The 112,214-nt window shown below is 62.5% G+C and carries 106 protein-coding genes and 2 tRNA genes (2 of these 108 cut by a window edge); 68 read left to right on the forward strand and 40 right to left on the reverse strand.

Features of this window, described 5'->3' with window-relative positions:
• From R6G97_RS04290 to R6G97_RS04305, 4 genes are all read left to right on the forward strand, one after another.
• A protein-coding gene (locus R6G97_RS04290; protein WP_043213765.1) for a hypothetical protein crosses the window boundary here: on the forward strand, positions 1-54 show its 3' end. 495 nt of this gene lie to the left of the window's left edge; the window shows 54 of its 549 coding nt (coding positions 496-549); the start codon falls outside the window, past its left edge; its stop codon occupies positions 52-54.
• Positions 55-166: 112 nt separating this feature from the next.
• Positions 167-1,444 carry a flavohemoglobin expression-modulating QEGLA motif protein gene (locus R6G97_RS04295; RefSeq protein WP_043213767.1) on the forward strand — a complete coding sequence of 426 codons (1,278 nt, stop codon included), beginning with the start codon at positions 167-169 and terminating at the stop codon, positions 1,442-1,444.
• Positions 1,416-2,339 (forward strand): alpha/beta hydrolase, encoded by a 924-nt coding sequence (locus tag R6G97_RS04300; RefSeq protein ID WP_317847842.1) that lies wholly within the window; start codon positions 1,416-1,418, stop codon positions 2,337-2,339. Before R6G97_RS04295 ends, R6G97_RS04300 begins: the two co-directional genes overlap by 29 nt.
• The gene (locus R6G97_RS04305; RefSeq protein ID WP_043213771.1) at positions 2,336-2,662 is read left to right on the forward strand and encodes a hypothetical protein; all 327 of its coding nucleotides are present in this window, start codon (positions 2,336-2,338) and stop codon (positions 2,660-2,662) included. The genes R6G97_RS04300 and R6G97_RS04305 overlap by 4 nt, the downstream gene beginning before the upstream one ends.
• 103 nt (positions 2,663-2,765) lie before the next feature.
• On the opposite strand, the gene R6G97_RS04310 is transcribed toward R6G97_RS04305, so the two are convergent.
• The 3 genes from R6G97_RS04310 to R6G97_RS04320 form a co-directional block, all read right to left on the reverse strand.
• Entirely contained in the window at positions 2,766-3,557 is a 792-nt protein-coding gene (locus tag R6G97_RS04310) for an OmpA family protein (RefSeq protein WP_043213773.1), read from the reverse strand.
• Between the two features lie 51 nt (positions 3,558-3,608).
• The gene (locus R6G97_RS04315; protein WP_043213775.1) at positions 3,609-4,022 is read right to left on the reverse strand and encodes a DUF4398 domain-containing protein; all 414 of its coding nucleotides are present in this window, start codon (positions 4,020-4,022) and stop codon (positions 3,609-3,611) included.
• Between the two features lie 287 nt (positions 4,023-4,309).
• Positions 4,310-4,630: a hypothetical protein gene (locus R6G97_RS04320; protein WP_090346043.1), complete on the reverse strand. Its 321-nt coding sequence runs from the start codon at positions 4,628-4,630 to the stop codon at positions 4,310-4,312.
• Positions 4,631-4,794: 164 nt separating this feature from the next.
• Here R6G97_RS04320 and ppc point away from each other — a divergent pair, with 164 nt between their 5' ends.
• From ppc to R6G97_RS04355, 7 genes are all read left to right on the forward strand, one after another.
• On the forward strand, positions 4,795-7,422 hold the full coding sequence (ppc, locus tag R6G97_RS04325; RefSeq protein ID WP_043213780.1) for a phosphoenolpyruvate carboxylase: 2,628 nt from the start codon (positions 4,795-4,797) through the stop codon (positions 7,420-7,422).
• A gap of 257 nt (positions 7,423-7,679) precedes the next feature.
• Entirely contained in the window at positions 7,680-8,330 is a 651-nt protein-coding gene (gene adk, locus R6G97_RS04330; RefSeq protein WP_043213782.1) for an adenylate kinase, read from the forward strand.
• Positions 8,331-8,418: 88 nt separating this feature from the next.
• Positions 8,419-9,093, forward strand: a complete 675-nt coding sequence (gene tsaB, locus R6G97_RS04335; protein ID WP_182941650.1) for a tRNA (adenosine(37)-N6)-threonylcarbamoyltransferase complex dimerization subunit type 1 TsaB — start codon at positions 8,419-8,421, stop codon at positions 9,091-9,093.
• 128 nt (positions 9,094-9,221) lie between these two features.
• Positions 9,222-9,509 carry a hypothetical protein gene (locus R6G97_RS04340; RefSeq protein WP_070575208.1) on the forward strand — a complete coding sequence of 96 codons (288 nt, stop codon included), beginning with the start codon at positions 9,222-9,224 and terminating at the stop codon, positions 9,507-9,509.
• 3 nt (positions 9,510-9,512) lie between these two features.
• Positions 9,513-10,382 (forward strand): DUF72 domain-containing protein, encoded by an 870-nt coding sequence (locus tag R6G97_RS04345; protein WP_102082211.1) that lies wholly within the window; start codon positions 9,513-9,515, stop codon positions 10,380-10,382.
• Between the two features lie 31 nt (positions 10,383-10,413).
• Positions 10,414-11,244, forward strand: coding sequence for an isocitrate lyase/PEP mutase family protein (locus tag R6G97_RS04350; protein WP_090346052.1), 831 nt, complete (start codon positions 10,414-10,416; stop codon positions 11,242-11,244).
• Positions 11,245-11,284: 40 nt separating this feature from the next.
• Positions 11,285-11,941 carry an extensin-like domain-containing protein gene (locus tag R6G97_RS04355; RefSeq protein ID WP_317848187.1) on the forward strand — a complete coding sequence of 219 codons (657 nt, stop codon included), beginning with the start codon at positions 11,285-11,287 and terminating at the stop codon, positions 11,939-11,941.
• 2 nt (positions 11,942-11,943) lie between these two features.
• Here R6G97_RS04355 and R6G97_RS04360 read toward each other — a convergent pair whose 3' ends face one another.
• Positions 11,944-12,567, reverse strand: coding sequence for an energy transducer TonB (locus R6G97_RS04360; RefSeq protein ID WP_070575202.1), 624 nt, complete (start codon positions 12,565-12,567; stop codon positions 11,944-11,946).
• Between the two features lie 115 nt (positions 12,568-12,682).
• Here R6G97_RS04360 and R6G97_RS04365 point away from each other — a divergent pair, with 115 nt between their 5' ends.
• Positions 12,683-13,444 (forward strand): class I SAM-dependent methyltransferase, encoded by a 762-nt coding sequence (locus tag R6G97_RS04365; protein ID WP_372240779.1) that lies wholly within the window; start codon positions 12,683-12,685, stop codon positions 13,442-13,444.
• A gap of 795 nt (positions 13,445-14,239) precedes the next feature.
• Here R6G97_RS04365 and R6G97_RS04370 read toward each other — a convergent pair.
• Positions 14,240-14,881: a TetR/AcrR family transcriptional regulator gene (locus R6G97_RS04370; RefSeq protein ID WP_043215915.1), complete on the reverse strand. Its 642-nt coding sequence runs from the start codon at positions 14,879-14,881 to the stop codon at positions 14,240-14,242.
• A gap of 169 nt (positions 14,882-15,050) precedes the next feature.
• Here R6G97_RS04370 and R6G97_RS04375 point away from each other — a divergent pair, with 169 nt between their 5' ends.
• Both R6G97_RS04375 and R6G97_RS04380 read left to right on the forward strand, forming a co-directional pair.
• Positions 15,051-16,151 (forward strand): efflux RND transporter periplasmic adaptor subunit, encoded by a 1,101-nt coding sequence (locus R6G97_RS04375; RefSeq protein WP_090346055.1) that lies wholly within the window; start codon positions 15,051-15,053, stop codon positions 16,149-16,151.
• 6 nt (positions 16,152-16,157) lie between these two features.
• Positions 16,158-19,214, forward strand: a complete 3,057-nt coding sequence (locus R6G97_RS04380; RefSeq protein ID WP_070572398.1) for an efflux RND transporter permease subunit — start codon at positions 16,158-16,160, stop codon at positions 19,212-19,214.
• Between the two features lie 102 nt (positions 19,215-19,316).
• Here R6G97_RS04380 and R6G97_RS04385 read toward each other — a convergent pair whose 3' ends face one another.
• The 3 genes from R6G97_RS04385 to plsB form a co-directional block, all read right to left on the reverse strand.
• On the reverse strand, positions 19,317-20,006 hold the full coding sequence (locus R6G97_RS04385; RefSeq protein ID WP_043215781.1) for a DUF4197 domain-containing protein: 690 nt from the start codon (positions 20,004-20,006) through the stop codon (positions 19,317-19,319).
• Between the two features lie 35 nt (positions 20,007-20,041).
• Complete coding sequence (locus tag R6G97_RS04390) at positions 20,042-20,440, reverse strand: YbaY family lipoprotein (RefSeq protein ID WP_043215782.1); 399 nt, start codon at positions 20,438-20,440, stop codon at positions 20,042-20,044.
• A gap of 102 nt (positions 20,441-20,542) precedes the next feature.
• Positions 20,543-23,029 carry a glycerol-3-phosphate 1-O-acyltransferase PlsB gene (gene plsB, locus R6G97_RS04395; RefSeq protein WP_090346057.1) on the reverse strand — a complete coding sequence of 829 codons (2,487 nt, stop codon included), beginning with the start codon at positions 23,027-23,029 and terminating at the stop codon, positions 20,543-20,545.
• A gap of 231 nt (positions 23,030-23,260) precedes the next feature.
• Between plsB and R6G97_RS04400 the strand changes: the two genes are divergently transcribed.
• The gene (locus R6G97_RS04400; protein ID WP_011535295.1) at positions 23,261-23,470 is read left to right on the forward strand and encodes a cold-shock protein; all 210 of its coding nucleotides are present in this window, start codon (positions 23,261-23,263) and stop codon (positions 23,468-23,470) included.
• 97 nt (positions 23,471-23,567) lie between these two features.
• Here R6G97_RS04400 and R6G97_RS04405 read toward each other — a convergent pair whose 3' ends face one another.
• The 4 genes from R6G97_RS04405 to R6G97_RS04420 form a co-directional block, all read right to left on the reverse strand.
• A complete protein-coding gene (locus tag R6G97_RS04405) occupies positions 23,568-23,945 on the reverse strand; it encodes a hypothetical protein (RefSeq protein WP_043215785.1) in 378 nt (125 codons plus the stop codon).
• Positions 23,946-23,964: 19 nt separating this feature from the next.
• Positions 23,965-24,777: a putative RNA methyltransferase gene (locus R6G97_RS04410; RefSeq protein WP_317847843.1), complete on the reverse strand. Its 813-nt coding sequence runs from the start codon at positions 24,775-24,777 to the stop codon at positions 23,965-23,967.
• Positions 24,777-25,928, reverse strand: coding sequence for a succinyl-diaminopimelate desuccinylase (dapE, locus tag R6G97_RS04415; RefSeq protein ID WP_070572389.1), 1,152 nt, complete (start codon positions 25,926-25,928; stop codon positions 24,777-24,779). The genes R6G97_RS04410 and dapE overlap by 1 nt, the downstream gene beginning before the upstream one ends.
• A 179-nt stretch (positions 25,929-26,107) precedes the next feature.
• Complete coding sequence (locus tag R6G97_RS04420; RefSeq protein WP_102082214.1) at positions 26,108-28,699, reverse strand: glycosyltransferase; 2,592 nt, start codon at positions 28,697-28,699, stop codon at positions 26,108-26,110.
• A gap of 249 nt (positions 28,700-28,948) precedes the next feature.
• On the opposite strand from R6G97_RS04420, the gene tcdA reads away from it, so the two are divergent.
• Complete coding sequence (gene tcdA, locus R6G97_RS04425; RefSeq protein ID WP_317847844.1) at positions 28,949-29,758, forward strand: tRNA cyclic N6-threonylcarbamoyladenosine(37) synthase TcdA; 810 nt, start codon at positions 28,949-28,951, stop codon at positions 29,756-29,758.
• A gap of 99 nt (positions 29,759-29,857) precedes the next feature.
• Here tcdA and R6G97_RS04430 read toward each other — a convergent pair whose 3' ends face one another.
• From R6G97_RS04430 to R6G97_RS04445, 4 genes are all read right to left on the reverse strand, one after another.
• Positions 29,858-30,268, reverse strand: a complete 411-nt coding sequence (locus R6G97_RS04430) for a SufE family protein (protein WP_043208900.1) — start codon at positions 30,266-30,268, stop codon at positions 29,858-29,860.
• Positions 30,265-31,470, reverse strand: a complete 1,206-nt coding sequence (locus R6G97_RS04435; protein ID WP_317847845.1) for a cysteine desulfurase — start codon at positions 31,468-31,470, stop codon at positions 30,265-30,267. Before R6G97_RS04435 ends, R6G97_RS04430 begins: the two co-directional genes overlap by 4 nt.
• A 79-nt stretch (positions 31,471-31,549) precedes the next feature.
• A complete protein-coding gene (gene dapD, locus R6G97_RS04440) occupies positions 31,550-32,584 on the reverse strand; it encodes a 2,3,4,5-tetrahydropyridine-2,6-dicarboxylate N-succinyltransferase (RefSeq protein WP_043208895.1) in 1,035 nt (344 codons plus the stop codon).
• A 41-nt stretch (positions 32,585-32,625) separates the two neighbouring features.
• Positions 32,626-32,973: an ArsC family reductase gene (locus R6G97_RS04445; protein ID WP_090346071.1), complete on the reverse strand. Its 348-nt coding sequence runs from the start codon at positions 32,971-32,973 to the stop codon at positions 32,626-32,628.
• 269 nt (positions 32,974-33,242) lie between these two features.
• On the opposite strand from R6G97_RS04445, the gene R6G97_RS04450 reads away from it, so the two are divergent.
• Positions 33,243-34,889, forward strand: coding sequence for a Na+/H+ antiporter (locus tag R6G97_RS04450; RefSeq protein WP_043208891.1), 1,647 nt, complete (start codon positions 33,243-33,245; stop codon positions 34,887-34,889).
• A gap of 5 nt (positions 34,890-34,894) precedes the next feature.
• Here the strand turns inward: R6G97_RS04450 and R6G97_RS04455 are convergent, their stop codons facing one another.
• The 4 genes from R6G97_RS04455 to map all read right to left on the reverse strand — a co-directional run bounded on the left by R6G97_RS04455 (position 34,895) and on the right by map (position 40,475).
• Complete coding sequence (locus tag R6G97_RS04455; RefSeq protein WP_139205759.1) at positions 34,895-35,635, reverse strand: peptidase M12; 741 nt, start codon at positions 35,633-35,635, stop codon at positions 34,895-34,897.
• Positions 35,636-35,739: 104 nt separating this feature from the next.
• A complete protein-coding gene (dapC, locus tag R6G97_RS04460; RefSeq protein ID WP_070572373.1) occupies positions 35,740-36,933 on the reverse strand; it encodes a succinyldiaminopimelate transaminase in 1,194 nt (397 codons plus the stop codon).
• A gap of 27 nt (positions 36,934-36,960) precedes the next feature.
• Positions 36,961-39,663: a [protein-PII] uridylyltransferase gene (locus tag R6G97_RS04465; RefSeq protein WP_043208884.1), complete on the reverse strand. Its 2,703-nt coding sequence runs from the start codon at positions 39,661-39,663 to the stop codon at positions 36,961-36,963.
• A 29-nt stretch (positions 39,664-39,692) separates the two neighbouring features.
• Positions 39,693-40,475, reverse strand: a complete 783-nt coding sequence (gene map / locus R6G97_RS04470) for a type I methionyl aminopeptidase (RefSeq protein WP_043208882.1) — start codon at positions 40,473-40,475, stop codon at positions 39,693-39,695.
• A gap of 331 nt (positions 40,476-40,806) precedes the next feature.
• Here map and rpsB point away from each other — a divergent pair, with 331 nt between their 5' ends.
• From rpsB to ispD, 23 genes are all read left to right on the forward strand, one after another.
• Complete coding sequence (gene rpsB, locus R6G97_RS04475) at positions 40,807-41,544, forward strand: 30S ribosomal protein S2 (protein WP_043208878.1); 738 nt, start codon at positions 40,807-40,809, stop codon at positions 41,542-41,544.
• 184 nt (positions 41,545-41,728) lie between these two features.
• Positions 41,729-42,592, forward strand: coding sequence for a translation elongation factor Ts (gene tsf / locus R6G97_RS04480; protein WP_043208875.1), 864 nt, complete (start codon positions 41,729-41,731; stop codon positions 42,590-42,592).
• A gap of 180 nt (positions 42,593-42,772) precedes the next feature.
• Positions 42,773-43,516, forward strand: coding sequence for a UMP kinase (gene pyrH, locus R6G97_RS04485; protein ID WP_043208871.1), 744 nt, complete (start codon positions 42,773-42,775; stop codon positions 43,514-43,516).
• On the forward strand, positions 43,513-44,070 hold the full coding sequence (frr, locus tag R6G97_RS04490) for a ribosome recycling factor (RefSeq protein WP_043208868.1): 558 nt from the start codon (positions 43,513-43,515) through the stop codon (positions 44,068-44,070). Before pyrH ends, frr begins: the two co-directional genes overlap by 4 nt.
• A gap of 17 nt (positions 44,071-44,087) precedes the next feature.
• A complete protein-coding gene (gene uppS / locus R6G97_RS04495; protein WP_043208866.1) occupies positions 44,088-44,843 on the forward strand; it encodes a polyprenyl diphosphate synthase in 756 nt (251 codons plus the stop codon).
• Entirely contained in the window at positions 44,843-45,658 is an 816-nt protein-coding gene (locus tag R6G97_RS04500) for a phosphatidate cytidylyltransferase (protein ID WP_317847846.1), read from the forward strand. The genes uppS and R6G97_RS04500 overlap by 1 nt, the downstream gene beginning before the upstream one ends.
• Positions 45,655-46,845 carry a 1-deoxy-D-xylulose-5-phosphate reductoisomerase gene (ispC, locus tag R6G97_RS04505; RefSeq protein ID WP_317847847.1) on the forward strand — a complete coding sequence of 397 codons (1,191 nt, stop codon included), beginning with the start codon at positions 45,655-45,657 and terminating at the stop codon, positions 46,843-46,845. The genes R6G97_RS04500 and ispC overlap by 4 nt, the downstream gene beginning before the upstream one ends.
• Before the next feature lie 75 nt (positions 46,846-46,920).
• A complete protein-coding gene (rseP, locus tag R6G97_RS04510) occupies positions 46,921-48,273 on the forward strand; it encodes an RIP metalloprotease RseP (protein WP_090346076.1) in 1,353 nt (450 codons plus the stop codon).
• A 79-nt stretch (positions 48,274-48,352) separates the two neighbouring features.
• Positions 48,353-50,704: an outer membrane protein assembly factor BamA gene (bamA, locus tag R6G97_RS04515; protein WP_043208857.1), complete on the forward strand. Its 2,352-nt coding sequence runs from the start codon at positions 48,353-48,355 to the stop codon at positions 50,702-50,704.
• Between the two features lie 44 nt (positions 50,705-50,748).
• Positions 50,749-51,252 carry an OmpH family outer membrane protein gene (locus R6G97_RS04520; RefSeq protein ID WP_043208855.1) on the forward strand — a complete coding sequence of 168 codons (504 nt, stop codon included), beginning with the start codon at positions 50,749-50,751 and terminating at the stop codon, positions 51,250-51,252.
• Position 51,253: 1 nt separating this feature from the next.
• Positions 51,254-52,309: a UDP-3-O-(3-hydroxymyristoyl)glucosamine N-acyltransferase gene (gene lpxD / locus R6G97_RS04525; RefSeq protein WP_102082219.1), complete on the forward strand. Its 1,056-nt coding sequence runs from the start codon at positions 51,254-51,256 to the stop codon at positions 52,307-52,309.
• Between the two features lie 113 nt (positions 52,310-52,422).
• Positions 52,423-52,863, forward strand: a complete 441-nt coding sequence (gene fabZ, locus R6G97_RS04530) for a 3-hydroxyacyl-ACP dehydratase FabZ (RefSeq protein ID WP_003252314.1) — start codon at positions 52,423-52,425, stop codon at positions 52,861-52,863.
• Positions 52,860-53,636: an acyl-ACP--UDP-N-acetylglucosamine O-acyltransferase gene (gene lpxA, locus R6G97_RS04535; protein WP_043208850.1), complete on the forward strand. Its 777-nt coding sequence runs from the start codon at positions 52,860-52,862 to the stop codon at positions 53,634-53,636. The genes fabZ and lpxA overlap by 4 nt, the downstream gene beginning before the upstream one ends.
• A 1-nt stretch (position 53,637) precedes the next feature.
• Positions 53,638-54,765: a lipid-A-disaccharide synthase gene (gene lpxB, locus R6G97_RS04540; RefSeq protein WP_043208848.1), complete on the forward strand. Its 1,128-nt coding sequence runs from the start codon at positions 53,638-53,640 to the stop codon at positions 54,763-54,765.
• Between the two features lies 1 nt (position 54,766).
• Positions 54,767-55,390, forward strand: a complete 624-nt coding sequence (gene rnhB, locus R6G97_RS04545; protein WP_043208846.1) for a ribonuclease HII — start codon at positions 54,767-54,769, stop codon at positions 55,388-55,390.
• A gap of 89 nt (positions 55,391-55,479) precedes the next feature.
• The gene (gene dnaE / locus R6G97_RS04550; RefSeq protein WP_317847848.1) at positions 55,480-59,004 is read left to right on the forward strand and encodes a DNA polymerase III subunit alpha; all 3,525 of its coding nucleotides are present in this window, start codon (positions 55,480-55,482) and stop codon (positions 59,002-59,004) included.
• Positions 59,005-59,109: 105 nt separating this feature from the next.
• On the forward strand, positions 59,110-60,057 hold the full coding sequence (locus R6G97_RS04555) for an acetyl-CoA carboxylase carboxyltransferase subunit alpha (RefSeq protein WP_043208841.1): 948 nt from the start codon (positions 59,110-59,112) through the stop codon (positions 60,055-60,057).
• Between the two features lie 148 nt (positions 60,058-60,205).
• Entirely contained in the window at positions 60,206-61,501 is a 1,296-nt protein-coding gene (gene tilS / locus R6G97_RS04560; protein WP_090346085.1) for a tRNA lysidine(34) synthetase TilS, read from the forward strand.
• Between the two features lie 269 nt (positions 61,502-61,770).
• A complete protein-coding gene (locus R6G97_RS04565; protein ID WP_043208837.1) occupies positions 61,771-63,399 on the forward strand; it encodes a CTP synthase in 1,629 nt (542 codons plus the stop codon).
• Positions 63,400-63,402: 3 nt separating this feature from the next.
• Positions 63,403-64,248, forward strand: coding sequence for a 3-deoxy-8-phosphooctulonate synthase (kdsA, locus tag R6G97_RS04570; RefSeq protein ID WP_043208834.1), 846 nt, complete (start codon positions 63,403-63,405; stop codon positions 64,246-64,248).
• 149 nt (positions 64,249-64,397) lie between these two features.
• The gene (eno, locus tag R6G97_RS04575; protein WP_043208831.1) at positions 64,398-65,687 is read left to right on the forward strand and encodes a phosphopyruvate hydratase; all 1,290 of its coding nucleotides are present in this window, start codon (positions 64,398-64,400) and stop codon (positions 65,685-65,687) included.
• 157 nt (positions 65,688-65,844) lie between these two features.
• Positions 65,845-66,126: a cell division protein FtsB gene (gene ftsB, locus R6G97_RS04580; RefSeq protein WP_043208829.1), complete on the forward strand. Its 282-nt coding sequence runs from the start codon at positions 65,845-65,847 to the stop codon at positions 66,124-66,126.
• The gene (gene ispD, locus R6G97_RS04585) at positions 66,123-66,830 is read left to right on the forward strand and encodes a 2-C-methyl-D-erythritol 4-phosphate cytidylyltransferase (protein WP_317847849.1); all 708 of its coding nucleotides are present in this window, start codon (positions 66,123-66,125) and stop codon (positions 66,828-66,830) included. Before ftsB ends, ispD begins: the two co-directional genes overlap by 4 nt.
• A gap of 59 nt (positions 66,831-66,889) precedes the next feature.
• Here the strand turns inward: ispD and R6G97_RS04590 are convergent, their stop codons facing one another.
• A complete protein-coding gene (locus R6G97_RS04590) occupies positions 66,890-67,786 on the reverse strand; it encodes a LysR substrate-binding domain-containing protein (protein WP_102082224.1) in 897 nt (298 codons plus the stop codon).
• 108 nt (positions 67,787-67,894) lie between these two features.
• On the opposite strand from R6G97_RS04590, the gene R6G97_RS04595 reads away from it, so the two are divergent.
• The 8 genes from R6G97_RS04595 (at position 67,895) to rpoS (ending at position 75,102) form a co-directional block, all read left to right on the forward strand.
• Positions 67,895-69,007: an S-(hydroxymethyl)glutathione dehydrogenase/class III alcohol dehydrogenase gene (locus R6G97_RS04595; RefSeq protein ID WP_043208823.1), complete on the forward strand. Its 1,113-nt coding sequence runs from the start codon at positions 67,895-67,897 to the stop codon at positions 69,005-69,007.
• Between the two features lie 9 nt (positions 69,008-69,016).
• A complete protein-coding gene (fghA, locus tag R6G97_RS04600; RefSeq protein ID WP_070572357.1) occupies positions 69,017-69,871 on the forward strand; it encodes an S-formylglutathione hydrolase in 855 nt (284 codons plus the stop codon).
• Between the two features lie 124 nt (positions 69,872-69,995).
• A complete protein-coding gene (gene ispF / locus R6G97_RS04605) occupies positions 69,996-70,469 on the forward strand; it encodes a 2-C-methyl-D-erythritol 2,4-cyclodiphosphate synthase (protein ID WP_043208819.1) in 474 nt (157 codons plus the stop codon).
• Positions 70,466-71,524, forward strand: a complete 1,059-nt coding sequence (gene truD, locus R6G97_RS04610; protein WP_043208817.1) for a tRNA pseudouridine(13) synthase TruD — start codon at positions 70,466-70,468, stop codon at positions 71,522-71,524. Before ispF ends, truD begins: the two co-directional genes overlap by 4 nt.
• Entirely contained in the window at positions 71,512-72,261 is a 750-nt protein-coding gene (gene surE, locus R6G97_RS04615) for a 5'/3'-nucleotidase SurE (RefSeq protein ID WP_043208815.1), read from the forward strand. The genes truD and surE overlap by 13 nt, the downstream gene beginning before the upstream one ends.
• A gap of 38 nt (positions 72,262-72,299) precedes the next feature.
• On the forward strand, positions 72,300-72,938 hold the full coding sequence (locus R6G97_RS04620; RefSeq protein ID WP_167358117.1) for a protein-L-isoaspartate(D-aspartate) O-methyltransferase: 639 nt from the start codon (positions 72,300-72,302) through the stop codon (positions 72,936-72,938).
• Positions 72,939-73,124: 186 nt separating this feature from the next.
• Positions 73,125-73,985, forward strand: coding sequence for a peptidoglycan DD-metalloendopeptidase family protein (locus R6G97_RS04625; RefSeq protein ID WP_043208810.1), 861 nt, complete (start codon positions 73,125-73,127; stop codon positions 73,983-73,985).
• A 109-nt stretch (positions 73,986-74,094) separates the two neighbouring features.
• Complete coding sequence (rpoS, locus tag R6G97_RS04630) at positions 74,095-75,102, forward strand: RNA polymerase sigma factor RpoS (protein ID WP_043208809.1); 1,008 nt, start codon at positions 74,095-74,097, stop codon at positions 75,100-75,102.
• Between the two features lie 596 nt (positions 75,103-75,698).
• On the opposite strand, the gene fdxA is transcribed toward rpoS, so the two are convergent.
• The 3 genes from fdxA to R6G97_RS04645 all read right to left on the reverse strand — a co-directional run bounded on the left by fdxA (position 75,699) and on the right by R6G97_RS04645 (position 79,688).
• The gene (gene fdxA / locus R6G97_RS04635; protein ID WP_043208808.1) at positions 75,699-76,022 is read right to left on the reverse strand and encodes a ferredoxin FdxA; all 324 of its coding nucleotides are present in this window, start codon (positions 76,020-76,022) and stop codon (positions 75,699-75,701) included.
• Positions 76,023-76,162: 140 nt separating this feature from the next.
• Entirely contained in the window at positions 76,163-78,733 is a 2,571-nt protein-coding gene (gene mutS / locus R6G97_RS04640) for a DNA mismatch repair protein MutS (RefSeq protein ID WP_043208806.1), read from the reverse strand.
• 154 nt (positions 78,734-78,887) lie between these two features.
• The gene (locus tag R6G97_RS04645; protein WP_043208804.1) at positions 78,888-79,688 is read right to left on the reverse strand and encodes a phytanoyl-CoA dioxygenase family protein; all 801 of its coding nucleotides are present in this window, start codon (positions 79,686-79,688) and stop codon (positions 78,888-78,890) included.
• A gap of 235 nt (positions 79,689-79,923) precedes the next feature.
• Between R6G97_RS04645 and R6G97_RS04650 the strand changes: the two genes are divergently transcribed.
• On the forward strand, positions 79,924-81,309 hold the full coding sequence (locus tag R6G97_RS04650; protein WP_317847850.1) for an amino acid permease: 1,386 nt from the start codon (positions 79,924-79,926) through the stop codon (positions 81,307-81,309).
• A gap of 1 nt (position 81,310) precedes the next feature.
• Here the strand turns inward: R6G97_RS04650 and R6G97_RS04655 are convergent, their stop codons facing one another.
• Positions 81,311-82,207 carry a LysR substrate-binding domain-containing protein gene (locus R6G97_RS04655; protein ID WP_043208800.1) on the reverse strand — a complete coding sequence of 299 codons (897 nt, stop codon included), beginning with the start codon at positions 82,205-82,207 and terminating at the stop codon, positions 81,311-81,313.
• A 139-nt stretch (positions 82,208-82,346) separates the two neighbouring features.
• Here R6G97_RS04655 and R6G97_RS04660 point away from each other — a divergent pair, with 139 nt between their 5' ends.
• The 10 genes from R6G97_RS04660 to recX all read left to right on the forward strand — a co-directional run bounded on the left by R6G97_RS04660 (position 82,347) and on the right by recX (position 88,652).
• A complete protein-coding gene (locus R6G97_RS04660) occupies positions 82,347-83,093 on the forward strand; it encodes a LexA family transcriptional regulator (protein WP_043208797.1) in 747 nt (248 codons plus the stop codon).
• A 463-nt stretch (positions 83,094-83,556) separates the two neighbouring features.
• Complete coding sequence (locus R6G97_RS04665; RefSeq protein WP_043208794.1) at positions 83,557-83,895, forward strand: phage holin family protein; 339 nt, start codon at positions 83,557-83,559, stop codon at positions 83,893-83,895.
• 11 nt (positions 83,896-83,906) lie between these two features.
• Positions 83,907-84,404: a hypothetical protein gene (locus R6G97_RS04670; protein ID WP_317847851.1), complete on the forward strand. Its 498-nt coding sequence runs from the start codon at positions 83,907-83,909 to the stop codon at positions 84,402-84,404.
• The gene (locus tag R6G97_RS04675; RefSeq protein ID WP_090346100.1) at positions 84,401-84,958 is read left to right on the forward strand and encodes a phage baseplate assembly protein V; all 558 of its coding nucleotides are present in this window, start codon (positions 84,401-84,403) and stop codon (positions 84,956-84,958) included. The genes R6G97_RS04670 and R6G97_RS04675 overlap by 4 nt, the downstream gene beginning before the upstream one ends.
• Positions 84,959-85,123: 165 nt before the next feature.
• The gene (locus R6G97_RS04680) at positions 85,124-85,450 is read left to right on the forward strand and encodes a GPW/gp25 family protein (protein WP_043208788.1); all 327 of its coding nucleotides are present in this window, start codon (positions 85,124-85,126) and stop codon (positions 85,448-85,450) included.
• Positions 85,422-85,967 (forward strand): glycoside hydrolase family 19 protein, encoded by a 546-nt coding sequence (locus R6G97_RS04685; RefSeq protein ID WP_317847852.1) that lies wholly within the window; start codon positions 85,422-85,424, stop codon positions 85,965-85,967. Before R6G97_RS04680 ends, R6G97_RS04685 begins: the two co-directional genes overlap by 29 nt.
• Entirely contained in the window at positions 85,964-86,461 is a 498-nt protein-coding gene (locus R6G97_RS04690) for a lysis system i-spanin subunit Rz (protein WP_253131219.1), read from the forward strand. The genes R6G97_RS04685 and R6G97_RS04690 overlap by 4 nt, the downstream gene beginning before the upstream one ends.
• 59 nt (positions 86,462-86,520) lie before the next feature.
• Positions 86,521-87,003 carry a CinA family protein gene (locus R6G97_RS04695; RefSeq protein WP_043208761.1) on the forward strand — a complete coding sequence of 161 codons (483 nt, stop codon included), beginning with the start codon at positions 86,521-86,523 and terminating at the stop codon, positions 87,001-87,003.
• 106 nt (positions 87,004-87,109) lie between these two features.
• Positions 87,110-88,177, forward strand: a complete 1,068-nt coding sequence (gene recA / locus R6G97_RS04700; RefSeq protein WP_043208760.1) for a recombinase RecA — start codon at positions 87,110-87,112, stop codon at positions 88,175-88,177.
• 7 nt (positions 88,178-88,184) lie between these two features.
• Positions 88,185-88,652, forward strand: coding sequence for a recombination regulator RecX (recX, locus tag R6G97_RS04705; protein ID WP_317847853.1), 468 nt, complete (start codon positions 88,185-88,187; stop codon positions 88,650-88,652).
• A 27-nt stretch (positions 88,653-88,679) separates the two neighbouring features.
• Here the strand turns inward: recX and R6G97_RS04710 are convergent, their stop codons facing one another.
• Positions 88,680-89,798 carry an LOG family protein gene (locus R6G97_RS04710; protein WP_043208756.1) on the reverse strand — a complete coding sequence of 373 codons (1,119 nt, stop codon included), beginning with the start codon at positions 89,796-89,798 and terminating at the stop codon, positions 88,680-88,682.
• Between the two features lie 378 nt (positions 89,799-90,176).
• On the opposite strand from R6G97_RS04710, the gene R6G97_RS04715 reads away from it, so the two are divergent.
• Positions 90,177-90,383: a hypothetical protein gene (locus tag R6G97_RS04715; RefSeq protein WP_090346107.1), complete on the forward strand. Its 207-nt coding sequence runs from the start codon at positions 90,177-90,179 to the stop codon at positions 90,381-90,383.
• A gap of 1 nt (position 90,384) precedes the next feature.
• Here R6G97_RS04715 and R6G97_RS04720 read toward each other — a convergent pair whose 3' ends face one another.
• Entirely contained in the window at positions 90,385-90,807 is a 423-nt protein-coding gene (locus tag R6G97_RS04720; RefSeq protein ID WP_043208752.1) for a quorum-sensing-regulated virulence factor family protein, read from the reverse strand.
• Between the two features lie 222 nt (positions 90,808-91,029).
• On the opposite strand from R6G97_RS04720, the gene R6G97_RS04725 reads away from it, so the two are divergent.
• From R6G97_RS04725 to R6G97_RS04735, 3 genes are all read left to right on the forward strand, one after another.
• Positions 91,030-91,740: a tRNA-uridine aminocarboxypropyltransferase gene (locus R6G97_RS04725; RefSeq protein ID WP_070572311.1), complete on the forward strand. Its 711-nt coding sequence runs from the start codon at positions 91,030-91,032 to the stop codon at positions 91,738-91,740.
• A gap of 255 nt (positions 91,741-91,995) precedes the next feature.
• On the forward strand, positions 91,996-92,646 hold the full coding sequence (gene erdR, locus R6G97_RS04730; RefSeq protein WP_043208748.1) for a response regulator transcription factor ErdR: 651 nt from the start codon (positions 91,996-91,998) through the stop codon (positions 92,644-92,646).
• 75 nt (positions 92,647-92,721) lie between these two features.
• Positions 92,722-93,084, forward strand: a complete 363-nt coding sequence (locus R6G97_RS04735; protein ID WP_043208747.1) for a diacylglycerol kinase — start codon at positions 92,722-92,724, stop codon at positions 93,082-93,084.
• On the opposite strand, the gene finR is transcribed toward R6G97_RS04735, so the two are convergent.
• Positions 93,085-94,011 carry a LysR family transcriptional regulator FinR gene (finR, locus tag R6G97_RS04740; RefSeq protein WP_043208745.1) on the reverse strand — a complete coding sequence of 309 codons (927 nt, stop codon included), beginning with the start codon at positions 94,009-94,011 and terminating at the stop codon, positions 93,085-93,087.
• Positions 94,012-94,131: 120 nt separating this feature from the next.
• Between finR and fpr the strand changes: the two genes are divergently transcribed.
• Positions 94,132-94,911, forward strand: a complete 780-nt coding sequence (gene fpr, locus R6G97_RS04745; RefSeq protein ID WP_043208743.1) for a ferredoxin-NADP reductase — start codon at positions 94,132-94,134, stop codon at positions 94,909-94,911.
• Between the two features lie 103 nt (positions 94,912-95,014).
• On the opposite strand, the gene tsaA is transcribed toward fpr, so the two are convergent.
• The 5 genes from tsaA to rimO all read right to left on the reverse strand — a co-directional run bounded on the left by tsaA (position 95,015) and on the right by rimO (position 98,987).
• Positions 95,015-95,710 (reverse strand): tRNA (N6-threonylcarbamoyladenosine(37)-N6)-methyltransferase TrmO, encoded by a 696-nt coding sequence (gene tsaA, locus R6G97_RS04750; protein WP_043208741.1) that lies wholly within the window; start codon positions 95,708-95,710, stop codon positions 95,015-95,017.
• A 5-nt stretch (positions 95,711-95,715) separates the two neighbouring features.
• Entirely contained in the window at positions 95,716-96,177 is a 462-nt protein-coding gene (locus tag R6G97_RS04755; RefSeq protein ID WP_043208739.1) for a DUF1456 family protein, read from the reverse strand.
• Positions 96,178-96,270: 93 nt separating this feature from the next.
• Positions 96,271-96,981, reverse strand: coding sequence for an rRNA pseudouridine synthase (locus R6G97_RS04760; protein WP_317847854.1), 711 nt, complete (start codon positions 96,979-96,981; stop codon positions 96,271-96,273).
• Between the two features lie 124 nt (positions 96,982-97,105).
• Positions 97,106-97,564 carry a GNAT family N-acetyltransferase gene (locus R6G97_RS04765; protein ID WP_043208735.1) on the reverse strand — a complete coding sequence of 153 codons (459 nt, stop codon included), beginning with the start codon at positions 97,562-97,564 and terminating at the stop codon, positions 97,106-97,108.
• A gap of 91 nt (positions 97,565-97,655) precedes the next feature.
• On the reverse strand, positions 97,656-98,987 hold the full coding sequence (gene rimO / locus R6G97_RS04770; RefSeq protein ID WP_043208732.1) for a 30S ribosomal protein S12 methylthiotransferase RimO: 1,332 nt from the start codon (positions 98,985-98,987) through the stop codon (positions 97,656-97,658).
• A 235-nt stretch (positions 98,988-99,222) separates the two neighbouring features.
• Here rimO and R6G97_RS04775 point away from each other — a divergent pair, with 235 nt between their 5' ends.
• Positions 99,223-101,121 carry a potassium transporter Kup gene (locus tag R6G97_RS04775; protein ID WP_317847855.1) on the forward strand — a complete coding sequence of 633 codons (1,899 nt, stop codon included), beginning with the start codon at positions 99,223-99,225 and terminating at the stop codon, positions 101,119-101,121.
• Between the two features lie 75 nt (positions 101,122-101,196).
• Here the strand turns inward: R6G97_RS04775 and R6G97_RS04780 are convergent, their stop codons facing one another.
• From R6G97_RS04780 to R6G97_RS04795, 4 genes are all read right to left on the reverse strand, one after another.
• Positions 101,197-102,489: a virulence factor family protein gene (locus R6G97_RS04780; RefSeq protein WP_043208729.1), complete on the reverse strand. Its 1,293-nt coding sequence runs from the start codon at positions 102,487-102,489 to the stop codon at positions 101,197-101,199.
• Positions 102,489-105,131 carry a bifunctional lysylphosphatidylglycerol flippase/synthetase MprF gene (gene mprF / locus R6G97_RS04785; protein ID WP_317847856.1) on the reverse strand — a complete coding sequence of 881 codons (2,643 nt, stop codon included), beginning with the start codon at positions 105,129-105,131 and terminating at the stop codon, positions 102,489-102,491. The genes R6G97_RS04780 and mprF overlap by 1 nt, the downstream gene beginning before the upstream one ends.
• A 231-nt stretch (positions 105,132-105,362) precedes the next feature.
• Positions 105,363-105,439, reverse strand: a tRNA-Met gene (locus tag R6G97_RS04790).
• 122 nt (positions 105,440-105,561) lie between these two features.
• A tRNA-Met gene (locus tag R6G97_RS04795) sits at positions 105,562-105,638 on the reverse strand.
• Positions 105,639-105,859: 221 nt separating this feature from the next.
• On the opposite strand from R6G97_RS04795, the gene dinB reads away from it, so the two are divergent.
• On the forward strand, positions 105,860-106,918 hold the full coding sequence (dinB, locus tag R6G97_RS04800) for a DNA polymerase IV (RefSeq protein WP_167358118.1): 1,059 nt from the start codon (positions 105,860-105,862) through the stop codon (positions 106,916-106,918).
• Between the two features lie 36 nt (positions 106,919-106,954).
• Here the strand turns inward: dinB and R6G97_RS04805 are convergent, their stop codons facing one another.
• The 3 genes from R6G97_RS04805 to R6G97_RS04815 form a co-directional block, all read right to left on the reverse strand.
• Complete coding sequence (locus tag R6G97_RS04805) at positions 106,955-107,908, reverse strand: hypothetical protein (protein ID WP_090346163.1); 954 nt, start codon at positions 107,906-107,908, stop codon at positions 106,955-106,957.
• A gap of 18 nt (positions 107,909-107,926) precedes the next feature.
• Positions 107,927-109,642: a proline--tRNA ligase gene (locus R6G97_RS04810; protein WP_197853452.1), complete on the reverse strand. Its 1,716-nt coding sequence runs from the start codon at positions 109,640-109,642 to the stop codon at positions 107,927-107,929.
• Between the two features lie 161 nt (positions 109,643-109,803).
• Entirely contained in the window at positions 109,804-111,072 is a 1,269-nt protein-coding gene (locus tag R6G97_RS04815) for an OprD family porin (protein WP_317847857.1), read from the reverse strand.
• Positions 111,073-111,786: 714 nt separating this feature from the next.
• On the opposite strand from R6G97_RS04815, the gene R6G97_RS04820 reads away from it, so the two are divergent.
• A complete protein-coding gene (locus tag R6G97_RS04820; RefSeq protein ID WP_043209529.1) occupies positions 111,787-112,206 on the forward strand; it encodes an HIT family protein in 420 nt (139 codons plus the stop codon).
• A gap of 4 nt (positions 112,207-112,210) precedes the next feature.
• Positions 112,211-112,214, forward strand: partial view of a SlyX family protein gene (locus R6G97_RS04825; RefSeq protein ID WP_317847858.1) — the 5' end (the start) only. 203 nt of this gene lie beyond the right edge of the window; only the first 4 of its 207 coding nucleotides appear in the window; the start codon lies at positions 112,211-112,213; its stop codon lies off the right edge, out of view.

Below are 112,214 nucleotides of genomic sequence, written 5' to 3' on the forward strand. Positions count from 1 at the left end.
GCCAACTCCGACCTGTTCGTCGAGGTGGCACGCTTCCAGCGAAGTGGCAAATAGCGCACTATCGCTGGCTTGGCTGGCCTCTTCGCGGGCGTTCACGCTGTACCTGTGGGAGCGGGTCTGCCCGCGAAGGGGCCGACCACGAGCTTGATTCAACAAGGAGTCCGGGGTGGACGAGTACCAGCAGACCATACGCGCGCTCTCCGACCGCATCGTCGCGGCGCAGACGCCCATCCGCGTGCTCGATGCGGTGAAGTGGGACGACAATATCCGCAACGGCTTTCTCAAGGCCAAGGGCAAGGAGCCCCCGGCCGTGGACCGTGCCTATTACCAGGGGCGACCGCTGTCGTTCGATTCCAACTCGGTGAAGGCCGAGTTCCAGAGCATCGAGCGCGACATCACTCGCCAGCTCGGTCAGTTCAACCCGGTCGGGCAGATCATGCGGCGCATGTGCAAGGAGTACCGCATGGTGGTGCGCATGCTCGAAGCCCGTGGCACCGAGGATTTCGGCCTGATTTCCCAGGAGCTGTATGGCGCGGCTTCCGACGCCTTCCATGCCGGCGACCCGACCCTGGCCGACCTGGGCCTGATGCTGTCCGATTATCTGAACAACATCGACGGCCGGGGCGACCTGAAGGACGAGCCGAAGAACCTTACCGCCAAGGAAGCCGTAGCGATCCTTCAGCGGCGCTTGAACAAGGTCTTCGGCGAGGCCGAGGAGACCATCCGCGTGTTCGAGTCCGACGGTATCGTGGCCGACGCTGCGGCCGGTGCCGATTACATCAAGGTGCGTGCCGACGCGATGTTCAACAGCCGAGACGTGCGCGCACTGGAGGTCCACGAAGGCCTGGTGCACGTGGGCACCACGCTCAATGGCCTCAACCAGCCGATCTGCACGTTCCTGGCGAAGGGGCCTCCCTCGTCGACCGTGACCCAGGAAGGATTGGCCATTCTCATGGAGGTGATCGCTTTCGCCTCCTACCCCAGCCGCCTGCGCAAGCTCACCAACCGCACCCGGGCCATCCACATGGTGGAGGAGGGGGCGGACTTCTTGCAGGTCTACGAGTTCTTCCGCGGCCAGGGCTTCGAGATGGCCCAGAGCTACAGCAATGCCAGCCGGGTATTTCGCGGGTCGGTGCCCAACGGACTGCCATTTACCAAGGACTTGTCCTATCTCAAGGGTTTCATCATGGTTTACAACTACATTCAGTTGGCCGTGAAGAAAGGCAAGCTCGAGCAGATCCCGCTGTTGTTCTGCGGCAAGACCACCCTGGAAGACATGCGCACCTTGCGTCAGTTGGTCGAGGAGGGCCTGGTGGAGCCGCCCAAGTACCTGCCGGAACAGTTCCGCGACCTCAACGCCCTGTCTGCGTGGATGTGCTTCTCCAACTTCCTCAACCACCTGAGCCTGGATCGTATTGAAGCCGACTACGCGAACATTCTCTGAAGCCTGTCGCCGCCTCATCCTGGGCTTGCTCGTGCTGGGATTGTCGGGGTGTAGCAGCTTGTTGTTCTTCCCGGAGCCGGGCCTGCCGTTCACCCCGCAGAAGGCGAAGCTCGAATTTCGTGACGTGACCCTCATCGCCGCCGACGGTACGCGTCTTCACGGCTGGTGGATGCCGGTCAAGCCAGGGGTCCAGGTCAAGGGCACGGTATTGCACCTGCATGGCAATGGCGGCAACCTGGCCTGGCATCTGGGCGGCAGCTATTGGCTGCCGGAGCAGGGCTACCAGGTGCTGATGATCGACTATCGCGGCTATGGCCTCTCCCAGGGCAAGCCGAGCCTGCCGGCGGTTTACCAAGACATCGAGGCGGCCATGGATTGGCTGGACAACGCCCCGCAGGTCCAAGGCAAGCCCTTGGTGCTGCTGGGCCAGAGCCTCGGCGGCGCCATGGCCATTCACTACCTGGCGGCCCATCCTGAGCAACGTCAGCGCTTCAGTGCGCTGGTATTCGACGGTGTACCCGCCAGCTATCGGGAAGTGGGGCGCTTTGCCCTGAGTACGTCATGGCTGACCTGGCCGTTGCAGGTGCCATTGTCCTGGCTGGTGCCGGACGGCGACAGCGCGATCCGCTCGATCGAGCGCCTGGACACCCCGCCCAAGCTGTTTTTCCACAGCATCGACGACGACCTGGTGCCCATGGACAGCGGCATCCGTCTGTACCAGCACGCCCCGCCACCTCGGGTGCTGCAACTGACCCGAGGCGGGCATGTGCAGACCTTCGCCGACCCGACGTGGCGCCAGGTGATGCTGCGCTTCCTCGACGACCCCAGCCATTTCGATGGCCTTCGGCGACTAGCCGAAGGGCCCAATTACCCTGATGAGAAGAACGCGCAATGAGTGAAGAACGCAACGCCATCCCGATGATCCTGACCGCCGTGGGTACCATCATCGTGACGGTAGGGACCCTTTGGTATTACGGTTACTTGCATTTCGCCAAGCCCGAGGACGCCCTGTTGCTGCAGGACTACACCATGCTCAAGACCCTCCCCGGCGAGGACTACAAAGTCTCCCTCGACCCGGCGCCCCAGGTGGCGCAGTGCGTCGATGGCGTGCTGGTGCTGTTCGACACCCAGCAGAAGGGCCTGACTGGCGTGCTGGTGGACAACCGCAAGCGTGCCATTCGCTGTATGGGGCAGGAGACCCCGCAACAGCTGCAATGACCTGCATTCTGGATGCCTTCGCGGCGAAAGCCGCGAAGAGCCAGGACAGACAAAGAAAAGCCCCGCGACGATCGCGGGGCTTTTTTGTTTCATTGCGCCAGCCTTACTGTTGGATCTGGCTTACCGAACGCGGCTGCACGGGCTGGTTGTCATTGGAGATGGTCACCTCCACCCGACGGTTCTGGGCGCGGCCAGTGTTGCTGCCATTGTCGGCGACCGGGTACTCCTTGCCGTAACCCTGGGCGACGATGCGTGCCGGGTCGACACCTGCGCGTACCAGGGCCATGCGCACGCTGTTGGCGCGTCGTTCCGACAGGCCTTGGTTGTAGCTCGCCGAGCCGACGCTGTCGGTGTATCCCTCGACGATGACCTTGCGCTCAGGGTTTTCCTGGAGGAACTGGGCCAGCTTGGTGATGTTGGGGTAGGCGCTGCTCTTGAGCTCGGCCTTGTTGAAGTCGAACAGTACATCCCCGAAGGTCACCAGGGTGCCTCGATCAGTCTGCTTGGCGTTGAGGCTTTCCTGCAGCTTGCGGATCTGTGCGTCACGGGCGTCCAGGCGGGCCTGAGCGCGTTGTGCGGAGGCGTTCTTCAACTCGTTTTCAGCCGAGCGCAGGGCGATGGTCTGTTTGGCCACTTCCACGCGCTGGTTGGTCAGGTAGGCCAACTGGTCGACTGTCTTGTCGTCCTCGCGCTCCATGAATGCCTTGTCGGCTTTGTTCAGCCAGTCCTGGGCGTCCTTGGTCTCGAGGGCCGCCAGCTTGCTGGCCTGCGGATCGCTTTGCAGGCTGGAGAAGTTGGTGCGGGCGGACTCGAGATTGGGGTTCGGATCATGGGCGCAGGCAGCAAGGCCTACGCACAGGGCCAGCAGGGTGGGGATCATGAGGTAATTGCGCATAGTGTTCATCCTTTGATCAATGACGAAGGCTCAAACAGGGCAGGGCAGCGCTCATTCGGCGCTGCGCAGGCCTTCCTCGCGAAGGTCCTGGACACCTTCACGGCTGTCCTGCAGGGCCTTCTGCGCCTTGGCGGCCTGAGCCTTGCGCTCGGCCACGCGTGCATCCCACTCGGCTTGTTCAGCCAAGCGCTTGGCTTCGTCGTACTGCTTGTCATGCATGGCGATCTCGGCCTGCTTGAACTTGTCCTGGGCAGCCTTCATTTCCACGGCGGCAAACTCGGTGCCACCGGCGCTGACCGCGGAATTGACCGCGGACTGGGTGACGGCGTATTGCTCGGAGGGCGGTTTTCCGGCACAACCGGCCAGCAGCAGGCTGCCGCCCAGCGCCAGCGCGGCGAGCTTGAGCCCGCGCAGCGGCGTGGAGGAGGGGTGAGGTGTGCGGGTCTTCATGATGGTCAGCTCCATGGGATCACTCCTGTTTACGACGGTATCCTTAGCAGTCCATCGCTTTTTCCCTGTCATCTGCGCGCATTTCGGCCGAACTGTGCACAACGGCGCGTGTGCAGGGTTTTAGCGTGATGGCTACAGGCTGTGACTTGGGCTTTTTTCCGATAGTTCAGAAAAAAATGCCGAGCCTGTGCAGACGTGCAGGGACCGTGGAAGGGGATCGGTGGCAAATCAAGACTGTGCGACAAAGCGAACGGGGCGAGGCGGGGCAGCAGTCCCGTGCCCCGCCAACGCGGGGGCAAGTGTCAACTCGAAAGACTTTTCGACAGTGCCTGTTCGGCCTGCACGTAGGCGGGTGTCTTGCCGATGTCGGCGTAGATCTCCTCGCCCTCCTCGACACGGATCACCTGCGAGCCTTTGACGTAGGGGATGGCCTTTTCCGCCTCCTTGATGGCGGATTGCAACAGGCTCTCCGTGACGAAGGCCTCGTCCAGCCCGTAGGCCTGCGCGAATGCCTTGATCTTGACCAAGTCCTGCTTGTGCAGGGTAAGGGTGTATTCGACGCGTTCGCAGCTCTCGCGGGCCTTGGATTCCCAGCTGTCCAGCATGTGCCTGAAGGTGTCCATGGAAAACTCCTCGCTCGAAACCTGAAGTGGGCATGACTTCGGATGCCTTGCATTCACTTTAGTTGCTCGGTGCCGAACCGGCTTGCCAGTACGGCCTTGCCATGGGCACTCTTGGGCAATGTTCCTGAGCGGATGCGCGGTGAGCCGCGCCGGAGAGAAGGCCGATGACCGATATCGATGTACGCTTGCGTGAGGATGTCCATCTGTTGGGTGAACTGCTGGGCGAGACCATTCGCCAGCAGCATGGCGAGGCGTTCCTGCAGAAGATCGAAGACATCCGCCACAGTGCCAAGGCCGACCGCCGTGGCGCTGCAGAGCAACTGAGTTCGACCTTGGGCGATCTGGCCGACGACGACCTGCTACCGGTGGCTCGGGCTTTCAACCAGTTTCTCAACCTGGCGAACATCGCCGAACAGTACCAGTTGATCCGCCGTCGCGATGTTGGCCAACCCGAGCCTTTCGAAGCGCGCGTGCTGCCGGAATTACTGACCCGGCTGAAGCAGGCCGGTCATTCGGACGATGCCCTCGCCAGGCAGTTGGCCAAGCTGGACATCCAGCTGGTGCTCACCGCCCACCCCACCGAAGTGGCCCGCCGTACACTGATCCAGAAATACGATGCCATCGCCGGCCAGTTGGCTGCGCAGGATCACCGTGACCTGACACCTGCTGAGCGCCAACAGGTGCGTGAGCGCTTACGGCGTCTGATCGCCGAGGCCTGGCACACCGAGGAAATCCGGCGCACCCGGCCGACGCCGGTGGACGAGGCCAAGTGGGGCTTCGCGGTGATCGAGCATTCCTTGTGGCAGGCGATCCCTAACCACCTGCGCAAGGTAGATCACGCGTTATTCGAAGCGACTGGTCTGCGCTTGCCGCTGGAATCCGCGCCGATCCGTTTCGCCTCCTGGATGGGCGGCGATCGCGATGGCAACCCCAATGTCACCGCGGTGGTGACCCGCGAAGTGCTGCTGCTGGCCCGCTGGATGGCGGCTGACCTATTCCTGCGTGACATCGACTACCTGGCTGCCGAGCTGTCGATGCAGCAGGCCAACAATGCCCTGCGCGAGCGCGTGGGTGACAGTGCCGAGCCTTATCGTGCGTTGCTCAAGCAAGTGCGCGAACGCCTGCGCGCCACCCGTGCCTGGGCCCACGCGGCGCTGAGCAGCGCCCAGGCACCTGGGGCCGATGTGCTGACCAGCAACCGCGAGCTGATCGAGCCGCTTGAGCTGTGCTATCAGTCCCTGCATGAATGCGGCATGGGTGTCATCGCTGACGGCCCGCTGCTCGACACCTTGCGCCGGGCCGTGACCTTCGGCTTGTTCCTGGTGCGCCTGGACGTGCGTCAGGATGCCGCCCGGCACCGCGACGCGCTGACCGAAATCACCGACTACCTGGGCCTGGGGCGCTATGCCGACTGGGACGAGGAACAGCGCATCGCGTTCCTTCAGGCGGAACTGAAAAACCGCCGGCCGTTGTTGCCTGCGCACTTCAAGCCCGACGCCGAGACTGCCGAAGTGCTTGCCACCTGCCGCGAGATTGCCGCCGCGCCGGCGGCTTCGCTGGGATCCTATGTCATCTCCATGGCCGGTGCCGCATCCGATGTGCTGGCTGTGCAATTGCTGCTCAAGGAGGCCGGCCTGACCCGGCCCATGCGCGTGGTGCCGCTGTTCGAGACCCTCGCCGACCTGGACAACGCCGGGCCGGTGATGGCGCGCCTGCTGGGCCTGCCGGGCTATCGTGCCAGCTTGCATGGACCGCAGGAGGTGATGATCGGGTATTCCGACTCGGCCAAGGACGCAGGTACCACAGCGGCGGCCTGGGCCCAGTACCGGGCTCAGGAAAACCTCGTGCGCATCTGTCGAGAGCATCAGGTCGAGCTGCTGTTGTTCCATGGCCGTGGTGGCACTGTCGGCCGAGGCGGCGGGCCAGCCCACGCGGCGATCCTGTCGCAGCCACCCGGCTCGGTGGGCGGGCGGTTCCGCACCACCGAGCAGGGCGAAATGATCCGCTTCAAGTTCGGCCTGCCCGGCATCGCCGAGCAGAACCTCAACCTGTATCTGGCCGCCGTGCTCGAGGCGACCCTGTTGCCGCCGCCACCCCCGCAGCCCGCCTGGCGCGAGCTGATGGACCAGCTTGCTGCCGACGGCGTCAAGGCGTATCGCGCCGTGGTGCGGGAAAACCCCGACTTCGTCGAGTACTTCCGCCAGTCCACGCCGGAGCAGGAGCTCGGACGCCTGCCGCTGGGCAGCCGTCCGGCCAAGCGCCGTGCCGGCGGCATCGAGAGCCTGCGTGCTATTCCGTGGATCTTCGGCTGGACCCAGACGCGCCTGATGCTGCCGGCCTGGCTGGGCTGGGAGACGGCCCTGAGCAATGCCCTGGCGCGTGGGCAGGGCGAGCTGTTGGGACAGATGCGTGAACAGTGGCCGTTCTTCCGCACCCGAATCGACATGCTGGAGATGGTGCTGGCGAAAGCCGATGCCGAGATTGCCAAGGCCTACGACGAACGTCTGGTGCAACCGCACTTGCTTTCCCTGGGGGCACATCTGCGCGACCTATTGTCGCAGTCGTGCCAGGTGGTGCTGGGGTTGACCGGGCAATCGGTGCTACTGGCTCACAGCCCCGAGACCCTGGAGTTCATCAGCCTGCGCAATACCTATCTGGACCCGCTGCATCGCCTGCAGGCCGAATTGCTGGCGCGCTCTCGGAGCCGGGAAGCCGCTCTGGACAGCCCATTGGAGCAGGCCCTGCTGGTCACGGTGGCGGGTATCGCCGCAGGTCTTCGCAATACCGGTTGAGGCGTTCGGCGGCTGACCTTGGCTGGGGGCCGCAGGCCCCTCGGCCGAGGTTGTGCTGGCAGGTTGCGCCGGGCGCAACCGCGCCGTGAAACGGGCCCAAGTGGCGATTTCCTGCAACTTTGGGACGCTTGTCTGGTTGCTGGGCGCTGTGTATCTTGAGCAGCCTTTTGACCGATTTTCGGTCTCACCCGATTTTTCGGACTTGGCCTTCTGCGCCGAATCCGTTGATTTACATAGAAAAATATGAGGAGCACAAGATGCGCGTAATTCTGCTGGGAGCTCCCGGGGCCGGTAAAGGTACTCAGGCAAAGTTCATCACCGAGAAGTTCGGTATTCCACAGATCTCCACCGGTGACATGCTGCGTGCCGCCGTCAAGGCCGGCACCCCGCTGGGCCTTGAACTCAAGAAAGTCATGGATGCCGGCCAGCTGGTTTCCGACGAGCTGATCATCAGCCTGGTCAAGGAGCGCATCGCCCAGCCGGATTGCGCCAAGGGCTGCCTGTTCGACGGCTTCCCGCGCACCATTCCCCAGGCCGAGGCCATGGTCGCCGCAGGTGTCGACATCGACGCCGTGATCGAAATCGCCGTTGACGACGAAGAGATTGTCGGCCGCATGGCCGGCCGCCGTGTGCACCTGGCTTCGGGCCGTACCTACCACATTCAGCACAACCCGCCGAAAGTGGAAGGCAAGGACGATGTCACCGGCGAAGACCTGATCCAGCGCGACGACGACAAGGAAGAGACCGTGCGTCACCGCCTGTCGGTATACCACAGCCAGACCAAGCCGCTGGTTGACTTCTACCAGAAACTCTCGGCCGCCAACAACGGCAAGCCGAAGTACAGCCACATCGAAGGTGTCGGCTCGGTCGAGGCGATCACTGCCAAGGTGCTGGCAGCCCTGAGCTGATCCATCTCCGTGCGTCACGACGGCCCGCTTGCGGGCCGTTGTCGTTTATACTGCCGCTCTTTTCCCCGTTGCCTGGATACCTCGTTCGATGACCACCCTGCTGGCCCTGGATACCGCTACCGAAGCCTGTTCCGTCGCTCTGCTGCATGACGGCAAGGTGACCAGCCATTACGAGGTGATCCCGCGCATGCACGCGCAAAAGCTGCTGCCGATGATCAAGCAGTTGCTGGCCGAGTCAGGCGTGGCGCTCAGCGACGTGGATGCCATTGCTTTCGGTCGTGGCCCCGGGGCGTTCACCGGGGTGCGGATCGCCATCGGTGTGGTCCAGGGCCTGGCCTTCGCTCTCGAGCGCCCGGTGCTGCCGGTCTCCAACCTGGCGGCGCTGGCCCAGGGTGCGCTGCGTGAGCGCGGGGTGCAGCAGGTCGCCGCCGCCATTGATGCCCGTATGGACGAGGTGTACTGGGGCTGCTATCAAGCCCATGACGGCGAGATGCGCCTGGTAGGGCGCGAGGCGGTGTTGCCGCCAGAACGTGTGCAGCTACCGGAGGCCTGCACCGGCGAGTGGTTCGGCGCCGGCACCGGATGGGGTTATGGCGAACGGCTGGCCGTGCCGGTGAGCGCAAGCGATGCCAGCTCGCTGCCCAACGCCCTGGACATCCTCGAGCTGGCCCGCTTCGCTTGGGCACGCGGCGAGGCCATCCCGGCCGAGCAGGCGCAACCTGTGTACCTGCGCGACAACGTAGCGACACCCAAGGCGCGCTGAGCCTCTCGTCAGTCGGCGCAGCGACGTCGCAACCTTTTGTGCGAACTGTGGTCCAGTTATCAATTGGGCATTAGCGAGGGATCTCTGATGCTGCTAAATTGCCATCATTGATCCTGAGTGCCTTGTCCATGCGTATCGATGGTTTCTCCTCCCAGTCCTATCCGATCAAGCGCACCCCGCGTAAGGCACCGGTGCGCGACGAGAACATCGACGATGCCGAACTGGTCGAGGACGTCGAAGCCCCTCAGGAGCCCCGCACCAACCGCCGTTCCGGTGGTCTGCCAGCCCGCCAGCAAGACATGATCTTTCCTCGTGCCCGTGATCGACGCACCGCTACCGCTCTGGCCAGCTACTTGGCCACCGCCGGTTTCACCGACTGGGAGATGGAAGTGCTGGGGTTGGACCTGTACATTTGATGGATGAATCCATCGCCCCTGCCTTACTTTCTCGGTTGTCCGTCCTGGAGCGAAAACGCCTGGCGCGACTACCTCTATCCCGCCGACGCCCGTCCTGCTGAATTTCTCGGCCTGTACAGCCGGGTGTTCAATGCCGTCGAAGGCAACACGACCTTCTATGCTCGTCCCGCGCCTGCCACGGTGGAGCGTTGGGCGCAGGTCATGCCCACGCATTTTCGCTTCACCGCCAAGTTTCCGGGTGATGTGACCCATGACGGGGACCTGCGTGAGCATCTGGAGTCCGCGCTTGCATTCACCCGGCTGATGGCGCCGTTGGGCGAGCGGGTTTCGCCGTACTGGTTGCAGCTATCGGCCCAGTTCGGCCCTTCGCGGCTTGGCGAGCTGTGTCATTTTCTCGACCTAATCGGCGTGCCGGTGGCGGTCGAGGTGCGCAACGAGGCGTTTTTCGCCCGGGGCGAAGAGGAGCGCCAGCTCAACCGGCTGTTGCACGAGCGGGGTGTCGAGCGCATCTGCCTGGACCCACGGGCGCTGTTCAGTTGCACCTCGCGCGAGCCGGGTGTATTGCATGCACAGTCCAAGAAACCACGGGTCCCGCCACGTCCGGCTGCATTCAGCCAGCACCCTCAGGTGCGATTCATCGGGCATCCGGTGCTGGAGGCCAACGAGAGCTTTCTCACGCCCTGGGTGGAAAAGGTTGGCGCCTGGATCGAAGAAGGGCGCAGTCCCTATGTCTTTTTGCATACCGCCGACAACCTGCAGGCCGCAGCCCTGGCCCTGCGTTTTCATGAGCGTCTGATGGCGCGTTTGCCGGGTCTTGACCCTTTGCCGGAATTGCCGCGTGCGCCCGAGGTCGAACAACTGGGACTACTCTGACGACTCCTGACTATCTGCCGAGGTTGAGACCATGGATGTGCAAACCCTGCGAGCCGAAGCCTTCAAGGCCATGCATGAGCGTGAGGGCGCTTTCGTCATTCCCAACCCCTGGGACGCAGGTTCTGCCCGCCTGCTGGCAAGCCTCGGCTTCGAGGCCCTGGCCACCACCAGTGCAGGTTTGGCGTTCAGCCTGGGGCGGCCGGATGCCGAAGGCGCCTTGAGTCTGGAGGAAACCCTGAGTAACGCCCGGTCGATCGTCGATGCGACTCCGTTACCTGTGGCCGCCGATCTGGAAAACGGCTTCGGTGACCTGCCACAGGATTGTGCCGAGACGATCCGGCGCGCGGCCGAGGTAGGGCTGGTGGGCGGCTCAATCGAAGACGCCAGCGGTCGCTGCGACGACCCTATCTACGACTTCGGTTTGTCGGTGGAGCGGGTGCGCGCCGCCGTGCAGGCTGCTCGTGCGCTGCCGTTTCCCTTCACCCTCTGCGCCCGCGCGGAGAACCTGCTGCACGGGCGCCTGGACCTGGATGACACCATCCGGCGCCTGCAAGCCTATGCCGAGGCGGGTGCCGATGTGCTTTATGCCCCAGGCCTGCGCGACGTCGAAGAAATCCGCGCCGTGGTGCAGGCGGTCGCGCCCAAGCCTGTCAACGTGCTGATGGGGCTGGCTGGTGTGCCGCTTAGCGTGAACCAGTTGCAGGACCTGGGGGTGAAGCGCATCAGCGTAGGCTCCTCGCTCGCACGCGCCGCGCTGGGAGCGTTGCAGCGGGCGGCGCTGGAGATCCGTGATCAGGGCTCGTTCGGCTACAGCGCGCAGGCCCTGCCGTTTGCCGAGCTCAACGACCTGTTCCGTCGCTGAGGCGCCCGTGCGTGTTGCCACGCTGCTGGTTGTCGGCCTGATGGCAATGGCGGCCCTGGCGTGGTATCTGGGCTGGCGACCACCTGCCGCCTGGAACCCCTGGGCGGTGCTGGACGTGCGCCAGCCGCCCAACTTCCTGACGCCCTACAAGCTCGCGCGCCTGCGCGAGAACCCACGTTTGTGCCTGCAGGCCTTGCAGACATCGGCCTTGCGCTACCGGCCACAGGCCGACAGCGCGCCCACGGCCAATTGCCCGCTACGCAACGTGTGGCGAATCGAAACTGGCGAAGCGCGCCTTAGCAGCAGCTTCCTGGCGTCTTGCCCATTGGCGGTGGCCTACGCGTTGTTCGAAAAGCATGGACTGCAGCCCGCGGCGCAACGAATTTTTGGCCAGCCCGTGGCCCAGGTCGAGCACTTGGGCAGCTTTGCCTGCCGAAATGTGTACCACCGTAAACAAGGTCGGCTCAGCCAGCATGCCAGCGCCAATGCATTGGATATCACGGGTTTTCGCCTCAAGGATGGACAACGCATCGTGCTGGCGAGGGATTGGCAGAAGGGCGGGGAGAAGGCGGCGTTTTTACGGGAGGTCCATGACGCGGCCTGCAACAGTTTCAATACGGTGCTGGGGCCGGACTACAACGCGGCGCACCACAACCACTTTCACCTGGACATGGGGCTCTGGCAGGTCTGCCGCTGAGCTCAGGCGTGCGTGCGCACGTTGTTCAGCACTACCGGGCGCGCCCAGTGAAGGTCGAACTCCAGATCGTTCTGCTGTTTGGCCAAGGTGGGTTCGTCGTAGGGCTCGGGGGCGTTTTCCAACAGATCCGTTTCGAACTCGGCGATGGGCAGGAACAACGCCCGCGGCGACGGCGCCGGGCCAGGCTCGGGAAGCGGATGGCCCTGACTCATGACCACTGGGCGCAACCAACTGTTGCTCAAGTCGAGCTGGCGCTGTTGTTCGATCAGTTCGGCGGTGCTGAACGGCTCGGGTGCGTTCTCCAGCAATTCGGTCTCGAATTCGGCCTTTGGCAGGAACAGCGGCTCGGGCGGTTTGACCTCGGTGTCGTGGACATCGCAGCTACGCTGGACATGGATCTGCGCCAGGGTGCGCACACCGCCCAGCGGTTCACCGCTTTCCTTGTCGACCTGCTTGGCGATGGCTTGGCTGACCGGGTCCGCTTCCGTCCCTTGCTGCTCGGCCAACGCGCGGGCGAAGAAATCCTGCCACAGGTGGCTTACGCCCCCGAGTGCCTGGGTGTTCTGTCGACCGTAGTTGCCAACAGGCGACAGGTAGGTCAAGCCGATGGGAAGGGTTTCTGACATGGCAGTCGCGCGCGTTGTGCTCTGGCAGAATAGCGGATACTGCGTGTATCGGCGGTGGCCGGGATTTCATTAATTTTTTCGAGTGCGCGAACCGATGGTGGAGCTAGAGCAGGGCATGGGTATCAGGGTCGAGGCGTTGTCGGCTGAGTTCCAGGCCCAGGCACAAGTGTGGGCCGAGCGCCTGGGTGTGCCGCTGGTGGATGACGAGGCGGGGTTTGCCGTGCAGGTCGGGCCTGATGGGTTGCAGATCCAGCAGCTAGGGCCGCAGGCGCCGGGACCGGTGCGGGTGGACTTCGTCGAAGGACAGGCGGCGCATCGACGGCTCTATGGCGGGGGTAACGGACAGATGATCGCCAAGGCCGTCGGCATCGCCCAAGGCGTCCGCCCCCAGGTGCTCGATGCCACTGCAGGCTTGGGCAAGGATGCGTTCGTGCTGGCCAGCCTGGGCTGCCAGATGACCCTGATCGAGCGCCAGCCGCTGATTGCCGCTTTGCTCGAGGATGGGCTGGCGCGGGCGCGTGGGGATGACGAGGTGGGGGCGATCGTCGAGCGCATGCACCTGCTGACCGGCAACGCCATCGAGCGCATGCGCGCCTGGGAGGGCGAGCCACCCCAGGTGATCTATCTCGATCCGATGTTCCCGCATCGGGACAAGAGCGCGCTGGTGAAGAAGGAAATGCGGGTGTTCCGGCCCTTGGTCGGTGATGACCTGGATGCGCCGGCGTTGTTGGAGGCGGCGTTGGCGTTGGCTTCCCACCGGGTTGTGGTCAAGCGGCCACGCAAGGCGCCCATTATCGATGGGCCCAAGCCGAGCCACAGTCTGGAGGGGAAATCGAGTCGGTATGACATTTATCCCAAGAAGGCGCTCAAGGCTTGATTAGGTTTGGGGCTGCGGCTGCGGCTGCGGCTGCGGCTGGGGCTGGGGCTGGGTTGTGGTTTTGAGGTTTGTGGGCTTATCCGTTTGATTTGTCGACGCTGATTCACCTTTCCGCCCTTACGGCGGGTCACTTTTGGTCTTGGCCAAAAGTAATCAAAAGCCGCGCGCCCCTGCATCCGGCCCGGCGCTTCGCACCGGGTCCCCTCGCTGCGGTGTCTTACGGGGCCTCGCGGCCTCCGGCTGGCTGCGCCAGCCTCCATCTCGCGACTTCGGCTACCGCCGAAGGGCGCTACGCGCCTGCCCCTACAGACACCTCCGCTCGGCCTGCTGATAGGGCGCAAGTTACGGGCGGCGTCTGGGTTGGCGTTGTTTCATTCAGGGGTTTTTGTGGGGTATGTTCCGCCCATCGCGGGTAAACCCGCGAAACACCGGCACAAACAACAAATTAATCAGCTTGTTTGCCGTTGCTGTTGCTTTTGATGCGCGATAGTCCAGGCACCACCCATCGCGACCTCAGGAGGCCGAGTGGAGGTGTCTGTAGGGGCAGGCGCGCAGCGCCCTTCGGCGCAGCCGAAGTTGCGAGATGGAGGCTTGCGCAGCAAACCGGAGGCCGCGAAGCCCCGAAAGGCAGCGGAGCGCAGGGAACCCCGGAGCGCAGCGCAGGGGCCGGATGTGGGAGGCAGCGGTTTTTGCCTACTTTTGCCCAAGAGCAAAAGTAGGTCGCCGTAAAGGCGAAAAGCGCCGGTGGCGCCCCCACCAACACCGGATATTCACACAGCCTCAAAGCCCAAGCCCTTAAACCCGGTACCCCCGCATGAACAACCCAACCACCTCCCGCACATGCACCTCCGCCTCCTCCACCGTCAACGCCGGCGCACACCCCAGCAGCAGCCGATAATCCGGCGCCCCCTTCACCAAGCAGAAGAAATGCTCAGCCGCCCGCAAGGGATTGTCGATCGCCAGCAACCCCCGCTGCGCGACACTGGCCAGCAGCGCTTCCATCCCGGCCAGCACCCGCTTGGGCCCCGCCTCCCAGAAGTACTCGCCAAAGCCAGGGTCCTGGTTCCCCAAGGCAATGATCAACCGGCTCAACTTGACCGACTCGTCACTGCTGATCAACGCCTGAAACCCCCGGGCAATATTCAGCAGCACCTGTTCCAGCGGAACGCCTTCGGGCAGCTCGAAGATCAGGTCAGGCAGTTGGGTCTGACACGTCGCCATGACGGCCGAACCAAACAGCGTCTGCTTGTCGTTGAAATGGCTGTAGACCGTGAGTTTTGAAACACCTGCCGCCGCAGCGACCGCATCCATGCTGGTGTTCGCATAGCCAAGACTCAGGAACAAGGTCTTGGCGGCTTCGAGGATGGCCTCGCGCTTGGCCAGGTCCTTGGGCCGGCCAGGGCCAGTGGGTGCGTCGTTGGACATGGGAATCCGCATCATGATGAAAAGTCCCCCATCTTAACGGGTCGCAGCGCATCCGGCTGCTAAAGGCGTGGATGGTTAATACGTTTTTCTCTGTGTTACCCGCTTCCCGACCCTGATGTCCTGACTTAATATACTCGCCAGTATAAATATTCGAGGCGCTCCTCGCGAAAGGACATCCATCATGTTGCGTCATGCCGTGCCCATCGTTTTACCCGCCACCTTGGCATTGCTGCTGGTCGCTTGCGGTCAGGAGGCCGCGGCCCCTGCTGTGCCGCGCCCGGCGTTGGTGGTCCAGCCCCAGCCAACGGGTGCTTCGGCCGACAGTTATCCCGGCGAGGTGCGGGCTCGCTTCGAGCCTGAGCTGGCCTTTCGCATTGGCGGCAAGGTGAGCAAGCGCCTGGTGGAGGAGGGGCAGCGGGTCAAGGCCGACCAGCCGCTGGCCGAGCTCGACCCACAGGATGTCCGTCTGCAACTGGAGGCCAACCGCGCCCAGCTCGCTGCCGCCGAAGCCAACCTGGCCCTGGTGCGGGCTGAGCGCGATCGCTACCAGAAGCTGCTGGAGCGGCAGATGGTCAGCCGTTCCCAGTACGACAACGCCGAGAACCTCTATCGCGCAGGCCAGGCGCGTCTCAAGCAGGCCAAGGCGGAATTCGACGTGGCCGGCAACCAGGCGGAGTACGCCGTGCTCCGGGCACCTCAAGCAGGCGTGATCGCCAAGCGTCAGGTCGAGGTGGGTCAGGTTGTGGCGCCAGGGCAGACCGTGTTCACCCTGGCCGCCGATGGTGAGAGAGAAGTGCTCATCGGCCTGCCGGAGCAGCAATTCGCCCGCTTTGGCGTGGGGCAAACGGTGAGTGTGGAGCTGTGGTCGCACCCGAACGCGCGTTATCCGGGGCGCATCCGTGAGCTGTCTCCGGCGGCCGATCCTCGCTCGCGTACCTTCGCTGCGCGGATTGCCTTCACCACCTCCAGCACGCCGGCCGAGCTGGGGCAAAGCGCGCGAGTGTTCATTGCCCACGCTGAACGCGCGCCGCTGTCGGTGCCGCTTTCGGCGGTTACGGCCGAACAGGGGCAGGCCTACGTCTGGCGCATCGGCAAGGACAACCGCCTCGAACGCGCGGTAGTGCGCCTGGGCCCTTATGGCGATGACAGCGTGCCGGTGCTCGAAGGGCTGAAGGCGGATGACTGGGTAGTGGCCGCAGGTGGCCATGTGTTGCGCGAGGGCCAGCAGGTCCGGCCCGTGGACCGTTCCAACCGTGATGTGAACCTGGCGACCAAGGAGTAATTCCCGATGGGTTTCAACCTTTCCGCCTGGGCCTTGCGCAACCGGCAGATCGTGCTGTTCTTGATGATCCTCCTGGGCGCGATTGGCGCGATGTCCTACACAAAGCTGGGACAAAGCGAGGATCCACCGTTCACCTTCAAGGCCATGGTCATTCGCACGATATGGCCGGGTGCTACCGCCGAGGAGGTCTCCCGGCAGGTCACCGAGCGCATCGAAAAGAAACTGATGGAAACCGGCGAGTACGAGCGGATCGTGTCGTTCTCGCGTCCAGGCGAGTCCCAGGTGACGTTCATGGCCCGGGACTCCATGCACTCCGATGCCATCCCCGAGCTGTGGTACCAGATCCGCAAGAAGGTCGCGGACATTCGCCATACCTTGCCGCCCGAGATTCAGGGGCCGTTCTTCAACGATGAGTTCGGCACGACTTTTGGCAACATCTATGCACTGACAGGTCCCGGGTTCGATTACGCCGTGCTCAAGGACTACGCCGACCGTATCCAGATCCAACTGCAGCGGGTCAAGGACGTGGGCAAGGTCGAGCTGATCGGCCTGCAGGACGAAAAAATCTGGATCGAGCTCTCGAACCTCAAGCTGGCCACCCTCGGCGTGCCGTTGCAGGCGGTGCAGCAGGCGCTGAGCGAGCAGAACGCGGTGAGCACCGCAGGTTTCTTCGAGACCCCCAGCGAGCGTTTGCAGTTGCGTGTCAGCGGACGTTTCGACAGCGTCGAGCAGATTCGCCAGTTCCCGATCCGCGTAGGTGATCGCACCTTCCGTATCGGGGATGTGGCCGAGGTCCATCGCGGCTTCAACGACCCACCTGCGCCACGCATGCGCTTCATGGGCGAGGACGCAATCGGCCTGGCGGTCTCGATGAAGGACGGTGGCGACATCCTGGTGCTGGGCAAGGCCCTGGAAGGCGAGTTCGCCCGCCTGGCGCGCAACCTGCCGGCGGGCATGGAGTTGCGCAAGGTTTCGGACCAGCCCGCTGCGGTGAAGGCAGGGGTAGGGGAGTTCGTCCAGGTCCTGGTCGAAGCCCTGGCCATCGTGCTGCTGGTGAGTTTTTTCTCCCTGGGCCTTCGCACCGGCCTGGTGGTGGCCCTGGCCATTCCACTGGTGTTGGCCATGACCTTCGCCACGATGCATTACTTCGGCATCGGCCTGCACAAGATCTCCCTTGGCGCACTGGTGCTGGCGCTTGGGCTGCTGGTGGACGACGCCATCATTGCCGTGGAGATGATGGCGATCAAGATGGAGCAGGGGTTCGACCGGCTCAAGGCGGCGAGCTATGCCTGGTCCAGCACGGCATTCCCAATGCTCACTGGCACCTTGATCACGGCGGCGGGCTTCCTGCCGATCGCCACGGCGGCCTCCAGTACTGGCGAATACACACGTTCTATCTTCCAGGTGGTGACCATTGCCTTGCTGACGTCCTGGGTGGCCGCGGTGGTCTTCGTGCCTTACCTGGGCGACCGCCTGCTGCCAGACCTGGCCAAGCGTCACGCCGAGGGTGCGCACGGTCCGGATCCGTATGGCACGCCGTTCTACCAGCGTGTGCGCCGCGTCGTGGAGTGGTGCGTACGCCGGCGCAAGACAGTGATCGTGCTGACGGTCGCGGCTTTCGTTGGCAGCATCCTGCTGTTCCGCTTCGTGCCCCAGCAGTTCTTCCCGGCCTCGGGCCGGCCCGAACTGATGGTCGACCTCAAACTCACCGAAGGCGCATCGCTGGCCAATACAACCGAGCAGGTCAAGCGCCTGGAGGCACTGCTCAAGCAGCAGGATGGCATCGCCAACTATGTGGCCTATGTCGGCACGGGGTCGCCGCGTTTCTACCTGCCGTTGGACCAGCAATTGCCGGCGGCGAGCTTTGCCCAGTTCGTGGTACTGGCCAAGAGCCTGGAGGATCGTGAAGCCCTGCGCAGCTGGTTGATCGCCACGCTGGATGCGCAATTCCCCGAGCTGCGTGGACGGGTCACCCGTTTGGAGAACGGTCCGCCGGTGGGCTATCCGGTGCAGTTCCGGGTGACGGGCGAGCATATCGAGAAGGTTCGTGCCCTGGCGCGGGAGGTAGCGGTCAAGGTGCGCGAGAACCCCCATGTGGTGAACGTGCACCTCGATTGGGAGGAGCCGAGCAAGGCGGTGTTCCTGGAGATCGACCAGGACCGCGCCCGGGCCTTGGGCGTAAGCACCGCGCATCTGTCGAGCTTCCTGCAAAGCTCGCTGACCGGCACCACGGTCAGCCAGTACCGCGAAGACAACGAACTGATCGAGATCCTGCTACGCGGCACCGGCCAGGAACGCCGTGAGCTGGGCAACCTCGGCAGCCTCGCGCTGCCCACCGACAACGGCCAGAGCGTGGCGTTGTCCCAGGTGGCGACCTTGGAGTACGGCTTCGAAGAAGGCGTGATCTGGCACCGCAACCGCCTGCCCACGGTGACCGTGCGGGCCGACATCTATGACAAGGAGCAGCCGGCTACGCTCGTCAAGCAGATCCTGCCAACCTTGCAAACGGTGCGCGATACCTTGCCCGAAGGTTACCTGCTGGAAGTCGGTGGCGCCGTGGAAGATGCCGAGCGCGGCCAGCGTTCGGTGAACGCCGGCATGCCACTGTTCATCGTGGTGGTGCTGACGTTGCTGATGGTGCAGTTGCGCAGTTTTTCGCGCACGGTGATGGTGTTTCTCACCGCGCCCTTGGGGCTGATCGGTGTGACGCTGTTCCTGTTGGTGTTCCGGCAGCCTTTTGGGTTTGTCGCCATGCTCGGCACCATCGCACTGGCGGGGATGATCATGCGTAACTCGGTGATCCTGGTCGACCAGATCGAACAGGACATCGCGGCGGGGCTGGATCGCTGGCAGGCGATCATCGAAGCTACGGTGCGGCGCTTCCGACCGATCGTGCTCACCGCCCTGGCGGCGGTATTGGCAATGATCCCGCTGTCGCGCAGCGTGTTCTACGGGCCGATGGCGGTGGCCATCATGGGCGGGTTGATCGTAGCGACCGTGCTGACGCTGTTGTTCCTGCCAGCGTTGTATGCGGCGTGGTTCAGAGTGAGGAAAAGCGGCTAGCTGGGAGCGGCAAGCGGCAAGCCACAAGGGGGACGAGCCACGCAGGCCTCGCGTCTTGCTTGTGGCTTACCGCTTGAAACTTACAGCTTGCAGCCGCGCGCTTCAAAGCGCGCCGAACACCTTCTTGGCCAGGCTGGTCGCGGCCTGGGCTGGGTTCTGGCGAATGTTCTGCTCCTGCTTGCCGATCATCTCGAACAGGCCATCGAGCGCTTTCTCGGTCACGTAGTTCTCGATGCTCGCGCTCTTGGCGTCTACCACGCCTAGGGCCACGGCTTGGCCGGCGAAGTTGTTGTACTGCTGCGCCAGGCCAACCTTGTCCGTGGCTTGCTTGACGATCGGCAGGAACTTGGCGCGGATTTCTTCACGGCTGCTCTTGTTCAGGTACTGGGTTGCCGAATCCTGGCCGCCGTTGAGGATGTCCTTGGCGTCGGTCACGGTCATCTTCTTGACCGCATCGACCAGAATCGCCTGGGCCTGCGGAACCGCTGCTTCGGCCGCCTTGTTCATGCTGTTTTCCAGGGCTTCGACCTGCTCACCCTTGCCGAACATCTTCATGGCCTTGGCGGCCTTGCCCAGGTTGCCTGGCAATTCGATGCGCACATCCGGGTTGTTGCTGAAGCCGCCAGGCGTGCTCAGTTGCTTGACGGCGATCTGAGCGCCCTGAGTCAGGGCGTCCTTCAGGCCGCCGGTGGCATCTTTCTGGCTCAGGTCGCCGAGCGACAGGGCCAGGGCGCTGGCCGACAGCAGCAGGCCGGCGCACAGGGTGGTGAAGCGCAGGGAGGTGCGAATCATGCTGGGTATTTCCTTATAGCTGGGAGAGGGCGGGCTCAGCGCACCGGGTCGACCTTGATGCGCACAGGCTGCGGATCGCTGCCGTCGAGGTTCACGCCGTGGTGTTCGGTGTTGATGAACAGCAACTTGCCGTCCAGCTCGATGCGTGCGCTGACTGCGTAGCGGTGGCCGGCTTTGATCTGGGTCGGGTCGTAGGTGAGGTGAAACGGCAGCGGCACATTGCCCTTCACCGGGCCGGCCTGGTTGGCCAAGGTCACCGCCGGGGCGTCCATCAGCGAGACGTCTTGCAAACTCACGCTCAGGGTGGCAGCCGGTGGCAGAGCCATGCGTTGCAGATAGTAGACTTCGCCATCCAGGCTGGCCTGGTGGGAGGGTGTGTTGCTGGTGCAGGCTGCGAGCAGGGATACGCCGCACAGCATGAAGAGTTTTTTCATGGAATCTCCGGTGTCCTTGGGGTTGGCTTTTGGCCAACCTCAGGGACTTTAGCGGATTTTTCCGGAGTCTTCAGCGTTGGGGCTACTGCGTCCGGGCTTATCTCAGGCGGGTGCTACCTCCACCGGCTCATCGCGGTGCAGCGCTACCTGGCGGATCGACAAGCGCAGCTCCGCCGACAACACGCGCTTGGCCACGCCCTCGGCGAGTTCGCCGAGCTTGTCGTGATAGCCCAGCTTGCCTTGACCGTCGGGGCGCAGTACATCCTGGTCGATCAAGGTCTGGATGAAATGGCGGAACAGCGTCTTGTCGAAGAACTCCGGGGCATTCAGGCCATGCAGGATCGACAGGCGCTGGGCCATCATCACGCACAGGTCTTCCAGCTCCTCGGCGCTCAGGGTGTTCTGGCCGCTGTTGAGCAGCAGGGACGTGGCCATGTAGAAGCGTTGCAACGTCTGGGTGATGCTCCGGGCCAGCAAGGTCAACAGGACGAACTGCCGCGAACTTGGGGCCGGGCGCAGATAGACGCCGTTCTCGAAGCGCAGCAGACCCTGTGCTACCAATGCGTCGAGCCATTGGTCGATGACCTCGTCCAATTGCTCGGGTGTCCAGCGCAGGAACAGTTCAGCCTGCAGGTACGGATACAACGCCTTGACGTACTGGCCGACCAGTTCGCGGCTCATGCGTGAGCTGCTCAGGAAGAAGCTCGCCAGCAACGCCGGCAGGGCGAAGATGTGCAGGATGTTGTTGCGGTAGTAGGTCATCAACACTGCGTTGGCTTCATCCAGGTAGAGGATGCGGCCCAGGGCGTCCTTTTGCTCCGAGAGCAGGTCCATGCCCCTGACATGTTCGATCAAGGCCGGACCGTCACCCTCCGGCAGGGTGGTGTGAGGGGAGTAGGGGACCTGCCGCAGCAAGGCCAGGTACAGGTTCAGCACGCGGGTCAGGGCGCGTTCGTCCAGTGCCAGGCGGCTGGTGGACAGCAGTGCCAGGGCCACCAGGTTGACCGGATTGATCGCCGCCGCTTCGTTCAGGTGACGTGCCACGGTCTCGCCCAGGCGGGTGGTGGTTTCGTTCAGCCAGGCCGGGCGGAATTGCGGGCCCAGGGCTTGCTCGCGCCAACCGGGTTGCTGCTGGTCGAGGAAGGCATTGAGGCGGATCGGTTCGCCGAAATTGACATAGACCTGGCCAAAACGCTGCTTGAGTGCGCCGATGACCTTGAAGATGTCGAAGATCGACTCTTTCTTCTTGCTCGCCCCGCGCAGCTCGCCCAGGTAGGTACGGCCTTCGAGCACGCGCTCATAGCCGATGTACACCGGCACGAAGACGATCGGTGTGCGCGAGGAGCGCAGGAAGCTACGCAAGGTGATGGCCAGCATCCCGGTGCGCGGTTGCAGCATGCGCCCGGTGCGCGAGCGCCCACCTTCGACGAAGTACTCCACCGGGAAGCCCTTGGTGAACAAGGTGTGCAGGTATTCGTTGAATACCGCGGTGTACAGCGGGTTGCCCTTGAAGGTCCGGCGCATGAAGAAGGCGCCGCCACGGCGCAGCAGGCCGCCGATCACCGGCATGTTGAGGTTGATGCCGGCGGCGATGTGCGGGGGCGTGAGGCCGTTGCGGAACAACAGGTACGAGAGCAGCAGGTAGTCGATATGGCTGCGGTGGCATGGCACGTAGATCACCTCGTGCCCTGGCGCGATGCCTTGCACCTGCTCGATGTGGTTGACCTTGATGCCGTCGTAGATCTTGTTCCAGAACCAGCTGAGCACCACTTCGAGGAAGCGGATCGCCGTATAGGTGTAGTCCGAGGCGATCTCGTTGCCGTAACGCAGGGCCTGGGCTTCTGCCTTGGCGTAAGGGATCTTCTCGCGTTCGGCCTCGTCGCTGATTGCCTGGCGCACCAGTGGGTCATGGACCAGGCCCTTGACCAGGTTGCGTCGGTGGGAGATGTCCGGGCCGATGACGGCGGTTTTGAGGTTGCGAAAGTGCACGCGCATGATGCGCTGGGCCATGCGCACGGTGCGCTCGTGGCCTTTGTTGTGCTGGATCAGCTCGCGTAGGTGAATAGGCGCTGAGAACTGCACACGGGTTTTGCGGCCCAGGATCAGTATGGTCAGCAGACGGCGCAGGCGGCCGGTAACCGCCCAGCTGTCGGCGAACAGCAGTTTCCAGGGGCTGGACTCACTGGCGGGCGACTGGCCCCAGAACACGCTGACCGGAATGATCTGCGCGTCCTCTTCCGGATGCTGGCTCACTGCGCCGACCAGACGCTCCAGGGTAGGGGGCGCGCCGCGTTTGTCATGACGGCCGAGCCAGTCCGGATCGGGCGTCAGGTAGAAGAAAGCCGCAGGCTCCTGCAGCGAACCGACACTGACCGGCAGCACAGGACGCGGTAGCCCCGCCTTGGTGCATTCGCGATCGACGACGGCCAGGTCCGTCAGCGAAGGCGAAGGCAGGGCGTAGAACACGGGACGGCTGCGATCGAGCTTCAGAGACAGAGATGACTGGTTGATGGTTTCGGAGCGCACCCACAGGTACAACAGGCGACGCAAGGCGCCGAAAATCAGTCGGCGCAGGGGGGAACGGGTCATGGGTGTGTGCCCTGGGAGAGATTTTTAAGTGATATTCCAGGCAGTTAGTCTGCCGTATCTGCGCAAGTTCGGCAAAATTCGCCAAATCGACGCCCAGTCATGAAATTTTTTTGTTCGCTGTCATATACTCGGTCCGCAGCTTGCAAGATATTTCTGCGAGCTGCGTCGGCACGGGGTGGTGACCTCGTGCTTGCAAGGCGATCTTCAAAATAAAAATCCGGAGTAGTTCAGATGTCGTCTCGTGAGACTGGGAATGTGAAGTGGTTCAACGATGCCAAGGGTTATGGCTTCATTCAGCGTGAAGGTGGGGCGGATGTCTTCGTCCACTATCGTGCTATCCGCGGTGAGGGGCATCGTACCCTGGTCGAGGGACAACAGGTGGAGTACGCCCTTGTGCAAGGCCAGAAAGGCCTGCAGGCTGAGGACGTCGTCGGTCTCTGACCGCCGTCTGGAGCAGTAAGCTTCAAGCTGCAAGCTGTCCGTGGAGCTTGCAGCCTGATGCGATCCAACGTGAAGCTGCGGCGTGTCGGCAGTAGCCTCAGTGGGTGCGCCAGGTGATTTCCTGTTCACCGTCGGCGCTGATGCGGATCCAGCGATCGGCATCCTCTTCACCATCTTCTTCGGCCCAGCTGCCGGGTGCGCAGCGCACTTCGACGCCCAGCGCGGCATAGGCAGCGCGAGCACAGGCGATGTCGTCGTCCCATGGCGTCTGGTCGCTTTCGAGGAACAGGCTGTTCCATTTCCCTACAGCCTTGGGTACCCAGGTGACCGGAATGTTACCGGCCATGCATTTCCAGGTTTGGCCACGCTGCTGCCATTCGCTACAAGTGCCCAATGCCTGGCTGAGCCATTCGGCCACTTGCTTGTGGTCGACGTCGGTGTCCTTGAGGTAGATCTCGATATCGGGTTGGCGCATAAAAAGGCTCCGGGTGTGCTCAGTCTTGGCGCACGAAATAGTCATAACGCATGGAAACCGTCACGTCGAACGGCTCGGGCTGGTCGATCACTCGTGCGCGTCTTTCGGCGCTGGCGCGCCAGCCGTGCGGTGTCATGGCCAGCAGGTCGGCGCGAGCCTTGGGCTCGGCCAGACTCAGGCGGAACTCGAGCACTTCGCCATGGGCGTGATGCATGCCCTCGGGAATCAGGGCCAGGTGCTTGTCATCGGCGTAAGGCCGTACTTCATCGTAGAGCACCTGGCGCAGTTCCATCAGATGGCCGCTGGTCGGCCCCACCCGCATCAGCCCGCCGCCGGGGCTGAGCAGGCGCTTGGCCTCCTGCCAGTCCAGCGGGCTGAACACGCTGGCGATGAATTGGCAGCTGGCATCGAGCAGCGGCACGCGAGCCATGCTCGCGACCATCCAGGTCACCTGCGGGGCCCGGCGGCACGCGCGCTTGACCGCCTCGCGGGAGATATCCAGCGCATAGCCTTGGGCGTGCGGCAACGCTTGGGCGATCTGCGCGGTGTAATAGCCTTCGCCGCAACCGATGTCGAGCCAGGCGCCGGGCTGGCGTTCGGCGGCCAGTTCAGCCAAGCGCCGGGCGACAGGCGCGTAGTGGCCAGCATCAAGGAAGTCGCGGCGGGCTTCGACCATCGCTTGGTTGTCGCCTGGATCGCGGCTGTTCTTGTGCTGCACCGGCAGCAGGTTCAGGTAGCCCTGGCGGGCACGGTCGAAGCGATGCCCGGCGGGGCACACCACGCCGTTGTCGAGCCGCGTCAGGGCGGCCTGGCAGAGCGGGCAGGCGAGCATCAGGCGAGCAACCGTACCAGGGTCTGGTAGTAAATCTCGGTCAGCAGATCGAGGTCGCTGGCCAGGATGCGTTCGTCGACCTGGTGAATGGTCGCGTTGACCGGGCCGAGCTCGACCACCTGGGTGCCGAGGGTCGCGATGAAGCGCCCGTCGGAGGTACCGCCGCTGGTGGAGGGCTGGGTATCACGACCGGTCACGCCCTTGATGCTGGCCGAAACCGCATCGAGCAGCTCGCCCGGCTCGGTGAGGAATGGCAGGCCAGACAGCGCCCAGTCGATGCTCCACTCCAGCTGATGCTTGTCGAGGATTGCTGCCACGCGAGCCTGCAGGCCCTCGACCGTGGATTCGGTGGAGAAGCGGAAGTTGAACAGCGCGGTCAGCTCGCCCGGCACCACGTTGGTGGCGCCGGTACCGGAATTGAGGTTGGAGATCTGGAAACTGGTCGGCGGGAAGAACGCATTGCCTTCGTCCCAGTGTTCGGCGGCCAGTTCCGCCAGGGCCGGCGCGGCCAGGTGGATCGGGTTGCGCGCCAGGTGCGGATAGGCCACGTGGCCTTGCTTGCCGCGTACGGTCAGCTTGGCGCCGAGCGAGCCGCGACGGCCGTTCTTCACGACATCGCCCAGCAGGCTGGTGCTGGAAGGTTCACCGACGATGCACCAGTCCAGACGCTCGTTGCGTGCCTTGAGGCGTTCGACCACGGCCTTGGTGCCATGGTGCGCCGGGCCTTCCTCGTCGCTGGTGATGAGGAAGGCGACCTTGCCGCGGTGGTTCGGGTAGTCCCGCACGAAGCGTTCGCTGGCCACCACCATCGAGGCGAGGCTGCCTTTCATGTCCGCGGCGCCACGGCCGCAGAGCATGCCATCGGCATCGATCAGGGCTTCGAAAGGCTCATGTTGCCAGGCTTGCACCGGGCCGGTGGGGACCACGTCGGTGTGGCCGGCAAAACACAGCACGGGGCCTTCCTGGTTGCCGTGGGTGGCCCAGAAGTTGTCGACGTCCTCGATACGCATCGGCTCGAGTTCGAAACCGACGGCGCCCAGGCGCTGCATCATCTGGGCCTGACAGTCGGCATCGACGGGAGTGACCGAGGGGCGACGGATCAGGTCGCAGGCCAGTTGAAGGGTAGGCGAAAGCTCGGCTGGGGCCGTCATGAAGGACTCCGGGGCAAGGCGGGCGGGAAAACAGGGGCGTTATCTTATATCAAATGAATAAGACGGGCACTGGGAATGGGGCCGCGCTGCGGCCCCTTCGCGACACAAGGCCGCTCCGACAGAAGTCATCGCTAACCCTGGAGGCGCTCCCACAGGGCGTGACCCGGCCAGCCCCTGTGTCAGGTAGCCTTGGCCTCGACGGCCTCATCCCCAGGCTTCGGCAAGGATGACAGCATTGCCATCACCAGCGCCGCCAGGTAAGGCAGCGACTGCACCAACAACATCGCCACCCAGAAGCGCATGTCCGCCCCCGGCAGGCCTTGGACCAGATAGATGCCCAGCGCAGCGCCCCAGAGCAGCAGCATGATGAACAACTCCTCGCGCGCCTCGGAAATCGCCACCAGCAAGCCATGGCTGTCGGCATTCTTCGGGGTGCGGAAGAACGGCATGCTGCTGGTGAAGAAGCCGTACAGCACCGCCTTGGCGATGGTGTGCGACAGAGCAAGCCCGGCCAACGCGGCGGCGAAGGCATCCTTGAGGTTCACGCCGACTGCGCGGCGATAGAGGAAGATGATCTTGCCGACCTTGAAGAAGAACAGCGCCAGTGGCGGGATGGCGAAGATCATCAGCGGTGGGTCGACCCGCTGTGGAACGATGATCATCGCCGCCGACCAGAGCAGGGCACCGACAGTGAAGAAGATGTTCATGCCGTCGGCGATCCACGGCAGCCAGCCGGCGAGGAAGTGGTAGCGCTGGCCACGGGTCAGTTCGCTGCCCTTGCCCCGCAACAGCGCGGCGGCATGGTGCTTGATGATCTGGATGGCGCCATAGGCCCAGCGAAAACGCTGTTTCTTGAAGTCGATGAAGGTGTCGGGCATCAGGCCCTTGCCATAACTGTTGTGGGCGTAGGCGGCCGAAAGCCCCTTCTCGAACACCCGCAGACCCAACTCGGCATCCTCGCAGATGCACCATTCGGCCCAGCCCAGCTCTTCCAGGACTGAGCGTCGGGTCATGGTCATGGTGCCGTGCTGGATGATCGCGTCTCGGTCGTTGCGAGTGACCATGCCGATGTGGAAGAAGCCCTTGTATTCGCTGTAGCACAGCTTCTTGAAAGCGCTTTCGTGCTGGTCGCGGTAGTCCTGGGGCGACTGCACCACGGCGATCTTCGGGTCGGCGAAGTGCGGCACCATGTGCTTGAGCCAGTTGCGGTCGACACAGTAGTCCGAGTCGATCACCGCGATCACTTCGGCGTCCTTGGCCGTATGAGGGATCAGGTAGTTCAGCGCGCCACCCTTGAAACCGGCCAGCGGTGCGACGTGGAAGAAGCGGAAGCGTTCGCCCAGGCGTTCGCAGTGGGCCTTGAGCGGCTCCCAGACGGCCGGATCCTTGGTGTTGTTGTCGATCACCAGCACTTCGTAGTCCGGATAGTCCAGGGCGGCGAGGGCATCCAGAGTCTGTTTCACCATTTCCGGCGGCTCGTTGTAGCACGGCACATGGATCGACACCTTTGGCCTATAGGCCGAATCGCCTTGCACCGGCAGGAACTCGCGCCGGCGCTTGTGGATCCAGACCGCTTCGGCCAGTTCATGGGCTTCGGTCAGCAGCACGATGAACACGCCCAATGCGCCCAAGGCCAGGAGCACGCCGACGGTCAGGCTGAACCAGGTGCTGTATTGCTGGCTGTAGTCGTAGGCGATCCACACCAGCACCGATCCGCACAGGAAGGTAATGAACGTGAGGAAGGTGCGACCGCGCTGGCGCAGTGCCGAGCCGTCGATCAGCAGTACGGTCAGGGCAATCATCGCCAGTACTACAGACGCCACCGCCAGGGCGCGCCACTGCGGGATGGCCACGACCGGCCCCTCGAAGTTGAACTTCTGCTGGCGCGCGGCGTTGTACACGCCCCAGTAGGCACCCACCGAGCCTTCGTCGCTGGCTTTCCAGGGTTGGTCGTAAGCCTCGATGACGAAGTAGTTGTAGCCCCGTCGGTTTAGCGTGTTGACCAGTGTGCGCAGGTAGATGGCCTGGTCGGCCTGGGTCGCGTCGGCCCCGCCGCGCATGCGGCCGTTGCTTGGCCAGCCGACTTCGGAAAGCAGCAGGGGTTTGCGGGGGAACTGATGCTTGAGTTCGCGGGCGCGGTCGAGAACGAACTGTAGCGAGTCCTTCATCGGCACGAATTCCCAATAGGGCAAGATGTGTGCGGCGATCAGGTCGACATGCTTGGCCAGTTCGGGGGTTTCCTTCCAGATGTGCCACTGTTCACTGGTCGTGACCGGCACCTTGACCGCAGCACGCACCCGGTCCAGGTACCCGATCAGCGCCTCGGGCGTGACCTCCTTGCGGAACAGCGCCTCGTTGCCCACCACGACCCGAACCACGCTGCGGGAGGTATTGGCCAGTTCGATCGCCTTGGCGATTTCGCGTTCGTTGCGTTCCAGGTCCGGGCTGATCCAGATCCCCAGGGTGATGCGTAGACCAAGTTCTTCGGCAAGGCGCGGTATGTCGGCCTGGGTGCCCTCGACGGTATAGATGCGGATACTGTCGGTCAGCTTGCTCATCTGTTCTAGGTCTTGGCGGATCTCTTCGTCGCTGGGGTACTGCCCCTTTTGCGGGCTTTGCCCGAGGCGGAACGGCGAATAGGAGAAACCAGAGATCTGCTCCGGCCAGGCGGGGGCAGACACTGGACGGTTGATCAGCGCCCAGAAACCGGTGAACAGCGCGGCAATGGCCAGGACCACTACCAGGTTGAGACCGAATTTGCGTGATGACATAGATGTTTCAGATTCCGAAAGGAGAGCGGGGGCGGGCAATGGCTTGGATTTCCCGCCGGAGATGAAGTTCTGAAGCCGCTCGGCTATTGCTCAGGACCACTGCGATAAGTGGGATATTAAAGCAGGATTTGTAGGGGCTTTACTAACCAGCGCCTCGCAAGGGCTGCCAGGTGCGGTGAGCGGGCAGCACGAAAGCCCCAGGGCCCGCCTGTTGGCTTATAATGCGCGCCGTTTTTTCAGGGGGTGATCATGAGCACAGAAGATCCACGCTTCGCCGGCGTTGCCCGGCTGTATGGCGAGCAAGGCCTGGAGCGCCTGCGCCGGGCCCACGTGGCGATCGTCGGTATCGGTGGGGTCGGGTCCTGGGCCGCCGAAGCCATGGCCCGCAGTGGTGTTGGCGAGATCACCCTGTTCGACCTGGATGATGTCTGCGTGAGCAACACCAACCGCCAGGCTCATGCCTTGGAAGGGCAAGTCGGACGGCCCAAGGTCGAGGTCATGGCCGAGCGCCTGCGGGCGATCAACCCGGCCTGTACCGTGCATGCGGTGGCTGACTTCGTTACCCGCGACACCATGATCGAGTACATCACTGAAAATCTCGATTGCGTCATCGACTGCATCGACAGCGTGATGGCCAAGGCCGCACTGATCGCCTGGTGTCGTCGTCGCAAGATCGCTATCGTCACCACCGGCGGCGCGGGCGGGCAAATCGACCCGACCCAGGTCCAGATCGGCGATCTGAACAAGACCTTCAATGACCCGCTGGCCTCGCGGGTACGCTCGACCCTGCGGCGCGACTACAACTTCTCGCGCAATGTATCGCGCAACTACGGTGTGCCCTGTGTGTTCTCCAGCGAGCAGCTGCGCTACCCCAAGGGTGATGGCAGCGTGTGCCTGCAAAAGCGCTTCGTGGGCGAGGGCGTGCGCCTGGACTGCTCTGGCGGCTTCGGGGCAGTGATGATGGTCACCGCAACCTTCGGCATGGTCGCGGCGAGCAAGGCGGTGGAAAAACTGGTGGGCGGTGCCCGACGGCCTTCGGAGCGGGTCAAGGCCGAGTAAGCCAGTGATTGCTCGCCGCCTGCCCCATCGGGCCGAGGGGCCAGGGATGACAGTGGCCTGAGGAGCCCTTTCGCAGGTTTACCGGCGAAGAGTCCCCAGTCACTGACGGCCCGCCAATTCAGCCATTCGCTGCAACACCGCATGAAGGCCATTGGAGCGTGACGGCGAGAGCTGACGTTCCAGCCCCAACTGGGTAAACCAGCCGCGCAGATCGACCTGCGCCAGCTCCGCGCTGGGCAAGCCCTGCACCCGCACCAGCAACAGCGCCAACAGCCCGCGCAGCAGACGCGCGTCGCTACTGGCCTTGAAGTGCCACTGGCCGTCGACGTGCTCGGCCACCAGCCACACCAGGCTTTCGCAGCCGTGCACACGATGCTCATCGGTTTGCTGTGTTTCTGTCAGCGGCTCCAGGCGATCGCCCCATTGCATCAGTAACCGCGCCCGCTGCTCCCAACCCCGGGCCTGTTCGAAGTGCTCCAGCGCCTGGCTGGCGGCGGTAGGCAGGCTCATCGCAGCAGCTCCAGGCCTTGATCCAGGGCATCGAAGAACCGCTGCAGGTCGTCGCTGTCGTTGTACAAGGCCAGGGACACGCGAATCGCCCCCTCCAGGCCCAGCCCTTTGAGCAGTGGCATGGCGCAGTGGTGGCCGGCGCGTACGGCAATACCTTGCTCGGTGAGCAGATGAGCGATATCGGCATTGTGCACACCCTCTACCACAAAGCTCACCAGGGCCGCTTGTGGCGTGCCCAGGATGCGGATGCCTTCGCGATCGCCCAGGCCGCGCAGCAGGGAGTGATGGAGGCTGGTCTCATGGTGGGCCACGGCGGTGGCGTCGAGGCTGGCCAGGTAGTCGAGGGTCGCCCCAAGGCCAATGACTCCGGCGATCGGCGGCGTGCCGGCCTCGAAACCCAGCGGTGCCGGACGGAAACTGGCGCTTTGGTAGTCGGCCAGTTGCACCATCTCACCGCCAAATTGCCAGTGACGCAGCTGCTCCAGTGCCTGCGGACGGCCATAGAGCACACCGACGCCTTCGGGGCCATAGAGTTTGTGGCTGGAAAATACGTAGAAGTCGCAGCCCAGTTGCTGCACGTCATGGCGGCCATGCACAACGCCTTGGGCACCGTCGACCACCGTCAGCGCGCCTTGGGCGCGCGCGTGGGAGAGCAGGGCCGGCAGTGGCTGCCAGGTGCCCAGCACGTTGGATAGCTGGCTGACCGCCAGCAACCGGGTGCGCGGGCCGATCAGTTGCAGGGCTTGGTCCAGATCGATGCGGCCATGTTCGCCCAGTGGCAGCACTACCAGGCGCACACCGCGCCGTCGCGCCAGTTGCTGCCAGGGCAACAGGTTGGCGTGGTGTTCCAGGGCGCTGATTGCGATCTCATCGCCTGCTTCGAAGCGGTATTCCAGGCCATAAGCCAGCAGGTTGAGGGCCGAGGTGGCGCCATGGGTGAACACGATCTGCCGGGAATCTGCGGCGTTGAGCCAAGCGGCTACCTTGTCGCGGCTAGCCTCGAAGGCCTGGGTCGCCAGCGCGCCAGGCAGGTGCTGGGCACGATGCACGTTGGCTGCGCCATGGCCGTAGTAATGGCTCAGGGCATCGAGCAAAACTTGAGGTTTCTGCGTGGTGGCGGCGCTGTCCAGGTAGGTCTGGTGCTGGCGTTGCAGGGCGGCGATGGCGGGGAAGTCGGCACGCCAGGGGGAGGGCTGGAACATGATCGCGGGGCCTGGAATGAAAAATCGGGACTGACATGACGTCAGCCCCGATCTTATCACTTCAAACCCGGGCAGGTTCTCAGTTGTGGGCGTGCAGCGCCTCGTTCAGCTCGATGGCCGACTTGTGGGTCTTGCACTCCACCGCGCCGTTGAGCGAGTTGCGACGGAACAGCAGGTCGGTCTGGCCGGCCAGGTCGCGCGCCTTGACTACCTTGACCAGTTGGTTGTTCTCGTCCAGCAGGTTCACTTTGGTACCGGCAGTGATGTACAGACCAGCTTCCACGGTGTTGCGGTCGCCCAGCGGGATACCGATACCGGCATTGGCGCCGATCAGGCAACCTTCGCCGACTTTGATGACAATGTTGCCGCCGCCGGACAGGGTACCCATGGTCGAGCAGCCGCCGCCCAGGTCCGAGCCCTTGCCGACGAACACGCCTGCGGAGACGCGGCCTTCGATCATGCCTGGGCCTTCGGTGCCAGCGTTAAAGTTGACGAAGCCTTCGTGCATGATGGTGGTGCCTTCGCCGATGTAGGCGCCCAGGCGTACACGGGCGGTGTCGGCGATACGCACGCCAGCTGGAACCACGTAGTCGGTCATCTTCGGGAACTTGTCCACCGAGAACACTTCCAGCAGCTCGCCTTTGAGGCGCGCTTCCAGTTGCAATTCGGCCAGCTCGCTCAGGTCGACCGCGCCCTGGTTGGTCCAGGCGACGTTCGGCAGCAGCGGGAAGATACCGGCCAGGCTCACGCCGTGTGGCTTGACCAGGCGGTGCGAAAGCAGGTGCAGCTTCAGGTACGCCTCTGGCGTGGAGGTCAGGGCGCCGTCTTCAGCCAGCACGGTGGCGACCAGCGGCTTATGGCTTTCGGCCAGGCGGGTCAGCAGTGCGGCCTGGGCGGCGTCCACGCCCTTGACGGCTTCAGCCAACTGGGCGGCCTGGGCGTTGCTGAAGGCAATGGCCTGGTTGCCGCCTTCGTAGCCGAGGATCGGCGCGATGGCTGCGACCAGCTCAGCGCTCGGGGCGAGGACAGGCTGAGCGTAGAAGACTTCCAGCCAGGTGCCCTGGCGGTTCTGGGTGCCGACACCGAAGGCCAGGCTGAACAGGGTAGTGGACATGCAATTACCTCATGCGAATAAGGGGTTGAAGCGAAGGCGGTTCAGGCCAGTGCCGCGGCGTACAGGTCGGGCTTGAAACCCACCAGGGTGCGGTTACCAAGATCGAGCACCGGGCGCTTGATCATCGAAGGCTGGGCCAGCATCAGGTCGACGGCCTTGGCCTGGTCGAGATCGGCCTTGCTGGCGTCGTCCAGCTTGCGGAAGGTGGTGCCGGCGCGATTTAGGATCACTTCCCAGCCGTGCTCCTCGCACCAGCGGTTCAGGCTGTCGCGGTCGATGCCCTGAGTCTTGTAGTCATGGAAGGCGTAGCTGACGGCGTTTTCGTCAAGCCAGGTACGGGCCTTCTTCATGGTGTCGCAGGCTTTGATGCCGTAGAGAGTGTAAGCCATTGAATTCATCGGGGATCGTTGGCTTCCCCAATCCTCCCCATGTTCTCCCGAAAGTCAGTCGCCGGATTATGCGGCATCGTTCCATTGAGCGCCACGGCTGTGGTCGCGCAGGGTTGTCGCATCGAGAGGAGTAGCATTGTGTTACATATTGGCAGGGCAGCTGCGACTATCGTGCAGCGGCTCTAGGTAGCGGAGCACCGCTAACATATTGTTTCAAAGGCTATCTCGCCTGCGCTGTCGTTTGTCCGTTCAAAGAGGAAGCTTTGCCGATGCAGTCAGCCTATACCGTCCTAATCCTGCTGATGCTGGTGAGCTTGTCGAAACTGGTGGGGCGGGTGATTCCGCTGCCGCTTCCGCTGGTGCAGATCGGCGCCGGCGCTTTGCTGGCCTGGCCGACCCTCGGGCTGCACGTTGCGCTGGATCCGGAGTTGTTCCTGTTCCTGTTCCTGCCGCCCTTGCTGTTCGCCGATGGCTGGCGCATGCCCAAGCGTGAGCTTTGGCGCATCCGTGGTCCGGTGGTGGCGCTGGCAGTGGGCCTGGTGCTGTTCACCGTGGTCGGTGCGGGTTACTTCATCCACTGGCTGCTGCCCAGCATTCCCCTGCCGGTGGCGTTCGCCTTGGCGGCGGTGCTGTCGCCTACCGATGCGGTGGCGGTGTCGGCCATCACCCAGGACCGCCTGCCCACGCCGTTGATGCACATGCTCCAGGGGGAGGCGCTGATGAACGACGCCTCGGGCCTGGTGACCTTCAAGTTTGCCCTCGTCGCAGCTATCACTGGCGTGTTTTCCTTGGCCGATGCCAGCCTCACGTTCGTGCTGGTCGCTCTGGGTGGGCTGGGCGTGGGGGTGGTATTGAGCTGGCTGGTCGGGCGCCTGCGCATGTGGATGATCGCCCGGGGCTGGGATGACCCAGCGACCCATGTGGTGTTCATGCTGCTGCTGCCGTTCGCCGCTTATGTGCTGGCCGAGCGCCTGGGAGTGTCGGGCATCCTGTCGGCGGTGGCGGCGGGCATGATGCAGAGCTGGCTCGACCTGTTACCGCGCCAGACCAGCACACGTCTGCTTAACCGCAGCGTCTGGTCCCTGCTGGAGTTTGCCTTCAATGGCCTGATCTTCCTGTTGCTCGGGTTGCAGTTGCCGGACATCGTCAAGGCCGTGGTCACCGATGAAGCCACGGTGTGGCCGACCCTGGCTTGGCGCTGCCTGGACGTGGTCGCGATTTTCGCGGCATTGATCCTGTTGCGTTTTGTCTGGGTGCAGAGCATCTGGCGCGCCATTGGGGTCGTGCGGCGCTGGCGCGGCAAGCCTGAACTGGTGCTGCTGCCGACGGCTCGCTCCTGCTGGTTGCTGACCTTGGGCGGGGTGCGCGGCGCCGTGACCCTGGCCGGTGTGATGTCGATACCTTTGCTGATGGGGGCCGGCAAGGCCTTCCCCGAGCGCGACCTGCTCATCTTCATTGCCGCTGGGGTGATCCTGCTGTCACTGATTTGCGCGGTGATCACCTTGCCGATCCTGCTGCGCGGCGTTACCCGCAGCCCGGATGATCGCTTGCGCCAGGAAGTCCAAGAGGCTTGGCGACGCACGGCAGAAGCGGCGATCCACGCGCTGGAGGCGGAAGAAGTGATTGATGCCAACGCCGCTCAGGATGCAACCCAAGCCACCATGGCCACCGAGTTGAAGGCGCGTCTGATGGCCGAATACCGTGATGAGCTGGACAGCTACAACGACTCGGCAGAGGCCCGGGCCCTGGCCGAGCAGATGGACCTGTTGGAACGTCGCCTGCGTCTACGTGCGCTGCGCGCCCAGCGGCTTGAACTGTACAACCTGCATCGCCAGCACTTGGTGGGCGATGAAGTGGTGCGCCAGGTGTTGGGCGAGCTAGACCTCAGCGAGGCGAACCTGGGCCAAGTGCGCTGAGGACATCAGTCATGGGGATAGGCCAGGCGCATGAATGCCAGGTCTTTTCCGCTCAGCTGACTGTTCAGCCCAACTTCCCAGTCCCCCAAGGTGTAGGCCTGGGGAACTGGGTAGTGCATGACTGAGCCGGGGTCGTAGTCGGTCTTTACCAGGCCGACGTCGTCACGTGTGCCGATCATTTCCTCCATGACGTGCTGGTGCGTCCAGCCGGGCATCGCGGTGACGCTTTTCAGCACTTCGGGCAGGTTCCAGGGAATGTTTGCGCCAGGGTGCTGATGTTCGTGCTCCGCGCCCAGGGCGTGGCCGAATTCATGCAGCACGACGTGTTCGAAACTTGCCTGCGCCGGTACAACGTTCAGGTTCATGGTTTCGCCCCTGGTCGTCAGCGCGTCTGTGCCCACGAGCGATTCGTTGTGTATCAGCGATGGGTGGGCACGTACACGGATCTGTGCACGTGGGTCGTCATCCAGCGCAAGGTCGAGCGAGAGGTTGGCGTCGGATTCGTCCAGCCATTGGCTGGCCAGGTCGAAGATATCGGTTTTCAGGCGCCGGTCAGTCGAGCCTAGGAACGAGACCCAAAGGGTACGGCCCGGACGCCAGAGCTTGCCATGCACGCCAAGGGCGCGTTTACGGCGGTTGGCCAACGGTGCATTGCCAGCGTTGCGAGGGTTTTCGGCGATCGCCAGGGCATGTGCTTGGCGCATGTCCAGAGGTGCGCGCCGACGAGGAAAGATCAATGAGGTCAAGGGAAAAGCTCCGCTAGGTCAAAGATGCGGAGCTTTTCCTGTTGCCGGTGGCTATGTGCGGTACTTATTGCTCACCGACAGTTCGCTGCCCGACCCGTCGCCTCTCAGCGCGTCAGGAAGGCGCGAATCCGTTCTGCCGCCTCGATGCACTCGGCCAACGGTGCGACCAGCGCCATGCGCACGCGGCCAGCGCCAGGGTTGACCCCGTCCACCTCACGAGACAGATAGGAGCCTGGCACCACAGTCACATGCTCGGCTTCGAACAGGTCGCGGGTGAAGTCGGCATCGCAGCCGGGCACCTTGGCCCACAGGTAGAAGCTGCCGTCGGGACGCTGAACGTCCATCACCGGCTGGAGAATGTCCAGCACCGCGTCGTACTTGGCCCGGTACTGGTCGCGGTTCTCGCGCACGTGAGCTTCGTCCTGCCAGGCCGCCACGCTCGCCAGTTGGGTCTGCACCGGCATGGCACAGCCGTGGTAGGTGCGATAGAGCAGGAATGGCTTGATGATCTTGGCATCGCCCGCCACGAAACCGGAGCGCAGGCCCGGCAGGTTGGAGCGTTTGGACAGGCTGTGGAACACCACGCAGCGGGCGAAGTCGCTGCGGCCCAGCTCGGCACAGGCGCTGAGCAGACCGGGTGGCGGCGCCTCTTCGTCGAAGTACAGCTCGCTGTAGCACTCGTCCGCGGCAATCACGAAGTCATGCTCGTCGGCCAAGGCAATCAGCTTTTTCAGGGTCTCCATTGGCACCAGGGCGCCGGTGGGATTGCCGGGCGAGCACAGGAAGAGGATTTGGCAACGCTTCCAGACCTCGACCGGCACAGCGTCGAAGTCAGGGTTGAAACCGTTGCTTTCCAGGCATGGCAGGTAATGCGGCGTAGCGCCCGCCAGCAGGGCCGCGCCTTCGTAGATCTGGTAGAACGGGTTGGGGCTGACCACCAGGCCGTCATCGGCGCGGTTGACCACGGCTTGGGTGAAGGCGAACAACGCCTCGCGGGTACCATTGACCGGCAGGATATGACGGTCGGCATCGAGCCAGCCGGCCGGTACACCGAAGCGTCGCTCGCACCACTGGCCGATGGCCTGGCGCAGGGCTGGCAGGCCGATCGTACTTGGATACACCGCCAGCTTGTCGAGGTTGTCGGCCATGGCCTGGGCGACGAACGCCGGCGATTCGTGCTTCGGCTCGCCGATCGACAGGGCGATGGCACGCTTGTCCGCCGCAGGCTTCACGCTGCCCAGCAGGGCGCGGAGTTTTTCGAACGGGTAGGGCTGAAGCTGGGTCAGGGCATGGTTCATCGGCGCAAGGTCTCGTCAATCTAATCGTTAAAAGGTCACGCGGGTCGGGCTGGCGTCGCTGGCTTGGCCAGCCTGCAACTGCTTGATAATGGCCTCCTGCAGACGAAGGCACAGTTGCGGGTCGGACAGCGGCTGGTTGTCGGCATCGGTAATGAAGAACACGTCTTCCACGCGTTCGCCCAGTGTGGCGATCTTAGCGTTCTGCAGCGACAGGTCGAACTCCAGGAAGATCCTGCCGACCCTGGCCAGCAGGCCAGGTCGATCGGGCGCGGTGATCTCGAGGATGGTCACCGGCCGCTGGGCGTCATTGTGGATGGTCACCTGGGGAGCGAAGGTGAAGTGCTTGAGTTGTCGTGGCACCCGACGCTGGATGATGGTCGGGTAGTCCTCAGGGTTGCGCAGGGCTTCGGTCAGGCCATCGCGGATCTGCTTGACCCGCTGCGGGTTGTCGCCGATCGAGCCGCCGTCGTTGTCCAGGACGATATAGGTATCGAGGGTGAACTGGCTGCTGGAGGTGATGATCCGCGCATCGTGAATGTTCAAGTTGAGCTGGGACATCGCGGCTACGGTCACGGCGAAGAAGTCGTGCTGGTCCGGCGCATAGATGAAGATTTGCGTGCCACCTTCGAACTCGCGCTGGGTGGTTTCCTTGATCAGTACCAGGGGGCCGCCATCGGCTGGCTGCTGGAGGATCGCGTCGCTGTGCCAGGCGACGTCGGCGGCGGTGTGGCGCAGGAAGTAGTCGTCGCCCAACTGAGCCCAGAGCTGCTCCACGTCGTCCGGGTCGGTGCCTTCGCGGACCAGGATATCCAACGCCGCGGTCTGCGTCTGGCGGATCTGCTCCTCGCGGTCCAGCGGGTTTTCCAGGCCCCGGCGCAGGGCGCGCTTGGTCTCGGTGTAGAGTTGGCGCAGCAGGCTGGCGCGCCAGGAGTTCCACAGGCTGGGGTTGGTGGCGTTGATATCGGCCACGGTCAGTACGTAGAGGTAATCCAGGCGCGTCTCGTCGCCCACCAGCAGGGCGAAGTCGTTGATCACCTGCGGGTCCGAGAGGTCCTTGCGCTGGGCGGTGGTGGACATCACCAGGTGCTGCTGCACCAGCCAGACGATCAGTTTGCTGTCCCACGCCGGCAATTGGTGGCGCTTGCAGAACGCCTGGGCATCCACCGCGCCCAGCTCTGAATGGTCGCCCTGGCGTCCCTTGCCGATGTCGTGATACAGGCCGGCGAGGTAGATCAGCTCGGGTTTGGGCAGGCGGCCCATGAGCTTGCTGGCCAGCGGGAATTTCTCCGACACCGGGGTGTACTGGAGTTTGCGCAAGTGCTTGATCAGGTTGAGGGTATGGGCATCGACTGTATAGATGTGGAACAGGTCGTGCTGCATCTGCCCGACGATCAGGCCGAATTCCGGCAGGTAGCGGCCCAGAATGCCGTAGCGGTTCATGCGCCGCAGGTTGCGATGGATGCCGATTTCGCACTTGAACAGCTCGATGAACAGGCTGGTGTTGCGGATATCGTTGCGGAACTTGTCATTGATCAGGTGACGGTGTTCGCGCAACTGGCGCACGGTGTCGGCGCGCACGCCCTTGATCTCCGGGTGCTGTGCCATCAGCACGAAGATCTCCAGCATGGCGAACGGCGTGCGTTTGAACACGTTCGGGTTGACCGCTTCGATGTAGCCATCGTGCAGGCGGAAGCGAGCATTGAGCGGCTGGGTGGTGCCGCTGTCTTCGTCAGCGAGGATGACTTCCTCGAAGTGCTGGATGATGAGGTCGCACAGCTGGCTGATGCTCATCACCACCCGGTAGTACTGCTGCATGAACTGTTCGATGGCCCGCTTGGGGTTCTCGTCGCTGTAACCGAGCAGAGCGGCGACGCTGCGCTGATGGTCGAACAGCAGGCGGTCCTCGGCGCGCCCTGCAAGCATGTGCAGGGCATAGCGCACGCGCCACAGGAACGCCTGGGACGAAGCCAGCAGCTCGTTCTCGCTTTCCAGCAGGAAATCTTCGCCGGCCAGGGCATGAAGGTTCAGGGTGCCGTACTGGCGGCGGGCCACCCAGAGGACGGTCTGGATGTCGCGCAGACCGCCCGGAGAGCCTTTGACGTTGGGCTCGAGGTTGTATTCGGTGTCGTTGTACTTGTGGTGACGGGCCTTGAGTTCGGCGCGCTTGGCCAGGAAGAACTCCTTGCTCGGCCACATGTGCTCGGTGCTGGTTACATCCAGCATGCGCTGGCGCAGGGCTTCAGGGCCGGCGATGGTGCGGCTTTCCATCAGGTTGGTGATGACCGTCAGGTCGGCGCGGGCCTGTTCGGCGCATTCATCGACCGTGCGTACGCTCTGGCCGACCTCCAACCCGATGTCCCAGAGCAGCGTCAGGAAGCGCTCGATGGCGTCGCGGTACTGCTCATGCTCGGCGCTGTCGAGCAGGATCAGCAGGTCGATGTCCGACCAGGGGTGCAGCTCGCCACGGCCGTAGCCGCCGACGGCCACCAGGGCGATGCCGGCCTGGTCGCGCCAGTCGAACTGGTTCCAGGCCTGTTGCAGGATGTTGTCGACGAACCAGGCGCGCGCCTCGATGAGAGGGCGGATCTCGCAGCCTTCCCGAAAGCGCCGGTCGAGCACCGTGCCCGCCTGGCGGATGGCCTTCTTGAAGGCAGCGATGGGGCTAGCCTTGAGGGCCAGTTCCGCCTGGAACTGGCCGCGGTCGAACAGCTCGGGATCCACCTGGGTCATCGAGTCGCGTTCCTGTGTGATTGGCCCCGTCAGGCCGAGGTGCGCGGGAGGGTGTCGTCCTTGCGCAGGGTGAAGATCTCGTAGCCGGTAGCGGTCACCAGAATGGTGTGTTCCCACTGTGCCGAGAGCTTGCGGTCCTTGGTGATGGCGGTCCAGCCGTCGCCCAGCACCTTGGTGTCGGCCTTGCCCTGGTTGATCATCGGTTCGATGGTGAAGGTCATGCCTTCCTTGAGTTCCATGCCGGTGCCGGCGCGGCCGTAGTGCAGCACTTGCGGCTCTTCATGGAACACCTTGCCGATGCCATGACCGCAGAACTCGCGGACCACGGAGAAGCCATTCTTCTCGGCGTGCTTCTGGATGACCTCGCCGATGTCGCCCAGGCGGCAACCCGGCTTGACCAGCTCGATGGCCTTGTACATGCACTCCTGGGTCACCTTGGACAGACGCTCGGCCCACGGGGCGACGGTGCCGACATGGAACATACGGCTGGTATCGCCGTGGTAGCCATCCTTGATCACGGTGACGTCGATGTTGATGGTGTCACCGTCCTTTAGCGGCTTCTCGTTGGGGATTCCGTGGCAGACGACGTGATTGATCGAGGTGCAGATCGACTTGGGAAAGCCTTTGTAGTTGAGCGGTGCCGGAATGGCCTGCTGGACATTGACGATGTAGTCGTGGCAGATGCGGTCCAGTTCTTCGGTGGTGACACCGGGCTTGACGTGTTCCTCGATCATCTCGAGGACTTCGGCGGCCAGGCGGCCGGCGATGCGCATCTTCTCGATGTCTTCTGCGGTCTTGATGGTGACGGTCATTACGGGCTCTCTACGGCGCCGCGAGGGCGCGAACAAACGGGAAAGGCCATATTCTATCAGAGGGTGGCTTCAAACCTAGCATTGAGCTGCAAGCTGCAGCCGTCTGCATGCGATTTGCTTTTGCTTGTCGCTTGTCGATTCGAACTGTTCTGACTGGGTTCCGTTCGCTCGCGGTCTGTGGTATAAAATGCGCCGCTTTCGGGGGAGGTCCTCCGGAAGCTCAAACCCACACACGTGTCGACACGATGGCCTGGGTGCTCCGAGTCCGATGGGCTCGTGGGTTGGTCATTGGGATACGTGGAGGCCCAACCCGACTTATCAAGGAACTATCATGTCCCAAGTCAACATGCGCGATATGCTGAAGGCCGGTGTGCACTTCGGCCACCAGACCCGTTACTGGAACCCGAAAATGGGCAAGTTCATTTTCGGCGCGCGTAACAAGATCCACATCATCAACCTGGAAAAAACCCTGCCGATGTTCAACGACGCTCTGTCGTTCGTAGAGCGCCTGGCCCAGGGCAAGAACAAGATCCTGTTCGTCGGCACCAAGCGTTCCGCTGGCAAGATCGTCGCCGAGCAAGCTGCTCGTTGCGGTTCGCCATACGTTGACCACCGCTGGTTGGGCGGCATGCTGACCAACTACAAGACCATCCGCGCTTCGATCAAGCGTCTGCGCGACCTGGAAACCCAGGCCGAAGACGGCACTTTCGCCAAGCTGACCAAGAAAGAAGCCCTGATGCGCTCCCGCGACCTGGAAAAGCTGGATCGCAGCCTGGGCGGCATCAAGGACATGGGCGGTCTGCCTGACGCACTGTTCGTCATCGACGTTGATCACGAGCGCATCGCGATCACCGAAGCCAACAAGCTGGGCATCCCGGTCATCGGCGTTGTCGATACCAACAGCAGCCCTGAAGGTGTTGATTACATCATCCCAGGTAACGATGACGCCATCCGCGCCATCGAGCTGTACATGACTTCGATGGCTGACGCCGTCATCCGTGGCCGCAACAACGTTGCTGGCGGCACCGAAGTCTACGCTGAAGAAGCGGCGGCACCAGCTGCCGAGTAATTGACGCCTGCGTCTACTTGGCACGCAAAAAGGGGGCTTGGCCCCCTTTTTGCCACCTGAAATCCTCCTGTCAGCATCCCGTCGCATCCTGTAGTGCGCTGACATCAAGACAGTGGATTTCCAGAATTGAACGCCCGTGATGAGCGGGTGGAATGGTTGAAAAACTTTCCAAGAGGATTTTGAAATGGCAGCAATTACTGCAGCGCTGGTAAAAGAACTGCGTGAGCGTACTGGCGAAGGCATGATGGATTGCAAGAAGGCCCTGGAAAAGGCCGGCGGCGACATCGAGAAAGCCATTGATGACATGCGCGCTTCGGGCGCCATCAAGGCTGCCAAGAAGGCTGGTAACGTTGCCGCTGAAGGCGCTATCGCCGTCAAGACCGACGGCAAATCCGCCGTCCTGCTGGAAGTGAACTCGCAGACCGACTTCCTGGCTCTGCAAGACGACTTCAAGAACTTCGTTGCTGAAAGCATCGAAGAAGCCTTCGCCCAGAAGCTGACCGACGCAGCCCCGCTGATCGCCTCGCGCGAAGCCGCTCGTGAAGCCCTGGTCGCCAAGTGCGGCGAGAACGTCAACATCCGTCGCCTGGCGCGCGTTGAAGGTGACGTTGTCGGTGCTTACCTGCACGGCAACAAGATCGGTGCCGCTGTCGTCCTGAAAGGCGGCGACGTCGAGCTGGCCAAGAACATCGCCATGCACGTTGCAGCTTCGAACCCAGAGTTCCTGCTGCCGTCGGAAGTCTCGGCCGAAGCCATCGAGCGCGAGAAGGGCGTCTTCCTGCAGCTGAACGCTGACAAGATCGCTGGCAAGCCAGAAAACATCGTCGAGAACATGATCAAAGGTCGTATCTCGAAGTTCCTGGCCGAAGCCTCGCTGGTCGAGCAGGCGTTCGTCATGAACCCGGAAGTCAAAGTCGGCGAGCTGGCCAAGAAGGCCGGTGCTGAAATCGTTTCCTTCACCTACTTCAAGGTCGGCGAAGGCATCGAGAAGCCTGTCGACAACTTCGCTGAAGAAGTTGCCGCCCAGGTAGCTGCCGCCAAGCAGTAAGACGGACTCGTCTGTCGCCCCAAAGAGGCTGCCCGCTCACGCGCGCAGCCTCTTTGTCAAACCGGAGCCGGGTTTATCCGGCCAGGCTCCGCTGGCGCTGAAGCAGTGCCACGCTACAGTTAGCAGGCTGTTACCCAGCCCGCGCAGAATTTACTTAAGACGCCGCAGGAGAGACTCGCAATGGCCCAGCAGGTGAGTGGTCGCCAACCTCGCTATAAACGCATTTTGCTCAAACTTAGCGGCGAGGCCCTGATGGGCTCGGAAGAATTCGGGATCGACCCGAAAGTACTTGATCGCATGGCCCTGGAAGTCGGTCAGCTGGTCGGTATCGGTGTCCAGGTCGGCCTGGTGATCGGTGGGGGCAATCTGTTCCGCGGCGCAGCGCTCAGCGCAGCCGGCATGGACCGCGTCACCGGTGACCACATGGGGATGCTGGCGACCGTGATGAACGCCCTGGCCATGCGCGACGCGCTGGAGCGCTCGAACATCCCGGCCTTGGTCATGTCCGCCATTTCCATGGTCGGTGTCACCGATCATTACGACCGTCGCAAAGCTATTCGTCACCTCAACTCCGGGGATGTGGTAATTTTCTCCGCCGGTACCGGCAACCCGTTCTTCACCACCGACTCCGCAGCCTGCCTGCGTGCCATCGAAATCGATGCTGATGTGGTGCTGAAGGCGACCAAGGTCGATGGTGTCTACACTGCCGATCCATTCAAGGACCCGCACGCCGAGAAGTTCGATCACCTGACCTACGATGAGGTCCTGGATCGCAAGCTCGGTGTCATGGACCTGACCGCAATCTGCCTGTGCCGCGACCACAAGATGCCATTGCGGGTATTCAACATGAACAAGCCTGGCGCCCTGCTGAACATCGTGGTGGGTGGCGCTGAAGGTACTCTGATCGAGGAAGGCGAAGCATGATCAACGACATCAAGAAAGACGCTCAGGAGCGCATGGGCAAGTCCATCGAGGCCCTGGGCCGCAACCTGGCGGCGATCCGCACCGGTCGCGCCCACCCGAGCATCCTGGATAGCGTCAAGGTGCCGGCCTGGGGTAGCGAGATGCCGCTGAACCAGGTGGCTGCTATCACCGTCGAGGACGCCCGTACCCTGAAGATCGTGGCCCACGACAAGAACCTCAGCGCCGCCATCGAGAAGGCCATCCTGACTTCCGACCTGGGCCTGAACCCGTCGAGCGCTGGCACCACCATTCGTGTGCCGATGCCAGCCCTGACCGAGGAAACCCGTAAGGGTTACACCAAACAGGCCCGTGGCGTTGCCGAAGATGCCAAGGTTTCGGTGCGTAACGTGCGTCGCGATGCCCTGGCCGATCTCAAGAAGCTGGCCAAGGACAAGGAAATCAGCGAAGACGAAGAGCGTCGCGCCGCCGACGAGCTGCAGAAGCTGACCGACAAGTTCATCGCTGAAGTCGACAAGGCTCTGGAAATCAAGGAGAAGGACCTGATGGCCGTTTGAGGCCAGGGGTTTCTCTCATGGAAAAGACCAAGTCAGCGGCATCGCCTTCGGTGCCGCGTCACGTCGCGATCATCATGGATGGCAACAATCGCTGGGCGAAGCGACGCCTGCTGCCCGGCGTCGCCGGGCACAAGGCTGGCGTGGATGCCGTGCGTGCGGTGATCGAAGTCTGTGCCGAGGCCGGGGTCGAGGTGCTGACCTTGTTCGCTTTCTCCAGTGAGAACTGGCAGCGTCCGGCCGATGAAGTCGGTGCGCTGATGGAGCTGTTCTTCACGGCCCTGCGCCGTGAAGCCAAGCGCCTCAACGAGAACAAGATCAGTTTGCGGATCATTGGCGATCGTTCGCGCTTCCATCCTGAGTTGCAGGCTGCAATGCGCGAAGCCGAGGCCCTGACCGCCGGCAATGACCGCTTCATCCTGCAGGTCGCCGCCAACTACGGCGGCCAGTGGGATATCGCCCAGGCTGCGCAGCGCCTGGCGCGTGAAGTCCAGGCGGGCCATCTGCGCCCCGAGGACATCACGCCCGATCTGCTGCAGACGTGCCTGGCCACTGGTGATCTGCCGCTTCCCGACTTGTGCATCCGCACCGGGGGCGAGCATCGCATCAGCAACTTCCTGCTGTGGCAGCTGGCTTATGCCGAGCTGTACTTCTCCGACCTGTACTGGCCGGACTTCAAACACGAGGCCATGCGCAACGCCCTGGCCGATTTCGCTTCGCGCCAGCGCCGCTTCGGTAAGACCAGCGAGCAGGTCGAGGCTGGAGCTCGTGCTTAATGCTTAAACAACGCATCATTACCGCGCTGATCCTGCTGCCGATCGCGCTGGGTGGTTTCTTCCTGCTCAACGGTGGGGAGTTCGCCTTGTTCATCGGCCTGGTGGTGACCATTGGCGCCTGGGAGTGGGCGCGGCTGGCAGGGCTGGTGGCCCAACCGCTGCGCCTGGCTTATGCCGCTGTGGTGGCCGGGGCGTTGATGCTGCTCTATCTGATGCCGGATCTCGCACCCTGGGTCTTGGGGGCGTCGGTGATCTGGTGGGCGCTGGCCACCTGGCTGGTCCTTACCTATCCTCGTACCAGCGACCTGTGGGCCAGTGCCGCCTGTCGCCTGCTGATCGGGCTGCTGGTGTTGTTGCCGGCCTGGCAGGGGTTGGTGCTGCTCAAACATTGGCAGCTGGGCAACTGGCTGATCCTGGCGGTGATGGTTCTGGTCTGGGCGGCTGATATCGGGGCCTACTTCGCCGGGCGTGCTTTCGGCAAGCGCAAGCTGGCGCCGCAGGTCAGTCCGGGCAAGAGCTGGGAAGGTGTCTATGGCGGTATGATCGTCAGCCTGCTGATCGCCCTTGCAGTGGGCCTGGTTCGCGACTGGAGCTTCGGGCAAGTACTGCTTGGGCTGCTGGGCGCCGTCGTCGTGGTGATGTCTTCGGTGATCGGTGATCTGACCGAGAGCATGTTCAAGCGCCGCGAAGGCATCAAGGACAGCAGCAACCTGCTGCCGGGGCACGGTGGCGTGCTTGATCGCATCGATAGCCTGACCGCGGCGATCCCAATGTTCGCCGTGCTGCTCTGGGCGGCCGAATGGGGTGTCATGTGAGTCGTCCGCAACGTATCACAGTGCTGGGAGCCACCGGGTCGATCGGTCTCAGCACACTGGATGTCATCGCGCGTCATCCTCAGCGTTACCAGGTATTCGCCCTGAGCGGCTACTCCCGTCTCGATGAGCTGCTAGCTCTTTGTGTGCGGCATCGCCCGGCCTATGCGGTGGTGCCCAGCGCTGATGCCACTGCGCGCCTGCGTGATGGTCTGAGCGCTGCCGGTTGCCCCACCGAAGTGTTGGAAGGGGAGGCGGGTCTTTGTCAGGTCGCCTGTGCATCTGAAGTGGATGCCGTGATGGCGGCCATCGTCGGCGCTGCGGGCCTGCGCCCGACCCTGGCTGCCGTGGAGGCGGGCAAGAAGGTATTGCTGGCCAACAAGGAAGCGCTGGTGATGTCCGGTGCGCTGTTCATGGATGCGGTGCGGCGCAGCGGCGCGGTGCTATTGCCGATTGACAGCGAGCATAATGCGATCTTTCAGTGCCTGCCGACCGACCATGGACGGGGCCTGGCCCAGGTGGGCGTGCGTCGTATCCTGCTGACCGCCTCGGGCGGGCCGTTCCGCGAAACCCCCGTCGCCGCGCTGGCGGATGTCACTCCCGAGCAGGCCTGCGCCCATCCCAACTGGTCCATGGGGCGCAAGATCTCTGTCGACTCGGCGAGCATGATGAACAAAGGGCTGGAACTCATCGAAGCCTGCTGGTTGTTCGATGCAGCTCCGGCCAAAGTGGAAGTGGTGGTCCATCCACAGAGCGTCATCCACTCCCTGGTGGATTACGTCGATGGTTCGGTGCTTGCCCAGTTGGGCAATCCGGACATGCGTACGCCGATCGCCAATGCCCTGGCTTGGCCTGAACGTATCGATTCCGGTGTCGCGCCGTTGGATCTGTTCGCGATCGCCCGTCTGGACTTCCAGGCCCCCGACGAACAGCGCTTCCCCTGCCTGCGTCTGGCGCGTCAGGCTGCCGAGGCCGGCAACAGTGCCCCTGCCGTGCTCAATGCCGCCAACGAAGTGGCTGTGGAGGCATTTCTCCAGCGGCGTATCCGCTTCCCCGAGATCGCGGGTATGATCGAACAGGTGCTTGACCAGGAACCGGTGGTGGCGCTGCCAACGCTGGATGCGGTATTCGCCGCCGACCAGCGGGCCCGGGAGCTTTCCCGGGAATGGTTGAGGCGCCACGGTTACTGATGCTGGTGGCCTGCATGCTCACGCCTTGCAGGCCGCGAGTTCCAGGGATGGGCTGAACGTCATTCGGAGATGGTTATGACAGCGCTCTACATGATAATCGGCACCCTGGTAGCCCTGGGTGTATTGGTCACTTTCCATGAGTTCGGCCATTTCTGGGTCGCCCGGCGCTGCGGCGTCAAGGTGTTGCGGTTCTCCGTAGGTTTCGGCACGCCGCTGGTGCGCTGGCACGACCGCCATGGCACCGAGTTCGTGGTGGCGGCGATTCCCTTGGGTGGTTACGTCAAGATGCTCGATGAGCGTGAGGGAGAGGTACCCCCTGCGTTGCTTGGTCAATCCTTCAACCGCAAGCCGGTTGGCCAGCGCATCGCTATCGTCGCGGCGGGCCCCATCGCCAACTTCCTCCTGGCGATCCTGTTCTTCTGGGTCGTGGCGCTGCTCGGAACCCAGCAAGTCCGTCCGGTCATCGGTGCGGTGGAGTCGGGCAGCCTGGCGGCTTCCGCTGGGCTGGTCGCGGGCCAGGAAGTGGTGTCGATCGACGGCAAGCCGACCAACGGCTGGTCAGCCGTCAATTTGCAGTTGGTGCGCCGCCTTGGTGAGACCGGCACCTTGCGGGTCGGGGTGCGCGATGAGGGCGCTACCCTCGAGCGTCAGCATGAAATCAATCTCGATCACTGGCTCAAGGGCGTCGACGAGCCGGACCCGATCCAGTCCCTTGGCCTGCGCCCCTGGCGTCCAGCCATCCCTCCCGTTCTCGCCGAGATCGACCCCAAGGGGCCTGCGGCTGCGGCCGGGCTCAAGACCGGCGACACGTTGCTTGCGCTGGACGGAGTTGCTCTGGCGGACTGGCAGCAGGTCGTGGACAGCGTTCGCGCACGTCCCGAGGCCAAGGTGCAGTTGCGCGTCGAGCGTGATGGTGCACAGCTGGAGGTCCCGGTAACCCTTGCGCGGCGCGGGGAAGGGCAGGCCTCTGGGGGTTACCTCGGGGCTGGCGTCAAGGGAGTCGAATGGCCTGCCGAAATGCTGCGCGAAGTGAGCTTCGGGCCGTTGGAGGCGGTGGGCGAGAGCCTCTCTCGCACCTGGAGCATGAGCGTCCTGACCCTTGAATCGCTGAAGAAAATGCTGTTCGGGGAGCTCTCGGTAAAAAACTTGAGCGGACCGATAACCATTGCTAAAGTGGCGGGCGCTTCAGCCCAGTCGGGCGTGGGGGATTTCCTGAATTTCCTGGCCTACCTGAGCATAAGCCTGGGGGTTCTTAACCTGCTGCCCATTCCAGTACTGGATGGGGGGCATTTGCTGTTTTACCTGATCGAGCTGGCGCGCGGTCGTCCGCTCTCGGATCGGGTGCAAGGTTGGGGGGTCCAGATCGGTATCAGTTTGGTCATCGGGGTGATGTTGCTCGCCCTGATCAACGATCTGGGTCGACTATAAAAAGCTTCGCTCAATTGCGAACGAACCTGCCGCCTTATCGCGGCGGGTTGTTTATTGCCAGTTGGAATAAAAGGACTTCATGAAACGTCTGCTGCTAACTGCGGTCCTCTCCGCACTGATGATCGCTGAAGTTCACGCCGAGTCCTTCACCATCTCCGATATTCGCGTCAATGGTCTGCAGCGGGTCTCCGCGGGCAGCGTGTTCGGTGCCTTGCCCTTGAACGTGGGTGACCAGGCCGACGATCGCCGCCTGGTCGAGTCCACGCGCTCCCTGTTCAAGACCGGCTTCTTCCAGGACATCCAGCTGAGCCGCGACGGCAATGTCCTGATCATCAACGTGGTCGAGCGCCCATCGGTTTCGAGCATCGAGATCGAAGGCAACAAGGCGATCAGCACCGAAGACCTGATGAAGGGCCTGAAACAGTCCGGCCTGGCCGAAGGCGAAATCTTCCAGCGCGCCACCCTCGAAGGTGTGCGTAACGAACTGCAGCGCCAGTACGTGGCCCAGGGCCGCTACTCGGCCGAAGTCGACGCTGAAGTGGTACCGCAACCACGCAACCGTGTCGGCCTGAAGATCAAGATCAACGAAGGCACCGTCGCTGCCATCCAGCACATCAACATCGTTGGCAACAATGTCTTCGATGACGAGGAACTGAGCCAGCTGTTCGAGCTCAAGACCACCAACTGGCTGTCCTTCTTCAAGAACGACGACAAGTATGCCCGCGAGAAGCTCTCCGGTGACCTGGAGCGTCTGCGCTCCTACTACCTGGACCGCGGCTACATCAACATGGACATCGCTTCCACCCAGGTGTCCATCACCCCGGACAAGAAGCACGTCTACATCACCGTCAACATCAACGAAGGCGAGAAGTACACCGTACGCGACGTGAAGCTCTCCGGTGACCTCAAGGTGCCGGAAGACCAGGTCAAGTCGCTGTTGCTGGTGCAGCCAGGCCAGGTGTTCTCGCGCAAGGTGATGACCACCACCTCCGACCTGATCACCCGTCGTCTGGGTAACGAAGGCTACACCTTCGCCAACGTCAACGGCGTGCCGCAGCCGCACGACGAAGACCATACCGTCGACATCATGTTCGTGGTCGATCCGGGCAAGCGTGCCTACGTCAACCGTATCAACTACCGCGGCAACACCAAGACCGAAGACGAAGTGCTGCGTCGCGAAATGCGCCAGATGGAAGGCGGCTGGGCCTCGACCTACCTGATCGACCAGTCCAAGACCCGTCTGGAGCGCCTGGGCTTCTTCAAGGAAGTTAACGTCGAGACCCCGCCGGTGCCGGGCACCGACGACCAGGTCGACGTCAACTACAGCGTTGAAGAGCAGGCCTCCGGCTCGATCACCGCCAGCGTCGGTTTCGCCCAGAGCGCAGGCCTGATCCTGGGTGGTTCGATCAGCCAGAGCAACTTCCTGGGTACCGGTAACAAGGTTTCCGTTGGTCTGACCCGTTCGGAATACCAGACCCGCTACAACTTCGGCTTCGTAGACCCCTACTGGACCGCCGACGGCGTCAGCCTGGGTTACAACGCCTTCTACCGCAGCACCGACTATGACGACCTCGATGTCGACGTGGCCAGCTATGCGGTGGACAGCCTGGGCGCTGGCGTCAGCGTCGGTTACCCGATCAGCGAAACCTCGCGCCTGACCTTCGGCCTGAACGTACAGCAGGACAAGATCAAGACCGGCAAGTACACCGTCGACGAGATCTTCGACTTCCTGGATAAGGAAGGCGATGACAGCTTCCTGAACTTCAAGGCTTCGGCGGGCTGGTCGGAATCGACCCTCAACAAGGGCGTGCTGGCGACCCGTGGTCACTCCCAGAGCCTGAGCGCCGAGGTAACCACTCCAGGCAGCGACCTGTCGTTCTTCAAGATCGACTACCGCGGCCAGCTGTTCAAGCCAATCACCAACGACTACACCCTGCGCTTGCACACCGAATTGGGCTATGGTGATGGTTTCGGCTCCACCGACGGCCTGCCGTTCTACGAGAACTACTTCGCGGGTGGCTTCAACTCGGTGCGTGGCTTCAAGGACAGCAGTCTGGGTCCCCGCAGTACGCCGAGCCAGGGCACCAAGCCGGGCACCATCAAGGACCCGGACCAGGATCCGCTGCCATTCGGTGGTAACGTCCTTGTCCAGGGCGGTGCCGAGTTGCTGTTCCCGCTGCCGTTCGTCAAAGACCAGCGCTCCCTGCGTACTTCCGTGTTCTGGGACGTGGGTAACGTGTTCGACACCAATTGCGGCAACAAGCCTGATTGCGAAAAGGTCGGTTTCTCGGGCATGGCAAGCTCTGTCGGTCTGGGCGTCACCTGGATCACTGCGCTGGGTCCGCTGAGCTTCAGCCTGGCGATGCCGGTGAAGAAGCCGGACGACGCCGATACCCAGGTGTTCCAATTCTCTCTGGGCCAGACCTTCTAAGGTCGGCCCTTGCTTAACGACAACGGTTTATCCAGGAGTGCATCGTGCGTAAGTTGACCCAACTGGCCGTGATGGCCGCGGCGCTGGTCGCCACCCCGGCTTTCGCCGAAATGAAGGTCGCCGTGCTGAACTATCAGATGGCGCTGCTCGAATCCGACGCGGCCAAGAAGTACGCCGTCGATGCCGAAAAGAAGTTCGGTCCACAACTGACCAAGCTCAAGAACCTGGAAAGCAGTGCCAAAGGCATCCAGGACCGCCTGATCAAGGGTGGCGACAAGATGCAGCAGCAGGAGCGTGAGCGCCTGGAGCTCGAGTTCAAGCAAAAGGCCCGCGACTTCCAGTTCCAGTCCAAGGAGCTGAACGAAGCCAAGGCCGTTGCTGACCGTGACATGCTCAAGCAGCTCAAGCCCAAGCTGGATGGTGCTGTCGAGGAAGTGATCAAGAAAGGTGGCTATGACCTGGTGCTCGAGCGCGGCGCGGTAATCGATGTCAAGCCGCAGTACGACATCACCCGCCAGGTCATCGAGCGCATGAACCAAGCCCGTTGATATGACCGTGACCATGACGCTCGGCCAATTGGCCGAGGCCCTCGGGGCGCAGCTCAAAGGCCCAGAGGCGCTGCAAATCACCGGATTGGCCACCTTGCAGGAGGCCACCGCCGGGCAGCTGAGCTTCCTTGCCAACAAGCAGTACCGCAAGTACCTGGACGATTCCCAGGCAGGCGCGGTGTTGCTCAAGGCCGAGGACGCCGAAGGCTTCGCCGGCAACGCACTGATCGTGGCGGACCCATACCTTGCGTATGCCCGCATTTCGCACCTGTTCGATCCAAAGCCCAAGGCTGTGGCGGGAATTCATCCCAGCGCCGTGGTACATGAGAATGCACAGGTCGATGCCAGCGCCAGCATTGGCCCGTTCGCCGTGATCGAAAGCGGCGCGCGGATCGGCGCGAACGTGACGGTCGGCGCCCATTGTTTTATTGGCGCACGTTGCGTGATCGGTGAGGGTGGTTGGCTCGCTCCGCGGGTCACGCTGTACCACGACGTGACCATCGGCAAGCGGGTGGTGATCCAGTCCGGTGCCGTGATCGGTGGGGAAGGCTTTGGCTTTGCCAACGAGAAGGGCGTCTGGCAGAAGATCGCCCAGATCGGCGGTGTGACGCTGGGTGACGACGTTGAGATCGGTGTGAACACCGCCGTTGACCGCGGTGCACTGTCGGACACTCGTATCGGCAATGGCGTCAAGCTCGACAACCAGATCCAGATCGCCCACAACGTGCAGGTCGGTGACCACACGGCAATGGCGGCCTGTGTCGGGATCTCCGGCAGCACGCGCATCGGCAAGCATTGCATGATCGCCGGTGGCGTCGGCATGGTGGGTCACATCGATGTCTGCGACAACGTATTCGTTTCCGGTATGACCATGGTCACCCGTTCGATCACCGAGCCGGGCGGCTATTCTTCCGGCACGGCCATGCAGCCTCTGGCCGAATGGCGCAAGAGCGCCGCGCGTATCCGCCAGTTGGATGAAATGTCCAAGCGTCTCCAGCAGTTGGAAAAACGTGTCGATACCGTGACCTCAGGTGGCCAGCCGACATCAGAAGGCTGATACCATTCCCTGAGCAAGAGTGAACAGACGCTAGCTGGCTCCTCTTTGGATTGCAAAAGGAGCGTGTGGTCAGCACCTGCGCTCCCTATTCTTATTACAGGCTTCCCCCCGAAATGATGGACATCAACGAGATTCGCGAATACCTGCCTCACCGTTACCCGTTCCTGCTGGTGGACCGGGTCACGGATCTGGATTTCGAGGCCCAGAGCATTCGTGCCTACAAGAATGTCAGCATCAACGAGCCGTTCTTCAATGGCCACTTCCCGGCGCATCCAATCATGCCGGGCGTGCTGATCATCGAGGCGATGGCCCAGGCGGCCGGGATTCTCGGATTCAAGATGCTCGATGCCAAGCCGGCGGACGGCACTCTTTACTATTTCGTCGGCTCCGACAAGCTGCGCTTCCGCCAGCCGGTGCTGCCAGGCGACCAGCTGGTGCTGGAAGCCAAGTTCCTCAGCCGTAAGAGCATGATCTGGAAGTTCGAGTGCCGCGCCCTGGTCGACGGCAAGCCGGTCTGCTCGGCAGAGATCACTTGCGCGGAACGCTCCCTATGAGTTCGATTGATCCTCGGGCGATCATCGATCCGTCGGCCAAGATTGCCGACGGTGTCGAGGTGGGCCCCTGGTCGATCGTAGGCCCAGGCGTGGAGATTGGCGAGGGCACCGTCATCGGACCTCATGTGGTGCTCAAAGGTCCGACCCGCATCGGCAAGCACAACCGTATCTTCCAGTTCTCTTCCATCGGCGAAGATACCCCTGACCTCAAGTACAAGGGCGAACCCACGCGTCTGGTGATCGGGGACCACAATGTGATCCGCGAAGGCGTGACCATTCACCGAGGCACCATTCAGGACCGCTCGGAAACCACGCTGGGCGACCACAACCTGATCATGGCCTATGCCCATATCGGGCATGACAGCGTCATCGGCAACCACTGCATCCTGGTCAACAACACTGCGTTGGCCGGCCATGTGCACGTGGGTGACTGGGCGATCCTGTCCGGCTATACCCTGGTCCATCAGTACTGCCATATCGGTGCCCATGCCTTCTCTGGCATGGGGACGGCCATCGGCAAGGACGTGCCAGCTTTCGTCACGGTGTTCGGCAGCCCTGCCGAGGCACGCAGCATGAACTTCGAGGGCATGCGCCGTCGGGGCTTCAGTGACGAAGTCATCCACGCCCTGCGCCGCGCCTACAAGATCGTCTATCGCCACGGCCTGACCGTGGAAGATGCGCTCAACGAGCTGGGCGAGCTTGCTTCCCAATACCCCGAGGTCGAACTGTTCCGTCAGTCGATTCTCAGTTCCGCCCGCGGCATCACCCGCTGACATGGCCCAGCTTTGCGTGGCGCTGGTCGCGGGTGAGGCCAGCGGCGATATTCTCGGCTCCGGTCTGATGCGCGCGCTAAAGGCGCGCCATCCCGATGTTCGTTTCATTGGCGTCGGCGGTCCCTTGATGGAGGCCGAGGGTCTGGTGTCCTACTTCCCCATGGAGCGCCTGGCGGTCATGGGGTTGGTCGAGGTGCTCGGGCGCTTGCGCGAGCTGCTCAAGCGCCGCAAGGAACTGATCAGCACCCTCATCGCCGAAAAGCCCGACGTGTTCATCGGCATCGATGCGCCGGATTTCACTCTCAATATCGAACTGAAGCTGCGTCAGGCCGGGATCAAGACCGTGCATTACGTCAGCCCTTCTGTCTGGGCCTGGCGGCAGAAGCGTGTGCTCAAGATCCGCGAAGGCTGCGACCTGATGCTCACCTTGTTCCCCTTCGAGGCGAAATTCTACGAAGAGAAGGGCGTGCCGGTGCGCTTCGTCGGCCATCCGCTGGCGGACACGATCCCGCTCGAAGCCGACCGTCAGGCCGCCCGTGAGGCCATAGGCGCGGGCGAGGGGCCATTGGTGGCCTTGATGCCGGGCAGTCGTGGTGGTGAAGTCGGCCGGCTGGGCGAGTTGTTCCTCGATACGGCCCAGCGTCTGCGTGAGCTGGTGCCGGGCGTGCGTTTCGTCTCGCCCTGCGCCAACCCGGCGCGACGCGCCCAGCTCGAGCAGATGCTGCAGGGCCGCGACCTGCCGGTGACCCTGCTCGATGGCCGCTCGCACCAGGCCCTGGCAGCCTGCGACGCGGTGCTCATCGCTTCAGGTACCGCGACCCTGGAGGCGCTGCTGTACAAGCGGCCTATGGTGGTCGCCTATCGCCTGGCACCGCTGACCTACTGGATTCTCAAGCGCATGGTGAAGAGCCCCTACGTGTCGCTGCCCAACTTGCTGGCCCAGCGCCTGCTGGTGCCGGAGCTGCTGCAGGACGCCGCCACCAGTGAAGCCTTGGCCCAGACCGTGGCACCGCTGATCAGCAACGGCGCGCAGCAGACCGAAAGTTTCGACCAGATCCACCGCACCCTGCGTCGTGACGCCTCCAACCAGGCGGCCGAGGCGGTGCTGGCCTTGCTGGGAGACCGATAGGATGCAAATGGGGCTGGATTTCAACCTGGTCGAGGAATTGGTCGCCGGTGTCGATGAAGTTGGTCGCGGCCCGCTCTGCGGGGCGGTGGTCACCGCGGCAGTGATTCTCGATCCGCAGCGGCCGATTCTTGGCCTCAACGATTCGAAGAAGCTCACCGAGGCCAAGCGTGAAGCGCTGTTCGACGAGATCTGCGAAAAAGCTTTGAGCTTTTGCATCGCCCGGGCGGAGGTCGAGGAAATCGACCGACTGAACATTCTCCAGGCCACGATGCTGGCCATGCAACGTGCGGTCGAGGGGCTGAGCATCACGCCCAAGCTCGCCCTGATCGATGGCAACCGCTGCCCCAAGCTGGCGGTGCCGGCGGCGCCTGTGATTCAAGGGGACGCCCAGGTGCCGGCCATCGCGGCTGCCTCTATCCTGGCCAAGGTCACCCGTGATCGTGAGATGAGCGCGTTCGAGCTGATCTATCCGGGCTACGGGATCGGTGGGCACAAAGGGTATCCGACGCCTGTGCACCTTGAGGCGTTGGCGCGTCTGGGGCCGACGCCGATACATCGGCGTTCCTTCGCCCCGGTGCGCGCGGCGTGGGAGGCCCGTGAGGGCATCACCGACTCTTTGATCTGATCGATTGGGGCCGCTTTGCGGCCCCAAACTTTCATGGCTTTTACGCTACAATCCCGCTCTTGTTGTCTGGCACTGCTATAGGATTTTCCATGTCGGTTTCCTTCGTTCACCTTCGCGTGCACTCCGAGTTTTCGCTGGTCGACGGCCTGGTGCGGATCAAGCCGCTGGCCAAGGCACTGGCCGGAATGAACATGCCGGCGGTGGCGATTACCGACCAGAGCAACATGTGCTCCCTGGTGAAGTTCTACAAAACCGCCATGGGCGCCGGCATCAAGCCGATCTGTGGTGCCGACCTGTGGCTGGCTGGCAGCGACCCGGAAGCGCCGCTCTCGCGGATCTGCTTCCTGGCCATGAACCCCAAGGGCTATCGCAACCTCACGGAATTGATTTCCCGCGGCTGGACCGAAGGCCAGCGCAACGGCTTGGTGATCATCCAGCGCGAGTGGATCGCCCCCGCCAGCGAAGGGCTGATCGCGCTGTCCGCTGGCAAGGAAGGCGACATCGGCATGGCGCTCATGACGGGGCGCCAGGACGAGGCTCAGGCGCTGCTTGGCGATTGGATGGGCATGTTCCCCGACCGTTTCTACGTCGAGGTGCAGCGGACCAATCGCAGCGGTGACGAAGAGTACGTGCATGCCGCCGTGGCGCTGGCCGACCGCTTCGGTGCGCCCTTGGTGGCGACCAACGATGTGCGTTTCATCAAGCAGTCCGACTTCGACGCCCACGAGACCCGCGTCTGCATCGGCGAGGGCTGGACCCTCGACGATCCGCGCCGGCCCCGTGCCTACAGCGACCAGCAGTACCTCAAGTCCGCCGAGGAAATGGCCGAGCTGTTCAGCGACCTGCCGGACGCCATCGCCAACACAGTGGAAATCGCCAAGCGCTGCAACATCACCGTGCAGTTGGGCAAGTACTTCCTCCCCGATTTCCCGACGCCCAACGGCATGGGCATCGACGACTACCTGCGTCACGTCTCCCACGAAGGCCTGGAAGAGCGCCTGGCGGTGCTCTGGCCCAAGGAGACCACGCCCAATTACGAAGAGAAGCGCCAGGTCTATCTGGACCGCCTGAAGTTCGAGCTGGATATCATCATCCAGATGGGCTTCCCCGGTTACTTCCTGATCGTTATGGACTTCATCAAGTGGGCCAAGAACAACGGGGTGCCGGTGGGACCTGGCCGGGGGTCGGGTGCGGGCTCGCTGGTGGCTTATGTGTTGAAGATCACCGACCTCGACCCGCTGGCCTATGACCTGCTGTTCGAGCGCTTCCTCAACCCAGAACGTATTTCCATGCCCGACTTCGACGTCGACTTCTGCATGGATGGCCGCGACCGGGTGATCGACTACGTGGCAGAGGCCTACGGGCGTAATGCAGTCAGCCAGATCATCACCTTCGGCACCATGGCGGCCAAGGCGGTGGTGCGGGACGTGGCCCGCGTCCAGGGCAAGTCCTATGGTCTGGCCGACCGCCTGTCGAAAATGATCCCGTTCGAAGTGGGCATGACACTGGAGAAGGCCTACGAGCAGGAAGAAATCCTGCGCGACTTCCTCAAGAGCGACGAGGATGCCCGCGAAATCTGGGACATGGCGCTGAAGCTCGAAGGCGTTACCCGAGGCACCGGCAAGCACGCCGGGGGCGTGGTGATCGCGCCGACCAAGCTCACTGACTTCTCACCGATCGCCTGTGATGAAGAGGGTGGCGGCCTGGTGACCCAGTTCGACAAGGATGACGTCGAGGCTGCGGGCCTGGTGAAGTTCGACTTCCTCGGCCTGCGTACCCTGACCATCATCAAGTGGGCGATGGAGACGATCAACCGCGAGCAGGCCAAGAAGAACCTGCCCGACGTCAACATCGACTTCATCCCGCTGGACGACAAGAAGACCTACGAGCTTTTGCAAAAGGCCGAGACCACGGCCGTGTTCCAGCTCGAATCGCGCGGTATGAAGGAGCTGATCAAGAAGCTCAAGCCCGACTGCCTGGAAGACCTCATCGCACTCGTGGCGCTGTTCCGCCCCGGCCCGCTGCAATCGGGCATGGTGGATGACTTCATCAACCGTAAGCACGGACGCGCCGAGCTGGCCTACCCGCACCCGGACTACCAGTACGAAGGCCTCAAGCCGGTACTGGCGCCGACCTACGGCATCATCCTGTACCAGGAACAGGTGATGCAGATCGCCCAGGTCATGGCCGGCTATACCTTGGGCGGCGCCGACATGCTGCGTCGCGCCATGGGTAAGAAAAAACCTGAGGAAATGGCCAAGCAGCGCGGCGGCTTCATCGAAGGTTGCGCCAACAACGGTATCGATGCAGACCTGGCGGGCAACATCTTCGACCTGGTGGAGAAATTCGCAGGTTACGGTTTCAACAAGTCCCACTCGGCCGCCTATGGCCTGGTGTCCTATCAGACAGCCTGGCTCAAGACCCACTACCCGGCGCCTTTCATGGCTGCGGTCCTGTCGGCGGATATGCACAACACCGACAAGGTGGTGGTGCTGATCGAAGAAGTGCGCAGCATGAAGCTGCGCCTGGACGCGCCGGATGTGAACAACTCCGACTTCAAGTTCACGGTCAACGACGATGGCCGCATCGTTTATGGGCTCGGGGCGATCAAGGGCGTCGGTGAGGGCCCGGTCGAGGCCATCGTCGAAGCGCGTGCCGAGGGCGGGCCATTCAAGGACCTGTTCGACTTCTGCGAGCGCGTCGATCTCAAGCGTATCAACAAGCGAACGCTCGATGCGCTGATCCGCAGTGGCGCGCTTGACCGCCTGGGCCCGTACTTCCATGACGAAATCAAGGCCTACCAGGCCAACATCGACCGCAACCGTGCGGTGCTGCTTTCGGCCCTGGAAGAGGCGATCAAGGCTGCCGAGCAGATCGCTCGTACTGCCGACAGCGGTCACGTGGATCTGTTCGGCGGCCTGTTCGTCGAACAGGACTCCGACGTCTACGCCAACCACCGCAAGGTGCGCGAGCTGACCCTGAAGGAGCGTCTGCGGGGCGAGAAGGACACCTTGGGCCTGTACCTGACCGGCCACCCGATCGACGAGTACGAGACCGAGATTCGCCGCTTCGCGCGCCAGCGCATCATTGATCTCAAGCCGTCCCGCGACACCCAGACCGTGGCAGGCATGATCATTGCGCTGCGGGTGATGAAGAACAAGAAAGGCGACAAGATGGGCTTCGTCACCCTCGACGACCGTTCCGGGCGTATCGAGGCTTCTTTGTTTGCCGATGCGTTCATGGCGGCTCAGGCCCTGTTGCAGACGGATGCGATGGTGGTGGTGGAAGGAGAGGTCAGTCACGACGACTTTTCCGGCGGCCTGCGCCTGCGGGTCAAGCAAGTGATGACCATGGAGGATGCCCGCACCAAGCTGGCCGAGAGTCTGCGCCTGAAGGTGGCCCACGAGGCCCTCAAGGGCGACCGACTGGCCTGGCTGGGCGAGCTGATCACCCGTCATCGCGGTGGCTGCCCGATCACCCTGGAGTACACCGGGAGCGAGGCGCGGGCGATGCTGCAGTTTGGCGACGAGTGGTCGATCGATCCCGCCGACGGCCTGATTCAAGCGCTGCGTGACCAGTTCGGACGTGAGAACGTCTTCCTGCAATACCGCTGAACCGACGAATTTTAATCTCGACCTGAATGCGCCTGATCCCTTAAGGTAGGGCGCCAAACGGATCAACCGGCCGGCCGCCTGGCCGTAGACCCAAGACGGATGCCTATGAACCCGAATTTCCTCGATTTCGAACAGCCGATTGCCGACCTGCAAGCCAAGATCGAAGGGCTGCGCCTGGTGGGCAACGACAATTCGCTGAACATCAGCGATGAAATTGCCCGTCTGCAAGACAAGAGCAATACCCTGACCGAAAGCATCTTCGGCAACCTGACCAGCTGGCAAATCGCCCGTCTGGCCCGTCACCCTCGTCGTCCCTATACCCTGGACTACATCGACCACATCTTCACCGAGTTCGAAGAGCTGCACGGCGACCGTCACTTCGCTGACGATGCTGCGATCGTCGGCGGTACCGCGCGCCTGGACGGCAAGCCGGTCATGGTCATCGGTCACCAGAAGGGCCGTGAAGTGCGTGAAAAGGTGCGCCGCAACTTTGGCATGCCGCGTCCGGAAGGCTACCGCAAGGCCTGCCGCCTGATGGAAATGGCCGAGCGCTTCAAGATGCCTATCCTGACCTTCATCGATACTCCGGGTGCCTACCCTGGTATCGACGCCGAGGAGCGCAACCAGAGCGAGGCCATCGCCTGGAACCTGCGGGTAATGGCACGCCTGAAGACCCCGATCATCGCCACCGTCATCGGTGAGGGCGGTTCCGGTGGTGCGCTGGCCATCGGCGTGTGCGACCAATTGAACATGCTGCAGTATTCCACCTACTCGGTGATCTCGCCGGAAGGCTGCGCCTCGATCCTGTGGAAGACTGCCGACAAGGCTGCCGATGCTGCCGAGGCAATGGGCATCACCGCCGAGCGCCTGAAGAGCCTGAACATCGTCGACAAGGTCATCAGCGAGCCTCTGGGCGGCGCCCACCGTGACCCTGCGAAGATGTCCGAAAGCATCCGTGCCGACCTGGTCGAGCAGCTCGAGATGCTGGGCAAGTTCGATCACGATGCGCTGCTGGCCCGTCGTTACGATCGCCTGATGAGCTACGGCGTCTGACCCATTCGGGGGCGTCGCGCCTATCTTCGGATAAACCCGCTCCTTCCACGACGGCATTGCCCTAGATCGCAGTGCTATTGTGGGAGCGGGTTCACTCGCGAAAGGGGCGCGAAGCATCTGCGATGATCCTCCGTCATGTGAGGTCCTGATGATCAACCTCACCGCTCAACTTTCCCCCTGGCTCAATGCCCCCGCCTGGTACGTCGCTTTCTCCGGCGGCCTCGACTCCACCGTCCTGCTGCAGCTGCTGGCCGATTACGCCCGTCGTCATCGCGCCCCGCCACTGCGCGCCGTGCACATCCATCATGGCCTGCAAGCCGCTGCTGATGATTGGCCGCAACATTGCCAGTCGATCTGTGATGGGCTGGGTCTCGAGCTCCAGGTCATCCATGTTCAGGTCACGCCCGGTGCCAGCCTGGAACAGGCGGCCCGGGATGCCCGCTATGCCGCATTCGCGCAAGTGCTCGGGGCTGGGGAGGTGCTGTTCACAGGTCAGCACCGCGAGGACCAGGCCGAGACCTTGCTCTTTCGTCTGTTGCGCGGTGCCGGACTGCGCGGGCTGGCGGCCATGCCGGCAGCACGCCCCCTGGGGCAGGGGTGGCTGGCCCGGCCCCTGCTGGCGGTCGGGCGGGCGCAGTTGCTCGCGCAGGCCAATGCACAGGGGCTTTGCTGGATCGAGGATCCCTCCAACGCCAATACCACCTATGCCCGAAACTACCTGCGCGGCGAGGTATTCCCTGTGCTGAATCATCGTTGGCCTCAGGCCGCGAGCAATCTTGCCCGCAGTGCTGGGCATTTGGGCGAGGCCCTGGGCTTGCTGGACGAGCTGGCGGCAGATGATCTGGCGGGAGCCGCACAAGGGGCACCGTTTGCCTGGCTCGGCCTGGACTCTCTCGATCTGGCCGCGCTTGAGGCATTATCGCCAGCGCGCCAGCGAAATGCCCTGCAATATTGGTTGAGCCGTCGGACTCGGTTACCCGACGCCCGTCATTGGGCCGGCTGGGACAGCCTGCGTGACGCAGTCGTCGATGCCCAGCCGGTGTGGCGGCTGGGCGATGGTGAGTTGCAGCGCAGTCATGGGCGCATCTGGTGGTTGAAGGGTCAATGGCTGGTGCCGGTCCAGGGCGTTCTGGCCTGGGCGGACCCAAGCGTGCCTCTGACGTTACCCGGTAATGGTTGCGTGTCCGTGCAGGGTGATTGTCCGCCAGGTGAGGTGCAGGTGCGCTACCGTCAGGGCGGCGAGATGCTCGAGGTGCCAGGACGGGGCCGTCGTGACCTCAAGCGCTTGCTGAACGAGCTGCAAGTCCCGCATTTCGTGCGCTCGCGTTTACCACTGCTGTGGCAGGGCGAGCGCCTGCTGGCAGTGGCCAACCTGCCGCTGGCAGGGCAGGGCGGTATCCAGTTGCATTGGCGGCCGCCGACGAGCGTGCAAGGTTTGAGCTGAAGGGTACATTCCGGTAGACTACCCTCCCTTCTTGATACAGCTTCTGTGGGTTCCTCGAAAACACAGCAGTTGCCGATTACCAAGCAGTTTTTTGCTGGGCTGATTCTTAAAATGACGAGCGAGCTCCATGCCGGGGATATCCCTGGTTTGTACAGACGCGGCAGTTGTTCGAGATGCACTGTGATTGACGCAGGTGATCGGGGGCTTCGGCCTTCCTTCGCTTTCTCCGGCGGCGCTGACCGCTTTAACGCAGACTTCTAGGGTTTTTCATGACGCGCTACATATTCGTCACGGGCGGTGTTGTTTCTTCATTGGGGAAAGGCATTGCCTCGGCTTCCTTGGCGGCCATCCTGGAGGCGCGGGGGCTCAAGGTCACCATGCTCAAGCTGGATCCGTACATCAACGTCGACCCCGGCACCATGAGCCCGTTCCAGCATGGTGAAGTGTTCGTCACCCACGATGGCGCCGAGACCGACCTCGACCTGGGCCACTACGAGCGGTTCATCCGCACCACCATGACCCAGAACAACAACTTCACCACCGGCCGTATCTACGAGCATGTGCTGCGCAAGGAGCGCCGTGGCGACTACCTGGGCGCGACCATCCAGGTCATCCCGCACATCACCGACGAGATCAAGCGTCGCATCATCAAGGGCGCCGGCGATGCCGACGTTGCCCTGGTCGAGATCGGTGGCACCGTCGGTGACATCGAGTCGCAGCCGTTCCTCGAGGCGATCCGCCAGCTGCGCGTCGAAGTGGGTTCCAAGCGCGCCATGCTGATGCACCTGACCCTGGTTCCTTACATCGCCACTGCCGGCGAGACCAAGACCAAACCGACCCAGCATTCGGTCAAGGAACTGCGCTCCATCGGCCTGCAGCCGGACGTGCTGATCTGCCGTTCCGACCACCCGGTCGACGCGTCGTCGCGCCGCAAGATCGCCCTGTTCACCAACGTCGAAGAGCGTGCGGTGATCTCTCTGCAAGACGTCGATACCATCTACAAGATCCCAGGTGTATTGCATGCCCAGGGCCTGGACGACTTCGTCGTCGAGCGCTTCGGCCTGCAGTGCAGCAGCGCCGATTTGTCCGAGTGGGACCAGGTCGTCGATGCCAAGCTGAACCCTGAGCATGAAGTCACCATCGCCATGGTCGGCAAGTACATGGAACTGCTGGATGCGTACAAGTCGCTGATCGAGGCCATGAGCCACGCGGGCATCAAGAACCGCACCAAGGTCAACCTGCGCTACATCGACTCCGAAGACATCGAGAACCAGGGCACCAGCCTGCTCGAAGGCGCCGATGCCATTCTCGTCCCGGGCGGTTTCGGTCTGCGCGGCGTCGAAGGCAAGATCACCGCTGTCCAGTACGCGCGCGAAAACAAGGTGCCGTACCTGGGCATCTGCCTGGGCATGCAGGTCGCGGTCATCGAGTTCGCACGTAACGTGATGGGCTGGAAAGACGCCAACTCCACCGAGTTCGACCGCAACAGCGGCCACCCGGTCGTCGGCCTGATCACCGAATGGGCCGATGCCACCGGCGCGGTCGAGACCCGTTCCGAAGCTTCCGACCTGGGCGGCACCATGCGCCTGGGTGCTCAGGACTGCCAGCTGGCGGCCGGCTCCAAGGTCCATGACTGCTATGGCAAGGATGTGATCACCGAGCGTCACCGCCACCGCTACGAAGTGAACAACAACCTGCTGCCACAGCTGGTCGAGGCAGGCTTGGTGGTATCCGGTCGTTCCGAGGACGGTGCGCTGGTTGAAGTGGTCGAGTCCAAGGACCACCCATGGTTCGTCGCTTGCCAGTTCCACCCCGAGTTCACCTCGACCCCACGTGACGGCCACCCGCTGTTCAGTGGTTTCGTCAAGGCGGCCCTGGCCCAGAAGAACAAGGCCTGATCCATGACCCAGAAGATCATTCGCGTCGGTAGCATCGAGATCGCCAACGACAAGCCGTTCGTCCTGTTCGGCGGCATGAACGTCCTGGAGTCCCGTGACCTGGCCCTGAAGGTCTGCGAAGCCTACGTGCGGGTCACCGAGAAGCTCGGTATCCCTTACGTGTTCAAGGCCAGCTTCGACAAGGCCAACCGTTCGTCGATCAACTCCTACCGTGGTCCGGGCATGGAAGAAGGGCTGAAGATCTTCGAAGAGATCAAGCAGACCTTCAAGGTGCCGGTGATCACCGACGTGCACGAGCCCTACCAAGCCGAGCCCGTCGCCAAGGTGTGCGACATCATCCAGCTGCCAGCCTTCCTGTCGCGCCAGACCGACCTGGTCGTGGCGATGGCCAAGACCGGCGCCGTGATCAACATCAAGAAGGCTCAGTTCCTCGCGCCTCAGGAAATGAAGCACATCCTGACCAAGTGCGAAGAAGCCGGTAACGACCAGTTGATCCTCTGCGAGCGTGGTTCGAGCTTCGGCTACAACAACCTCGTCGTGGACATGCTCGGCTTCGGCATCATGAAGCAGTTCGAGTATCCGGTGTTCTTCGATGTGACCCATGCCCTGCAGATGCCGGGCGGTCGCTCCGATTCCGCCGGTGGTCGTCGCGCCCAGGTCACCGACCTGGCCAAGGCCGGCATGAGCCAAGGCCTGGCCGGGCTGTTCCTGGAAGCCCACCCGGACCCGGACAACGCCAAGTGCGATGGTCCTTGCGCCCTGCGCCTGGACAAGCTGGAGCCGTTCCTGGCCCAGCTCAAGCAACTGGACGACCTGGTGAAAAGTTTTCCGACGGTAGAGACCGCGTAAAGCTCATTTCTCCGGTAAAGTACCGCCCTCACCCCTGACCGAACGGTCAGGGGTCGCCTTCGCCAGGCCTGCCCGTTTCCGAACTGCCTGGCGAACGCCCAGATTTCCTTAGCTGCGTTGTTTTCGTCAATTCTGGAGTGCTTACAACAATGGCAAAAATCGTCGACATCAAAGGTCGTGAAGTTCTCGATTCGCGTGGCAACCCCACCGTGGAAGCCGATGTTCTGCTCGACAACGGCATCATCGGCAGCGCCTGCGCGCCGTCCGGTGCTTCCACCGGCTCGCGTGAAGCGCTGGAGCTGCGTGATGGCGACAAGAGCCGTTACCTGGGCAAGGGCGTGCTGAAGGCTGTTGCCAACATCAACGGCCCGATCCGCGACCTGCTGCTGGGCAAGGACCCGGCCGACCAGAAGGCCCTGGACCGCGCCATGATCGAACTGGACGGTACCGAGAACAAGGCCAAGCTGGGCGCCAACGCCATCCTGGCCGTCTCCCTGGCTGCCGCCAAGGCTGCTGCCCAGGATCAGGACCTGCCGCTGTACGCACACATCGCCAACCTCAATGGCACCCCAGGCCAGTACTCCATGCCGGTTCCGATGATGAACATCATCAACGGCGGCGAGCACGCCGACAACAACGTCGACATCCAGGAGTTCATGGTTCAGCCGGTTGGCGCCAAGACCTTCTCCGATGCCCTGCGCATGGGTACCGAAATCTTCCACCACCTCAAAGCCGTGCTCAAGGCTCGTGGCCTGAACACCGCTGTGGGTGACGAAGGTGGTTTCGCGCCAAACCTGACCTCCAACGAAGACGCCCTGGGCGCCATCGCCGAGGCAGTCGAGAAGGCCGGCTACAAGCTGGGCACCGACGTGACCCTGGCCTTGGACTGCGCGGCTTCCGAGTTCTACGAAGACGGCAAGTACAACCTGTCTGGCGAAGGCAAGTCGTTCGATGCCGAAGGCTTTGCCGATTACCTCAAGGGCTTGACCGAGCGCTTCCCGATCATCTCGATCGAAGATGGCCTGGACGAGTCCGACTGGGCTGGCTGGAAGATCCTCACCGACAAGATCGGTGCCAAGGTACAGCTGGTCGGCGACGACCTGTTCGTGACCAACACCAAGATCCTCAAGGAAGGCATCGAGAAGGGCATCGGTAACTCGATCCTGATCAAGTTCAACCAGATCGGCTCGCTGACCGAAACCCTGGAAGCCATCCAGATGGCCAAGGCTGCCGGCTACACCGCGGTCATCTCCCACCGTTCGGGTGAAACCGAGGACTCCACCATCGCCGATCTGGCCGTCGGTACCGCTGCTGGCCAGATCAAGACCGGTTCGCTGTGCCGTTCCGACCGCGTCTCGAAGTACAACCAGCTGCTGCGTATCGAAGAGCAACTGGGCGCCAAGGCCGTGTACCGCGGTCGTGCCGAGTTTCGCGGCTGAGCAAGAGATGGTAAAAAGGCAGCAGCCGAGGCCGTCTGAACGTTCGTACTGAGCTGTCAGACGCCTCTTACGGGTTTCTGTCGACGAAGCCTGGCCTCGGCCAGGCTTCGTGCTATTGGAAGCTCGCTGCGGCGGCCTTTTTCCTCTGGATATCTTGATGCGCAGTCCCTATTGGTTGTTTCTCGTCCTGCTCCTGCTGCTCGGCGGCCTGCAGTACCGCCTTTGGGTGGGTAACGGCAGCCTGGCGCAAGTGGCCGAGCTCAAGCAGCAGATCGCCGAACAGCATGCCGAGAACGAGCGGCTGCTCGAGCGTAATCGCGTGCTGGATGCTGAAGTTCTGGAGTTGAAAAAAGGTATGGAGACCGTCGAAGAGCGGGCTCGTCACGAATTGGGGATGGTCAAGGAGGGTGAAACCCTCTACCAGTTGCCGCAGAAATGACGCAGACGCTACCGGCTTTCTGGGCCGTGATTCCCGCCGCGGGCGTCGGTGCCCGCATGGCTGCCGATCGTCCCAAGCAATATCTGCAATTGGGCGGGCAGACCCTTCTCGAGCATAGCCTCGACTGTTTTCTCGACCACCCCTCGCTCAAGGGCGTGGTGGTCAGCATTGCCGCCGATGATCCCTACTGGCCTGGCCTACGCTGTGCCAACGACCCACGCATACAGCGTGCGGCCGGGGGGCGTGAGCGGGCCGACTCGGTGCTCAATGCACTATTGCTTTTGCATGCCCAAGGGGCGGCGGACAGCGACTGGGTGCTGGTGCATGACGCGGCGCGACCGAACCTGGCACGCAGTGATCTGGATCGGTTGCTGTCGGAGTTGGCCGACGATCCTGTCGGAGGTTTACTTGCGGTGCCTGCTCGCGACACGCTCAAGCGTGCCGATGCCAATGGACGGGTCAGTGCCACGGTGGATCGCAGCACCATCTGGCAGGCCTACACGCCGCAGATGTTCCGCCTGGGGGCCTTGCACCGGGCCCTGGCCGAGTGCCTGGTCTCCGATGTGGTGATCACGGACGAGGCCTCGGCCATCGAATGGTCCGGTCAGGCGCCGCGCTTGATTGAAGGGCGCAGCGACAACATAAAGGTCACCCGTCCGGAAGACCTGGAATGGTTGCGCCAGCGCTGGGCCGCCCGTCGCTGAAACCGAACACCTGCGTCCACCTCTTCGCAAGTGCCCCCGTGAAGAGGTCATCGGAATCCTCAGTTTTGCCGATACTCTGGCAGCCCCGCCAGCCCTTCCTTCAGAAAGTCCACCAGCCGCCGCACTTTCGGTGACAAGTGCCTTTGCTGCGGGTACAACGCCCATACAGCCGTGTTCGGTGGCTGGTGCGCTTCGAGCAGCGATACCAGCGCACCGCTGTTGAGGTGCTCAAGTACGTAATAGTCCGGCAACTGGCACAACCCCATGCCCAACAATGCTGCATCCAGCACGGCCTGCCCGCTGTTGCAGCGCCAGTTGCCCTGCACCCGCTGACTCAACTCCCGCCCATCCTGCTGCAATACCCAGAGGTCGGAACTGCCGATCAGGCAGTTGTGCCGAGTCAGTTCCGACAGGCTGTGGGGGCGACCATAGCGCTCAAGGTAGGCGGGGGAGGCGCACAGGTACATGCGCCGGGGGGCCAGGCGCGTAGCCACCAGGCGTGAGTCCTGCAGTCGCCCGAGGCGTATCGCCAGGTCCATTCCCTCATGCACCAAGTCCAAGGTGCGGTTGCTCAGTTCCACCTCAACGCGCAGTTGCGGATACTGGGCCATGAAGCGCGTCACCAAGGGGACGATGAAGCGTTCTCCATAAGCCACCGCGCAGGTCATGCGCAACAGCCCTTTGGGCTCGCTGGCAAGGTCGCCCATGGCGCGCAGGGCTTCTTCGCGTCCGTCCTGCAAGCGCTGGCAATGTTGCAGGAAGGTCTGCCCTGCCTCGCTCAGGGTCACCCGGCGGGTACTGCGGTACAGAAGCCGTGTCTGCAAGCGCTCTTCCAGACGAGCGATTTGTCGGCTGATGTGCGAGGACGAAACACCCAGGCGTTCGGCGGCGGCGGTGAACTGGCCTGACTCGGCCACCGCGACGAATTCGTCGATGCCTTCCCAGCGACTGCTCATTGATTATCCCTGCATGGCAATAATGTTTTTACTTGCGCCGGATTATTCATCAAAAGTGCTTGAATTACACTGAGCCGAAGCAATCATCCCTTGTCTGGAGTTCCGTTGATGATCAAGTCCCGCGCCGCTGTTGCCTTCGAGGCCAAGAAACCCCTGGAAATCGTCGAAGTCGACGTGGCCATGCCCAAAGCGGGTGAAGTGCTCCTGCGTGTGGTGGCCAGCGGTGTCTGCCATACCGATGCCTACACCCTGTCGGGCGCCGACCCGGAAGGTATCTTCCCCTCGATCCTGGGCCACGAGGGCGGTGCGATCGTCGAAGCCGTGGGCGAGGGTGTCACCTCGGTCGCTGTCGGCGACCACGTGATCCCGCTGTACACCCCCGAATGCGGCCAGTGCAAATTCTGCCGATCGGGCAAGACCAACCTGTGCCAGGCCATCCGCGCCACTCAGGGCAAGGGCCTGATGCCGGACGGCACCACCCGTTTTTCCTATAAAGGCCAGCAACTGTTCCACTACATGGGCACCTCGACGTTCTCCGAGTACACCGTGTTGCCGGAAATCTCCGTGGCCAAGATCGCCAAGGATGCGCCGCTGGAGAAGGTCTGCCTGCTCGGATGCGGTGTCACCACCGGTATTGGTGCCGTGCTCAACACCGCTAAGGTCAAGGCTGGCGACACCGTCGCCATCTTCGGTCTGGGCGGCATCGGTCTGTCGGCGATCATCGGTGCGGTGAAGGCAAAGGCTTCGCGCATCATCGCCGTGGACATCAACCCGGCCAAGTTCGAGATCGCTCGCCAGCTTGGCGCCACCGACTGCGTGAACCCGAAGGACTATGACCGTCCGATCCAAGAAGTCATCGTCGATCTCACCGACGGTGGTGTGGACTACTCCTTCGAATGCGTAGGCAACGTCCAGCTGATGCGTGCGGCGCTGGAGTGCTGCCACAAAGGTTGGGGTGAGTCGGTGATCATCGGTGTCGCCGGCGCCGGGCAGGAAATCTCCACCCGTCCGTTCCAGCTGGTGACCGGCCGAGTCTGGCGTGGTTCGGCATTCGGCGGTGTGCGTGGTCGCAGCGAGCTGCCAAGCTACGTGGAAATGTCGCAGAAAGGCGAGATCCCGCTGGATACCTTCATCACCCACACCATGGGCCTGGAGGACATCAACAAAGCCTTCGACCTGATGCATGAAGGCAAGAGCATCCGCAGCGTGATCCATTTCTGAGGTTTGCCCATGAGCCTGGAAAACATCTCCTGCCAGAAAAGCTTCGGCGGCTGGCACAAGCGCTACCGGCACGCCTCCAAGGTCCTGGGTTGCGACATGGTGTTCGCCGTCTACCTGCCGCCGCAGGCCGAGCAGGGCGAGAAACTGCCGGTGTTGTACTGGCTCAGTGGCCTGACGTGCACGGACGAGAACTTCATGCAAAAGGCCGGCGCCCAGCGCCTGGCCGCAGAGCTTGGCCTGATCATCGTTGCCCCCGACACCAGCCCGCGCGGCGAGCAGGTGCCGGGTGACCCGGATGGCGCCTGGGACTTTGGTCTGGGCGCAGGTTTCTACCTCAACGCCACCCAGCAGCCCTGGGCTCAGCACTACCGCATGCACGACTACGTGGTGCAGGAGCTGCCCGCCTTGGTCGAGGCGCATTTTCCGGCCTCCGACCTGCGCAGTATCAGCGGCCACTCCATGGGTGGGCACGGTGCCTTGGTTTGCGCCCTACGCAACCCTGGGCGCTATCGCTCGGTGTCGGCCTTTTCGCCGATCAGCAATCCGATGGATTGCCCGTGGGGTGAAAAGGCTTTCTCCCGTTACCTGGGGGACGACCGGGCGCGCTGGCGCGAGTGGGATGCCAGCGTACTGCTGGCCGAGACAGCCGCCGGGCAATGCCCGCCGCTGCTGATCGACCAGGGTGACCGGGATGACTTTCTCGAGAAGCAGCTCAAGCCCCAGGCGCTGGAGCAGGCGGCGCGCAAGGGAGGGCATGAGCTGACGCTGCGTTTGCAGCCTGGCTATGACCACAGCTACTACTTCATCGCCAGCTTCATCGATGAACACCTGCGCCATCACGCGGTGGCGTTGGGCAGGGTCTGATCCAGGGGCTTCTTTGCGGCCGCTTCGCACCAGCAGGGTCGCTGCGGTAAAGGGGCTGCAAAGCAGCCCCAATATCCAGCAAAGCAGGTAGAATCCAGCCCTGACTCATTCAGGGCTTTTTCTTATGCGTATTGGCCACGGCTACGATGTCCACCGTTTCGGCGACGGTGATTTCATTACCCTGGGCGGGGTGCGTATACCCCACAAATACGGCCTGCTGGCCCATTCCGACGGCGATGTGCTGCTGCATGCGCTCAGCGATGCCCTGCTTGGCGCTGCGGCGTTGGGCGACATCGGCAAGCATTTCCCCGATACCGACCCTCAGTTCAAAGGGGCCGACAGCCGGGCGCTGCTGCGCCATGTGGTCGGCATCGTTCAGGCCAAGGGCTGGAAGGTCGGCAACGTCGACACCACCATCGTCGCCCAGGCACCCAAGATGGCACCGCATATCCCGACCATGCGCCAGTTGATCGCCGAAGACCTGCAGGTCGAACTCGACCAAGTCAACGTCAAGGCCACCACCACCGAGAAGCTGGGTTTCACCGGCCGTGAGGAGGGCATCGCCGTGCATGCGGTGGCCCTGTTGCTGCCAGCATGACCGAACTGGAACTGCTGGGCCCACGGGCCTGGGGGGGCTCCTTGGGCCAGGCGGTGCTCAAGGCAGTGGCTGAGGACTTTCAGGTCGACGAAGTGCTGGACATTCCCCTCTCTGGCCAGGGCGAGCACCTCTGGCTGTGGGTCGAAAAACGTGACCTGAACACCGAGGAAGCGGCCCGTCGCCTGGCGCGTGCCGCCGGCGTGCCGGTTCGCTCGATCAGCTATGCCGGCCTCAAGGACCGGCAGGCCCTGACCCGTCAGTGGTTCAGTCTGCACCTGCCGGGCAAGGCCGACCCTGACCTGTCCCGTGCCGAAGATGCAAGCCTGCGCGTACTCAAGCAGGTGCGTCACCAGCGCAAGCTCCAGCGCGGGGCCCATTCGGCTAACGGCTTCACCTTGCGCCTCACGGCCCTTGCGGCCGATCACCAAGCCCTCGATGCGCGCCTGGAACAACTCAAGCAGCACGGGGTACCCAACTACTTCGGCAGCCAACGGTTCGGCCACGAGGGCGGCAACGTGCATGACGCCCGCCAGTGGGCCGAGCGAAACGCGTTGCCGGAGCAGCGCAATGTCCGCTCGCGGCTATTGTCCGCCGCGCGCAGCTACGTGTTCAACCAGGTACTGGCCGCGCGTGTCGCCAATGGTAGCTGGAACACAGCGCAGGTCGGTGATTTGCTGGCCTTCACAGAAAGCCGCAGTTTCTTCCCGGCGGGTGAGCAGGAATGTACCGATCCACGACTGGCGATTCTTGACTTGCATCCCACCGGGCCGCTCTGGGGCGAAGGCGTCTCACCGACCCGCGGCGATACGTCTATGCTGGAAACAGCCATCGGCGATCGGCATCTGGCGCTGTGCCAGTGGTTGGCACGAGCAGGCATGAATCACGAACGACGCATCCTGCGGCTCCCTATTGGCGGGCTGACGTGGCATTATCCCGAGCCTGATATCCTGCAACTGGAATTCGTCCTTCCGGCCGGATGCTTCGCCACCGTGGTGGTGCGCGAGCTCGTCGATCTGGTGCCGGCAGGGCAGACGGACAGCCCATGCGTATTCTGATTTCGAATGACGACGGTGTTACCGCACCCGGCCTTGCCGCGCTGCATGCTGCGCTGGCGGACTACGCCGAGTGCGTGGTGATTGCCCCGGATCAAGACAAAAGCGGTGCGAGCAGTTCACTGACACTGGACCGGCCGCTGCATCCGCAGACCTTGGCCAACGGCTTCATCAGCCTGAACGGCACGCCCACCGACTGCGTGCATTTAGGGCTCAACGGGTTGTTGCCCGAGACGCCCGATATGGTCGTGTCCGGTATCAACCTGGGAGCCAACCTCGGGGATGACGTGCTCTATTCCGGCACGGTCGCCGCGGCACTGGAGGGGCGCTTCCTGGGCGGCACATCGCTGGCGTTCTCGCTGTTGTCGCGCCTGCCGGACAACCTGCCGACCGCGGCCTACATCGCCCGCCGCCTGGTTGAAGCCCAGTCGCGCCTGGAGCTGCCGCCTCGCACCGTGCTCAACGTGAACATCCCAAACCTGCCTCTGGAACACATTCGTGGCATCCAGCTCACCCGGCTCGGCCATCGGGCGCGGGCAGCGGCGCCGACCAAGGTGGTCAACCCGCGTGGCAAGGAAGGCTACTGGATCGCCGTGGCCGGTGACGCCGAGGACGGCGGGCCGGGTACCGACTTTCACGCGGTGATGCAGGGGTACGTGTCGATCACCCCGCTGCAACTGGACCGCACCTTCAACGAAGCCTTCGAGCGTCTCGATGGCTGGGTGGAGGATCTGCTCTGATGCGTGAACAGGACGATCTGCTGCGCCGAGGCATCGGCATGACCTCCCAGCGTACCCGGGAGCGGTTGATCCAGCGTCTGTACGAGGAAGGCGTCTCGAACACCCAGGTGCTCGAGGTCATCCGTCGCACCCCGCGTCATCTGTTTGTCGACGAGGCCCTGGCGCACCGGGCCTACGAGGACACCGCGCTGCCGATCGGGCATAACCAGACCATTTCCCAGCCGTTCATGGTGGCGCACATGAGTGAGCTGCTGCTGGAGGCCGGGCCGTTGGACAAGGTCCTGGAGATCGGCACGGGGTCGGGTTACCAGACCGCCATTCTCGCGCAACTGGTGGAGCGGGTGTTCTCGGTGGAGCGGATCAAGGTCCTGCAGGACCGGGCCAAGGAGCGCCTGGTCGAGCTCAACCTGCGCAACGTGGTGTTTCGTTGGGGCGACGGCTGTGAAGGATGGCCGGCGCTGGCGCCTTACAACGGCATCATCGTGACAGCCGTGGCGCCGGAGGTTCCCCAAGCCTTGCTGGACCAGCTGGCGCCGGGTGGACGCATGGTGATTCCAGTGGGCGCTGCCGGCGAGTCCCAACAGTTGATGTTGATCGTACGCGAGGAACATGGGTTCTCCCGTCGTGTGCTGGGCGCCGTGCGTTTCGTACCGCTGCTCAACGGTCCGGTGGCGTGAGGGCGCGCTGAATATTTGCGTCGTCGACGAATTCTTCAGCCACGAACCTGTCTATCGTGCGGGGTTTCGTCGCGCTTGCCGCGGCACCTGAGCCAGCCACCCAAGCCGGTCTGTCTCGTTTATAATTGCAACAATATTGCATTTCGTATCGTCATATCGTTTTTCGGCACCATGAGGGGAGCGCGGGTGGGTCACACAATCATGCGGCAACGCAAGGATCGGTCGGTTTTCAAGCTTCTGGTGATTGCGCTGGCCATGGCGACATCGCTGGCGGGCTGCTCCAGCACCGGTTCGAGTGGCGCTCGCGTGGTGGATCGCAACAACACCGTGCCCAAGCGCCCGACCGTTACCTCAGGCCAATATGTGGTCAAGCCCGGCGATACCTTGTACTCCATCGCCTTCCGCTACGGTTGGGACTACAAAGAGCTGGCCGCGCGCAACGGCATCGCGGCGCCCTATACCATTCGCCCCGGCCAGCCGATCCGCTTCAGCAGCGGCAGCGGTGGCAGCACCACGGTAGTGTCCAGCCCGTCCTCCTCGAGCAAGACCACGGTCACCCGCCGCCCGGTGGCAAGCACCTCCACGCCGCCTGCCAGCAATGGCGGTAAACCGGTCACCCCACCTGCGACGACGACTGCCCCAGTGATTACCCAGGTACCTGCCGCCGAGCGTTCGGTAGGGGGCTGGAGCTGGCCTGCCAATGGTGTGCTGATTGGAAAATTCGCTTCAAACGGTAGTTTGAATAAAGGCATTGATATCGCCGGTGATTTGGGACAGCCTGTTTTTGCTGCGTCTGGTGGTTCAGTGGTGTATGCCGGAAGTGGCTTGAGGGGCTACGGCGAGCTGATCATCATCAAGCACAACGATACCTACGTCAGTGCCTACGGTCATAACCGCAGGCTTTTGGTTCGGGAGGGGCAGCAGGTCAAGGCAGGGCAGACGATCGCTGAAATGGGGTCCACGGGCACTGATCGGGTGAAGCTGCATTTCGAGATTCGCCGCCAGGGCAAACCCGTCGATCCGCTCCAGTTCTTGCCACGTCGTTGATCTTTGCACCCAGCCTGTTCCTGCTGATGTAGAGGGGACAGGCTCCAGCGCTGCCAGGGAAACAGGTGCCGCTCGAGTCTGAGTTCGAACTCAGCAAAGGACTATAACAATGGCTCTCAGCAAAGAAGTGCCGGAGTTTGACATCGACGATGACCTCCTGTTGATGGAGACGGGCATCGTTTTGGAAACGGATGTGGTGTCAGACGAACCTGCTGTACCTTCGGTTCGGACCAAGGCCAAACAAGGCTCATCGCTCAAACAGCACAAGTACATCGATTACAGCCGGGCGCTCGACGCCACCCAGCTGTATCTCAACGAAATCGGCTTTTCTCCGCTGCTCTCCCCCGAAGAAGAAGTGCATTACGCACGCCTGTCGCAAAAAGGCGATCCGGCTGGCCGTAAGCGCATGATCGAGAGCAACCTGCGCCTGGTGGTCAAGATTGCGCGCCGCTACGTCAATCGTGGCCTGTCGCTACTCGACCTGATCGAAGAGGGCAACCTCGGTCTGATCCGCGCGGTAGAAAAGTTCGATCCGGAGCGCGGTTTCCGTTTTTCGACCTATGCGACCTGGTGGATTCGCCAGACCATCGAACGGGCGATCATGAACCAGACCCGCACCATCCGCCTGCCGATCCACGTGGTCAAGGAGCTCAACGTCTACCTGCGTGCCGCGCGGGAGCTGACCCAGAAGCTCGACCACGAGCCTTCCCCGGAAGAAATCGCCGGGCTTTTGGAAAAACCCGTGGCCGAGGTCAAGCGCATGCTTGGGCTCAACGAGCGTGTCTCTTCGGTGGACGTTTCTCTCGGCCCGGACTCCGACAAGACCCTGCTCGACACGCTGACGGACGATCGCCCGACCGACCCGTGCGAGCTGCTGCAGGACGACGACCTCTCCCAGAGCATCGACCAATGGCTGGGTGAGTTGACCGACAAGCAGCGTGAGGTGGTGGTGCGTCGGTTCGGCTTGCGGGGCCACGAAAGCAGCACCCTTGAGGATGTAGGCCTGGAAATCGGCCTGACCCGAGAGCGCGTGCGGCAGATCCAGGTCGAGGGGCTCAAGCGTCTACGTGAAATCCTTGAAAAGAACGGCCTCTCGAGTGAGTCGCTGTTCCAGTAAGCGCAACCGCAACACAAAACGCCCCGATAATCTCGGGGCGTTTTTGTATCTGAGAGGATTGTTTATTTCGCTACCTACGTTGCTTTGCGTGTAAGAGATCGCTTACTCGTGGTGTAAGACTTCCCCGTAAGGATCAGTAAATCATTGTCGTTTCTAAGCTATCTATTTATGTAAGTATCTGAAAAGTAATGCCTTTTTAGGCATTAAAAGATGTGTCAGCTGTAGCGTTTTGAGAGGTTTAGCCCTTGCTCGCCGTGCTGGAGTGGCTAGTATTCGAACTGTGTCGACGGACCGGCACAGCCTTCACGGATGAAGGTCATGGACATCGCAAGATGCGATTCATCAGGATGATGTTTAGGACAAGCAGGGACTACGGAAAAAATGTGGGCGGGTCAAACCGCCCCTTTTTTTTGCCTTGAATTCAATGGCAGAGGCTGCGCTTCATGTGGCGTGCAGGGGCTATCCGCTTGGCCTCGAACGAAGTGGTCCTGTCCCTTGGGCTGCTTTGCAGTCCATCGCCGGCTTTGGCAGTTTGTATGGCGCATTTCCAGAAATGAAAAAGGCCCCGTTTGGGGCCTTTTCGTATCCGGACGCTATCAGCGTTCCAGATCTGCAATCTTGCCAGGCTTGCCATCCCACTCTTCAGCATCAGGGAGGGGATCCTTACGCTCAGTGATGTTCGGCCAGATCTCCGCCAGTTCGGCGTTGAGCTCGATGAAGTTCTCCATGCCGGCAGGCACTTCGTCTTCCGAGAAAATGGCTTGAGCTGGGCATTCCGGTTCGCACAGGGCGCAGTCGATGCACTCGTCCGGGTGGATGACCAGGAAGTTCGGGCCTTCGTAGAAGCAGTCCACCGGACAGACTTCCACGCAGTCGGTGTACTTGCATTTGATGCAGTTGTCGGTGACGACGAAGGTCATTTCTAATTCTCTCCTCAGGCGACGGCGGCGGCCCTTCCTCATCAGGGCCGCGCGGTTTACAGGCATTGGCTGCAGGCCAGGCTAATAACCTGCAGCACCAGCAAACCGCGGCGGATTCTACCAGTTTGTAGTGGGCGCCGTTATAACAGGTTTTTCAGTTGATATAGCGTTTCGATAGCTTGGCGCGGCGTCATGTTGTCCAGGTCCAGCTTGCCCAGCTTCTCGATGGCCGGATGTGGCAGGCTGGCGAATAGGTCGCTCTGATGCGGCACTTGCGGCTCGCCCTTGGCAGCCTTGATCGGCTGCTCATGGGGCAGGCTGGTGGTTTCCAGGCGGCCCAGGTGTTCACGGGCACGCTGGATCACCGGGGAAGGCACGCCAGCCAACTGCGCCACGGCCAGGCCGTAGCTCTGACTGGCAGGGCCCGGGAGGACGTGGTGCAGGAAGACGATCCGCTCGTTGTGCTCGGTGGCGTTCAGGTGCACGTTGGCCACCAGCGGCTCACTCTCCGGCAGCACGGTCAGCTCGAAGTAATGCGTGGCGAACAGGGTATAGGCACGCAATTGGGCCAGGCGCTCGGCCGCAGCCCAGGCCAGGGAAAGCCCGTCGAAGGTACTGGTGCCACGGCCCACTTCGTCCATCAGCACCAGGCTGCGGTCGGTGGCGTTGTGCAGGATGTTCGCGGTTTCGCTCATCTCGACCATGAAGGTCGAGCGGCCGCCGGCCAGGTCGTCGCTGGAGCCGATGCGGGTGAAGATGCGGTCGACCAGCGACAGCTCGCAGCGCGCCGCCGGCACGAAGCTGCCGATGTGCGCCATCAGCACGATCAACGCGGTCTGGCGCATGTAGGTGGATTTACCACCCATGTTCGGGCCGGTGATGATCAGCATGCGTGTGCTGTTGTCCAGCGCCAGGTCGTTGGCCACGAATGGTGTGGTGAGTACCTGTTCGACGACCGGATGGCGACCCTGCTCGATGCGCAGGCACGGCTCGTCGACAAAGCTTGGGCAGTTCAGGTCCAGGTTCAGGGCGCGTTCGGCCAGGTTGCTCAGCACGTCCAGCTCGGCCAGGGCGGCGGCGCTGTCCTGCAGCGGTGCCAGGTGGCCGATCAAAGTCTCGAGCAAGGCGTCATAGAGCATCTTTTCCCGGGCCAGGGCGCGGCTCTTGGCCGACAGCGCCTTGTCCTCGAAGGCCTTGAGCTCGGGTGTGATGAAGCGCTCTGCGCCTTTGAGGGTCTGGCGGCGGATGTAGTCGGCTGGCGCCTGCTCGGCTTGCTTGGTGGGCAGCTCGATGAAGTAGCCGTGCACGCGGTTGTAACCGACCTTGAGGTTGGCCAAGCCGGTGCGGGCCTTCTCACGGGCTTCCAGATCGATGAGGAACTGGCCGGCGTTTTCGCTCATGGCCAGCAGCTCGTCCAGCTCGGTGTCGTAGCCGGTCTTGAGCACGCCGCCGTCGCGGATCACCGCTGGCGGGTTGTCCAGGATTGCCCGTTCCAACAGGCTGGCGAGCTCCGGGTAGGTGCCGGCGATGGCGGCCAGGCGTGCCAGGTGCGGCGCTTCGAGCTCGGCCATGGCGTTCTGCAGCTCGGGCAGGGCGCCGAGGGCATCGCGCAGGCGCGCCAGATCTCGTGGGCGGGCGTTACGCAGGCCGATGCGGGCGAGGATCCGTTCGATATCGCCGATTTCCTTGAGCTGCGGTTGCAGCTTCTCGAAGCGGTAGCCGTCGAGCAGGCAGCGGATCGAATCCTGGCGAGCCTTGAGCACCTTGAGGTCGCGCAGCGGGCGGTTCAGCCAACGGGTCAGCAGGCGACTGGCCATGGCGGTCTGGCAACGGTCGATCACCGATTGCAGGGTATTTTCGCGCCCCCCGGCCAGGTTGATGTCCAGCTCCAGGTTGCGACGGCTGGCGCCATCCAGGATTACGGTGTCATCCATGCGCTCATGACGCAGGCTGCGCAGGTGAGGCAGGGTGGTGCGTTGGGTTTCCTTCGCGTAGGTCAGCAGGCAGCCGGCGGCGCCGATGGCCAGGGTCAGCTTGTCGCAGCCAAAGCCTTTGAGGTCCTGGGTCGCGAATTGCTGGCACAGGCTCTTGCGCGCCGAGTCGCGGTCGAAGTCCCAGGGCGCGCGGCGGCGGCAGCCCGGGCGTTTCTCGGCCGGCAGGCCTTGCGGCCAGTCGTCGGGGATCAACAGTTCCACCGGGTTGATGCGTTCGAGTTCGGCCAGGAGGTTTTCCCAGCCTTTGATCTCCTGCACGGTGAAGTTGCCGCTGGTGATATCCAGCACGGCCAGGCCGAACAGACGCTCGTCCCCGAGCAGCGCGGCGATCAAGTTGTCGCGGCGCTCGTCGAGCAGCGCTTCGTCGCTGACCGTGCCGGGGGTGATGATCCGCACCACTTGGCGTTCCACCGGGCCCTTGCTGGTGGCCGGGTCGCCGATCTGCTCGCAGATCACCACCGACTCGCCCAGCTTGACCAGCTTGGCCAGATAGCCTTCCAGCGAGTGGAAGGGAATCCCGCACATGGGGATCGACTGGCCGGCGGACTGGCCACGGGCGGTCAGGGTGATATCCAGCAGTTTGGCGGCCTTCTTGGCATCTTCGTAGAAGATCTCGTAGAAATCGCCCATGCGGTAGAACATCAGCTGGTCTGGGTGCTGGTTTTTCAGCTTCCAGTACTGCTGCATCATTGGTGTGTGCGCGGAAAGGTCAGACATTCAAGGCCTTGAAGCTGTCTCAGACAAAATGCGAAACGCCCAAGTCTACAGGTTCTTGTCAGCCGGGCACAGGCCGCTTTGGCCACTTCGGCCTTGTTGAAAGCGCTCAAGCCCCGCGTAGCGAGGCGCGGGGCTTGAGCGTGTCAGGTAGGGGTCAGCGGCGCTGCCAGACCACCGGGAACCAGTCCTCGCGCATGCGTTCGCCGTCGCTCAAATTGATGCCAGGGAAAGGTGGCGAAGTGCGCCCCGGACGCTGCACGTAGCGTACGTCATCTCCCAAAAAGCGCGTGGAAAAGGCGCGGCGCCGGTTCGTGCCTGTGTTGCCGGCGGCGCCATGCACGGTGCGGAAATCGAAAACGATGGCATCGCCAGGTTCCATTTCAGGGGAAAGGATCTGGTACTCGCCGTTCTCGACGTCCGGCATGTCCATGAACAGGTTCTGGCCATCGGCGTCGGTGGCACCATAGAAGTCCTGATTGCTGGCCCAGCGTTTGGGGCGTACGGGCTTGGGCCAGCGGTGCGAGCCGAGCACCACGCTCAAGGTATTGTGACGGGTAACCGGGTCCAGCGGGATCCAGTAACTGGCGGTCTGCAGGCCCTGGACACAGTAGTAGGGCAGGTCCTGGTGCCAAGGGGTGGGCTTGGCGGTGCCGGGCTCCTTCACCAGGATGTGGTCGTGGAACACCTGTACCTGCTGCGAGCCCATCAACTCGCCGGCAAGCCCTGCGGCCGGGGAGTTCAGCACGAAGTCAGTGAATGCCGGGATGCGCTGCCAGTTGCAATAGTCTTCGAAGAATCGGCCGCTCTCGCCGGAGCCAACGTTCTCGATGGCGAAGGCACTGGGTTCGGCCAGGTTCTGCTCGAAGCCTTCGCGCAGGCGTTCGATCCAGTCCTTGAACACGCCGCGCAGGATCACCGCGCCGTCTCGCTGGAAATCTTCGATGTGGGGATTCATGGGGCAGCCCTCTCGTTGTTGTTGTCGTGGCACCAGCATCGGGTGCCGCCGAGGGCCGGGTAAATCACAGAATTCCTATGCGCCACTATAGCTATTCTGTATGCCCCACCTTGTTGTCTTGCCCTGCGATTGGCCGGTTAATAGCCCTGCGCCCTGCGTTTTCCGGGCCTTGCGAGAACCCTTCAACGGCAGCGCGACTGCCGGCCAAGAACAAGAACAATGAGGAGTCCCTGGGATGAACGATCACAACAACTTGCGACGAGGCCTGAGTACCCGGCATATCCGCTTCATGGCATTGGGATCGGCGATCGGCACCGGGCTGTTCTACGGCTCGGCGTCGGCGATCAAGCTGGCCGGGCCGTCGGTACTGCTGGCCTACCTGATCGGCGGCGCGGCGATCTACATGATGATGCGTGCCCTCGGTGAAATGGCGGTGCGCAACCCGGTGTCCGGCTCCTTCGGGCAGTACACCAGCCAATACCTGGGGCGCTACCTGGGCTTTCTGACCGGCTGGAGCTATGCATTCTCCATGCTGGTGGTGTGCCTGGCGGATGTCACGGCATTCGGGGTGTACATGGGCTTGTGGTTCCCCGACACACCGCGCTGGATCTGGGTACTGGGGATCGTCTGCTTCATCGGCGCGCTGAACCTGTGCAGCGTGAAGGTGTTCGGCGAGATGGAATTCTGGCTCTCGTTGCTCAAGGTCACCGCAATCATCGCGATGATCGCGGCCGGTGGCGCGGTATTGCTGTTCGGCATCCAGCTGGGTAACGGCGCCGAGACGGTCACGGGGCTGTCCAACCTGTGGAGTCATGGCGGGTTCTTCCCCAATGGGATCGGCGGCATGATCGCCTCCTTCACGGTCGTGATGTTCGCCTTCGGCGGCGTCGAAATGATCGGTATCACCGCCGGCGAAGCCAAGGACCCCAAGCGCGTGCTACCCAAGGCGATCAACTCGGTGCCGCTGCGTATCCTGCTGTTCTATGTGCTCACGCTGGTGGTGCTGATGGCGATTTACCCCTGGACCAACATCGGCAGCCAGGGCAGCCCGTTCGTGCAGATCTTCAGTGGTCTGGGCATAGATTCAGCGGCAACCCTGCTCAACATCGTGGTGATTTCAGCGGCGGTATCTGCGATCAACAGCGACATCTTCAGCGCCGGACGCATGATGTACGGCATGGCCCAGAACGGCCAGGCACCGGTCGGCTTCTCCCGCTTGTCGCGCTTCGGCGTGCCCTGGATGACCGTGCTGGTGATGGGCGTCGCACTCTTGCTGGGCGTGGTGCTGAACTACCTGGCGCCGGAGAACTTGTTCCTGATCCTTGCCGCCGTGGTGACCTTCTCGATCGTCTGGGTGTGGTTGATGATCCTGCTGTCTCAGGTGGCGATGCGTCTTGGCATGAGCCGCGAGGAAATCGCCGCGCTGGACTTCCCGGTGCCGCTGTGGCCCGTCGGGCCGGCCCTGGCGATCGTGTTCATGTTGTTCATCTTCGGCGTGCTGGGCTGGTTCCCGGATACGCGCACCGCGATGTATGTCGGCCTGGGCTGGTTGGCCCTGCTGTCGGTCGGCTACTGGCTGTGGGTGGCGCGCCAGCCACGCCAGGCGCCGGTCAACGCCTGAGTCAGACGGAAAACAGCTCGCTGGCCCAGCGCAGGAATGCCTGGGCCGCAGGGGAGGGGCGCATGGCGCTCGATTGCGCCAGTACCACCGACTGCGGGCTGACGGCTTCACGCAGAGGCCGGCACGCCAGTGGCCGGCCATCGTAGCTCTGGTCGCCCGCAGGCCGTGTGCATGAGAGCGCCACGCCATAGCCATGGGCGACCAGCCCGCGCTGCATCTCGAAGGTCTGGGTCAGTTGCTGGGCGCGTGGCTGCAGGTCGTGGGCCCAGAACAGCGAGAGGAAGTACTCGCGGGTTCGCGCGATGTCTTCGAGGATCAGGCACTCCTCGGCCAGATCGGCCAACGATACCTGCTCTTGGCGGGCCAAAGGATGGTCCGCCGGCAACAGGGCATACGGCGCCACCTGTGCCAGAACTCGGCGCTCGATCTGTGGGTCCAGGCCCACGTCATAAGTCAGCGCCAATTCTGCCTTGCCCTCGTTCAAGCGCCGGTTGACCCCGGCAAGGTCGGTTTCGAACAAAGTCATGGCGACTTCCGGGTGGCGCTGGCGAAAGCCACTGAGCAGGCGCGGCGCGTACCACGGGCCCAGGTCTTGGAAGCAGATCAGGCTGAGATTGCCGCGCAGCACTTGTGGCTCATCCCCCGCACTGCGTATGCCGGCCGCCATGGCCAGGATCTCGCGTGCCTGCTCCAGTAGTTGCCGCCCCGCCGGGCTCAGCTCCAGGCCCCGGCTGGCCTGACGCAGGAACAGTTTTTCGCCCAGGATGGCCTCGAGCTGCGAGATCGCCAGCGACACCGAGGGCTGGGAGATGTGCTTGGCTCGCGCCGCGGCGCTGACGCTGCCCTGTTCGGCGGTGGCGACGAAGTACTCGAGCTGGCGAAAGGTAAAGCCGATCATTGTTGTCTTGACCTCGCTATCGCGGGGAGTCTTCCCGCGGTGTAGGGCTCATGAGAGTACAAGGAAATCCCCACGGTCGGGCGATGGGTATAAGAGAAAGCACGCGCACGGATTGCATTTGCGCTGCAGCACATCCATTATGCACGGTATGCAAAAACGCAACGTAGCCACCGTACTCAAAGCACTGCTCGACCGCCACGGCCTGTCACCGACGGAGCTGCACCGGCGCACGGGCGTTCCCCAATCCACGTTGTCGCGCATCCTCAGCGAGAAGATCGTCGACCCGTCCGACAAGCATGTGTCGAAGATCGCCGAGTACTTCGGCGTCAGTACCGACCAACTGCGCGGGCGCGTCGAGCTGGGCGAGTCCCGCGAGGCGGCGCAGCCGGCCCATGGCCATGCGGACCTGAGCGACATCAGCCTGTGGGACGACGAAACCCCCGTCGAGGATGACGAGGTGTCCGTTCCTTTTCTTCGAGAGGTTGAATTGGCAGCAGGATCAGGAAGATTCGTCATCGAGGAAAGCGAGAAGGCCCGCCTGCGCTTCGGCAAGCGCAGCCTGCGCCACAATGGCGTCCAGTTCGACCAGGCCAAGTGTGTGACCGTGCGCGGCAACAGTATGTTGCCGGTACTTCGTGATGGCGCGACGGTCGGGGTCAACACCGGCAAATGCGCGATCGGCGACATCATCGATGGTGACCTCTACGCCATCAACCACAATGGCCAGTTACGTGTGAAACAGGTCTACCGTCTGCCCACCGGTATTCGTTTGCGCAGCTTCAATCGCGATGAACACCCTGACGAGGACTACAGCTTCCAGCAGATGCAGGAAGAGCAGATCAGCCTGTTGGGCCATGTGTTCTGGTGGGGCATGTACGCTCGCTGAGGCATCTCCTTTTCAATAAAACCCGCTTCGGCGGGTTTTTTTTCGTCCGCAGAAAATCCCTACAAGCCACGTCGTGCATAGCCTTCATGCACTTCAGCAAATTTTATTCGTTAGAAATATGAATTTATGCATTGACTTAATATGCACCAGTGCATGATCTGTGTCTCAAGCCGGTCGACACCGGTTGTTACACAGGCAGCGATGAACAGGCCTCGACTGTTCAGAGGGTTGGCAACTGGCCCGGGTGTGCAGCGTAAAGCACCACGAACAGTTATCCGGCGGGCAGGTGGCCGCGGTCGGAGACACCAATTCGAAGCGGAACCGCCAGGCGTCACCAGATGTGGCCGGCGGTTCGACAACGCATTACTGAAAAGCCTGGCAGCCCGGGCTTTTTGGAATGCCGAGTTCATACACAACCGTCCCGCCGGTAGCACCGGCGGGCATTCATACAGGAGGCAGGACAGTGACGAACGAGCAACAGACGTTGCTGGAGATACCGCTCTGGCTGGTGATCGTCTTGGCATTGCTGGGCGGCCTGAGCGGTGAGATGTGGCGTGCCGACAAGGCTGGCGCGCGAGGATGGGCGCTGGTGCGCCGGCTGGCGTTGCGATCCGGGGCTTGCATGGTCTGCGGGGTCTCGACGGTGATGCTGCTGTACGCCAGCGGCATGTCGATCTGGAGCGCCAGCGCCTTTGGCTGCATGACTGCCATGGCAGGCGCCGACGTAGCTATCGGGCTCTACGAGCGCTGGGCGGCCAAACGCCTGGGGTTGCGTGATGTGCCCCAGGCCGATGAGCGATAGGAGGCATTGCAATGAGCGAACTGGCCACTTTGCATGCGGCCCTGACCGCAACGATTCGTGAGGCGATTCCTGAACTTGCGTCAGTCGATATCGCTTCTGATGTCGAGAGCAGCACCGTCCTGCCGTCGCTGCGCCATGGCATCGTGCGCATGACCGCGGACGCCGCGCCACGGGATGGGCGCTCGGTGCTGGTCACCACCTTCGAGGCGGATATCACCCCCGACCTCGGCGACCCCGATGCACGCCTGCAGGGAAGCCTGCTGGCCGCACAACTGATGGACCTGCTGCGCCAGCAGTATTGGGGCCTGGATTTTGTCGAGGCCAGCCGCAATGCGCTGGCACAGTTCGAGGGTGGCCACTGGATTGTCCGTTGGGAGCAGCCGGTGCTGTTGGGCGAGCCCCAGTGGCACTGGCCTGATCAGCCGCCCGGCCTGCTGATGTTGGGCATCGACCCGGACACCGGGTCGGGCAACGAGCACCGTTATATCGCTGCAGAGGACATCCCATGAGCTACGCCAGCGCGATGCATGATCGGATGCTGGCCAGCCTGGTCATCCCTTGCCGCGTTGTTGCGGTAGACCTGGCCGCAGCTCGGGTGCGGGTATCCGATGGAGCCTGGACCAGTGCCTGGTTGCGCTGGCATTGCCTGGCCGCCGGTAAGGCACGCCACTGGCGGGCACCAAGCCTGGGCGAGCAGGGCGTGTTGATCAGCCCCAGCGGTGAGCCGGCCCTGGGCACTTTCGTGCCGGGCCTTTACGGCAATGCCGGCAGCGCGCCGGACAACCGCGACCATGTGGAGGTGTGGCGGTTCGAGGACGGCGGCTCGCTCGCCTATGACTGGCAGGCCAAGCGCTACGACATCCACCTGCCTGCCGGCAACGCCAGCATCAAGGTAGGCGCCAGCACCCTACGCGTCAGCGAGGGTGCCATCGAGCTCGACGCCACGGCTATCACCCTGACCGGCCAGGTCGCCATCAACGGGCCGCTGACCGTCAGCGGCGACATCAACGGCGGCGGCAGGATCATCGACACCGCTGGCAACACCGCTAACCACAAGCATTGATTGAGGCCCCCCTGCATCGGAAATGCCGGCGCTGACAAGCAGGTTTCCTGCTCCGTGGCGTCTGTATCGCGGGTTTAGCCGCGAACAGGTGCAGGCCTTAACCAGGAGAGACTCTTAAATGCGATTCCACCAACGGACCTCGCACCTTGCAACAGGAGGCGCACCATGATCGGCATGGACCGCCGCACCGGCCAACCTTTGGCCGGCATCGCCCACCTTCGTCAGTCCATCGAGGACATCCTTTCCACCCCGCAAGGCAGCCGGCGCATGCGCCCCGAGTACGGTAGCCAGTTGCGTCGCTACGTCGACTTGCCCGTCAACGACGGCTGGAAGAGCGCCGTGCAAGCGGAAGTCGCCCGCGCCTTGGGGCGTTGGGAGCCGCGCCTGAAGCTTGAGCGGGTGCGTGTGCTGTCGGTGCTCGACGGCCAGGTCAACCTCGCCCTCAGCGGCCGTTACCTGGGCGATGACGCCCTGGTGGAGGTCAGCATATGAGCCAGGTGCCCGCCCTGTCGCGGACGTGTTTTTGCCAGCCCTGAACACCACCCTGCCGCGCTGGGAAATCGACAATCCCAAACGCGTCGCAGCGTTTCTCGCCCAGGTCGGCCATGAATCTGGCCAACTGCGCTACCTCAAGGAGCTGGGCAATGATCGTTACCTCTCGCGTTATGACACGGGCAGCCTGGCCCAGCGGCTAGGCAATACCCCCGAGGCTGATGGTGATGGTCAGCTCTATCGCGGCCGTGGCCTGATCCAGGTGACCGGTCGCAATAACTATCAGGCCTGCAGTCGGGCGCTGTTTGGTGACGAACGCCTGCTGGCGCAGCCGCAGATGCTTGAACAACCCCGCTGGGCCTGTGAATCGGCGGCATGGTTCTGGCATTCACGCGGGCTCAATGCGCTGGCGGACCGGGGTGAGTTCAATCGCATCACCCGTCACATCAATGGTGGGCTCAATGGGCTGGAAGATCGTCTGGCCTTGTGGGCACGGGCGCGGGAGGTGCTGTGTTGAGCCGCCTATGGCTGGGGCTGTGTCTGGTGCTCGTGCTGTTGTCTTCGGCATTGACCTGGCAGGTCCAGGCCTGGCGCTACGGCCGGCTGTTCGCGCAGCAGGCCGAGGCTCAAGCCCATGAAGCCCAGGCGCGCGCAGAGGAAGCAGCGCGAGCGCTGCTCGCCGAGCGCGAGGGACGCCAGCAACTCGAACAACGCCTGCAAGGCAGTGAAACACGACATTTTCAGGAGCTCGCCCATGCCCAACAGACTCAAGCTCGCCTGCGTGACCGCCTGGCTACTGCTGACCTGCGGTTGTCAGTCTTGGTCGAACAGGGCGCCAACTGCACCGCAGTGCCTGCCCCCTCCAGCGCCAGCGGCGTGGATCATGGCCCCGTACGCGCCCGACTTGACCCAGCGGATGCTCGACGCATTATCGCCATCACCGACACCGGAGACCGGGGACTGATCGCCCTGCGCGCCTGCCAGGATTACATTCGGGCATTGGCGCGCTGAGCGCTTGCCTGGCCAAGCGAGGGTGTTAGGGTAGAGCGCAGTTTTCAAGGAGCCCAGCCATGGACCCGATCACCGTTCTTTCTACCCGTCTTGGTGAGCACTTGCGGCGCCTCAATGCGCAGGTGAGCACTGCCGAGTCCTGCACCGGTGGCGGCATCGCCGAGGCCATCACCCGCATTCCCGGCAGCTCGGCGTGGTTCGAGGCCGGTTACGTGACTTATTCCAATACCCAGAAGACCCGCCAGCTAGGTGTCCCTGAAGTGTTGTTCGGCCAGGTGGGCGCGGTGAGCCAGGAAGTGGTCGAGGCCATGGTCCGTGGCGCTCAAGCTGCCAGCGGGGCGCGTTTTGCCGTGGCGGTCAGTGGTGTGGCCGGGCCCGATGGCGGTTCACCTGCCAAACCGGTGGGTACCGTGTGGCTGGCATGGGCCGATGGCAACCATGTGATCAGCGAGCGCCGGCACTTCGACGGCGACCGCGAAGCGGTGCGCCGACAGACGGTGATCACCGCGTTAGACGGCTTGTTACAGCTTGGTGCGGAGTAAATCACCCGACGGGGGTTTGCCAAAGCGAATCCCTGTGGAATAATACTGGCTACTTATACAGTTATTCCCGGCCGCAGGGCCGCCCGTCGAACACGTGAGGATTTCAATGGACGACAACAAGAAGCGCGCCTTGGCTGCTGCCCTGGGTCAGATCGAACGCCAATTCGGCAAGGGCGCGGTCATGCGCATGGGCGACCACGAGCGTCAGGCCATCCCGGCCATTTCCACTGGCTCCCTGGGCCTGGACATCGCCCTTGGCATCGGCGGCTTGCCTAAAGGCCGTATCGTTGAAATCTACGGTCCGGAATCCTCGGGTAAGACCACACTGACCCTGTCGGTTATCGCCGAAGCCCAGAAAAACGGCGCCACCTGCGCCTTCGTCGATGCCGAGCACGCCCTTGATCCCGAGTACGCCGGCAAGCTGGGCGTCAATGTCGATGACCTGTTGGTCTCCCAGCCAGACACCGGCGAGCAAGCCCTGGAAATCACCGACATGCTGGTGCGTTCCAACGCCGTTGACGTGATCATTGTCGACTCCGTGGCCGCGCTGGTCCCGAAGGCCGAAATCGAAGGCGAAATGGGTGACATGCACGTGGGCCTGCAGGCTCGCCTGATGTCCCAAGCGCTGCGCAAGATCACCGGTAACATCAAGAACGCCAACTGCCTGGTCATCTTCATCAACCAGATCCGTATGAAGATCGGTGTGATGTTCGGTAGCCCGGAAACCACCACCGGTGGTAACGCATTGAAGTTCTACGCCTCCGTGCGTCTGGACATCCGTCGTACCGGCGCTGTCAAGGAAGGCGACGAGGTGGTGGGTAGCGAGACCCGCGTCAAGATCGTCAAGAACAAGGTCTCGCCGCCGTTCCGCCAGGCCGAGTTCCAGATCCTCTATGGCAAGGGTATCTACCGCAACGGTGAGATCATCGACCTGGGTGTATCCCAAGGCCTGGTGGAAAAATCCGGTGCCTGGTACAGCTACCAAGGCAACAAGATCGGTCAGGGCAAGGCCAACGCTGCCAAGTTCCTGCAAGACAACCCAGCTGTAGGGGCGGAGATCGAGAAACAAATCCGCGAAAAACTGCTCAACGCAGGTGCCGTCGCCGCTGCTGGCAAGGCCGCCGCTGCTGAAGCCGATGCCGACGACATGGCTGACGCCGACGCCGGTTATTGATTGGCCCATGTCCGTCGTACTCGACAACCCCGTCGCCGTTCGGCGGACAGCCATGGACCTGCTCGCACGCCGCGAGCATGGTCGTGTCGAGCTGACACGTAAGCTGCGTCAGCGCGGCGCACCGGATGAGTTGATCGAGCCTGCGCTCGATCGGCTTGCCGAAGAGGGGCTCCTAAGTGAGGCACGCTACCTCGAAAGCTTCATTTCCTATCGTTCCAATTCCGGCTACGGCCCAGCGCGTATTCGCGAAGAGTTGGGGCAACGCGGCCTGAACCGTGGTGACATCGACCAGGCTCTGCGTGAAAGCGGAGTGGACTGGGCGGCCCGGCTGCAGGAAGTCTGGCAACGCAAGTTCGCCGGGCAACGTCCCCATGATCCCCGAAGCCGTGCCCAGCAGACCCGATTTCTTGCCTACCGTGGATTCCCCATGGAACTGATCGGCCGCCTGCTCAGCGGCCGCAATCTTGACGACTGATTCTTCAGTTTCCCGCTGTCCCCTTTCTCAATCGACCTTCAAGGCTTCCCTTGCTCGCTGTGTGGTGTGCATGGGCTGGGGCTTGGCCCAGTTTTCCGGCAGATTGATGAAGTCCACCAGTTCGCGTAGGCGGCCCTGATCACGGCCATTGAAGGCAAAGGTCAATCGGGTCAGGTGGTTGAAGTTGCCTATCTCGTGCTCGAGGCCGCTGTCTGGTTGTTGATGGTACTTGCCGCTCAGGCGTAGATCGGCGAATCCTTCCTGGATGTCGTAGAGCGCTGCATCGCTCAAGGGATGATGCATGCGAATCACGAACTGGTTCTTCAACCAGCGGCTGGAGTGGTAGTTGCTGTAGAACTGGTTGATCTCCTCCACCGCTTCGTCGGCGCTGTGGACCAGGCGCACCAGCTTCATGTCGCTGGGCAGAATGTAGCGGTTTTCCTCCAGCTGCTTGCTGATGAACGCCAGCGCGTCGCGCCAGAAGGTTCCGCCTGGTGAGTCCAGCAGTACCACTGGCACCAGAGGGCTTTTGCCTGTCTGGATCAAGGTGAGTACCTCGAGAGCTTCATCCAGAGTGCCGAACCCACCTGGGCAGAGCACCAGGGCATCGGCTTCCTTGACGAAGAACAGTTTGCGAATGAAGAAGAAATGGAAGGGCAGTAACTGGTCAGTGCCATCCACTGTGGCATTGGCATGTTGCTCGAAAGGCAGGGTGATGTTGAATCCCAGGCTGTGCCCGGTGCCGGCGCCTTCATGGGCTGCGGCCATGATACCTCCGCCGGCACCGGTAATGACCATCAGGTCGGAGCGTGCCAGGGTGGCGCCCAATTCACGGGCAAGCGCATACATGGGGTGTTCCAATGGCGTACGCGCCGAGCCGAAAACGGTGACCTTCCGCCGTCCCTTGTAGCGTTCCAGGGTGCGGAAGGAATGGTCGAGTTCGCGCAGGGCCTGCAGCGTGATCTTGGCGTTCCAGCGGTTGGTGTCGTCGTGGGCCATGCGCAGGATGGTCAGCATCATGTCGCGGTACAGCGGCAGGTTGGGGCTGTTGGGCGCGACCAGTTGCAGCTGTTCATCAATCTTGCTCAGGTCGATGCCGTTGTCCCTGAAATGATTGAACAAGAGTTCGTTCGGTTGGTAAGGCATTCAACGTCTCCTTCTGCAGCAGAACCTCTGACCGGGACGATGGGGTATCCCGGCCGCGACACTGCGTGTGTCGCTGGCTGCCGTTGCTCGAGTATGCAACCCGAGCATTGCAGTGGGCCTTCAAGGCCATGATGCAGTGACAAATGTCCATCACATTGTTGTTATCGCAGTGCAAGAGCGCCGCGCCTGGGCAGTCTCCTCGGTGCCGGAAATGCGCGGGTATTTGCTATCAATCTAGACCCAAGCGTTAGATCGTGCCGATTGAAGACAGTGCGATGTCCGATAACAGCGCAGTTTTCCCGCTCGTCGGGAGGGGGCCAGCTGTAACGCAGCTCTGGTTAACTGGAAACGCAACGTCTCGATGCAGGAGGTCGCGGTATGCATCGGTTGATCATCGAGGTGGATAGGCAGCTATATCTGCTGCTGGAGCGGGCTGCCCAGGCCCATCAAGTGAGCCTGGAAGCCGAGTGCTTGCGCAGGTTGGAAGTCGCAGAGCGGCACTCGCGTTATCTCCAGGCTCTGCTGGCGGAGTTGCGCGCCGATGAAGAACAGCGGCGCGCCAGTAACAACGACAGGGTTGCCTGAGTTACTTCTTCTTGTTACCCGCCACGCAGCTGGAGGCGTCGAAGGCTTGGTCCATGATCGGCTGGTTGGTCTTGTAGACCGAAAACCGATAGACCAGGACCGCGCCCTTGGACATCAGCTGACGATAGCCATTGTTGCGGCACACGCTGTCGCCCAGCTGGCTGCGAACCTGTTCCGGGTTGGCGCGCATCCGCTCGGCGTGGCTCTCGCGTACGCTCAGGTGGTTGACCAACGCCCGGCCTTTCTCGACGGTATAGCCTTGGTCGAGGATATCTTCGTTGATGGCACGCGGGGTGCCGACGCTGCTTTCCTTGGCGACCTTCTGCAGCATCTGGTTCAGCTCGTATTCCTGCTTGGAGGCCGCCTGGGCCGCCAGTGGCAGTGCGAGCAGCAGGCTCAAGGTCGGGATGGTAAGACGCAGCATGAATCTCTCCTGGTTCGATGACTGGCACTTTGACCTGCGCCAGCGAGCGGCGTTCCATGAAACCACCCGCCTGTGGGATATCCCAGGTCGCCAAAATCGCGATTATAAAGGAGGCGTCCGTCCACCTGCACGGCAAATGACAACGCCTCTGGTAGACTGGCGGCTTGTTTCCCGCCGAGTTGCAACCGTGCCTGTTTCCTTCCTTCTGCGAGGCGTGCAGCCATGAGCCACGCCGTAGCACGCTTGCGCGCCGAACGCCTGGCCCGCAGCAACAAGCCCTTCATCGCCCGTGGTTCGCGCGCGGTGCGTTGTCCGGATTGCCGCGTGATCGCCAGCCACTGCCTGTGTGCCTTTAAGCCCAAGGTCACCGCCGACGCCGGCATGTGTCTGGTGATGCATGACACAGAGCCACTCAAGCCGACCAATACTGGCTGGCTGATCGCTGATCTGGTAGAGGACACCTCGGCCTTTGGCTGGCTCCGTACCGACGTCGACCCGCGCCTGCTCGCATTGCTCGACGACCCCAAATGGCAGCCCTACATCGTCTTCCCCGGTGAGTTCGTCGCGCCAGAGCGGGTTGTCAGCGAGGTGGTGCGCGAGCCGGGTAAACGCCCGTTGTTCATTCTGCTCGACGCCACCTGGACCGAAGCCCGCAAGATGTTTCGCAAGAGCCCTTATCTGGACCGCTTCCCAGTTCTGAGCCTGCAGGCCGAGCAGATGTCGCGTTACAAGCTGCGCCGTTCCAAACGTGATGACCATTTCTGTACCGCCGAGGTTGCGGCAATGTGCTTGGAATTGGCCGGTGACCAACGCGCCAGCGAGGCACTGGACGCCTACCTGGATGTGTTCAGCCTGCATTATTTGAGTGCCAAGCGGCACTTGCCGCTGGATCTGGACGACGACGCGCATCGGCGGTTGCATACCTTCCTATAGTCCAAGGGGCAGGCGCGGTGGATTGGTTCATAATGACCAGGCTGGCAGTCAAGGAGGCGGGGACGACCGGGCAATTGGCTTGACCACCCGGACCGTGCTCGGCATTCTTGGCGCCGATTCGGGCACGACGAAGATGCTGTTATCCCGGACTTCGCCGTGCCATTGCGGCCGGCGGCCCTGCCGTTTGCGCCTTGAGTTGCTCGCCAGGCATTCCTCCACCCCTCGCGCCTGGCACAGAACAGGATCCTTAGATCGATGGCCACATACGAAATCCTGATTGCCGATGACCACCCACTGTTTCGTAGCGCCCTGCGCCAGGCCGTTACCCTCGGCCTGGGGCCGGATGTACGTCTGGTCGAGGTGGCGAGCATCGCCGAGCTGGAAACCCGCCTGTCCGAGAAGGCCGACTGGGATCTGGTCCTGTTGGACCTGAACATGCCCGGCGCCTATGGTTTCTCCGGCTTGGTCCTGCTGCGTGGGCAGTACCCGCAGATTCCAGTGGTCATGGTCTCGGCGCAGGAAGAGGCGGCCGTGGTGGTCAAGTCTCGCGAGTTCGGTGCCAGCGGTTTCATCCCCAAGTCGAGCAACCTGGACGTCATCCAGGATGCAGTGCAGAAGGTGCTCGATGGTGACGTGTGGTGGCCGCCACAGGCGTTCGAGAAGGTCGATGTCTCGGCCGAGGCCAAGGCTGCGAGCGAAGGTCTGGCCAGTCTGACGCCGCAGCAGTTCCGGGTGCTGACCATGGTCTGTGAAGGTTTGCTGAACAAGCAGATCGCCTACGAATTGAGCGTGTCGGAGGCGACCATCAAGGCCCACGTGACGGCAATCTTCCGCAAGCTGGGGGTGCGTACCCGTACTCAGGCAGCATTGCTGCTGCAACAACTCGAATCGGTTTCGGCTAACTAAGTTCCCGTATATTCACGCTTTTTTGACCCGGGTTGGACTAATCTGCTGGCCCTTTAATCGGTGAAGTAACCGTCCATGTCGCCATTCAAAGGCCAGACCGGCCTTAAACGTATCTTCAACGCCGCCGGCTATTCGTTGGACGGCCTGCGTACCGCTTTCAAGGGCGAGGCGGCGTTCCGCCAGCTGGTGCTGGCCAACGTCGTACTGATTCCGTTGGCCTTCTGGCTGCCCGTCACCCGTGTGGAGCGTGCGATCCTTATCGCCGTATGCTTGCTGGGGTTGATCGTCGAGTTGCTCAATTCTGCGGTTGAGGCGGCCATCGACCGTATCTCCCTGGAGCGCCACCCCTTGTCCAAGAATGCCAAGGACATGGGCAGCGCTGCGCAACTGGTCGCGATGACCATGGTGGCGCTGGTGTGGGGTGTAATCCTGCTCTGATCAGGCAATCGGCGGCAGGACGATCTCGTCACTGCGGCTGACGCCGGCGGTGAAGTTACGGCACAGCTCCAGGAATTCGCGCATGGCCGAGGTCTGGTATTTCTGCTTGTGCCAGATGAAATAGAACTGCCGCGACAAGTCCAGTTCCGGCGTTTCCACCGCCACCAGGCTGCCACGCCGGAACGCGTCGCGCAGGGCCAGGCGCGAGATGCAGCCGATGCCCAAGCCGGACTCAACGGCACGTTTGATCGCCTCGGTGTGTTCCAGCTCCAGGCGGATGTTCAGGTTGGCGCGGTGATGACGCATGGCTTGGTCGAACGTCAGCCGCGTCCCCGAGCCTTGCTCGCGAAGAATCCACGCCTCGTGGGACAAGGTCTCCACATCTGCCCGGCCCACCTTGGCCAAGGGATGCTGAGGCGCGCAGAACACCACCAGTTCATCTTCCACCCAGGGCTGCACTTCCAGATCCGGGTGGTTGCAGTCGCCTTCGATTAGACCCAGGTCAATTTCATAGTGCGCGACCTGCTGCACGATATGTACGGTGTTCTGCACATGGAGTTTGACCTGACTCTCCGGGTGACCCTGCATGAAGCTGCCGATCAGCAGGGTTGCCAAGTAGTTGCCGATGGTCAAGGTGGCACCGACCGAGAGCGATCCGAAGCCGGACTTGCCATTGAGCAGGTCCTCGATCTCCTTGGCCTGGTCGAGCAGGGCAACGGCCTGGGGCAGCAATTGATGGCCCAAGGCATTGAGGCTCAGCCGTTTACCCGCGCGGTCGAATAACTGGCAGCTCGATTGCCGCTCCAGTTCAGTGATCGAGGTGCTGGCGGCCGATTGCGACAACGCCAACAGGCTCGCGGCCCGGGACACGCTTTGGTGCTGGGCGACGGCGACAAAGACTTGTAGCTGACGAAGCGTGAATCGCATATCTATATAACCGATAAGACATATCTTGATAATCCATTTAACAGATATTGTCGCTGCCCCTAAAATATCGCGCAATAGTGCGCTAGGTCCGCGCCGCGTCTTTCTTCAGGAGCCCCATCGATGAGCAACATGAACCACGAACGTGTCCTCAGTGTGCACCACTGGAACGACACTCTGTTCAGCTTCAAGTGCACCCGTGATCCGGGCCTGCGCTTCGAGAACGGTCAGTTCGTGATGATCGGCCTGCAACAGGACAACGGCCGTCCGCTCATGCGCGCCTATTCCATCGCTTCGCCTAACTGGGAAGAGCACCTGGAGTTCTTCAGCATCAAGGTGCCGGATGGCCCGCTGACCTCCCAGCTGCAGCACTTGAAGGAAGGTGACGAGATCATCATCAGCAAGAAGCCCACCGGTACCCTGGTGCTCGACGACCTGAACCCGGGCAAGCACCTTTACCTGCTGAGCACCGGCACCGGTCTGGCGCCGTTCATGAGCGTCATCCAGGATCCGGAAACCTACGAGCGCTTCGAAAAAGTGATCCTGGTTCACGGCGTGCGCTACGTCAACGAAGTCGCCTACCGTGAGTTCATCACCGAGCACCTGCCACAGAACGAGTTCTTCGGCGAGGCAGTTCGCGACAAGCTGATCTACTACCCGACCGTGACCCGCGAGCCGTTCGAAAATCAGGGCCGTCTGACCGACCTGATGCGCAGCGGCAAGCTGTTCAGCGACATCGGCCTGCCACCGATCAACCCACAGGACGACCGCGCCATGATCTGTGGTAGCCCGAGCATGCTCGACGAAACCGCCGAGGTTCTCGACAGCTTCGGTCTGAAGATCTCCCCACGCATGCGTGAGCCAGGTGACTACCTGATCGAGCGTGCTTTCGTCGAAAAGTAAGACGAATCGCACAACGCAAAAACGCAGGCCATGGCCTGCGTTTTTTTATGTCCGGAAAACCGGTACTGCCGGCGGCTGCACCGCCGGGAATTTTCCGAAAGGCTTAAGCGTCCGGTACGACTTCCAGAACACGGATCTGGTCTGGCTTCGGGTAGTGCCAGCGCACCTGGACATCCCAGAACTTCACCCCATACACCCGATCAGCTGGCGGTACCTGGTAAGCCGGGCGTGGGTCCTGCGCCAGGCACTGCTCGATCAGCTCGACCAATGGCTCTCGAAGACGCAAGGCATGTGTATGGGCCTGGGGTAGGGCGGCCTCGCTCCAGGTCACGGCAATAGGTTCAGGCGCATCGCTGGCCATCTGGTTGGTTGCATCATCGATGCAGTCGGCGTAGGGCACATAAGGCTTGATGTCCAGTACCGGCGTCCCGTCGAGCAGGTCGATCCCCGACAGCAGCAGACGACCTGCCTCGACACCCTCCAGGCGCACCACTGACTGGCCGATACCATTGGGTCTGTGGGTGGCGCGGGTGGCGAACACGCCCATGCTCTTGTTGCCCCCTAGGCGCGGCGGGCGCACCTTCAGGCGGGGCTTGTCTTCCAGGGCCTGGTGGAACAGGAACAACAGCCAGACATGGCTGACCTGTTCGAGCCCGGCGACGGCATCACCTTGGTCGAACGGGGGCAGCAGTTCCAGCACGCCACGTGCGGCGGGCGCAAGCTGCGGCTGGCGAGGTATGGCGAACTTCTCCTTGAAGCAGGAGCGGACGATGCCAACCGGTGAGACCGTATGTTGCATCGTGCTCAGCCACGCACACGCAGGGTCAGGCCCTTGAGAAAGTTGCGCAGCAGCTGGTCGCCACAAGGTCGGTAGTTGTCATGGCCGACCTTGCGGAACAGCGCGCTGAGTTCGGGTTTGGACACTGGGAAGTTGACCGACTTCAGAATCACGTGCAGGTCTTCCTCCTTGAGTTCGAAGGCCACGCGCAACTTCTTGAGGATGGTGTTATTGCTCACCGGGACTTCGATCGGTTGCGCCGGGCGGCTGTCATCGCGGCCTCGACGGTGAATCACCAACCCGTCGAGAAAATGCGCCATGACCCGTTCCGGGCAACGCACGTAGCCGGCTTCATCTTCTTTCTTCAAGTAGGTGGCGACCGCTTCGGGAGAAACTTCGAGGCCGGTCAGCCCAATGATCTCGGCCATTTGGGCATCGCTGACCTTGAGCATGTAGCGCAGGCTGCGCAGGACATCGTTGTGGTTCATGGTGACAAATCCTGTTCAGGCGCCACGCCAGCAGTGGCGTGGCGATAATGCTAGGGGCAGTGTGGCCCGGTGCGGATACATTGCGTACAGGGCCTAGAAGCGTTCGTTGGTCGCCAGGTAGCGCCACTGCCCGGCGGGCAGCTTGCCCATGGACACCCCGCCCAGGCGGATACGGCGCATACCCAGCACCTTGAGTCCAAGGGCGGCGCACAAGGCGCCGATCTGCCCGGGCCGCGGATTCTTCAGGGCCAGGCGCAGATGCCTTTCGTTCTGCCAACTGGCCTTGGCCTTGGGCAGTTCCTGACCGCTGCGGGTGATGCCACGGGCAAGGCGCTGCAAGGCCTCTGCCGACGCCTGGCCTTCGACCTGGACGATGTACTCCTGCTCCATCCGATGAAGATCGGCCTCGAGCTTGCGGGTGACTCGCCAGTCCTGGGTGTACAGCTGCATACCGGTTGCGCCGGGTTCCAGAGGCGCGACACAGGACAACCTGGCGAAGTGACCATGCAGCGGGCGCACCGAAGGCGGATGGGCTTCGCTGAGGGTAGCCATGGTCATGCTGCTGCGACCGCTCTCGGCGTCCTGACCAGCCGTTTGATTGAGCAGGAGCGTGACCGGTGGCAGTTGCTCGGCGCGTGCTCCCGGGAGCAGTGCAACCTGCTCGGTCCCGACCTTGTAGTGGGGTTGCTCGACCACGACGCCATCCACCGTGACCCAGCCGCCCTCGATGTACAGCTCGGCCTCGCGGCGGGAGCAACCAAGTTGCTCGATGAGGCGTTTGGAGAGGCGCAGGGGTTCTGACATGAAGGCAATTCGCAAAATGAGGCAGGGAAGGCCGCCATTGTACCTCTCTGGACGATCTTGGGGCTGGGAATCTATGTCATTTACGCCATTTCAGGAGGGGCGTACGGCATCCTGCATCCAAAGCTCAAGAGCCTGTGCGAATCAGGGTCATGTGCAGTAAGGGATAGGGCTGACCTAGTCCATCGGTATCCGAACGCCCGGTGACTTCGAACCCTTCGTGCAGGTAGAACCCCAGCGCCTGGGGGTTTTGCTCGTTGACATCCAGGCGTTCGGCATTGAGTTCGTCGACGGCATAGCGCAACAGCCGTTTGCCGATGCCCTGGCCACGGTATTCAGGGGCGACGAAGAGCATGTCCACCCGTCCATTGGCGACGCCGGCAAAACCAAGAATGCGCCTGGTGCTGTCCCTGCAGCAGACCAGCATCACGGCGTCCAGATAACGGCGTAGCACATGTTCGCGCAGCAGCACGATATAGGCATCGGGCATGAAGTCGTGGGTGGCGCGCACCGAGGCCTCCCAGATCCGCACCAGTTCCGGGTAGTCGCTCACATTTGGCGTTTGAAGCGTCAGTGCCGGTTGCATCGCATTGCTCCTGCTGGGTCCTGAGGAAAACATAGATGCAAAAAAAAGCCCCGCCAGTGGCGGGGCTTGATCGGGGCTGACCTGAGGAGGCTCAGATCGGTTCTGCCCACATGTCGTATTCGTCGGCATCGACGATGCGGCAGCGCACCTTGTCGCCTGGCTTGAAGCCATGATCGCCATCGATGAACACGCTGCCGTCGATTTCCGGGGCATCGAAGAAGCTGCGGCCAACCGAGCCCTGCTCCTCGACTTCGTCGATCAGCACGTCGATTTCCTTGCCGATGCGCAGTTGCAGGCGTGCGGCGCTGATGGCCTGCTGGTGCGCCATGAAGCGGTCCCAGCGCTCCTGCTTGATTTCGTCCGGGACTTCTTCCAGGCCCAGATCGTTGGCCGGGGCGCCTTCGACCGGCGAGTACTGGAAGCAGCCGACGCGATCGAGCTGGGCTTCGGTCAGCCAGTCGAGCAGGTATTGGAAGTCTTCTTCGGTTTCACCGGGGAAGCCGACGATGAAGGTGGAGCGGATCACCAGCTCAGGGCACTGCTCGCGCCAGCTCTTGATGCGGGCCAGGGTACGGTCTTCGAAGGCCGGACGCTTCATGGCCTTGAGCACCTTGGGGCTGGCGTGCTGGAAGGGAATGTCCAGGTACGGCAGGATCTTGCCGGCGGCCATCAGGGGGATCACGTCGTCGACGTTCGGGTATGGGTAGACATAATGCAGGCGCACCCAGGCACCGAGGCTGCTCAGGGCCTCGCACAACTCGAGCATGCGGGTCTTGACCGGGCGACCGTTCCAGAAATCGGTCTTGTACTTGACGTCCACACCGTAGGCGCTGGTGTCCTGAGAGATCACCAGGATTTCCTTGACACCGGCCTTGACCAGGCGCTCGGCCTCGCTCAGCACTTCGCCGACCGGGCGGCTAACCAATTTGCCGCGCATCGACGGGATGATGCAGAAGCTGCAGCTGTGGTTGCAGCCTTCGGAAATCTTCAGGTAGGCGTAGTGACGTGGGGTCAGCTTGACGCCTTGGGGCGGGACCAGATCGATCAGCGGGTTGTGGTCCTGACGCGGTGGAACCACTTCGTGTACGGCATTGACTACCTGCTCGTACTGTTGCGGGCCGCTGACCGACAGCACGCTCGGGTGCACGTCGCGGATATTGCCTTCCTCGACACCCATGCAACCGGTGACGATGACCTTGCCGTTTTCCTTGATCGCCTCGCCGATCACCTCCAGGGACTCGGCCTTGGCGCTGTCGATGAAGCCGCAGGTGTTGACCACCACCACGTCGGCGTCCTCGTAGGTAGGCACGACTTCATAGCCTTCCATGCGCAGCTGGGTCAGGATGCGCTCGGAGTCAACGAGAGCCTTGGGGCAACCCAGGCTGACGAAACCGACCTTCGGGGTGGCGGGAGTGGTGGACATGGCTAACCTCGGTATTGAAGACAGATCGCCCAGCCGCTGACGGGGGCGATACTGATGGGCGCTTTTGGCGCCTCTGATCAAAAAGTGCGCAATTCTAGCGAGCGCAAGGTCGCTTTACCAGCAGAAATACGACGAACGCTGCGCTATGCTTCGCGCCGTTGCGCGGGGGCATTCGGGATGGCTCGGCGCGGGTGCAACTCAAATGGGTCTAGAAGGCCTTCTGCGGGAGTGGTCGATGGTTCAGGCAAGCAGTCACGCCGAAGGTGGGCAGGGGGCGACACGCTCGCTGGGCCTGCTCGTAGCAGCTGTTGGGGTGGTGTATGGCGATATCGGTACCAGCCCGCTGTACACCCTCAAAGAGGTCTTCACCGGGGGGTATGGGGTACAGGTCAACCATGATGGCGTGCTGGGCATCCTGTCGCTGATTCTGTGGTCGCTGTTGTGGGTGGTTTCGTTCAAGTACGTGATGTTCATCCTGCGTGCCGATAACCAGGGGGAAGGCGGCACGATGGCATTGACCGCACTGGCGCGCCGGGCGACGGCCAATTACCCGAAGCTCAGGGCGCTAATGGTCGGTTGCGGTCTGGTCGGTGCCTCGTTGTTCTACGGTGACAGCATGATCACCCCGGCGGTGTCGGTGCTTTCGGCGGTTGAGGGCATGGGGCTTGCCTTCGACGGAATCGATCATTGGGTGGTGCCGGTGTCGCTGGTGGTGCTGGTGGCATTGTTCCTGGTGCAGAAGCATGGCACCGAGAAAATCGGCAAGCTGTTCGGGCCGATCATGGTCACTTGGTTCGTGGTGCTGGGGGCGCTCGGGGTGCATGGCATCGCGCAGAGCCCGGAAGTGCTCAAGGCGTTCAATCCGGGCTGGGCGCTGAACTTCTTCATTGTTCACCCGGGCATGGGCGTGGCGATCCTCGGGGCGGTGGTACTGGCGCTGACCGGTGCCGAGGCGCTGTGTGCCGACATGGGGCATTTTGGCCGCAAACCGATTGCTCGGGCCTGGTTCGCACTGGTGCTGCCGGCCTTGGTACTCAACTATTTCGGACAGGGCGCGATGCTGCTGCAAAACCCGGAAGCGGCGCGCAACCCCTTCTACCTGCTGGCACCGGGCTGGGCACTGTTGCCGCTGGTGGGGCTGGCCACGCTGGCGACGGTGATCGCTTCCCAGGCGGTGATTTCCGGGGCCTTTTCCCTGACCCGCCAGGCCATCCAGCTTGGCTACATCCCGCGGATGCAGATCCAGCACACTTCAAGCGACGAGCAAGGGCAGATCTACATCAGTGCGGTGAACTGGACCTTGATGGTCGGCGTCGTGTTGCTGGTGATCGGCTTCGAGTCGTCGGGCGCATTGGCCGCAGCCTATGGCGTTGCGGTGACCGGCACCATGTTGATGACCACCATCCTGGTGTCGGCAGTGATGCTGCTGCTGTGGAAGTGGCCACCGGTGCTGGCGGTGCCGATTCTGTTGGGTTTCCTGTTTGTCGATGGATTGTTCTTCGCCGCCAACGTGCCGAAGATCGTGCAGGGCGGCGCGTTCCCTGTGCTGGCGGGGATCGTGCTGTTCGTACTGATGAGTACCTGGAAGCGCGGTAAACAGATTCTGGTGGACCGTATCGACGAGGGAGCCCTGCCGTTGCCCGTGTTCATCAGCAGTATCCGCGTACAGCCGCCACATCGCGTCGAGGGCACGGCGGTGTTTCTCACTGCGCGGGCAGACGCTGTGCCCCATGCGCTGTTGCACAACATGCTGCATAACCAGGTGCTGCACAGCCAGGTGGTGCTGTTGACGGTGGTCAGTGAGGATCGGCCGCGGGTGCCGGAGCACGAGCGCTTTGAAGTGGAGGCCTATGGTGATGGGTTCTTCCGCGTTCTGCTGCACTTTGGCTTCATGGATGAACCGGACGTGCCGGCGGCGCTGAAGCTGTGCCACCTGGACGGACTCGATTTCAGCCCGATGCGTACCACCTACTTCCTCAGCCGCGAGACAGTGATCGCCTCGCGCCTGGAGGGCATGGCGCGCTGGCGTGGCAACCTGTTCGCGTTCCTGCTCAAGAATGCCAACGGTAATCTTCGGTTCTTCAACCTGCCGCTGAACCGGGTGATCGAATTGGGAACGCAGGTCGAGATCTGATTCCCAGGGGCATTCGGACAGCTGATCGCAGGGCAAGCCCGTGATCAGCCGTCCGAGGCGGCCCGCAGGCTTATTTCAGTTCTGTTCCGCCACGCTGGACTTCCCCTGGCGCGTCTCGATCTCGCTGATCAGGCGCTTGGCCAGGGCTGGATAGTTCTCGTCGAAGTGATGCCCGCCAGGCAGCTTCAGGCGTTCACCGACTGCGGTCTTGTCGGTGCACCCACTTTCATCGGTCTCCTCGACACCATAGACGCACACCACCTTGGGCGCTGGCAGCTTGGCCATTTCCGGGCCGGTCGGGGCTTCCTGACCTTCCTTGCCCAACCAGCCCTCGACCTCGATCTCGAAGCTGCCGCTGCGAGCAAACGCCAGCAAGATCACGGCATCGATCCGCTGTTTGTCTTCATCCGGCAGGCGGTTGTAGATCGCCGGCAGCACGTCGGCGCCGAAGGAGTAGCCGGTGAGCACGAAACGCTTGGTGCCCCATTTCTGGCGATAGTGCTGCATCAGCTCAGAGAGGTCGGCGGCGCTCTGTTCCGGCGTCTTGTGCTGCCAGTAGTAGCGCAGCGTATCGATCCCTACGACCGGATAACCGAGCTTGGCCATTTCGCCGGCGACGTCGCGGTCCAGGTCACGCCAGCCGCCATCCCCGGAGAGGAACAGGGTGACGGTGTCGGTGGTCTGCCCGGCGGGGACCTCAACTACCGGAATGCTCAGTGCATTGCCGTCCTTGCCGATCAGGGCCTGGGTCAGTTGAGCTTTGAGCACCTGGGGCAGGTGAATGTCGTAGTCGGAGATGCTCGTCTCGGCGTTCGCCTGGTCGCGCACGAATGCGGCACTGGCATCGTCGGGGTTGTCATTCCACGCTACGTTCCAATGGCCGTGGGCGGCGGATTTGGGCAGGGGCTGGCAACCGGGTTGTTCGAGGGTGAAGTCCACGGAGATGGCGCGGGCCTTGTCATCGCTCTGGGTGGCCAGCCATCGCCAGGCCTGCGCAGCGCCAGGGCCGATTCCAGCCACCAAGTTCGGCGGTGCGGCCAGCTCGCCCATGGCCTGGTCGAGTGCGCGCTGCTGCTTGACGCAGTCGCCAGGCGGCAGAAGCACCTGGACCAGCTGGGCCTCGCCGGCCTGGCTCAGGTCCAGCAATTGTTTGTCGCTGAGCGCCTGGTCCTGGGGCACGGCAATGGCCACGTGGGCCTTGGCGTGTACGCCCGGTATGGCGCGGACCAGGCTGCTGCCGTCGCCCAGGGTCAGGTGTTCCAGGCGGGCCTCGGGCGCTGGGCGGGTCCACAGCCAGAAGGCCGCGGCACCGGCCAGCAAGGCCAGGAGCAGGGCGCCGGTCAGGTAAAGCCAATAGCGTCGGATCATCAACGTTTCACCAATCCAGTCAGGCCGCCTGCGATCAGGGCGGCGGTATCGGCCAATGCCACCAACGGGTCGAGCCCGGCCGGCACAGCCATGTAGCGGGGTTCCCAATCCGGTTGGAACTTGTCCTTGAAGCGACGTAGCCCCTGGAAGTTGTACAGCTGCTCGCCGCGCTGGAACACCATCGAACCCAGGCGTTGGGTCAGGGGGGCGCCACGTCGGGGTTGAAGGCCGGAGAGCGGGACCATCCCGAGGCTGAAGCGAGCGTAGTCGTGGTTTTTGTAGTGCAGGATCAAACCGATCATCATGAATTCCATGGTCAGCTTGGGGGCTTGCGGATGGGCACGCATCAGGTCCAGGCTCGCCAGCTCTTTGCTCTGGGTTTCGAGCAGGTTGGCAAAGGCCACCGGTAGGCCTTGAAAGCGGATCAACGCGATACGGAAATGCTGCAGGTACTCGGGGCTGAAGCGACCGAGGGAAAAGCCTTTTTCACGTACGTTCTTGCCACCGAGCCAGGCGTCGGAAATTGCCTTGAGTGCCTCGAGCGGGGCATCGCCTGGCTCATGGATCTCCAGCGTCAGCCCGTCACGGCCGCCGCGGTTCCAGGTATAGCGCAGGTCTTTCATCTCCTTGCCCTTGGCTTCGAGGTCAAAACGGCGCAGATCGACCCGCGCTTCTTCGCCGAGCTTAAGTGCCGTCAGGCCGATATCCATGTAGAACGGCAGATTCTCCGCGCGGACTTGATAGAACACTGGGCGGGCGTGGTGCAGATCGCAGAGGTCACGGAATTGCCAGATCATCTCGGCGCGCTCCTGGGCGGGGCCGATCGGGTCGTACAGGGCGACCAGGCTGCGGCCGCGACGGGCATACATAAGGAAGGCCTTGTGGTTGGGGTGGAACAGCAAGGCTTTGTCGCCGGTGAGTGCCAGGCCACCGTCGGGTTGGTCGGAGGCCATCAGAATGCCCTTGGCCTGTTGCAGTTCCTCATCGTTGGGCAAGTGAATCACGGGCCGTGCGGTGCGCAGCAGCCAAGTCAGCGCGACGACCACTAACAGCACTGCACTGCCCATGGCGGCGCGCAGGCCACGTGGTGCGTCGGCATCGAGGGTGAACTGCCACCACAGTTCGTGGCTGTAGGGTACATCCTGGTAGGCGAACAGCAGCAGCCAGACCGAGGCGCCGACCACACAAACGCTTGCCACCAGGTACACCGGCGAGAAGGGCAGCTCCAGCAACCGGCTTGGGCGATAGAACGAGCGACGGAACAAGGTCAGCAGCGCCACTGTGAAGATCAGCACGCTGGCCTCTTCCCAATCGAAGCCCTTGAGCAACGACAGCAGTGCGCCTACCAGCAGCAGGACGGTGGTCAGCAGCCAGGCGGCCGACAGTCGCCGGCGTAACCCTTGAGCCAGCAGCAGGCACAGCACCCCGATGAGGCTCGCGCCAAAATGCGAAGCGTCGATCAGGCGATGGGGCACCAGAAAGCCCATGTGCTCAAGGCGCGTGTCGATCTCGGGCGTGGCCCCGGAGAACAACAGCACGACGCCTGACAGAAACACCAGGATTGCCAGCACCGGCGCAGCAAGCCCGGCGGCTGCATTGATCGCTTGGCGGGCGAACAGCAGACGGCGGGCTTCGCTCGCCAACAGCAGCACACAGGCCAATAGCAAAGGCAGGACCACATAGATCAGGCGATACAACAGTAAGGCAGCTGCCAGTGGCGCGGCGCCCAGCTGATTGGCGAAGGCGGCCAGGAGAATGGCTTCGAACACCCCCACGCCACCTGGCACATGGCTGAGTACACCGGCGGCCAGGGCGAGCAGGTAGACCAGGACGAAGGCGCCGAAAGGCGGAGCTTCGGGTAGCAGCAGGTAAAGCACGGTAGCGGCGGCGACGACGTCTAGGGCGGTGATCAACAACTGCAGGGCGGCCAAGCGGGCGCCTGGTAGTCGCAGGGTGCGCCGTCCAAACTGCACCACCAGGCTATCGGCCAGAGGTTGCTCGTCCAGGCGGCGGCGATAGAGGCCGATTACCAATACGGCCGTCAGCGCCAGCACTGCCACGGCGATACTGGCCAGCAATGGGGCAGGCAGGCGCAGGGCGGTGGCGGCACCTTGCAGGTTGCTCAATGTCGCCAGCGCTGCCAGAGGGGGCAGGGCGCAGCCTAGGGATAGGCTGGCGAACACGGTCATCCGTGCGATTTCAGCGGCGCCTAGCCCATGCCGCGCATACAGGCGATAACGTACCGAGCCACCGGACAGGATCGACAGCCCGACCGCGTTACCAATGGCAAAGGCGCTGAACCCGCCCAGCGCCAATGTGCGGGCCGGTAGCTGCACTGCAGCGTAACGGCTGGCGGACCATTCATAGCCCAGCAAAGTCACAAAGCCCACGACGGTCGCCAGCAAGGCGCCCTCCAAAGATCGTGTCGGCACGCTGAGCATGGCGTCGTGAAGGGCATAAATGTCCAGTTCGCTCAGCAAGTGCCGGCAGGCGATCAAGGCCATGCTGAACAGCAGCAACGTCAAGGCCAGCCCCAAGGGTTGGCGATAACGGCTCAGCCGCTCCAGCCAGGGCAGGCGGCGGGCGGCGTTGGGAAGCGCGGTGGCGAGAGGCTCCTGAGGTTCGGAGTCGTGTGAAATCATGGATAACCTCGGGCCAGGAGCGCGAGGTTGGGCAGAGGTGCGGCCAAGTGAAAGTCCCTTCGGAAAACGTATCCAGATATTACTCCTGCCCGGCCCGCTTTCAGCGGTTTGGCAGGGTTAAAGATAGTTCATCCGGCGAGCCCCACTTGAGGCGAAGTGGGGAAGTATTCACGGGGCCAAAAGCAACAAACCCCGCGCTGTGTTAGCAGGCGGGGTTTGTTCTGACGAATATGGTTGCGGGAGCCGGATTTGAACCGACGACCTTCGGGTTATGAGCCCGACGAGCTACCAGGCTGCTCCATCCCGCGTCAGTGGATGCGCATTCTACGGAATTCCGAGTAGCTGTCAAGCATTACTCTTTGATTTGTCGTAGATTTTTTCTAAGACAAGAAAAAAGGCCACTGTATCGACAGTGGCCTTTTTCTGAATCTGGTTGCGGGAGCCGGATTTGAACCGACGACCTTCGGGTTATGAGCCCGACGAGCTACCAGGCTGCTCCATCCCGCGCCTGTGAGATCGAATTCTACGGAAATCCTCTGCCATGTCAAGCGCTATTTCGGAAAAACCCTTTTTTGTTCAATCTCTTAGCGTTTGAATAAGGGCTGCAGCTCAGCAATGACGGGGCTTGCATCGGATTGGAAGGCTTTCCGACAGGCCGGCTCTGGAACACATGGCGACGCACCGGTAGTATCTGTATGAATTTACAGTGCTGACGGTCATCCATGTCCTTGCGCAAGATCATCCACATCGACTGCGATTGTTTCTATGCCGCAATCGAAATGCGCGACGACCCGCGTTTGGCAGGGCGCCCGATGGCCGTGGGCGGGGCGCCTGAGCAGCGCGGGGTGATCGCGACCTGCAATTATGAGGCGCGTGCCTATGGTGTGCGCTCGGCCATGTCTTCGCGTCATGCGCTCAAGCTCTGTCCAGACCTGTTGATCGTCAAGCCGCGCTTTGAGGCTTATCGCGAGGCCTCTCGGGAAATCCACGCCATTTTTCGTGACTACACCGACTTGATCGAGCCGCTGTCGCTGGACGAGGCCTACCTGGATGTCAGCGACAGCCAATGGTTCGCCGGCAGCGCCACGCGTATTGCTGAAGACATTCGCAAGCGGGTCGCTCGGACGCTGCACATCACGGTTTCGGCTGGCGTGGCGCCGAATAAGTTCTTGGCCAAGATCGCCAGCGACTGGCGCAAGCCCAATGGTTTGTTCGTGATAACCCCCGACCAGGTGGAAGCATTCGTAGCAGCCTTGCCGGTCGCAAGGCTGCACGGCGTGGGCAAGGTCACGGCGGACAAACTGGCACGCCTGGGTATCGAAACGTGTCTGGAGCTGCGCGAGTGGTCGCGCTTGGCTTTGGTGCGGGAGTTCGGCAGTTTTGGTGAGCGGTTATGGGGGCTGGCGCGGGGTATAGATGAACGAATCGTACAAAATGACAGCCGGCGTCAATCTGTAAGTGTCGAAAATACCTACGATACCGACTTGCCGGACCTGGCGAGTTGCCTGCAGAAACTGCCCGAGCTGCTCGAGAGCCTGAACGCGCGCATTGCGCGCATGGATAACAGTTACCGGCCGGACAAACCGTTCGTGAAGGTAAAATTTCACGACTTCAGCCAGACGACCCTGGAACAGGCTGGAGCCGGTCGTGATCTGGAGAGCTACCGACAGTTGCTCAGCCAGGCGTTTGCCCGGGGTGGCAAGCCAGTACGGTTATTAGGCGTGGGAGTTCGATTGCGAGATCTGCGTGGGGCGCATGAGCAGTTGGAGCTCTTCCCGCCGCAGTGAGTGAAGGGGAGGGGCCGCTAGGCAGCCCCAGCGGGTTTACTGTATTCCAGGGTCGGCAACCAGTCGCCCGGTGTCCTTGGTCAGTGCTTGCAGGAAGTCCCGTTGCAGCTCCGGATCATTGCGGGTCAACTCGATCAGGCTTTGCTCCAGCTCGCTGGCTTCTTCTTCCAAGCCCAGCTCCGACAGGCGCTTGACCCGATGCACCCATTGGCCGACATCGTCGCCCTCGAGGTCATCGAAGATCAGCTCGTGGGCTTCGAGCAGCTTGCCACGCAAATTGCTGCTGACCAGCAGGCTGGCATCGCCGCGCACACCATTGTCCTCGTCGGCTACATGCAGGTGCAGGGTGCCGATGTGATTGAGGTTCTGCTCGGAGAACGGGCTGTCGAGCAGGTTCAGGCGAAGTACGCCGTTATGGTCGGTGGTCAGCTCGTGGGTCAGTTTGCCAGCCTTGACTTCGACCAGGCGTTCGCTCCAAGGCAGGCTGGTGTACTCCTCGCGCTTGTCCTTCTGCACTTCGCTGATCCCAGCCAGGTTCTGCTGCGCGCGACCATTGGACGGCACGTTCATGAACGGGTTGAGCCCAGCCAGGCCGTAACTGAGCCAATCGTGAGTGATGCTTTCCGGTAGATTGCCCAGGGCGAACACGTTGACCACGTTGGCGCCGACACCGGCCACCACGGCAACCGCGCCCAGGGGGATCTCATAGATCTCTCGCCAGGGTTGGTAAGGCGTGTAGCGGTCGTAACGGCGAGTGACTTCGAACTCGGTAACTTCGAAGCGCTTCTGTTCATGAATACGTACGCGCCGCTGGGGAAGCTCCATCACCTTGGGCTCGCCCACGTCGATTTGCAGGGTATGTTCGAGCAGCTTGCGCTCGGCGCGCTCCTCATGCTCGCTGCGTTGGGACATCTGGTTGGCGCAGCCGCTGACGAGCAGGGCGCCGCACAGTGCGGCGCCCCCCAGGGTAAAGGTGCTTCTGGACATGATCACTCGTGCGGTGGGCTATCAGCGACGGATGCGGGCTTGCAGGAAGGTCAGCACTTCGTTGAGCGGCAGAGGCTGGGCTTCTTGCTCGGTACGGTGCTTGTACTCCAGGTTGCCGTCGGCCAGGCCGCGGTCGCTGACCACGATGCGGTGAGGGATGCCGATCAGTTCCATGTCAGCGAACTTGATGCCGGGGCTGGTCTTCTTGTCGCGATCGTCCAGCAGCACTTCGAAACCGGCGGCAGTCAGTTCAGCGTACAGCTTGTCGGTCGCTTCGCGAACGGCGTCGGTTTCATAACGCAGCGGTACCAGGGCGATCTGGAAGGGCGCCAGGGCATCGTTCCAGATGATGCCCTTGTCGTCATAGCTCTGCTCGATAGCGGCGGCGACCACGCGGGAGACGCCGATGCCGTAGCAGCCCATGGACAAGGTTACCGGTTTGCCGCTCTCGCCCAGTACCTGGCACTTGAGCGCCTCGCTGTACTTGGTGCCGAGCTGGAAGATGTGGCCGACTTCGATCCCGCGCTTGATGACCAGGGTGCCCTGGCCGTCCGGGCTTGGGTCGCCCTCGACCACGTTGCGCAGGTCGGCGACCTGAGGAACCGGCAAGTCACGTTCCCAGTTGACGCCGAAGTAATGTTTGTCGTCGATGTTGGCGCCGATGCCGAAGTCGCTCATCAGGGCGACCGAGCGGTCGATGATGCATTCGAGCGGCAGGTTCAGCGGGCCCAGGGAGCCTGCGCCAGCACCGATGGCGGCGCGCAGCTCGGCGTCGGTTGCCATGACCAGTGGGTCGGCGACCTGCTCGAGCTTGGCGGCCTTGATTTCGTTCAGCTCATGGTCGCCACGGACCACCAGGGCGATCAGCTTGCCTTCTTCGGCGCCGCGCACGATCAGGGTCTTGACGGTCTTTTCGATCGGCAGGCCGTAGTTCTCGACCAGTTGAGCGATGGTCTTGGCATTCGGGGTGTCGACCAGGCGCAGCTCCTCAGTGGGGGCTGGACGCACGGTTTCGCGTGGAATGGCCTCGGCCTTCTCGATGTTGGCGGCGTAGTCGGAGCTGTCGCTGAAAATCACGTCGTCTTCGCCGGATTCGGCCAAAACGTGGAATTCATGGGAGTAGCTGCCACCGATGGAACCGGTGTCTGCCTGCACCGGACGGAAGTCCAGGCCCAGGCGGGTAAAGATGTTGGTGTACGCCTGGTGCATGCGGTCGTAGGTTTCCTGCAGGGAAGCCTGGTCGGCATGGAAGGAGTAGGCGTCCTTCATGATGAACTCGCGACCGCGCATCAGGCCGAAGCGCGGACGGATCTCGTCACGGAACTTGGTCTGGATCTGGTACATGTTCAGCGGCAGCTGTTTATAGCTGGACAGCTCGTTGCGTGCCAGGTCGGTGATGACTTCTTCGTGAGTCGGGCCAACGCAGAAGTCGCGGTCATGGCGGTCCTTCAGGCGCAGCAGCTCAGGGCCGTATTGCTCCCAGCGGCCGGATTCCTGCCACAGCTCCGCGGGCTGGATGCTTGGCATCAGCACTTCCAGGGCGCCAGCGGCGTTCATTTCCTCGCGGACCACGGCTTCGACCTTGCGCATCACCCGCAGGCCCATCGGCAGCCAGGTGTACAGGCCGGAGGCCAGCTTGCGGATCATGCCGGCGCGCAGCATGAGCTGGTGGCTGATGACCACTGCATCGGCAGGGGTTTCTTTCTGGGTGGCGAGCAAATATTGACTGGTACGCATGGTGGGCCGTGTCGATTGCCTAAGACGTTGAAATGACCCCGCATTGTACGGGGGCGGAGCGAAGGCGTACAGGATGCCCCAGGGCGGGGCGCTTGTCAGCCAAGAAAAAGCCCGGCGTGATCGCCGGGCCTTTTCGGTGCGGGCAATTGCAAGCCAGGGGCTTACAGGATGCTCAGCGGGTACTCGACGATCAGGCGCAGTTCGTCGATCGATGGCGAGCTGTTCAGGTACACGGCGTCGGAAGAGCGGTAGGTAGCCTGACGGATACGGAAGCTCAGATCCTTGGCCGGACCTTCCTGCAGCACGTACTTGATATCGATGTCGCGCTCCCATTCTTTGCCGTTATCGCCGCTCGAAACGTTGGCGTCGGTACCACGCACGTAACGGGTCATGAAGGTCAGGCCTGGAATGCCGTACTCGGCGAAGTTCAGGTCGTAGCGAGCCTGCCAGGATTTCTCGTCTTCGGCGTTGAAGTCGGAGCGGGCCACGGAGTTGGCCAGGAAGATGGTGCCGCCACCGTCGACGCCGTAAGCGTAGTCGCCGTCACCGGTCACTTTCTGGTAGGCCAGGGTGAAGGTGTGAGCGCCGATGTTGTAGGCGCCCGACAGGCTGAATGCGCGGTTGTCGAGCTTGTCGCCATCGAAGGCGCGGGCCAGGTGGCCTTCGCTCTTGGTGTCATAGATGTTGAAGTCGAGCACCAGGCCTTGCTTGTCGGAGATCGGCAGCGCCCAGTTGACGTTGGCGTAGTACTTGCGCCAGTAGTCTTCGACCTTGGAGTAGTAGAGGCTAGTGCTCAGGTTTTCGGTGAATGCGTAGGTACCACCGACAACGTTGGCTTCCTTCAGGTGAAGGCTGTCGCGGTTGGTTTCTTCCTGAGCGGTCAGGCTGGTGAAGTGACCGGCGTGCAGGGTCAGGTCCTTGATCTCGTTGCTGGTGATCAGGGTGCCTTGGGCGATTTCTGGCAGCAGGCGGCTGTCGTCGGTTGCGAAGACTGGCAGGGCGGTGAATTGGTCGCCCACTTTCAGTACTGTGTCGGAGACGCGGAACTTAACAGCGCCGCCACCTTTGGAATAGTCATCCTGAGAGCGACCGTCTTCGCCTTGCGGGAACAGACCGGTGCCGGCACGCCCCTTACCGCTGTCGAGTTTCAGGCCCAGCATACCGATTGCATCGACGCCAACACCGACGGTGCCTTGAGTGAAACCGGATTCGTACGTGCCGACGAAGCCCAGGCCGGTTTCTTCAACTCGGCTCTTTGCGCCGTTGGGCACGTTGCGGAAGTCACGGCTGAAATACAGCATACGGGTCTTGACGTTCAGCTGGCTGTCTTCAATGAAACCCTTGGATTCGTCCTGCGAAGAGGCCACTGCCAACTGCGAGGTCCCTGCCGCAACGGCCAGGGCGATCATGCTCCACTTCATCACGCGCATCGTGATTTGCTCCTTTGGTTTTTAGGAAGTACCGCTTCACCCTGCTCTTTTAGTTATAGGGCGAGCTCTTTCTTGTTATGTCGGCGAAAATGTATATCACGCTGACTATTCTTGGCGACACTGAAAAAACAACCTTTAGGGAACTTTTTCAACATGTCGCGTTTGGCTATTTCCATGTCGCAAATTACGCCCAGTTTCGGGGCGTATAACGCCAGCGCTGTAACAATTCTGTAAACACACCTGGCTGGTGGAACAACCTGGGTATCCCTGCCGCTTTTTTATTGTCTCGTGCACCGAGGTGCCTCGTGACTTGGTCGGATGGGGATGCAACAAGCGTGCACAAAATCACGATTTGTTCATGAATTTTTCACAGTCCCTCTGGCAGGGATGGCAAAGGTCCATAAATACGGGGCGAAAAGCGTCTGATGGTGTGCCAAATCGCGGCCACGCTCGTGGGCAAAAAGCTACCTTAAAAGTCAACGTGTTACCGAAAACTGTTAATCCGCGCACAAAGCAGTGGGGTGTGTTGCGCTGTCGGCTCCTTTTTGGTGCGAAAAGTAGCGCTGTGTTACCGGGTTGTGCGTACAAGTGTGCTGCTCGCCGAAAAAGGCAGCCCTTGCGGTGGCATTTCATGCTGGCGCTGTTGAAGCAAGGTATCCTTCGCTCATCTCGCCCGCGCTCTGGCCGGGCCGTTTCGTCTTGAGGAGATATGCCGTGTTCGTTCTGGATTCGCGTTTGCAGCAGGATTCCCTGGTGTTGGGAGATTTTCCATTGAGTCGCTTGTTGCTGAGCAAGGATGCCAACTACCCCTGGTTCATCCTGGTGCCGCGGCGCGCCGATATCAGCGAACTGTTTCAGTTGAACGAAGCCGACCAGCAGCAGCTCTGGAAGGAAACCACTTACCTGGCCGAAACACTCAAGGACAGCTTCGCTGCCGACAAACTCAACGTCGCGACTTTGGGCAACGTGGTGAGCCAACTGCACATGCACGTGATCGTGCGCCGACGCGACGACGCGGCCTGGCCCGCGCCGGTGTGGGGGCGGGTGCCTGCTACCGAGTACACCGCCGACCAGATCGACTCGATCCGTCAGCGTTTGCGGATGGTGTTGAACGATGACTTCCGGGAGGTTTAAGGCTATGT

This window comes from Pseudomonas sp. HTZ2 (assembly GCF_033173945.1).
Taxonomy (GTDB): domain Bacteria; phylum Pseudomonadota; class Gammaproteobacteria; order Pseudomonadales; family Pseudomonadaceae; genus Aquipseudomonas; species Aquipseudomonas guariconensis.

What these genes read in the sequence shown, in the direction of transcription:
- R6G97_RS04305 (WP_043213771.1), top strand. Translation starts at nt 2,336, where the DNA reads ATGAGTGAAGAACGCAACGCCATCCCGATGATCCTGACCGCCGTGGGT.
- R6G97_RS04310 (WP_043213773.1), bottom strand. Translation starts at nt 3,557, where the DNA reads ATGCGCAATTACCTCATGATCCCCACCCTGCTGGCCCTGTGCGTAGGC.
- R6G97_RS04315 (WP_043213775.1), bottom strand. Translation starts at nt 4,022, where the DNA reads ATGGAGCTGACCATCATGAAGACCCGCACACCTCACCCCTCCTCCACG.
- R6G97_RS04320 (WP_090346043.1), bottom strand. Translation starts at nt 4,630, where the DNA reads ATGGACACCTTCAGGCACATGCTGGACAGCTGGGAATCCAAGGCCCGC.
- ppc (WP_043213780.1), top strand. Translation starts at nt 4,795, where the DNA reads ATGACCGATATCGATGTACGCTTGCGTGAGGATGTCCATCTGTTGGGT.
- adk (WP_043213782.1), top strand. Translation starts at nt 7,680, where the DNA reads ATGCGCGTAATTCTGCTGGGAGCTCCCGGGGCCGGTAAAGGTACTCAG.
- tsaB (WP_182941650.1), top strand. Translation starts at nt 8,419, where the DNA reads ATGACCACCCTGCTGGCCCTGGATACCGCTACCGAAGCCTGTTCCGTC.
- R6G97_RS04340 (WP_070575208.1), top strand. Translation starts at nt 9,222, where the DNA reads ATGCGTATCGATGGTTTCTCCTCCCAGTCCTATCCGATCAAGCGCACC.
- R6G97_RS04345 (WP_102082211.1), top strand. Translation starts at nt 9,513, where the DNA reads ATGAATCCATCGCCCCTGCCTTACTTTCTCGGTTGTCCGTCCTGGAGC.
- R6G97_RS04350 (WP_090346052.1), top strand. Translation starts at nt 10,414, where the DNA reads ATGGATGTGCAAACCCTGCGAGCCGAAGCCTTCAAGGCCATGCATGAG.
- R6G97_RS04355 (WP_317848187.1), top strand. Translation starts at nt 11,285, where the DNA reads ATGGCAATGGCGGCCCTGGCGTGGTATCTGGGCTGGCGACCACCTGCC.
- R6G97_RS04360 (WP_070575202.1), bottom strand. Translation starts at nt 12,567, where the DNA reads ATGTCAGAAACCCTTCCCATCGGCTTGACCTACCTGTCGCCTGTTGGC.
- R6G97_RS04365 (WP_372240779.1), top strand. Translation starts at nt 12,683, where the DNA reads ATGGGTATCAGGGTCGAGGCGTTGTCGGCTGAGTTCCAGGCCCAGGCA.
- R6G97_RS04370 (WP_043215915.1), bottom strand. Translation starts at nt 14,881, where the DNA reads ATGCGGATTCCCATGTCCAACGACGCACCCACTGGCCCTGGCCGGCCC.
- R6G97_RS04375 (WP_090346055.1), top strand. Translation starts at nt 15,051, where the DNA reads ATGTTGCGTCATGCCGTGCCCATCGTTTTACCCGCCACCTTGGCATTG.
- R6G97_RS04380 (WP_070572398.1), top strand. Translation starts at nt 16,158, where the DNA reads ATGGGTTTCAACCTTTCCGCCTGGGCCTTGCGCAACCGGCAGATCGTG.
- R6G97_RS04385 (WP_043215781.1), bottom strand. Translation starts at nt 20,006, where the DNA reads ATGATTCGCACCTCCCTGCGCTTCACCACCCTGTGCGCCGGCCTGCTG.
- R6G97_RS04390 (WP_043215782.1), bottom strand. Translation starts at nt 20,440, where the DNA reads ATGAAAAAACTCTTCATGCTGTGCGGCGTATCCCTGCTCGCAGCCTGC.
- plsB (WP_090346057.1), bottom strand. Translation starts at nt 23,029, where the DNA reads ATGACCCGTTCCCCCCTGCGCCGACTGATTTTCGGCGCCTTGCGTCGC.
- R6G97_RS04400 (WP_011535295.1), top strand. Translation starts at nt 23,261, where the DNA reads ATGTCGTCTCGTGAGACTGGGAATGTGAAGTGGTTCAACGATGCCAAG.
- R6G97_RS04405 (WP_043215785.1), bottom strand. Translation starts at nt 23,945, where the DNA reads ATGCGCCAACCCGATATCGAGATCTACCTCAAGGACACCGACGTCGAC.
- R6G97_RS04410 (WP_317847843.1), bottom strand. Translation starts at nt 24,777, where the DNA reads ATGCTCGCCTGCCCGCTCTGCCAGGCCGCCCTGACGCGGCTCGACAAC.
- dapE (WP_070572389.1), bottom strand. Translation starts at nt 25,928, where the DNA reads ATGACGGCCCCAGCCGAGCTTTCGCCTACCCTTCAACTGGCCTGCGAC.
- R6G97_RS04420 (WP_102082214.1), bottom strand. Translation starts at nt 28,699, where the DNA reads ATGTCATCACGCAAATTCGGTCTCAACCTGGTAGTGGTCCTGGCCATT.
- tcdA (WP_317847844.1), top strand. Translation starts at nt 28,949, where the DNA reads ATGAGCACAGAAGATCCACGCTTCGCCGGCGTTGCCCGGCTGTATGGC.
- R6G97_RS04430 (WP_043208900.1), bottom strand. Translation starts at nt 30,268, where the DNA reads ATGAGCCTGCCTACCGCCGCCAGCCAGGCGCTGGAGCACTTCGAACAG.
- R6G97_RS04435 (WP_317847845.1), bottom strand. Translation starts at nt 31,470, where the DNA reads ATGTTCCAGCCCTCCCCCTGGCGTGCCGACTTCCCCGCCATCGCCGCC.
- dapD (WP_043208895.1), bottom strand. Translation starts at nt 32,584, where the DNA reads ATGTCCACTACCCTGTTCAGCCTGGCCTTCGGTGTCGGCACCCAGAAC.
- R6G97_RS04445 (WP_090346071.1), bottom strand. Translation starts at nt 32,973, where the DNA reads ATGGCTTACACTCTCTACGGCATCAAAGCCTGCGACACCATGAAGAAG.
- R6G97_RS04450 (WP_043208891.1), top strand. Translation starts at nt 33,243, where the DNA reads ATGCAGTCAGCCTATACCGTCCTAATCCTGCTGATGCTGGTGAGCTTG.
- dapC (WP_070572373.1), bottom strand. Translation starts at nt 36,933, where the DNA reads ATGAACCATGCCCTGACCCAGCTTCAGCCCTACCCGTTCGAAAAACTC.
- R6G97_RS04465 (WP_043208884.1), bottom strand. Translation starts at nt 39,663, where the DNA reads ATGACCCAGGTGGATCCCGAGCTGTTCGACCGCGGCCAGTTCCAGGCG.
- map (WP_043208882.1), bottom strand. Translation starts at nt 40,475, where the DNA reads ATGACCGTCACCATCAAGACCGCAGAAGACATCGAGAAGATGCGCATC.
- rpsB (WP_043208878.1), top strand. Translation starts at nt 40,807, where the DNA reads ATGTCCCAAGTCAACATGCGCGATATGCTGAAGGCCGGTGTGCACTTC.
- tsf (WP_043208875.1), top strand. Translation starts at nt 41,729, where the DNA reads ATGGCAGCAATTACTGCAGCGCTGGTAAAAGAACTGCGTGAGCGTACT.
- pyrH (WP_043208871.1), top strand. Translation starts at nt 42,773, where the DNA reads ATGGCCCAGCAGGTGAGTGGTCGCCAACCTCGCTATAAACGCATTTTG.
- frr (WP_043208868.1), top strand. Translation starts at nt 43,513, where the DNA reads ATGATCAACGACATCAAGAAAGACGCTCAGGAGCGCATGGGCAAGTCC.
- uppS (WP_043208866.1), top strand. Translation starts at nt 44,088, where the DNA reads ATGGAAAAGACCAAGTCAGCGGCATCGCCTTCGGTGCCGCGTCACGTC.
- R6G97_RS04500 (WP_317847846.1), top strand. Translation starts at nt 44,843, where the DNA reads ATGCTTAAACAACGCATCATTACCGCGCTGATCCTGCTGCCGATCGCG.
- rseP (WP_090346076.1), top strand. Translation starts at nt 46,921, where the DNA reads ATGACAGCGCTCTACATGATAATCGGCACCCTGGTAGCCCTGGGTGTA.
- bamA (WP_043208857.1), top strand. Translation starts at nt 48,353, where the DNA reads ATGAAACGTCTGCTGCTAACTGCGGTCCTCTCCGCACTGATGATCGCT.
- lpxD (WP_102082219.1), top strand. Translation starts at nt 51,254, where the DNA reads ATGACCGTGACCATGACGCTCGGCCAATTGGCCGAGGCCCTCGGGGCG.
- fabZ (WP_003252314.1), top strand. Translation starts at nt 52,423, where the DNA reads ATGATGGACATCAACGAGATTCGCGAATACCTGCCTCACCGTTACCCG.
- lpxA (WP_043208850.1), top strand. Translation starts at nt 52,860, where the DNA reads ATGAGTTCGATTGATCCTCGGGCGATCATCGATCCGTCGGCCAAGATT.
- lpxB (WP_043208848.1), top strand. Translation starts at nt 53,638, where the DNA reads ATGGCCCAGCTTTGCGTGGCGCTGGTCGCGGGTGAGGCCAGCGGCGAT.
- rnhB (WP_043208846.1), top strand. Translation starts at nt 54,767, where the DNA reads ATGCAAATGGGGCTGGATTTCAACCTGGTCGAGGAATTGGTCGCCGGT.
- dnaE (WP_317847848.1), top strand. Translation starts at nt 55,480, where the DNA reads ATGTCGGTTTCCTTCGTTCACCTTCGCGTGCACTCCGAGTTTTCGCTG.
- R6G97_RS04555 (WP_043208841.1), top strand. Translation starts at nt 59,110, where the DNA reads ATGAACCCGAATTTCCTCGATTTCGAACAGCCGATTGCCGACCTGCAA.
- tilS (WP_090346085.1), top strand. Translation starts at nt 60,206, where the DNA reads ATGATCAACCTCACCGCTCAACTTTCCCCCTGGCTCAATGCCCCCGCC.
- R6G97_RS04565 (WP_043208837.1), top strand. Translation starts at nt 61,771, where the DNA reads ATGACGCGCTACATATTCGTCACGGGCGGTGTTGTTTCTTCATTGGGG.
- kdsA (WP_043208834.1), top strand. Translation starts at nt 63,403, where the DNA reads ATGACCCAGAAGATCATTCGCGTCGGTAGCATCGAGATCGCCAACGAC.
- eno (WP_043208831.1), top strand. Translation starts at nt 64,398, where the DNA reads ATGGCAAAAATCGTCGACATCAAAGGTCGTGAAGTTCTCGATTCGCGT.
- ftsB (WP_043208829.1), top strand. Translation starts at nt 65,845, where the DNA reads ATGCGCAGTCCCTATTGGTTGTTTCTCGTCCTGCTCCTGCTGCTCGGC.
- ispD (WP_317847849.1), top strand. Translation starts at nt 66,123, where the DNA reads ATGACGCAGACGCTACCGGCTTTCTGGGCCGTGATTCCCGCCGCGGGC.
- R6G97_RS04590 (WP_102082224.1), bottom strand. Translation starts at nt 67,786, where the DNA reads ATGAGCAGTCGCTGGGAAGGCATCGACGAATTCGTCGCGGTGGCCGAG.
- R6G97_RS04595 (WP_043208823.1), top strand. Translation starts at nt 67,895, where the DNA reads ATGATCAAGTCCCGCGCCGCTGTTGCCTTCGAGGCCAAGAAACCCCTG.
- fghA (WP_070572357.1), top strand. Translation starts at nt 69,017, where the DNA reads ATGAGCCTGGAAAACATCTCCTGCCAGAAAAGCTTCGGCGGCTGGCAC.
- ispF (WP_043208819.1), top strand. Translation starts at nt 69,996, where the DNA reads ATGCGTATTGGCCACGGCTACGATGTCCACCGTTTCGGCGACGGTGAT.
- truD (WP_043208817.1), top strand. Translation starts at nt 70,466, where the DNA reads ATGACCGAACTGGAACTGCTGGGCCCACGGGCCTGGGGGGGCTCCTTG.
- surE (WP_043208815.1), top strand. Translation starts at nt 71,512, where the DNA reads ATGCGTATTCTGATTTCGAATGACGACGGTGTTACCGCACCCGGCCTT.
- R6G97_RS04620 (WP_167358117.1), top strand. Translation starts at nt 72,300, where the DNA reads ATGACCTCCCAGCGTACCCGGGAGCGGTTGATCCAGCGTCTGTACGAG.
- rpoS (WP_043208809.1), top strand. Translation starts at nt 74,095, where the DNA reads ATGGCTCTCAGCAAAGAAGTGCCGGAGTTTGACATCGACGATGACCTC.
- fdxA (WP_043208808.1), bottom strand. Translation starts at nt 76,022, where the DNA reads ATGACCTTCGTCGTCACCGACAACTGCATCAAATGCAAGTACACCGAC.
- mutS (WP_043208806.1), bottom strand. Translation starts at nt 78,733, where the DNA reads ATGTCTGACCTTTCCGCGCACACACCAATGATGCAGCAGTACTGGAAG.
- R6G97_RS04645 (WP_043208804.1), bottom strand. Translation starts at nt 79,688, where the DNA reads ATGAATCCCCACATCGAAGATTTCCAGCGAGACGGCGCGGTGATCCTG.
- R6G97_RS04650 (WP_317847850.1), top strand. Translation starts at nt 79,924, where the DNA reads ATGAACGATCACAACAACTTGCGACGAGGCCTGAGTACCCGGCATATC.
- R6G97_RS04655 (WP_043208800.1), bottom strand. Translation starts at nt 82,207, where the DNA reads ATGATCGGCTTTACCTTTCGCCAGCTCGAGTACTTCGTCGCCACCGCC.
- R6G97_RS04660 (WP_043208797.1), top strand. Translation starts at nt 82,347, where the DNA reads ATGCACGGTATGCAAAAACGCAACGTAGCCACCGTACTCAAAGCACTG.
- R6G97_RS04670 (WP_317847851.1), top strand. Translation starts at nt 83,907, where the DNA reads ATGAGCGAACTGGCCACTTTGCATGCGGCCCTGACCGCAACGATTCGT.
- R6G97_RS04675 (WP_090346100.1), top strand. Translation starts at nt 84,401, where the DNA reads ATGAGCTACGCCAGCGCGATGCATGATCGGATGCTGGCCAGCCTGGTC.
- R6G97_RS04680 (WP_043208788.1), top strand. Translation starts at nt 85,124, where the DNA reads ATGATCGGCATGGACCGCCGCACCGGCCAACCTTTGGCCGGCATCGCC.
- R6G97_RS04685 (WP_317847852.1), top strand. Translation starts at nt 85,422, where the DNA reads ATGACGCCCTGGTGGAGGTCAGCATATGAGCCAGGTGCCCGCCCTGTC.
- R6G97_RS04695 (WP_043208761.1), top strand. Translation starts at nt 86,521, where the DNA reads ATGGACCCGATCACCGTTCTTTCTACCCGTCTTGGTGAGCACTTGCGG.
- recA (WP_043208760.1), top strand. Translation starts at nt 87,110, where the DNA reads ATGGACGACAACAAGAAGCGCGCCTTGGCTGCTGCCCTGGGTCAGATC.
- recX (WP_317847853.1), top strand. Translation starts at nt 88,185, where the DNA reads ATGTCCGTCGTACTCGACAACCCCGTCGCCGTTCGGCGGACAGCCATG.
- R6G97_RS04710 (WP_043208756.1), bottom strand. Translation starts at nt 89,798, where the DNA reads ATGCCTTACCAACCGAACGAACTCTTGTTCAATCATTTCAGGGACAAC.
- R6G97_RS04715 (WP_090346107.1), top strand. Translation starts at nt 90,177, where the DNA reads ATGCATCGGTTGATCATCGAGGTGGATAGGCAGCTATATCTGCTGCTG.
- R6G97_RS04720 (WP_043208752.1), bottom strand. Translation starts at nt 90,807, where the DNA reads ATGCTGCGTCTTACCATCCCGACCTTGAGCCTGCTGCTCGCACTGCCA.
- R6G97_RS04725 (WP_070572311.1), top strand. Translation starts at nt 91,030, where the DNA reads ATGAGCCACGCCGTAGCACGCTTGCGCGCCGAACGCCTGGCCCGCAGC.
- erdR (WP_043208748.1), top strand. Translation starts at nt 91,996, where the DNA reads ATGGCCACATACGAAATCCTGATTGCCGATGACCACCCACTGTTTCGT.
- R6G97_RS04735 (WP_043208747.1), top strand. Translation starts at nt 92,722, where the DNA reads ATGTCGCCATTCAAAGGCCAGACCGGCCTTAAACGTATCTTCAACGCC.
- finR (WP_043208745.1), bottom strand. Translation starts at nt 94,011, where the DNA reads ATGCGATTCACGCTTCGTCAGCTACAAGTCTTTGTCGCCGTCGCCCAG.
- fpr (WP_043208743.1), top strand. Translation starts at nt 94,132, where the DNA reads ATGAGCAACATGAACCACGAACGTGTCCTCAGTGTGCACCACTGGAAC.
- tsaA (WP_043208741.1), bottom strand. Translation starts at nt 95,710, where the DNA reads ATGCAACATACGGTCTCACCGGTTGGCATCGTCCGCTCCTGCTTCAAG.
- R6G97_RS04755 (WP_043208739.1), bottom strand. Translation starts at nt 96,177, where the DNA reads ATGAACCACAACGATGTCCTGCGCAGCCTGCGCTACATGCTCAAGGTC.
- R6G97_RS04760 (WP_317847854.1), bottom strand. Translation starts at nt 96,981, where the DNA reads ATGTCAGAACCCCTGCGCCTCTCCAAACGCCTCATCGAGCAACTTGGT.
- R6G97_RS04765 (WP_043208735.1), bottom strand. Translation starts at nt 97,564, where the DNA reads ATGCAACCGGCACTGACGCTTCAAACGCCAAATGTGAGCGACTACCCG.
- rimO (WP_043208732.1), bottom strand. Translation starts at nt 98,987, where the DNA reads ATGTCCACCACTCCCGCCACCCCGAAGGTCGGTTTCGTCAGCCTGGGT.
- R6G97_RS04775 (WP_317847855.1), top strand. Translation starts at nt 99,223, where the DNA reads ATGGTTCAGGCAAGCAGTCACGCCGAAGGTGGGCAGGGGGCGACACGC.
- R6G97_RS04780 (WP_043208729.1), bottom strand. Translation starts at nt 102,489, where the DNA reads ATGATCCGACGCTATTGGCTTTACCTGACCGGCGCCCTGCTCCTGGCC.
- mprF (WP_317847856.1), bottom strand. Translation starts at nt 105,131, where the DNA reads ATGATTTCACACGACTCCGAACCTCAGGAGCCTCTCGCCACCGCGCTT.
- R6G97_RS04810 (WP_197853452.1), bottom strand. Translation starts at nt 109,642, where the DNA reads ATGCGTACCAGTCAATATTTGCTCGCCACCCAGAAAGAAACCCCTGCC.
- R6G97_RS04815 (WP_317847857.1), bottom strand. Translation starts at nt 111,072, where the DNA reads ATGCGCGTGATGAAGTGGAGCATGATCGCCCTGGCCGTTGCGGCAGGG.